At 62.7% G+C, this 115,343-nt stretch carries 77 protein-coding genes (2 of these 77 cut by a window edge); 24 read left to right on the top strand and 53 right to left on the bottom strand.

Features of this window, described 5'->3' with window-relative positions:
- Nucleotides 1–4,286, bottom strand: partial view of an AAA domain-containing protein gene (locus EKO19_RS28375; RefSeq protein ID WP_129780754.1) — the 5' portion only. It extends 307 nt beyond the left edge of the window; 4,286 of the gene's 4,593 nt are visible here — the first part of the coding sequence; it begins with the start codon at nt 4,284–4,286; its stop codon lies off the left edge, out of view.
- A 121-nt stretch (nt 4,287–4,407) separates the two neighbouring features.
- Between EKO19_RS28375 and EKO19_RS40025 the strand changes: the two genes are divergently transcribed.
- Nucleotides 4,408–4,737, top strand: coding sequence for a UrcA family protein (locus EKO19_RS40025; protein ID WP_129780753.1), 330 nt, complete (start codon nt 4,408–4,410; stop codon nt 4,735–4,737).
- On the opposite strand, the gene EKO19_RS28365 is transcribed toward EKO19_RS40025, so the two are convergent.
- From EKO19_RS28365 to EKO19_RS28355, 3 genes are read right to left on the bottom strand one after another with little or no spacing between them, the layout of a single operon-like run.
- The gene (locus tag EKO19_RS28365) at nt 4,623–7,763 is read right to left on the bottom strand and encodes an efflux RND transporter permease subunit (protein ID WP_129780752.1); all 3,141 of its coding nucleotides are present in this window, start codon (nt 7,761–7,763) and stop codon (nt 4,623–4,625) included. The genes EKO19_RS40025 and EKO19_RS28365 overlap by 115 nt on opposite strands.
- A gap of 13 nt (nt 7,764–7,776) precedes the next feature.
- Nucleotides 7,777–8,889 carry an efflux RND transporter periplasmic adaptor subunit gene (locus EKO19_RS28360; protein WP_129780751.1) on the bottom strand — a complete coding sequence of 371 codons (1,113 nt, stop codon included), beginning with the start codon at nt 8,887–8,889 and terminating at the stop codon, nt 7,777–7,779.
- The gene (locus EKO19_RS28355; RefSeq protein WP_217705667.1) at nt 8,886–10,379 is read right to left on the bottom strand and encodes an efflux transporter outer membrane subunit; all 1,494 of its coding nucleotides are present in this window, start codon (nt 10,377–10,379) and stop codon (nt 8,886–8,888) included. The genes EKO19_RS28360 and EKO19_RS28355 overlap by 4 nt, the downstream gene beginning before the upstream one ends.
- 55 nt (nt 10,380–10,434) lie before the next feature.
- Between EKO19_RS28355 and EKO19_RS28350 the strand changes: the two genes are divergently transcribed.
- From EKO19_RS28350 to EKO19_RS28310, 9 genes are all read left to right on the top strand, one after another.
- Complete coding sequence (locus EKO19_RS28350) at nt 10,435–11,139, top strand: response regulator transcription factor (RefSeq protein ID WP_407676668.1); 705 nt, start codon at nt 10,435–10,437, stop codon at nt 11,137–11,139.
- Complete coding sequence (locus EKO19_RS28345) at nt 11,139–12,455, top strand: sensor histidine kinase (protein WP_217705666.1); 1,317 nt, start codon at nt 11,139–11,141, stop codon at nt 12,453–12,455. Before EKO19_RS28350 ends, EKO19_RS28345 begins: the two co-directional genes overlap by 1 nt.
- Nucleotides 12,456–12,523: 68 nt before the next feature.
- The gene (locus tag EKO19_RS28340; RefSeq protein WP_129780748.1) at nt 12,524–13,309 is read left to right on the top strand and encodes a MipA/OmpV family protein; all 786 of its coding nucleotides are present in this window, start codon (nt 12,524–12,526) and stop codon (nt 13,307–13,309) included.
- Between the two features lie 90 nt (nt 13,310–13,399).
- Entirely contained in the window at nt 13,400–14,422 is a 1,023-nt protein-coding gene (locus tag EKO19_RS28335) for an AAA family ATPase (protein WP_129780747.1), read from the top strand.
- A gap of 2 nt (nt 14,423–14,424) precedes the next feature.
- Complete coding sequence (locus EKO19_RS28330) at nt 14,425–15,279, top strand: DUF58 domain-containing protein (RefSeq protein WP_129780746.1); 855 nt, start codon at nt 14,425–14,427, stop codon at nt 15,277–15,279.
- Nucleotides 15,276–16,124, top strand: coding sequence for a hypothetical protein (locus EKO19_RS28325; protein ID WP_129780745.1), 849 nt, complete (start codon nt 15,276–15,278; stop codon nt 16,122–16,124). Before EKO19_RS28330 ends, EKO19_RS28325 begins: the two co-directional genes overlap by 4 nt.
- The gene (locus EKO19_RS28320; RefSeq protein WP_129780744.1) at nt 16,121–17,134 is read left to right on the top strand and encodes a vWA domain-containing protein; all 1,014 of its coding nucleotides are present in this window, start codon (nt 16,121–16,123) and stop codon (nt 17,132–17,134) included. The genes EKO19_RS28325 and EKO19_RS28320 overlap by 4 nt, the downstream gene beginning before the upstream one ends.
- Nucleotides 17,131–17,667, top strand: a complete 537-nt coding sequence (locus EKO19_RS28315) for a tetratricopeptide repeat protein (RefSeq protein ID WP_129780743.1) — start codon at nt 17,131–17,133, stop codon at nt 17,665–17,667. Before EKO19_RS28320 ends, EKO19_RS28315 begins: the two co-directional genes overlap by 4 nt.
- Nucleotides 17,664–18,578 carry a vWA domain-containing protein gene (locus tag EKO19_RS28310; protein ID WP_129780742.1) on the top strand — a complete coding sequence of 305 codons (915 nt, stop codon included), beginning with the start codon at nt 17,664–17,666 and terminating at the stop codon, nt 18,576–18,578. The genes EKO19_RS28315 and EKO19_RS28310 overlap by 4 nt, the downstream gene beginning before the upstream one ends.
- Here the strand turns inward: EKO19_RS28310 and EKO19_RS28305 are convergent.
- From EKO19_RS28305 to EKO19_RS28270, 8 genes are all read right to left on the bottom strand, one after another.
- Nucleotides 18,575–21,811, bottom strand: a complete 3,237-nt coding sequence (locus EKO19_RS28305; protein ID WP_129780741.1) for an amidohydrolase family protein — start codon at nt 21,809–21,811, stop codon at nt 18,575–18,577. The two genes, EKO19_RS28310 and EKO19_RS28305, sit on opposite strands and share 4 nt — an antisense overlap.
- Before the next feature lie 8 nt (nt 21,812–21,819).
- Nucleotides 21,820–24,474 carry a TonB-dependent receptor gene (locus EKO19_RS28300; RefSeq protein WP_129780740.1) on the bottom strand — a complete coding sequence of 885 codons (2,655 nt, stop codon included), beginning with the start codon at nt 24,472–24,474 and terminating at the stop codon, nt 21,820–21,822.
- A 94-nt stretch (nt 24,475–24,568) separates the two neighbouring features.
- Complete coding sequence (locus tag EKO19_RS28295; protein WP_129780739.1) at nt 24,569–25,564, bottom strand: FecR family protein; 996 nt, start codon at nt 25,562–25,564, stop codon at nt 24,569–24,571.
- The gene (locus tag EKO19_RS28290; protein ID WP_129780738.1) at nt 25,561–26,154 is read right to left on the bottom strand and encodes an RNA polymerase sigma factor; all 594 of its coding nucleotides are present in this window, start codon (nt 26,152–26,154) and stop codon (nt 25,561–25,563) included. Before EKO19_RS28290 ends, EKO19_RS28295 begins: the two co-directional genes overlap by 4 nt.
- A 66-nt stretch (nt 26,155–26,220) precedes the next feature.
- Entirely contained in the window at nt 26,221–28,494 is a 2,274-nt protein-coding gene (locus EKO19_RS28285; RefSeq protein WP_129780737.1) for a S9 family peptidase, read from the bottom strand.
- A gap of 9 nt (nt 28,495–28,503) precedes the next feature.
- Nucleotides 28,504–31,323, bottom strand: a complete 2,820-nt coding sequence (locus EKO19_RS28280; protein ID WP_129780736.1) for a TonB-dependent receptor plug domain-containing protein — start codon at nt 31,321–31,323, stop codon at nt 28,504–28,506.
- A 72-nt stretch (nt 31,324–31,395) separates the two neighbouring features.
- Entirely contained in the window at nt 31,396–32,433 is a 1,038-nt protein-coding gene (locus EKO19_RS28275; protein ID WP_129780735.1) for a FecR family protein, read from the bottom strand.
- Complete coding sequence (locus EKO19_RS28270) at nt 32,426–32,992, bottom strand: RNA polymerase sigma factor (RefSeq protein WP_129780734.1); 567 nt, start codon at nt 32,990–32,992, stop codon at nt 32,426–32,428. The genes EKO19_RS28275 and EKO19_RS28270 overlap by 8 nt, the downstream gene beginning before the upstream one ends.
- Nucleotides 32,993–33,110: 118 nt before the next feature.
- On the opposite strand from EKO19_RS28270, the gene EKO19_RS28265 reads away from it, so the two are divergent.
- A complete protein-coding gene (locus EKO19_RS28265) occupies nt 33,111–35,213 on the top strand; it encodes an Atxe2 family lasso peptide isopeptidase (RefSeq protein ID WP_129780733.1) in 2,103 nt (700 codons plus the stop codon).
- A gap of 109 nt (nt 35,214–35,322) precedes the next feature.
- Here EKO19_RS28265 and EKO19_RS28260 read toward each other — a convergent pair whose 3' ends face one another.
- Entirely contained in the window at nt 35,323–37,236 is a 1,914-nt protein-coding gene (locus EKO19_RS28260; protein ID WP_175597224.1) for a CocE/NonD family hydrolase, read from the bottom strand.
- 325 nt (nt 37,237–37,561) lie between these two features.
- Here EKO19_RS28260 and EKO19_RS38740 point away from each other — a divergent pair, with 325 nt between their 5' ends.
- From EKO19_RS38740 to EKO19_RS28225, 7 genes are all read left to right on the top strand, one after another.
- Complete coding sequence (locus EKO19_RS38740) at nt 37,562–38,236, top strand: c-type cytochrome (protein WP_246038989.1); 675 nt, start codon at nt 37,562–37,564, stop codon at nt 38,234–38,236.
- A complete protein-coding gene (locus EKO19_RS28250) occupies nt 38,233–39,390 on the top strand; it encodes a cytochrome-c peroxidase (protein WP_129780730.1) in 1,158 nt (385 codons plus the stop codon). The genes EKO19_RS38740 and EKO19_RS28250 overlap by 4 nt, the downstream gene beginning before the upstream one ends.
- Nucleotides 39,391–39,393: 3 nt before the next feature.
- On the top strand, nt 39,394–40,917 hold the full coding sequence (locus EKO19_RS28245; protein ID WP_129780729.1) for a parallel beta-helix domain-containing protein: 1,524 nt from the start codon (nt 39,394–39,396) through the stop codon (nt 40,915–40,917).
- 61 nt (nt 40,918–40,978) lie between these two features.
- Nucleotides 40,979–43,405: a TonB-dependent receptor gene (locus tag EKO19_RS28240; protein WP_217705665.1), complete on the top strand. Its 2,427-nt coding sequence runs from the start codon at nt 40,979–40,981 to the stop codon at nt 43,403–43,405.
- A gap of 71 nt (nt 43,406–43,476) precedes the next feature.
- Complete coding sequence (locus tag EKO19_RS28235) at nt 43,477–44,904, top strand: aldehyde dehydrogenase family protein (RefSeq protein WP_407676670.1); 1,428 nt, start codon at nt 43,477–43,479, stop codon at nt 44,902–44,904.
- A gap of 173 nt (nt 44,905–45,077) precedes the next feature.
- A complete protein-coding gene (locus tag EKO19_RS28230) occupies nt 45,078–45,983 on the top strand; it encodes a glycine zipper 2TM domain-containing protein (protein ID WP_129780726.1) in 906 nt (301 codons plus the stop codon).
- 82 nt (nt 45,984–46,065) lie between these two features.
- Complete coding sequence (locus tag EKO19_RS28225) at nt 46,066–47,454, top strand: M23 family metallopeptidase (RefSeq protein ID WP_129780725.1); 1,389 nt, start codon at nt 46,066–46,068, stop codon at nt 47,452–47,454.
- Between the two features lie 101 nt (nt 47,455–47,555).
- Here EKO19_RS28225 and EKO19_RS28220 read toward each other — a convergent pair whose 3' ends face one another.
- From EKO19_RS28220 to EKO19_RS38430, 7 genes are all read right to left on the bottom strand, one after another.
- Nucleotides 47,556–47,816: a hypothetical protein gene (locus EKO19_RS28220; RefSeq protein ID WP_129780724.1), complete on the bottom strand. Its 261-nt coding sequence runs from the start codon at nt 47,814–47,816 to the stop codon at nt 47,556–47,558.
- 345 nt (nt 47,817–48,161) lie between these two features.
- On the bottom strand, nt 48,162–48,380 hold the full coding sequence (locus EKO19_RS28215; RefSeq protein ID WP_129780723.1) for a hypothetical protein: 219 nt from the start codon (nt 48,378–48,380) through the stop codon (nt 48,162–48,164).
- Nucleotides 48,380–52,480, bottom strand: coding sequence for an RHS repeat domain-containing protein (locus EKO19_RS28210; protein WP_175597222.1), 4,101 nt, complete (start codon nt 52,478–52,480; stop codon nt 48,380–48,382). The genes EKO19_RS28215 and EKO19_RS28210 overlap by 1 nt, the downstream gene beginning before the upstream one ends.
- A gap of 61 nt (nt 52,481–52,541) precedes the next feature.
- A complete protein-coding gene (locus EKO19_RS28205) occupies nt 52,542–54,293 on the bottom strand; it encodes a hypothetical protein (RefSeq protein WP_129780721.1) in 1,752 nt (583 codons plus the stop codon).
- 397 nt (nt 54,294–54,690) lie between these two features.
- A complete protein-coding gene (locus tag EKO19_RS28200; RefSeq protein ID WP_129780720.1) occupies nt 54,691–56,136 on the bottom strand; it encodes a serine hydrolase in 1,446 nt (481 codons plus the stop codon).
- A gap of 99 nt (nt 56,137–56,235) precedes the next feature.
- Nucleotides 56,236–57,141, bottom strand: coding sequence for a FecR family protein (locus tag EKO19_RS38435; protein ID WP_157995475.1), 906 nt, complete (start codon nt 57,139–57,141; stop codon nt 56,236–56,238).
- Nucleotides 57,138–57,419 (bottom strand): hypothetical protein, encoded by a 282-nt coding sequence (locus EKO19_RS38430; RefSeq protein WP_157995474.1) that lies wholly within the window; start codon nt 57,417–57,419, stop codon nt 57,138–57,140. Before EKO19_RS38430 ends, EKO19_RS38435 begins: the two co-directional genes overlap by 4 nt.
- 202 nt (nt 57,420–57,621) lie before the next feature.
- On the opposite strand from EKO19_RS38430, the gene EKO19_RS28190 reads away from it, so the two are divergent.
- Nucleotides 57,622–60,525 (top strand): TonB-dependent receptor domain-containing protein, encoded by a 2,904-nt coding sequence (locus EKO19_RS28190; protein ID WP_129780718.1) that lies wholly within the window; start codon nt 57,622–57,624, stop codon nt 60,523–60,525.
- A 3-nt stretch (nt 60,526–60,528) separates the two neighbouring features.
- On the opposite strand, the gene EKO19_RS28185 is transcribed toward EKO19_RS28190, so the two are convergent.
- The 7 genes from EKO19_RS28185 to EKO19_RS28155 form a co-directional block, all read right to left on the bottom strand.
- Complete coding sequence (locus tag EKO19_RS28185; protein ID WP_129780717.1) at nt 60,529–61,611, bottom strand: hypothetical protein; 1,083 nt, start codon at nt 61,609–61,611, stop codon at nt 60,529–60,531.
- Between the two features lie 81 nt (nt 61,612–61,692).
- Nucleotides 61,693–63,228, bottom strand: a complete 1,536-nt coding sequence (locus EKO19_RS28180; protein ID WP_217705664.1) for a TolB family protein — start codon at nt 63,226–63,228, stop codon at nt 61,693–61,695.
- Nucleotides 63,229–63,378: 150 nt separating this feature from the next.
- Nucleotides 63,379–64,986 carry an AMP-binding protein gene (locus tag EKO19_RS28175; RefSeq protein WP_217705663.1) on the bottom strand — a complete coding sequence of 536 codons (1,608 nt, stop codon included), beginning with the start codon at nt 64,984–64,986 and terminating at the stop codon, nt 63,379–63,381.
- A gap of 2 nt (nt 64,987–64,988) precedes the next feature.
- A complete protein-coding gene (locus tag EKO19_RS28170) occupies nt 64,989–66,266 on the bottom strand; it encodes a spinster family MFS transporter (RefSeq protein WP_129780716.1) in 1,278 nt (425 codons plus the stop codon).
- 6 nt (nt 66,267–66,272) lie between these two features.
- Nucleotides 66,273–67,007: a TetR/AcrR family transcriptional regulator gene (locus tag EKO19_RS28165; protein WP_129780715.1), complete on the bottom strand. Its 735-nt coding sequence runs from the start codon at nt 67,005–67,007 to the stop codon at nt 66,273–66,275.
- On the bottom strand, nt 67,004–68,707 hold the full coding sequence (locus EKO19_RS28160) for a carboxylesterase/lipase family protein (protein ID WP_217705662.1): 1,704 nt from the start codon (nt 68,705–68,707) through the stop codon (nt 67,004–67,006). The genes EKO19_RS28165 and EKO19_RS28160 overlap by 4 nt, the downstream gene beginning before the upstream one ends.
- Nucleotides 68,708–68,732: 25 nt before the next feature.
- On the bottom strand, nt 68,733–70,997 hold the full coding sequence (locus tag EKO19_RS28155; RefSeq protein ID WP_129780713.1) for a TonB-dependent receptor: 2,265 nt from the start codon (nt 70,995–70,997) through the stop codon (nt 68,733–68,735).
- 129 nt (nt 70,998–71,126) lie between these two features.
- Here EKO19_RS28155 and EKO19_RS28150 point away from each other — a divergent pair, with 129 nt between their 5' ends.
- Nucleotides 71,127–72,944, top strand: a complete 1,818-nt coding sequence (locus tag EKO19_RS28150) for an acyl-CoA dehydrogenase (protein ID WP_129780712.1) — start codon at nt 71,127–71,129, stop codon at nt 72,942–72,944.
- On the opposite strand, the gene EKO19_RS28145 is transcribed toward EKO19_RS28150, so the two are convergent.
- Both EKO19_RS28145 and EKO19_RS38425 read right to left on the bottom strand, forming a co-directional pair.
- Nucleotides 72,888–74,135 carry a glycosyltransferase family 4 protein gene (locus EKO19_RS28145; RefSeq protein WP_129780711.1) on the bottom strand — a complete coding sequence of 416 codons (1,248 nt, stop codon included), beginning with the start codon at nt 74,133–74,135 and terminating at the stop codon, nt 72,888–72,890. The genes EKO19_RS28150 and EKO19_RS28145 overlap by 57 nt on opposite strands.
- Before the next feature lie 158 nt (nt 74,136–74,293).
- Nucleotides 74,294–74,434, bottom strand: coding sequence for a hypothetical protein (locus EKO19_RS38425; protein ID WP_157995473.1), 141 nt, complete (start codon nt 74,432–74,434; stop codon nt 74,294–74,296).
- Between the two features lie 136 nt (nt 74,435–74,570).
- Here EKO19_RS38425 and EKO19_RS28140 point away from each other — a divergent pair, with 136 nt between their 5' ends.
- Nucleotides 74,571–74,963: a glycoside hydrolase family 88 protein gene (locus EKO19_RS28140; protein ID WP_281281129.1), complete on the top strand. Its 393-nt coding sequence runs from the start codon at nt 74,571–74,573 to the stop codon at nt 74,961–74,963.
- On the opposite strand, the gene mltB is transcribed toward EKO19_RS28140, so the two are convergent.
- A complete protein-coding gene (gene mltB / locus EKO19_RS28135; protein WP_129780709.1) occupies nt 74,960–75,976 on the bottom strand; it encodes a lytic murein transglycosylase B in 1,017 nt (338 codons plus the stop codon). The two genes, EKO19_RS28140 and mltB, sit on opposite strands and share 4 nt — an antisense overlap.
- Before the next feature lie 258 nt (nt 75,977–76,234).
- On the opposite strand from mltB, the gene EKO19_RS28130 reads away from it, so the two are divergent.
- Nucleotides 76,235–76,927 (top strand): DUF2238 domain-containing protein, encoded by a 693-nt coding sequence (locus EKO19_RS28130; RefSeq protein ID WP_246038982.1) that lies wholly within the window; start codon nt 76,235–76,237, stop codon nt 76,925–76,927.
- On the opposite strand, the gene EKO19_RS28125 is transcribed toward EKO19_RS28130, so the two are convergent.
- The 4 genes from EKO19_RS28125 to EKO19_RS28110 form a co-directional block, all read right to left on the bottom strand.
- Entirely contained in the window at nt 76,917–77,777 is an 861-nt protein-coding gene (locus EKO19_RS28125) for an aldo/keto reductase (RefSeq protein ID WP_129780707.1), read from the bottom strand. The genes EKO19_RS28130 and EKO19_RS28125 overlap by 11 nt on opposite strands.
- Before the next feature lie 80 nt (nt 77,778–77,857).
- A complete protein-coding gene (locus EKO19_RS28120) occupies nt 77,858–78,664 on the bottom strand; it encodes a ParA family protein (RefSeq protein WP_129780706.1) in 807 nt (268 codons plus the stop codon).
- Between the two features lie 38 nt (nt 78,665–78,702).
- Nucleotides 78,703–80,478, bottom strand: coding sequence for a CocE/NonD family hydrolase (locus EKO19_RS28115; protein WP_129780705.1), 1,776 nt, complete (start codon nt 80,476–80,478; stop codon nt 78,703–78,705).
- A 60-nt stretch (nt 80,479–80,538) separates the two neighbouring features.
- Entirely contained in the window at nt 80,539–81,804 is a 1,266-nt protein-coding gene (locus tag EKO19_RS28110) for a metal-dependent hydrolase family protein (protein ID WP_129780704.1), read from the bottom strand.
- Between the two features lie 259 nt (nt 81,805–82,063).
- On the opposite strand from EKO19_RS28110, the gene EKO19_RS28105 reads away from it, so the two are divergent.
- Nucleotides 82,064–84,502, top strand: a complete 2,439-nt coding sequence (locus EKO19_RS28105) for an immune inhibitor A domain-containing protein (protein ID WP_129780703.1) — start codon at nt 82,064–82,066, stop codon at nt 84,500–84,502.
- A gap of 89 nt (nt 84,503–84,591) precedes the next feature.
- Here EKO19_RS28105 and EKO19_RS28100 read toward each other — a convergent pair whose 3' ends face one another.
- From EKO19_RS28100 to EKO19_RS28020, 17 genes are all read right to left on the bottom strand, one after another.
- Nucleotides 84,592–85,482: an SDR family NAD(P)-dependent oxidoreductase gene (locus EKO19_RS28100; RefSeq protein WP_129780702.1), complete on the bottom strand. Its 891-nt coding sequence runs from the start codon at nt 85,480–85,482 to the stop codon at nt 84,592–84,594.
- Nucleotides 85,483–85,499: 17 nt separating this feature from the next.
- Nucleotides 85,500–86,114, bottom strand: coding sequence for a TetR/AcrR family transcriptional regulator (locus tag EKO19_RS28095; protein ID WP_129780975.1), 615 nt, complete (start codon nt 86,112–86,114; stop codon nt 85,500–85,502).
- Nucleotides 86,115–86,293: 179 nt separating this feature from the next.
- On the bottom strand, nt 86,294–87,937 hold the full coding sequence (locus EKO19_RS28090; RefSeq protein WP_129780701.1) for an AMP-binding protein: 1,644 nt from the start codon (nt 87,935–87,937) through the stop codon (nt 86,294–86,296).
- Nucleotides 87,934–89,571 (bottom strand): carboxylesterase/lipase family protein, encoded by a 1,638-nt coding sequence (locus tag EKO19_RS28085; RefSeq protein ID WP_129780974.1) that lies wholly within the window; start codon nt 89,569–89,571, stop codon nt 87,934–87,936. The genes EKO19_RS28090 and EKO19_RS28085 overlap by 4 nt, the downstream gene beginning before the upstream one ends.
- Complete coding sequence (locus EKO19_RS28080) at nt 89,571–90,854, bottom strand: spinster family MFS transporter (protein WP_129780973.1); 1,284 nt, start codon at nt 90,852–90,854, stop codon at nt 89,571–89,573. Before EKO19_RS28080 ends, EKO19_RS28085 begins: the two co-directional genes overlap by 1 nt.
- A 64-nt stretch (nt 90,855–90,918) precedes the next feature.
- Nucleotides 90,919–93,162, bottom strand: a complete 2,244-nt coding sequence (locus EKO19_RS28075) for a TonB-dependent receptor (protein ID WP_129780700.1) — start codon at nt 93,160–93,162, stop codon at nt 90,919–90,921.
- A 153-nt stretch (nt 93,163–93,315) separates the two neighbouring features.
- On the bottom strand, nt 93,316–94,830 hold the full coding sequence (locus EKO19_RS28070; RefSeq protein ID WP_129780699.1) for an amidohydrolase family protein: 1,515 nt from the start codon (nt 94,828–94,830) through the stop codon (nt 93,316–93,318).
- 84 nt (nt 94,831–94,914) lie between these two features.
- Nucleotides 94,915–96,216, bottom strand: coding sequence for a threonine synthase (gene thrC / locus EKO19_RS28065; protein WP_129780972.1), 1,302 nt, complete (start codon nt 96,214–96,216; stop codon nt 94,915–94,917).
- A gap of 84 nt (nt 96,217–96,300) precedes the next feature.
- Nucleotides 96,301–98,466: a penicillin acylase family protein gene (locus EKO19_RS28060; protein ID WP_129780698.1), complete on the bottom strand. Its 2,166-nt coding sequence runs from the start codon at nt 98,464–98,466 to the stop codon at nt 96,301–96,303.
- Nucleotides 98,463–100,148: a CocE/NonD family hydrolase gene (locus EKO19_RS28055; RefSeq protein ID WP_157995472.1), complete on the bottom strand. Its 1,686-nt coding sequence runs from the start codon at nt 100,146–100,148 to the stop codon at nt 98,463–98,465. The genes EKO19_RS28060 and EKO19_RS28055 overlap by 4 nt, the downstream gene beginning before the upstream one ends.
- 148 nt (nt 100,149–100,296) lie before the next feature.
- Nucleotides 100,297–101,535, bottom strand: coding sequence for an amidohydrolase family protein (locus EKO19_RS28050; RefSeq protein WP_129780696.1), 1,239 nt, complete (start codon nt 101,533–101,535; stop codon nt 100,297–100,299).
- On the bottom strand, nt 101,532–104,183 hold the full coding sequence (locus EKO19_RS28045) for an amidohydrolase family protein (RefSeq protein ID WP_129780695.1): 2,652 nt from the start codon (nt 104,181–104,183) through the stop codon (nt 101,532–101,534). The genes EKO19_RS28050 and EKO19_RS28045 overlap by 4 nt, the downstream gene beginning before the upstream one ends.
- Before the next feature lie 85 nt (nt 104,184–104,268).
- On the bottom strand, nt 104,269–106,860 hold the full coding sequence (locus EKO19_RS28040) for a TonB-dependent siderophore receptor (protein WP_129780694.1): 2,592 nt from the start codon (nt 106,858–106,860) through the stop codon (nt 104,269–104,271).
- Between the two features lie 116 nt (nt 106,861–106,976).
- Nucleotides 106,977–107,990, bottom strand: a complete 1,014-nt coding sequence (locus tag EKO19_RS28035; RefSeq protein WP_157995471.1) for a FecR family protein — start codon at nt 107,988–107,990, stop codon at nt 106,977–106,979.
- Nucleotides 107,977–108,504 carry an RNA polymerase sigma factor gene (locus EKO19_RS28030; RefSeq protein ID WP_157995470.1) on the bottom strand — a complete coding sequence of 176 codons (528 nt, stop codon included), beginning with the start codon at nt 108,502–108,504 and terminating at the stop codon, nt 107,977–107,979. Before EKO19_RS28030 ends, EKO19_RS28035 begins: the two co-directional genes overlap by 14 nt.
- Before the next feature lie 145 nt (nt 108,505–108,649).
- Nucleotides 108,650–109,822, bottom strand: coding sequence for an alpha/beta hydrolase family protein (locus tag EKO19_RS28025; protein ID WP_157995469.1), 1,173 nt, complete (start codon nt 109,820–109,822; stop codon nt 108,650–108,652).
- A gap of 144 nt (nt 109,823–109,966) precedes the next feature.
- Nucleotides 109,967–113,560: a tetratricopeptide repeat protein gene (locus EKO19_RS28020; protein ID WP_175597221.1), complete on the bottom strand. Its 3,594-nt coding sequence runs from the start codon at nt 113,558–113,560 to the stop codon at nt 109,967–109,969.
- Between the two features lie 135 nt (nt 113,561–113,695).
- Here EKO19_RS28020 and EKO19_RS28015 point away from each other — a divergent pair, with 135 nt between their 5' ends.
- Nucleotides 113,696–114,484, top strand: coding sequence for a phytanoyl-CoA dioxygenase family protein (locus EKO19_RS28015; protein ID WP_129780689.1), 789 nt, complete (start codon nt 113,696–113,698; stop codon nt 114,482–114,484).
- Here the strand turns inward: EKO19_RS28015 and EKO19_RS28010 are convergent.
- Both EKO19_RS28010 and EKO19_RS28005 read right to left on the bottom strand, forming a co-directional pair.
- Nucleotides 114,442–114,978, bottom strand: a complete 537-nt coding sequence (locus EKO19_RS28010) for an OsmC family protein (protein ID WP_129780688.1) — start codon at nt 114,976–114,978, stop codon at nt 114,442–114,444. The two genes, EKO19_RS28015 and EKO19_RS28010, sit on opposite strands and share 43 nt — an antisense overlap.
- Nucleotides 114,979–114,989: 11 nt before the next feature.
- A protein-coding gene (locus tag EKO19_RS28005) for a Gfo/Idh/MocA family protein (RefSeq protein WP_175597220.1) crosses the window boundary here: on the bottom strand, nt 114,990–115,343 show its 3' end. It continues 741 nt past the right edge of the window; only the last 354 of its 1,095 coding nucleotides appear in the window; its start codon lies off the right edge, out of view; it ends in the stop codon at nt 114,990–114,992.

Raw genomic sequence — 115,343 nt, 5'->3', positions numbered from 1 at the left:
GCCTGACGCGCAACGTCCTCGCCGAGGCTCTCGGGCGTGCGATAACGATCGCCATCGCATTCCACCGCCAGGCGTTTGCCGTCGTTCTCGATCACCATGTCGATACGGAAGTGACCGATGCTCATCTGCTGCTTCACTCGAAAGCCCGCGACGGTCAGACGCTTCGCCACTTCGCGCTCGAGCGGCGACTCCGGTTCCAGGCGGTCGCGTTCGGCGCCGGGCGGAGCCAGGTTCGGCTGTTGGGCATGCTGAAGCAGCTGGAAACGCAAATCGTCGGTCTTCAAATCATGATCCGCATCGAACGAGTACACGACCCACAGCTGATCGCGCGCGCGGCTCGCGGCGACGTTGTAACGTTTCTTGACCAGCTCGTATGCACCCTCGCGCACCGTGCGCAGGGTCGCGTCCTCGGGCGCGCTGTCCACGAGCGACAACAGGATGATGTCGCGTTCGTCGCCCTGGAACTCCGCCGATATGCCGGCGAGGATGCGACGCTTCTCCAGCTCCACGCTGTCGATCCGTTTGTGAAGCAGCGACTGGATCAGTAACGCCTGCTCCTCCTTCACCATCGAGATCACGCCAATGGTCTTGCCTTCGTAGGCGGGATGCCGCGTCATCGCCTTGATCAGCGACACGATCGCCTCGGCTTCTCGCGCATTCACATCGCCCTGGCGCACACCTTCCACCGGATACGGCACGCACGCCGGCTTGATATGCGTCGAGTTCGCCGCGCGCAGCGGCAGGATCTTGCCGTCGTAGGACAACCGGTTGCTGAAGGCGATGATCTCCGGCACCGAGCGGAAATGCTCGATCAGGCGCACCGCATCTCCAAACGCCTGCCGGCCGATGTCATAGATGGAAGACATGGCGTCGAACAGATGCGCGTTCGGGAAGTCGTGCAGCATCGACTTGCGCAGATTCTCCAGCGCCGTCTGTTCCTTGCCGACACCCAGCGGCGTCACCTGCTCATGGTCGCCAACGATCACCACCTGTCGCGCCATATACAAAGGGATGAGCGCATTGAGGTCCGCCTGGCTGGCCTCGTCGACGATGACCAGATCGAAGCGCGTCGCCCGCGGATCGAAGGTCTCGGCCACCATGGAGATCGGCATGATCCACACCGGCACCGCTTCGACCGAATGTTTCATGAGCTTGCGGGCTTCGGTGAGCAGCGTTTGCCGGCGTTCGGGATGACGCGTCGACATCAGACGCTTCGCCGTATCCAGCCAGCCGACCAGCGCCTGTCGGATCGCATTGTTTCCTTGCAGGCGCGCCAGTTGTTGGCCCCACGCGGTGGCATCGATCAGCTCTTGCGTCACGGGCCGCAAGCGATCACGAGTGCGGTCCGCTTCGTACTGCAACGTCTGCGCGTCCAGCCGGTCCAACTGCACCAACGCGTCATGCAGCTGACGATAGATCCACGCCAGCTCCAGATCGCCCGGTGGATGGCCCTTGTCGTGCGGGGCCTTCCGATCCTGCAATCGATCCGCCCAACGAGGTGCAACCTCGCGCAGCCGTGTCAGCAACTCATCGCGTTCCGCCGTCAGCGGCTTCACCGTCAGCAAGCGCTGCGCATACTCTCGTGCCGCTCTATATGCATTCGCATCGCGAGCTTCGACCGCTGCGATCAGTCGGGCAATGCAACTCGCACCGACGGACTTCGGGTCGATGTCACCGACACGCACGGCGAGCCGATCGAACCACTCATCGATCTCACGCTGCTTGCGTCGATCCGCTTCGATGGCTAGCAAAGGCGGCAGCAGGTCGGCGGACAGGCGCTCGACCGTCTGATACTCCGCCAACGGACTCGGCTCGCGCGGAATCTGCGCCACCAGTTCGTCCAGTCGCAACCCCTCGCCACGCAAGTGCTCGGCCAGCGAGCCCCACGTGTGCTCGTGCCAGTCGAGACAATGACGAATCTCGTCCGTGAGCGCACGGCAGGCCAGCTCCGGCTCCGGTCCCATGGAGCGGAACAGCGAATTGATGTGTCCGCCGATGAGTGCGTTCCAGGAGTCTTCGATTTCCAGCCGTCGCACTTCCAGATCGGCCACCATCTCCAGCACATGGAAATGATCGATCCGCGACGGCTCGCCCGCCGCGACTGCCGCCGATTTCACAAACTGTCGCCATTCCGAGCGGGTTGCCATCGTCACGAAGCCCAAGCCTCGCCCGGCTTCCAGGTGTTGCACGATTTCCTGAGCGATGCGTCGCTGGGTCTCCGCCGACATCGATTTGGACAACTGCGGCCGATGGTGTCGCAGCAGCGCGCACTGAGCGTTCGCTTCCGCCGCCTCTTCGATACCATGAATCAGTTGTTCCCAGACTTCACGCTGCGTGCCACCGTTGATGCCGGCAACGATGGCGTACGGTCGCCATGCCTGCCGACGTCGCAGCTCCGAGAACTCTTCCGCTAACGTAGCGGCCAGCGCTTGGATCGCAGCGCTGCTGCCGGATTTCGTCCATCGATGCGTGCCCGCGGACAAGTCTGCCGCCGCGAGCCGCTGATGTTCCGATGCAAGCGACTCGAACTCACGCTCGGCAGGCAGCTCGTCGAGATTCGGCAGCGGACGACGCGCATCCTGCTCTTCATCCGCCGTGAACGAGGCGCCCAGCGCATACAGGCGCCCCAACTCATTCGAATTGAGCGGCAACGACACCGCCAGCTTCACCGGCCCCGGAATCCACGCGTGCTGCGTGCCGTTTGCTTTCACGTACTTCGCCGCGTCCGACGGCGAGAAGCGCCGTTCGTCGACCGTGATCTCGCGATACTCATTTTCGAGCGCCTCGCGCAGATCACGTTGCAGGACCTTCAACTCGGTAAGCAGCTCTTTGCGTCGCTGTCCGAGCCGGGTCGCGCGCGACACCAGCGACGCGCTGGTCTCGGTCGTCAGTCGTTCGGTGATGGAGCCGATGGAGGTTTCCAATTGCCGGCGCGCATCCTGATCGCTGCCAAGTACGGCGACGCAAAGTGGACGCAGCACCTCGGGCACCTTGTCACGTAGCACGCGCAGCGCCTTCGCTGTTTGCGCCGTGACCAGGATCGACTTGCCCTGCGCGAGCTGATGGCCGATCAGGTTCGCGATCGTATGCGTCTTGCCGGTGCCGGGCGGACCTTGCACCAGCACCGAGCCGCTGTGACTCAGGCGCTTGATGATCTGGATCTGCTCCTGATTCGCTTCCTTACCGAGCAGCACGTCATCGTCGTCGATGGGCGCGGCGGGCTGATCTGGCGAGGTCTTCGGCGCCGGCGTCGCTTCGACCGACGTGCCCGAAATCTGCACCATCGCCGGCGCGAACGTTTTGCGCTGATCGATATCGTCGATGATGGCATCGACGGCATTCGCGATGCCACCGACCCGCTTGCGCAGAATCAACATCGGATCGCGCCACATGCGCGGCGCGTCGGAAGGTTCGTCGGCGATGCGCTCCTTGATCAGACGGCCGCTGGTGGGCGACAAGGTCTGCACCAGCGTCTTCAGATAAGTCTCGGTGTCGTCGGCACCCCACGGATGCAGCCCCGCATTTTCCAGCTCCGCCGTCCGATTGCGGAGTGACGCCGCCGCCGTATTCTGCAAATCCACGAACAGCGCGCTGTACAACTCGGTCGGACGGTCCGTCTCGTGAATGCTGAATTCCGCGGCGCTGGCATCGAAGCGCAGTTCGACGCGCTTGAGCATCACCGGATGATCGATGGGAACGCTGCCTTCGATCGACGAGACCGCACGCCAGTTGAGCCGGCCATCGGCGGCCACCAGTTCGAGCAATTCGCCGTCGCGCTCGATGGCCGAATGAATCTCATAGAACAACTCGAAGAAACCCAGCGCCTTGCGCGCGGCGAGTTCGGCGACCACCCACTCTTCGCGCTGAGCGACCCAAGCTTCGAAATCGGCCAGACGCTGCTGGTCATCGTCGAAACGAATATTGAGCGGCGCGCTGTCCGCGGCGGCGACATTGCGAGTCGCGGAGAAATACGCCGTCTTGGTGGGATCATCCCAATCCGGCAGTAACCAATTCGTCACGTTGAATGGCGGTGTGGGACACGGCGTGGACAGCGGGCGCGCGATGCGCAGCAGACAGTCGTCGTCGACCTGCGTGCCATTGCCGGCGCCGGGGCGATTGATTTGCACGCACGGGTGATCTGGCGCATCGGCCAACCGAATCGCCCGCGGATGCTGGCTCACATGCCGTACTGGAGGAAACCGCAGCTGGTTGGCTTCCTTCAGAAACAGATAGAGCTGCCGGAGTTTGTGCCGAATGTGCTCGATCATCTGGACAGTATTCGACACCGAACCTGAACCGGATTCGAACCATTCTCACGCTTCTTTCACGCCGGGGCTCACTCTTTTCTAACGAGGGTTGCCGACACTGGGACCGTACCGACCCCCCCAGCCCTCAGGAGCCCCGATCATGAAATGCGCTTTCGCAGGACTTGCACTCGCTTGCCTCGCTTTCCAGGCCGCACAGGCCGCGCCGCGGCCGGGAACGACCCGACAGCTGTTGAGCGAGAACGTGAATTACGCGGACCTCGATCTCACTCGCGAGCAGGATGCCCAGGTCCTGATGGTTCGAATCAAGGACGCGGCCTACCGTGTCTGTGGCGGCGATCCGCGACGCCACGTGGCTTACGACTTGATGCCGGCTCGCGTCGAGTTCGCGTTCAAGGAATGTCGTGAAGGTGCGGTCGCACGTGCGGTCGCGACGATCGACATGCCCCAGGTGACCGCGTCGTCCAGATAGCTGTAAACCACCGGGATCACCAGCAGGCTCAGGCACGTCGACGTGATCAGTCCGCCGATCACGACGACGGCCATGGGCGAGCGGAAGCTTGGGTCGGCGCCCAGCCCGAACGCGATGGGCAACATGCCCGCGCCCATCGCGATCGTGGTCATGACGATCGGGCGCGCCCGCTTGCGGCAGGCATCGACGATGGCCTCCCAGCGATCCAGCTGGTGATCCCGGCGCGCAATCACGATGTAGTCGAGCAACAGAATGGAGTTCTTGGTGACGATGCCCATCAGCATGAGCAACCCGATCATCGCCGGCATCGACAGCCCCGATCCCGTCAGGAACAGCGCGAGGAAGGCCCCGGGAATGGACAACACCAGCGCAGCCAACACGGTAACCGGTTGCGCGAAGTCCTTGAGCAGCAGGACCAGCACCATGTAGATGCACAGAACTCCCGTCAGCATGGCCAATGCGAAGCCGGCCGCCAGCTCACCCATCGCCTCCGCATCTCCCGCGGATGTGAGGACGATTCCTCGTGGCGGACGCTTCAGGCTGGGCAGCGCGAGCGCAGCTTCCTCGATGTCACCCAACGCACGGTCATTGAGCTCGACTTCGAAAGTAACGTTGCGCATGCGGTCATAGCGAGTGATCTGCGACGGCCCGCTTGCCATCTGCAGCGAGGCAACGCTTTCCAGCGGCACTGGACCGCGCGCGCCCGGCACGGGCAGGCGACGCAATGTTTCCAAGTCGTCGCGTGCAGCGTCCGTGAGCCTCACGACTACTGGCACCTGTCGCTCACTGAGATTGAGTTTCGCGAGATCCTGGTCATAGTCCCCCAACGTCGCGACTCGCAACGTCTCGGCGATTGCCGCTGACGTCACTCCAAGATCGGCAGCGCGAGCGAAATCGGGACGGATCACCAGCTCCGGACGAACCAGGCTCGAGGATGACGTCACCGCGCCAATCCCAGGAATCGTTCGCAGCTCACGCTCGACCTGGGCCGCGTGCTGTGCCAGGCGCTGGCTGTCCTCCGCGGCCATGACCAACATGAAGTTCTCACCGGAACCGCCCATTCCCACCTTGATACGCACACCAGGCAGTGCCGCGAGCGCCTGGCGAAGCTCGGACTCGATCGCTTGCCTTTGCAGACCGGGACGATCACTGCGATGAGTGAGATTGATCGTCAGCACCGCCGTTGTGACATTGGCGGCCGGCGCAGTTTCCGCGTCGCTTGGATCGGTGCCTGCGCTGCCGCCGCCAATGGCCGTGTACACCATCTTCACGTGTTCGTTCCGCTGCAGGATGGCTCGCGCCCGCTCGGCCATCGCCGTCGTGTCCGCGAGCTTGCTACCCGGCGGCAGCGACAGCGTGACCTGCGTCTGCGAACCATCGTCCGGCGGAATGAACTCACCGGGCAGCAGCATCGCCAGTCCCAAGCCGCCGCCGAGGAATATGCAGACAGCCAGTATCGTAACGAAGCGATGTCGCAGACAGAGTTTCGCCAGGGACAGATACTGGGTGATCCATCGCGGCTCTGCGTGTTCGTTTGCAGGAGATGTCGGCGCCTTGAGCAGATACGCCGCCATCATGGGCGTCAGCATGCGAGCGACCACGAGCGAGAAGAACACGGCAATGGCCGCGGTCCAGCCGAACTGGACGAAGTACTTGCCGACGATGCCACCCATGAGCGAAGTGGGCAGGAACACGGCGATCAACGTGAACGTCGTCGCGATGACCGCCAGGCCGATCTCATCCGCCGCTTCCATGGCCGCCCGATACGGAGACTTGCCCATCAACAGATGCCGCTCGATGTTCTCGATTTCAACGATGGCATCGTCGACCAGCACACCGATCACCAACGACAGCGCCAGCAGCGATACGGTGTTGGCCGTGAAGCCCATCAGATGCATGACGGCGAAGGTCGGGATGGCCGAGAGCGGCAAAGCGACCGCCGCGATGAGCGTGGCACGCCAGTCCCGCAGGAACAGGAATACCACGACGATCGCCAACGCCGCGCCTTCGTAGAGCAACATCATCGAACCGTCGTAGTTCTCCACGACGGGATCGACGAAGTTGAAGCTTTCGGTAATCGTCACCTCGGCATTGCTCTGCTTTATTTCATCGAGCGCCGCGCGCACGCCGTCAGCGACTTCGATCTCACCGGCGCCTCTTGCCCGCGTGATCTCGAATCCGACGACCGGTTCGCCATTCAACAGCGCGCGCGACCTGGGCTCGGCAATCGTGTCGGCAATGGTTGCCACCTGGTCCAATCGCAGACGGCGGCCGTCGCTCAGCGAAATCTCCAGCTGCGCGATCTCTTGCGCCGTGGCCACCGTTGCAATCGCCCGCACCGATTGCTCGACACCACCGAAGTCGACTCGGCCACCTGACGCCTCTTGCTGCGACTCTCGCAGCTGCCGTGAAATGTCGGCCGCCGTCGCGTTGAGCGCCAGCAATCGCACCGGATCCAGATCGACGCGCACCTCCCGCGTCACACCGCCCACCCGTGACACCGCCCCCACGCCCGGCACGGCCAACAGACGCTTATTGATCTGATTGTCGACAAACCAGGACAGCGCTTCATCATCCATTCGCGATGAGGCGAGCGTGTAGGTCAGGATCGGCGCGCCGGCCAGCTCCACTTTCTTGATGACGGGATCGCGCAGCGCGGCTGGAAGATCGGCGCGAATGCGTGACACGGCATCGCGTACATCGTCCAGCGCCTCTTGCAGCGGCTTCTCGATACGGAAGTCGACCGTGATGCTGGCGGAGCCGTCGGTGAGTGAGCTCTCGATGTGCTTGATGCCCTGGGTAGTGGCCAGGGCATTCTCGATCTTGCGCACGACGTCGTTCTCGAGCTGCGAAGGCGATGCCCCCGGCAACTCCGCCGTCACCGTGACCCGAGGCAGCTCGATGTCGGGGAAGTTCTGCACTTTCATGGCCTGAAAGCCCATCAGGCCGACGAAGGTCAGCAGGACGAACAACAGCACGGTGGCGGTCGGATTCCGGATCGCCCACGAAGAAACATTGGTGCTCATGCGTTGATCCCGCTCAGATCGCGACGCCGGGCCGCGGTTCTTCACGGACCCGATCGCCGTCGCTCAGAAAGCTGCCGCCGGATTCGACGACCCGCTCGGCGGGATCGAGCCCACCGATGATTTCGACACGATCGCCCGCCCTGCGGCCCACGGACACCTTGGTCTGGATGACCCTGGAGTCCCGGCCGATCCGCAGCACATAGCTGAAGCCATCACGCAGCAGCACGGCACTCTGCGGCAACGTCAACGCCGCGTCGATGCCCGTTTCAAAGTAGCCGCGAACATACATGCCTGCGCGCACCTGCCCGCCATCGGTCACGGGCAGATCGACGTAGACCAGGCCGTTGCGTGTCTGCGTGTCGATGGCTGGCGCGACGACTCTGAGCTGGCCCTCGATCACTCGATCGCCGACGAGGGTGATGTGCACTTTCTGCCCCGGCGACAGCTTCGCCAGATCGCCCGTCGCGACTTCGGCGCGCCACTCCAATCGTCCTTTGCGGATCAGGCGAAACAACTCCTGTCCCGCGGGCAGAACGGCGCCCACTGTGGCAGTTCGTGACGACACGAGGCCATCGTCCGGCGCCAGCACCTGAGTTTGCGCCAACCTCAGCCGATGTCGTTGTTCGATGGCCTTCGCCGCTTCCCATCTCGCGCGTGCCGCGCGTTCGGCAGTGACATATTGATTGATCTGTTGCACCGACATTGCGCCGGTCGCATCCAACACGCGAGCGCGCTGAGCATTTGCCTCCGCCTCGGTGAGTGTCGCCGCCGCCTCCTCCGCTACGGCTCGAGCCTCCGCGAGTTCGGCAGTCACGGTCTCGGCGGCGAACATCGCCAGCACCTGGCCGCGCTTCACCTGATCGCCCACGTTCACCCTCACTTCGATCAGCCGCAGGCCTTCCGCCTCGGTGCCGATGCTGGCCTCCTCCCAGGCGGCAATGTTTCCTGTGGCCGAGATGCGAATGGGCAGCGATGACTGCTGAGGGCTGATCGCCGTCACCGTGAGCGCTGGATTGGTCACCTCTTCCTGCTCTACTCCATCGCCGCTCGCACGTGCCAGCAAGATGCTCACGGCCATCGCGGCAACGACGCTGCCGACGAGCACGGGCTTGGACAATGGTTTCATGGTCGATCAACCTTTGCAGACGCTTGCATCGAATCCGGTGACCAATCGCCGCCGACCGCGAGGTACAAATCGATCCAGGCAACGATGCGATCTCGATGGAGTGAAACAACCGCGCGCTCCGCGGCGATCATGTTGCGACGAGCTTCTTCCAGCTCGAAGAGACTGGCGCCGCCGTTCTTGTATCTTTCGTCGACGGCGGCGTATGAGCTTGCAAACCCTTTCGCAGCGATAGCCACGTTGCTGTCACGGTTCGCCGTGCTCTCCAGCAACACGAGCGCGCTCTCAACCTCGCGTATCGCTTCACGCAACCTGGCCGAATAGATGACAGTGCTGGCCTCGTAACGTGTGTGAGCAGCGCTGGCATTCGCTTTGCGCGCTCCACCATCGAACAGTGGCATCGTCACTGCAACCGGGCCGACGCTCCAAACACGGCCATCTGTCGTGACACCACCGCTCTGCATTCGTAAGTTGCCGATGCTTCCCGCCAAAGTGATTCGTGGCCAGCGCTGCGCCTCGGCTCGACTCGCCTCGGCGCTGGCCATCTCAACATCGCGTGCCGCCGCGAAGACATCTGGACGCTGCGCGAGGGCATCTGCTGGAACCGCGACCACCGTGAGTTCGACTGGCACCGGCAATGTCGCCTCGTTGGCGCGAAGATCCCGACGTAGCAGCGTCTCGTCTTCGCTCGTCAGCGAGACCAATGACTTGACCAGCAGATCGCAACCGGCTCGTTGCTCAATCAGTGCGGATCGACTTTGGGCCGCACCGGCTCCAGCCTGGTCCGCGGCGGCGTTCGTCTCGAAGCCGGCTCTCGCCAGCAGATTCACGACGTGCGCGGTTTGCTCATACGACTCGACCTCACGCTCGGCTTGATCGATGAGGACTTCGCACAGGCGCAGCTCGGTGTACGTCCTCGCAATCTCCGCCGCGACCAGAATCCTCGCCTCATGCCAACGGGCTCGACTGGACTCCAGGTTCGCTTGCGCGGCGCTTGCGCCCGCGCGATTCGCACCGAACAGATCGATCTCCCAACTCACATTCACACTGGCCGACGAGGTCGTGGCCAGCGGCTGAGCCAAGTCGGATCGTCCCCTGCTGCCGCTACTGCCAGCGTCCAGCAGAGGCAGAAGCTGAGCACGCTGCGCGGTTCGGTTTGCCCTCGCGTCGCCGACACGAGCCGTGGCTTCCGCGAGCGTAGGGCTGACGCGTTGTCCGGCCTCGATCAGCCGCGACAACAATGGATCGTTGAACTGCGACCACCAAAGACTCAGGTCGGAGAGTTGCCCGTGATGAGGCAGCTGCGCGTGCCACTCATCCGGCACGTCATGACTCGGATCGCGTGCAGGCACCCGCGACGCGCAGCCGGCGAGCAGCAGCAGGCTCGCCAGCCCGGCCAGGGATTTTTGCTTGGAAGCGCTGCCATTCATGGCGGAGATGCTGGCGAGCCCGTGTCGTGAAAATGTCGCCGGCGCGCCGCCCCTTGCCGACATTTGCACGACATCGCATGCTGATCCTATCGGCCGTGCCGTTTGCCCGGAAAGCAGCGTGAACCAGACCTCCTTGTCCCTCCTGATCATCGAAGACAACGCGCAGCTGGCCGCCAACATCTACGACTATCTCGAAGCCTGCGGCCACTCGCTGGACGCCGCGCCCGACGGCGTATCCGGGCTGAACCTGGCCGCGACCCGGGATTACGACGCCATCGTGCTCGACTGGAACCTGCCGCGCATGGACGGCCTGACGGTCCTGCGCCGCTTGCGGATCGATGAAAAGAAAAAGGTGCCGGTCATCATGTTGACCGCGCGCGACCAACTGGCGGACAAGCTGGATGGCTTCGAATCGGGCGTGGACGACTATCTGGTCAAGCCGGTGGCCTTGCCGGAACTGGAGATCCGGCTGCGCTCGCTCGTGACCCGGCTTCGACACGCCGGCGCGCCGGAGCACGCCCTCACCGTTGCCGACCTGTCGTTCGACCTCAGGACGCTGGAGGTCACTCGCGGCAGTCGCAAGGCGCAGTTGGCGCGAACCAGTCGCGCGCTGCTGGAACTGCTGATGCGGGAGAGCCCTAAGGTCGTCACCCGCGAACGCCTGCAACAAGTGGCCTGGGGCGATGAGACTCCGGAAATCGACCTGTTACGCTCGCACATGTATGTACTGCGTCGTGCGATCGATCAAGGCTCGGAGCGCAAGCTGTTACACACCGTCTCCGGCGTCGGCTATCGGCTGTGCGCCCTGAACGACGAGCCATGATGAACACCAACAGCCGCAGCCTGCACTGGTGGATCAGCCTCGGCTTGATCGCCTTTGGCTTGTTGGCCGCCGCCGCGCTGGCCCTGCAAACCTATCGTAGCCAGGCACTCATCGAGCACCGCATCTGGCGCAACATCCTCGAGTCGGTGACCCAGACTTATGCCGAGCAGCGCGCCTCGAACCCAGCAGCGCCACTTCCCAATGCCGGCATTCTGCACACTTGGTTGATTCACGGCGATGCGCCCACGCCGGGCATGCCGCAGTTCCTTCAACCGCTGCCTCTGGGCTACCACTCCTCGGAGGGCTGGACGGATCTGGACGAGTTCGATGAAACATTCCACGCGCTGATCACACCGCTGGACGGAGGCAGGCTCGTTACGTATCTCGATATCGACGAGCTGGAAACGCAGCAGAATCGGGACGCCATGATGACCGCGCTGTGGGGCATCGTTTTCATTGCAATGATCGCGGCGCTGATCGGCTGGCTGCATGCCAACCTGGTGCGGCCGGTCCGCGATCTGGCGTTCCGGATGCAGGCCATCGACCCGGCGATCAAAGGTCAGCGCCTGCCGACCGGTTATCGTCAGGAAGAAATCCAGATCATCGCGCGCGCCAGCAACGCGCACCTGGAGCGCGTGGAGAAGTTCATCGAGCGTGAGCGCAGCCTGCTGGATCAGGCCAGTCACGAGTTCAGAACACCGATCGCGGTGATCGCCGGCGCGGTCGATATATTACGAATGCAGGGGCTGCCGACCACCGCGCGGCCGGCGCTGGAGCGCATCCGAACGACCGTCGAGGCGCTGTCCGAGATCATGGTCGCGCTGTTATATCTGGCACGGGAGACCTCGCCTTCGGCCGGCCCGCAGGAAATAACCGCAGTGCACGCACTGTTGCCGAGACTGGTCGCGGATCATGAATATCTGCTGGCCGACAAGGCCGTGCGTTTCAAAGTCACCGACCTCGAACCGACCGTCATCGAGGCCCCCGAAGTCATGGTTCGAATTGCGGTGGGCAATCTGTTGCGTAACGCCGTCGAGAACACGACCGAGGGTTGTATCGAGGTCTCGATCAGCAACGGCATCGTCTGTATCTCCGACTCCGGCACGGGGTTCGATCCAGTGGAAGCCGCGCGGCGCTATCGAGACAGTCTGCGCGCGGCCATGCCCATCCCGGGACAAGGGCTCGGAATGTTCTTGATCAGCCGGATCTGCGATCGATTCGGCTGGCAGCTCTCGATTGAAACCCCTGCGTCGAGTGGCACGCGCGCCCGGCTGAACGTGAGCGCGAGTTTGTTGAACGATACCGACGCGCCCTGACGCCCGACATTTCCGCGACATCGGCTCTTCATTCTGTGGCTTCCCCACTGAATGAGGATCGCGTCGTCATGAAGAAACTCCTGTTGCTCGCCTTGCTGGCGCAAACAGCCGCCGCGGAGGAAGCTCCGCCCGACGGTCCGCCAGGTCCGCCATCGCGTTGGGGATTGGGCGTGGGTGCCGTTGCATCGGACAGCCCTTATGCCGGCGAAGGCACGCGGGTCATGCCCGTGCCGCTCATCAGCTACCAGGGCGAGAAATTCTTTTTCCAAGGCATCCGGGCCGGCTGGCAGTTCATCCGCAACGATGCGTTCGAACTGGCCGCCATCGCGCAGTTCAAGTTCGATGGCTTCGACATCGACGATCTCGGCCGGCAACAGCTGGCCGCGAATGGCCTCGACTATCGTCTGCTGGAAGATCGCGATGACAGCCTGGATGCGGGGGTCACCGCCAAATGGAGCGGCATGGCCGGCGAGATCGAGCTGGAGCTGCTGACGGACGTCACCGACCGCAGCGGCGGACAGCAATTCTCGCTGCAATATGGCTACCCGCTGCATTGGGGCCAGACGATGGTAACGCCCAATGTCGGCGTGACCTGGCTGTCGGACGACACGGCCAACTACTACTACGGCACGCTGGACAAAGAGGTCGCGCGTGGCGTGATGGACTACAAGCCCGACGCCGCGGCCATTCCTCACGTCGGCATCAACGTGATGCGCTTCTTCGGCAGGAACTGGTCGGCGTTCGCCTTTCTCAAATACAGCGTCCTGCCCGACGAGATCAAGGACAGCCCGTTGCTGGAGCCGGACAGCGACGGCAGCGCCTCCATCCTCATCGGTCTGTCGCGAAACTTCTAACAAGATTCCCCGGGCACGCCGCTCATGAAGCGGCGTGCTACGATCCGGCACAGTGTCGCAGGTCGGTAGAGTCTCCTCAGCGAGGGTCCGATGGCTTCCGACGTACAGCTGCAGGATTGGCGGGATCGGGCGTTACGGGTCGAGGAGGAAGTCGGCAAGGCCATCGTCGGCCAGCGCGACACCATCCGGCTGATCAACGTGGCGCTGTTCGCTCGCGGGCACGTCCTGCTCGAAGGCGATGTCGGCGTCGGCAAGACCACCATTCTGCGCGCGTTCTCTCGCGCCATCGGCGGCGACTTCGAACGCGTCGAGGGCACCGTCGATCTGATGCCCGGCGACCTCATCTATCACACCTACGTCGACGCCGAGGGCAAACCCCGAATCGAAGCCGGCCCGTTGCTCCGGCACGGCGAGCGGCTGGCGACGTTCTTCTTCAACGAGATCAACCGCGCGCGCCCGCAGGTGCAATCGCTGCTGCTGCGGGCAATGGCCGAGCGCACCGTGTCGGCCTTCAATCGCGAATATCGATTCCCTCACATGATCGTGTTCGCCGACCGCAACCGGGTCGAGAAAGAGGAAACCTTCGAGCTGGCGTCCGCGGCTCGCGATCGTTTCATGTTCGAGCTGCGCATGCCGACGCCTGTCGAGCCGGAAATCCGCCGCGCCCTGGTGTTCGATCCCGAATTTCACGATGTCGATCGACTGATCGAACGCGTGGCGCCGGCCATTCTGCCGTGGCAGGAATTGAATGAGATCGGTGCGGGCATCCAGCGCAGCATCCATGCGAGCGAGGTGCTGGAGCGTTACGTTTTGGATCTTTGGGATGCGAGCCAGAACCCGGAGCGCTTCGGCGTGCGCCTCGACGGCGTCGATATGTCGAAACTGATTCTCGCCGGCGTGAGCCCGCGGGGCATGATGTCTCTGACGCGCGCCGCTCGTGTCGTCGCGTGGCTCGCCGGCCGAACTCACATCACGCCCGCCGACATCCACGCCGTGGCCCCATGGACGCTCGGCCATCGAGTGTTCTTTACGCCGGTCTACGAGTTGCGTCGTACCCTGCTCGCGCCGGCGCTCATCGAACAAATCCTGGAACACGTCCCGACACCGCGCTGACGATGAGCACCTCACGCGAGTTTCACTACAGATTGCCGCGCCGATCCGGTGGCTGGCGACCTGGCTCGCATCCCGGCTCGAGCCTCGGTGCCGGCCAGGAATTCGTCTCGCACGTGAGCCTTTACGACCGGCCGGATCCACGCCGTCTGGATCTTCGCGCCAGCTTGCGCGAAGTTCGCGGCGACTGGCTGGTTCGAGTCAATCGCCAGCGGGTCAGCGTGCCGGTGCATCTCATCGCCGATGTGTCGAGCTCGATGAGCTTCGGCGCTCCCCAATCGAAGCTGCAAGTCGTGGCCGATTTCGTCACAGCACTGGGACACAGCACCTTCCGGGTCGGCGATGCGCTCGGGATGCTCGCGTTCGATGCTCAGGAACGGCGCGACCTGTTCGTGCCGGCGCTGTTGAGCCGAGGCGTCGGCGAAGTGATGGCTTCGATGCTGACCGGTTGCAAAGGGACGGCGGGAAGCAGCGACGGACTGGAAGAAGCCGCGTTGCATCTGGCCGGACGCCACGGCTTGATCTTTCTCGCTTCCGATTTCCACTGGCCGCTCGATCGACTGGATGTCGTGCTCGATCTGCTCGCGCACTCCTACATCGTGCCACTCGTCATCTGGGATCCAGCCGAGATCCAGCCGCCGAAACGCGACGGGCTGATACCGCTGCGAGATGTGGAGAGCGGTCGCCGCAGCACCCTATGGCTTCGACCAAGCGTGCGCACGCGCTGGCACGAAGCGATAGAACGACGCCGCGCTGAGTTGAATGCGCTATTCAGTGCCCACGGCATTCGTCCCTTCTATGTCAGCGGCGAATTCGACAACGAAGCGCTGTCCCAGTATTTCTTCGAGGCCACGGCATGACCTGCCGTACCGAGATATTTCGGGCCGCGCTGCTGATGGCATGCACAGCCATCGCCACCGATGCCGTCGCCGCTCAGCAGCCATCGCCGGCGGTCGTCGAGCAGCCGCGACCGTTCGGATATGTCGTTGGCGACCTCGTGACTCAGCGAGTGCTGTTGAACTTCGAACCCGCCGCGCTCCCGCCGGCGCAGCGAGTGAGCATCTGGTTCGAACGCCGTCCGCCAAGAATTGAAAAGGCTGCTGACGGACGGCGTTGGCTGGTCGTCGACTATCAGCTGATCAACGCGCCGCCGGCGCTGGCGACGGTTCAATTGCCAGCTTGGGAGATCAAAGCCCGGGGCACGCAGTTGAAGGTTCCAGCCGCGCCGATCAGCATCGCTCCACTGATTTCGAATGCCTCCGGCGCCGACCTCCGACCGGATCGCGAAGTATCCCTCATCGACACTGCGCCCTCGCGTACGAGTGTCGTTCTCTGGTCGATCGCGTTGGGTGTCACCTTGGCCGCATGGCTCGCCTGGGTGCAATGGCGAAATTGGCGGGACAGTCACAATCGACCCTTCGCTCGCGCTCTGTACCAACTGCGCCGTCTCGACGAGAGTGCCCCTGAAGCATGGCAAGCCGTTCATCGCGCCTTCGACCGGACCGCGGGTCGCGTGCTGCAAATAGAGACATTGCCCGCTTTGTTTGAACGCGCCCCGCATCTACAACCGCAGCGCGCGGAGATCGAACGTTTTTTCGCCCAATCCAACGAGCGATTCTTCGGCGCCGGGTCGCCGGGCAATCTCGTGTCCGTGCGTGCGCTCTGTCGTGAGCTGCGCCGAATCGAACGGCAGCACGCGCCATGAGCGGCTCACTCGCCTTCGAGCACCCGTGGCTGCTGATGCTCCTACCGCTCGCGCTGCTGCCCTTGTTACGCAGGCGTCGTGACACGCTCGCATTTCCTTCCACCGCCTGGCTGCCGTCGGATCGCATCGGTCGCATCATCGGCTGGCTCTGGCCGCTGTTCGCCGTCCTCGCTCTGGCGAGCAGCATCTTCGCGCTGGCGCAGCCGGGGCGCCCGCAAACCCAGGTGCATCGGACCGGCAAAGGGGCCGAGATCCTGGTGCTACTGGATCGGAGTCGCAGCATGGACGATCGGATGCTGCCGGCGAACTGGCGGGAAATCGATCCGAGCCTGCTGCTGTATCACCTCGGCCGCGGTCAGCAAAAAGCCAAGGTGGCGCGCGAGCTGTTGTCACAGTTCGTCGCCCGGCGCCCCGACGATCGCTTCTCGCTGCTGTATTTCAGCAATCGACCGTTGACCGTCGTGCCGTTCACTCAGCACGATCCGGTCATGCAAGCCGGCATCGCGGCAGGTGCCATCGGTCGTGGGCTCGCCGATACCGATGTCGGTCGCGCGCTCATCGCGGGAATCGCGCAGTTCGATCAGCGCGCGTATTCGGGCAGTCGAATCATGCTGCTGGTCTCGGACGGCGGCGCCAACATGGACGACGAGATGATGAAACGCATCCGCATCGGCCTGGCGCGCAATCGAATCGCGCTCTACTGGATCTATCTGCGCTCCTATAACAGCGCCATGCTCGACACCACCGATCCACGATGGGAGAACGCGCCCGAGATGGCGCTGCATCGTTTCTTCCAGACGTTGAAGACGCCGTATCGGGTGTATCAAGCAGAGGATCCCGAGAGCCTGTCCCGAGCGGTCGCCGACGTCGAGCGACAGCAGAATCTGCCACTCGACTTCATGGAGCAGATTCCACGTCAGGATTACAGTCGCGTGTTCGTCGCCATCGCTGCATTCTCCTGCGCGATGCTGCTGGCCTATCGGTCCATGCTGTTGCGGAGCTTGCCGTGAAACGATCCTTCGTTCATCGCACGTTCGCTCTGGCCGCGCTCGTGTGTGGGAGCCTCGTCGTCCATCACGCCCTGCGCCTCGATCAGATCAAACGCACCAACGCGGCGATAACGAGCGCACGAGTATCGGATTTCAACGCGGCCGTGCCGGAAGCCCGCTTTGCACGGGCGATGGCGCTGGCCCGCGCCGGTGAGTCGGAAGTGGCAGTGAAGGAATACAAGGGATTGATCGAAAGCGACCGCCAGGATCTGAGCCAGGCCGCCCGCTACAACCTCGGCAACTTGTATATGCACGACGCGCTCGAGAACGGCGCGAGCGAGGCCTTCAGATCATTGCCGCTCGTCGAGCTGGCGAAACAGCAGTATCGGGACGTACTACGCAACGAGCCGGCGAACTGGGACGCCCGCTACAATCTTTCCCGTGCGTTGTTGCTCGCACCGGAATTCGAGCCGGAGATCGAAGAGAAGGAGGAGCCGCCGAAGAAAGAGCAAAGCACCAGCACCCTGCAAGGCGTGAGGATCGATCTGCCATGAGATCCTTGCGCCTGGCGATGGACAAGGACTCGCGCGCCATCGCGCTCGCGCTGGCACTGCTGATGATTGCGCTCGTCATGCCTCGCATCGAACTGCCACGCGACACTTACGATTACCTGCTCGTGTTCGATATCAGTCAGAGCATGAATGTCGAGGATTACCGGCTCGACGGCTCGCCCGTCAGCCGCCTCGCGTTCGCGCATGAAGCCGCTCGTCGTCTGTTGCGCGATCTGCCCTGCGGCTCGCGCGTCGGCTGGGCAGCCTTCACCGGCTATCGGACGATACCGTTACTCGCGCCGGTCGAAGTCTGCGCGTACTACAACGACTTGATCGCCTCGCTCGACCAGATCGATGGCCGCATGCGCTGGTCCAATGCGAGCGAAATCACCAAGGGCGTGTATTGGTCGGTGCTGACGGCCCAGGAAACCAATCCCCGCGCCGACGTCGTTTTCATCACCGACGGCCAGGAAGCACCGCCGCTCGATCTCAAGTATCCGCCAACGCTCCTCGACGACCTGCCGAAACAAACCATCCACGGCTGGCTCATCGGTGCCGGCGCTTACACACCCAGCCCGATTCCGAGAATCGACGAGGAAGGACATCGCCAGGGTTACTGGCGCGCCGACGAGGTCCTCCAGCCGAGCGCGCTGGGCGACACCACCTCACCTCCCATCGAACACCTGTCCGCAGTACGCGAGCCGCATCTGCAAAAGCTCGCCCAACAGCTCGGTTTCAACTACGCGCACCTGACCGGGCCCGCGTCGCTGAGCGAAGCGATACGCGATCGACGCTATGCACGGCGCCAGCCGACCCCGACGGATCTCTACTGGCTACCGGCGTCGATCGCAGTATTGTTGCTCGCAATTCGCTTTCGGCCGGACTGGCGACGCCGCGAACCGGACGCCGTCTAATGCAGCCGCTTCAAGGTCGTGCTGTCGAACACGGCGCCGTCGACCACCGTCCACTTCAACCGGAAACTGTTGAGCACATCCTCCAGCGGATTCGCCTTCATGACCAATAGATCGGCGATCATCCCCGGTGCCAGCGAACCGATGTCGTTCTGATAGCCGAGCTGTTCCGCGCCACCGCGAGTGGCGGCACGCAGGATGTATTCGCGCGGGATACCGCCGTCCTGCCAGACCAACATTTCACTGCGCAGTGGCGCCCCGAACGCGTCGTGACCGGAAAGAGTCATGTGCATGCCCCCCTCCAGCAGCGTCTTGGCGACCGCGGTCAACGCCGGCCGACGCGAGCGTTGAAACGTGTCGGTCGGCTGCTTGCGGGCGGCTTCGATCCGGGATGCGAACTTGCCATGCAGATAGAACCGATCGAAGCGCGCGCGATCGTCGGCATCCATGATCTGCTCCAACTTGCTCACCACTTCCGGCAAGGTATCGCGAGGCTGGCTCTCCTGCGGGAAGTCGATATGCCATTGCAGTTCCATGTGAGGCGTCCAGCTCACATCGGACTTCAGCAGGAACTGCTGAACATCCCGATACATCGGCACCGGCAGCGTATTGTGATGAAGCGGGATGCCTTCCGCCATGCGCGCCAGGGAATGCATCAAATGGTCCTCAACGTGCGCAATGACACATCCGCCTTCTGCGCCGGCGGCCTGCGCACGCCAACGAGCCTGGATGAAATCGCGGTCGCCGATTTCCTTCAGGCACGGCCCTTCGCCCAGATCCTGCTTGCGGCGGATCTGCGCACGCTGTTCTTCAATCGTCATCCGATCCGGCGACGGCCGGAGGTAGTGCGTGTCGATCACGCTGTCGAACCGCCAACGGGGCCCGAGCACGCGACCGCTCTCCATCAACACGCGCCAGTCGTCGGATGCCTCGTCAACCGAACCCCCGCCAGCCTCGAACGGCGTGGTGATACCGAAGGCCAGCGCCTTGGCACCGCCGGAGATCGAGCTTCCCGGCGTGTAGAAAGTCAGCGTCTCGGGATTGAGGGCGTGATAGTGCGTGTCGACCAGGCCGGGCATGATGGTCAGGCCGGTCGCGTCGATCACGCGCGCCCCTGCCGGAATCTGCACATCGCCGGTGGCGCCGATTGCAACGATGCGCCGATCCTTGATCACGATCGTGCCCTGCTCGATCACAGGTCCAACCCCGCGCTCGCCCGCCATCGTGATGAGACGCGCGTTACGGAAAGCAACCAGACCGTCGCCCTGACGACGCGGCAACGTCAGCTCGGTATGAGACTTTCGCACGGGCGCCGCCGAGCCGAGTCGATACTCGAACAGCTGATCGGTCCAACCATAGGTGAAGCGCTCGTTGTTCATCCACCGCGGATACAACGCCCCGATCTCGCTCACGCGCTTCATGCCCGGCATGCCGAGTGAGATCTGCAGCGGCTCATCGCTCGTCAAAGACAATGCAACCACGTACGCATTCTGATCCCAGCCGACGACGATGGCCTGCTTCAGGTCCGGCGAGGGAATGATGGAATAAACATCGTTGCCAGCTCGCGCGACAGTGCGCGGCGCGGAACCGAGACGAGCCTCCATCACATCCACCGACGCACGGAAGTTCTGTTGCCACTCCTGGAAGTTTTGAAAGAACAGCCGCTTGCCGTCCGCGGACCAGGCGAGCCAGCGAGGCGCGCCGCCACGGAAATCCTCGGATACATAGTGAGGCGCGTCGACCAGCGGCTGGAACGTCTTCTTTGCGACATCGATCCAGCCGATCTGCGCCGTGCCTTCACCCGAAGACTTACGTATCACGGCGAGCTTGCTCCGATCCGGCGACCACGTCGGCCAGTAGTAGCTTGCGTCGTCGTCGATCGCCGGAACCGCCTGTGTCGCATCCAGGTTCTGAATCAGCAATCGACCCCGTGAAGCAATCGCCTCCTCCGAGTATTCGAAAGAAACATAAGCGACGCGTCTGCCATCCTGAGACAGCGCCGGCATCGTATTCAACGCCGTGCTCGCGCCGAGCTGCCTCGGCTTGCCGTCCGGCAACTGCCGCACCCAAACCGCGCCCGCCGCCGAGAATGCAAGCACACGCCCGTCATTCGAAATCGACGGCCAGCGCTGCGATTTCACGGGCACCGGGCCATCCACGAGACGCTGCGTGGCCCGCACGCGGTCCGCGACGCTGCGAACCACGGTCGCCTGGAACGGAATCACCTGATCCTTGCCGCTCTTTACCTCGATCTTATGCAGCTTGCCGCCGTAGGCGATGACGATGAATGCATCGTCAGGCGTGAAGGCGTATCCCGGCAGCTCCTGCTCCTGAACGAACTCATCGATGTCACTGAGTGCCGCGAGTTTTCGATCGCTGCCGTCAGTCAAGTCGCGCACGTGTAGCGCGCTGTCTCCCTTGTTCTCACGCTGAATGTATGCAAGCAACCGCCCGCTTCGTGACAGCTCGGGATTGAACGCATAGCCGCGCGCCATCTGATCGCGCAACGGATTGATCTTGCCGTCGTCGAGATTCAGCCAGAACAGATCCCGTCGCGAACCCGTCGCGGAATGCAGCGTCATCGCGGCGGCGGCCCGATCCTTTTCATGCAAGGGAACGATGGCCGTCGCCACCGGATAGCGAACGCCCTCCACCGGCGCCATCTCCAATAACTTGTGCGCACCGTCGCTCTCCGCCAGGAAGAAACCGACGAAGCGGCCGGAGCGCGTCGACGGAATCGCGGCCAGCGCGCTGCCGTCCGACAACCAGCGCGGCGAGCATGCGAAGCCATAGCGGCTCACGCCGTACTTCTCGTGATCCTTGGCGGACCACATTTCTTTCTGAGTGAGCCGGCGCGACTGCTTCGATGCCCAATCCATGATCCACAGATCGGTAAAGCCGTCGCGATTACTGAGAAACGCCACACGGGAACCATCAGCAGAGAAGCGTGGACACAAGTCCCACCCTTGATCCTGCGGCCCCACCGGCTGCGCCTGGCCACCGCCCATCGGCACGCTGTATAGCCTGCCGAGCAAGTCGAAGATGACAGTTTTGCCGTCCGCGGACACATCGACGGACATCCACGATCCCTCGTCGGTTGTGACTTCGACGGTGCGCCTGCCTGGCGCCGAGGCATCCGGGGTACTCGCCGCCGCGCTGAGCACGGTGGCAAAGCACAGAGACACGACGACGCCGAGCGAGCGGCGCGAGGCCGCTCTCATTTGAGTCTGTTTCATTGGGATTCCTACCAGCGGGCGACGAGTTGAGCGCCGACGAAGCGTCCGAGGGGATTGGCGTTCACGCCGTCGTAATTGATTCCCAGCGGGCTGCTGATGAACGGCGGATCGCGATCCAACACGTTGATGGCATTGAGGCTCAGCGCCAGCTCCGGCATGGCCTCGCTGGCGATGAGGCGACCCACGTCATACTGCAAGCTCACGTCGAACGTGAGCCAGGAGCCGACCTCGGCGCGCTGCCCCGCGCCCGCCAGCCGGGCACTGCGGCCATCGCGATAGCTGTCGGTGTAATTGGCGAAGGCGGAAACGCTGAACGAGCGCAGCGCGTAAGAAACATTGCCGCGCAAGCGCAGATCGACCGGGCTCCACGCCTTGTTCATCTGTGTCGTGTACTCCGCACCCGCCACCAGTTGCTCGCGACTCTCGAGCAGCTTCTGACCCGCGAGCTCGAAGCCCCAGTCGCCCGTCTGAGTGCTGACGCGATAGCCCAGCGAGAAATCCAATCCCTCCATCTGCACGCTCGCGAGATTGCGCCAGCGCTCATCGACGATGGCGGTCACATCGCCCACCGGCGGGTTGGCGCAGGGGCTGAAGAACGCGCCGTTCGCCATGAAACACATGGACCGCGGCAGCTGCGCCCGATACGCGTTGATTTCTTCCAGGCTCGGATTGCGGGTAACGATGGCGGCGTACGTCGGATCCACCAGCACGCCGAACAGGTTGTAGCCCGAAGGAAAGGGCGTGCGGATGCGGTCGTCGTAGTCGACGTTGAAATAGGTGACGGCCAGTTTCAAGCCCGGCACCGCGGACGGCGTCAGGTCGAAGCCGGCGGTCCAGCTGCGCGATTCCTCGGGACCCAGATTCTCGCCGCTGCCCGACAACATCAGCGCAGTCGTATTGCCGCCGTAGTCGATGAACGATCCTTGATACCAGACGGCGGTACGATCCGCAGGATTGATGCGACTGAGCACCGGCGCGCGAAACGAGGTGCCCCAACTGCCTCGCACATTGACGCCATCGACCGGTGCCCACGCCAGCCCCACCTTCGGGTTGAAGGTGTTGCCGAAGTCGCTGTAATCCTCGTAGCGGCCGGCAAGCGTCAACTCCAGACGCTCGATACCACCGCGACGATTGCTCACGCCGACCAAGGGAACATTGAGCTCGGCATAAGCCGCAACCACATCGCGCGCCAGCTTGCTCGCAATCGACCGGCGACCTTCCTCGAACTCTTCATCGCGAAACTGCGTGCCGACCGCCAGCCGGATCGCGCCGCCCGGAATGTTGACGATGGTGCCGTCGGCGGCGAGCTCGGTCGACCAGGTCTGGGATTGATTCGCCGAAAAAATACTGCTCTGTTCCTGCGCGTCGGTCAGATCGAGCTGCCCCGACAGCCGCGCCTGCCAGTCGCCGGCCAGGTCGGCACTCAGCTGCAACGCTCCGCCGTATTGCTCGACCTTGCTTTCCGTGTAGTACAGCGCACCGATGTCGTAGTAGTACGAGCTATCGCGCTGGCTATAGCGCACGTCCGCCGTCACATCGAAGCGATCGGAGAGTTTCTGACTGATCGTACCCAGCACGCTGTGACGATCCTGACCTTGAATCGGCTCAAACCGGCGCAGCAACGCATTGGGCCGGACGAAATCCCGGTCGAAGCCGTCGAGCGGCGTGCGATGCAGATATTCATAAGCGAGCATCGCGTGCCCCGAGTTCCAGGACTGCCCGAGCACCTGCGCCAGCTGGGTTTCGTTGTGATCGCCTGCGGTGACGGTGCCGTAACGCAAGCGGGTTTCCGCGCCCGAGAAATCCTGGCGCAGTACGAAGTTGACGACGCCGGCCACCGCATCCGAGCCGTAGATCGCCGATGCGCCATCGGTGAGGATCTCGACGCGTTCCACGGCGCTCAACGGAATCATCGTCACGTCGACATAGGAACCCACGCCGCTGGGTGCGAGACGACGACCGTTCATGAGCACCAGCGTGGACTCGGCGCCCAGCCCGCGCAGGTTGATGCCTGAACCGCCGTAAGTCGTTTCGTTGACGCCGCCGTTGATGGCGCCGAACGTCGTTTCGGACACATTGCTGAAATTCTGCGGCAGACTCTGGATCAGCTGCTGCGTGCTGGCGTACCCGGTACGTTCGATATCCTGACGCTCGACCCGGATCACCGGCGCCGCATGATTCTCGGCGCCACGAATGTTACTTCCGGTGACGACGATCTCTTCCACGCCGTCCTGCTTTCGGGACGGCATTCCCGAAGCGCTTTGCGATGCGCCCGAGACGTCGATGTCGCTGGTCATCGCGATCCGATCGAGCTTGTAGCCCGAGACCGGCAGCAGAGATTTCTTGTCGGAGCGGCCGAGCACGGCAACCGTCGACTCGCCGACCACCTGGAAATGCAGCTCGGTGCCCGTGAGCAGCAACTGCAGCGCCTGCGCAATCGACAGCTTGCCGGAGACGCCGGCGGTCGACAGGCGGGAGACATCTTCACCGGCCGTCACCACCTGCACGCCGGTCTGTTGCGAGAATTCGATGATGGCCGCCGACAATTGATTCGGCAGGATCTTGAACTCGACGATGCGCGACAGATCCTGCGCCTGAGCAGTGCCGGCGAGCAGTGCCAACGCGCTGGCCAGCAGCGCTCCTCTACCCTTGGTGATCGACATTCAACCTCCCCGTCATAATTGTTTGTTTGTGAGCAATCGCGTCGCTCACATCCATTCACTACGACGGGCAAAGACAAACCGGAAATCGCTCGACTCAATCGCCTGCTGTCGCCCCTCTCGGCCGCAGCTCGATCGACGCGCCGTTGTCGACCACGGTCAGCGGGAAGACCGCCTCGAGCGCGCGCAACCAATCGTCGATCCGATCCTGATACACCGTACCGGTGAAGGTGCGATCCCCCAGCGCCGCATCGTCGAGAACGATGCGGCGTGCGGCGTACCGATTGACATCGGCGATCACGGAGCGCAGCGGCTCCGATTCGAAACTGAGCGCGCCATCGAGCCGGCTCTCCGTCACTTTCGGATCGATACGAACGATGTTGAGCTTGTTGCTCGCGGCGGAGAACGACACCTGTTCGCCGGCGACGAGTTGCACCTGATGACCGACAGCCGCGGAGCTGGGCGCCACGCGCACTACACCCTCGCTGACCGCGACGACAGTGCGATCCATCGTGCGCCTCACACTGAATGCCGTTCCCACGGCCGTGACCTGCACGCCGCCTGCCTGCACCACAAACGGACGTTGCGGATCCTTGGTGACGGCGAAAAACGCTTCGCCGGATTCGACGACCACCGAGCGTTCGTGATCTGAATAGCGGGTGACGATGCGCGTCTTGCCGCCCAGCTCGACTCGGGAACCGTCGGCGAGCAGCTGATTGCCGTGCTCGGCGACCTCCGTGGTCAGCACTTCGCGCGCCGGATCGATCCACCCCATCAACGTGTCCCGGCCCACGACGGACACGCAGAGCCCGAGCGCGGCGACTGACGCGGCGAGCGCCGTCATCGGACGCCGCCAAAAACCACGTTTCGGGGTTCTCGCCCGCTCGGCCGCCGAGCGCACTTCGGGCTCATCGAACGCGGACCACACCGACTGCAGACTCTCGAACGCCTCCAGGTTGCGCACGTCCGCCTGGCACCACTCCAGCCAGCGCGACAGCAGCCCTTCGTCACGCGGAGCGGCCTCGAGCTGCTGCAGCCATTCGGCGGCCTGGGTCAGCCGCAATTCGTTCACGGTACTCGCGGCGGAGCTCATCGCTTCAATCCCTCCCTGGCTTGCCGCTCAGTTGCACCATCGGCGCGCATCCGGCAATAAATCAATGCCTGGTTGATGTAATTGCGCACCATTCGTTCGGTGACGCCGAGCCTTTCGGCAATTTGTTGCTGACTCAACCCGTCGAGCCGGAACAGCAGAAACGCCTCGCGGCACTTTTGCGGCAGCTCCTGCAAGCCGGCGACCAGCGCCTGCAGTTGTTCGCGAGCCAGCGCGCCCCGCTCGGGCTCATCCAGCTCGACTTCGTGCTCGATCTCGCCCGGATCCTGCTCCATGACCGGCATGCGCCGCCGGCGCTGACGCAGCCGGTCCACCGCCAGATTGGTCGCCACCTTGAACAGATAGGCCTTGAGAAAGCTTTCCGCGCCGGGTTGATCCAGCTGCAACACCCGGACGTAGGCCTCCTGCGCCACTTCCTTCGCCTCCTGCACCGAGCGCAGGCGCATGGCCAGATAGCTCACCAGCGAGCGGTTATGTTCACGAAACAACCGGCCCACCGAGTCGGCGCGATCCGCCGCGACGGGCGGTTCGCCGTCGGGCTCGTCGGTGGTCATGGGCGTCAGTGGCGGCATCCGGACTCGTCGGGCGGAACGTACCTATGAGTTATACGTTCCGGCGCGACGAACCGGAAATGCGATCTACTGCAAAACCGACTTCAGGAAATCCCCGATCCGGCGCAGCAGGTCGGCGCGGTGGCTCTCGGTCCAACGATCGATCACGTGGCCCTCGCCCGGGTAGCGGGCGAATTCGACTTGCTTGCCCACCTGAGTCAACGCGTCGGCCATCAGCGCCGAGGCCGCGATGGGATAGGCATCGGCCTCGCCATGCGCCAGAAACACCGGCACATCGATCTTGCGGGCCCGCAGGTACGGCGAGTTGTCGAAGACCTCGGCCAGATCGCTGGTGAAGCCGATGCTGTTCAACAGCTGATCCTTGTCGAACCGCCAGCCGAAACTGTTCGAGTTCGGCGCGAAGCGCACCCCACTCAAGCCGATGGCGCCCCGAAACAATGCAGTCGAGGAGACCACCTGGAGCGCGGCGAAGCTGCCCTGCGAGGTACCCATGACGACGAGCTTCTCGATATCGATATAGCCCAACTGCTCGGCTCGATACACCTGCGGCAGCAGATTGTCGGTGATCGTTCGGGCGCGAACGTACTCGCCGCTCAACACCCCGGCGGTCGGTTGATCCAGAATGTCGACCAGCACGAGCGCAATTCCCTGCGCGAGCAGCGTGCGGGTCGGCACCGTACAGGAATCCGCGAAGGCATAGCGTCGGATCGACGCGGACTTCGACGCACCCGGGTAGATGCACACCACCGCCGGCGCGCGCGAGTTCCGCAACGACGCGGGCCGAACCACCGTCGTGCCGACCACTCTGAATTTTCCCTCCGCATCCGCGACGCGCATGGAAAAGTGGTCGACCTGCACCTGCTCGATGACAGGGTCTTTGCGCGCGCCGCTCAGCAATGGTTCACCGACCTCGAGCGTGCGTGACATTCGACGGAAGTTGCGAGGCGCGGCGGCACTTTCATGCAATACGATGGCGTCGGTGCGATCGCCTGGGGCTCCCAGCAGAATCTGGCTGGTCAGGCGCCGCTGCACTTCTTTGTGTTCGCCGGTGTCGCGATCGACCGCGACCACGACCACCTCCTGGCGCGAATGGTCTGGATACTGGAGCAACACTTGATCCGATCGAGGCTGCCACAAGCGATTGGACGAGGAACGAAGCATGTCGATACCGAACGTGGCGCCGATCGCTTCGCCTGGAAAGATGTTGCGCGCCTGCAGTCCCGACAACACAGTCACGAGCTTGCCGTCACCGCCGTCCACCGGCAGGAACACCGCTTGCAACTCATCGTTCTGCAGAAGTGGCCCGGCGAGCCAGCGGCCATCGCGTGAGAATGCCAGCGGCGTGTTGCGATCCCATTTGAGAGCGCGCAGATTCCTGCCCAACGCACGCGGCTCAGCGTTCTTGCCAGAGGTGAAGTCGAGGACATAGGGACGATCGTTCACGATGAACGCGAGTCGATCGGCATCGGGCGCCCAATACGGGCTGGTGAACAGATCGCTGCCCGTGAACGTCGAGTCGACGATCACCGGCTGGATCGGTCCGATGTCACGCACGCTGCGATCGACGAGCGAGATCACACTCAACCGCGCATCCGGCGTGAGCACGGCCAACCGCTCGCCCGAGGGTGAAAGCGACTCCCGACGCAAAAAGCTCACGGGTGCGGTCACGGGAAGTCGTGTCACCGCACCGCTGTCCAATGCGACCTCGGCAATCGCGGTGGTGGCCACGGTGTAGTCGCTATCCCCGAATGAGTACACCAGCACGGGGCGGTCCCACCCGTAAGGATTCGGTCGGAACGTCGTGTCGCCAGTGGTCGAGGTCACAATCGGAACGTAGAGCTTGCGGCCGTCACGGCTCCACACCGCACCTTCACGATTGCCCGAGCGCACATAGATGCGCGCATCGCTCACCCGACGATGCGCCTTTGTCCCGACGTTATAAACCCACAACTGAACCGCGCCGCCTTCATTCGAGTAGTACGCCACCGTGCGCTGGTCGGGCGACCAGGACGGTGACCAGGCGAACGCCGTACCGATTCGCATCGGCTGGGCATCGCGGCGACCCAATTCGCCCACGAACAATCCCGCATGTCTGAATCTCGCGGGCGTGCCATCCGCGGCGTTCTGATGATCCAGCTGGCCCTCGGCGAGCGTGTCATCCGCCGCTGTCGGCAGCGTTGCGCCGTACGCGACCCATCGACCGTCGCCGCTGATCGCCGGAGCGCTGGCAGAGCCCACGCTCTGCCAGTGTTGTAACGATGTTGTGTCGACAGACGCTGTCTCTTTCGCCAGCGCCGGGCATGCCATGCATACCGCAAGCACGAAACCGATGATCTTCATCGTGCGCCCTCAGAACCGGCTGCCGATGCTGATCGAGGTGAATCGACCGCGAATGTCGTACTGCGAGGGGTCGTAGCCGATGCCGCCGAACAGAAACGTCGAGTAGTCCGGCTCCTTGTCGAGCACGTTCACGATCGACACTTGCACGAACGCGTCACGCACATAGCGGTTGCCGGCCGCGAACAGCTTGCCGAACTCGAAACGACCCGACACGTCCAGCAGCCAGAAATCGCCGAGCTGTCGCGTCGTCGGCCCCAGATCCTGGTAGTCGGTGTAGCCGCTCACGTAGCGCCCCACGGCGCTGGCCGAAAGCTCGTGCAACTGCCACCCCAGGCCCGCCACGATTTTTCTCCGGGGAGACCAGCCGTCATAGTTCGACGCGCGGCCGAGCCGATCGATCGCCGGTGAACCTGGCACGAGCGCGGTTTCGTAGCTCAGCGTCTGCGTCATCGAGACCCTGGGCGTGAGCACGCCGACGCCGGTCGGAATCCGGTAACTCAAGCTGGCATCGATGCCCTCGACGTCGATGTTGCCGAAGTTCATATAGCTGACATCGACCGACTGAATCACGTTGGTGACCGGATCGCGCACCACCAGCCCGGGGAACAATGCTTCATTGTCGACGACGGTTTGCGAGTTGGGCGAACTCACGCGGTCCGCCAGATGCACGCGCCACCAAGACGCGCTCGCCTCCAGACCGGCCAGCGACTGCGGCGACCACACGAATCCCAACGATCTGGAATCGCCGGTCTCGGGATTGAGATTGCGATTGCCCCCTTGATACATCGTGTAGACCGTCTCCGCCCCGCCACGCTGTGGATCGTAGATGCAGCACAGGCCCGGCGCGGTACCACGCTCGTAGTAAACGAAATTCAGTCCGGGTGCCTTGAAGGATTCCGCATACGAAGCGCGAATCAGCAGCGAGCTCCACGGCCGCCATTCGAGCGCGCCTTGCGGAACAGTCTCGTTGCCAAAGTCACTGTAGTCCTCGTAACGGACCGCGCCCGTGAATGCCAGCGTGTCGCCCGCGCCGACCTTGCCGCTACCGATCAGAGGCACGCGCACTTCCGAATAGGCCGAAGTCGCGCGCCGACGATAGTCGAAGTTGTACATTGGCAGCGTCGGATAGTTCATTTGCAACCGGTTGCGCACGTACTCGCCACCGATCACGACTTGCAGCGGCCCGGCCGGCAGTTGCAGGACCGGTCCGCTCACGAAGCCATTGACGACCTGCGCGGAACCCTTCGGTCGATAGAGAAAATCCGGATAGACGGATCGCAACAGCTCATCCGAACCCTCGGCACCGTTCGAGAAAACATTGATAGCGGTGGCGGGGTCGGATGAAGCGAGCGCGCTCGTGTAGTACGTGGAGTTCAAATCATACGCACCGTCACGCGAGGCGACCTTGTCACGCGCATCCCAAGCGGCCAGTTCCCAGCGCCAATCGCCGCCGAACGTGCCCTTCGCACCGATCAATGAACGCGTGAACTCGACCTCGTTGAAAAAACCCAGCTCGGTCGCGGGCGAGGAGAATCGGTAATCGACACGCACGTCGACGCCGAACGGGTTGTAGGCGTTCGAGGCTGGCACGAGCACGCTGCGCAGTTTGCGGCGCCCACTGGAGAACTGCTCGTCCTGCCGGGTGTGCATCAACTCCGCGAACAACTCCACGCTGTCGCTCGGCCGATAGGTCGCATAACCGAGCACGGTCGTCCGCTCACTTCCTGGAATCAGATCGACGATCTGCTGGCTTCGGCAACGATTCAGCTGGCCGGCATTGAAATCCGCGAGCGACGGCATAGCGTGCGCTCCGGGCCGCACGCCGGCCGAGGGCGCATCGAGACCCGGCAGATTGCCACCACCGACCGCATACACATTGCCGGGATTGCAATGAGTCACCAACGTGCCATACGCATTGCTCGAAGTGATCTCACGTTCCATGGCGTTGAGGCTGCTGCGATCGAAGTAGGAGCCCATGAGCGAGACCGAACCGCGCTCCCACGTACGCCCCATGCCGACGTCGAACGAGCGCTCGGCGGTACCGTCGGCGCCGCCATATCGAACATTCGCTTCGACCCCGTCGAACTCGTTGCGCAAAATAATATTGACCACACCGCCGAGCGCATCGCTGCCATACACGGCCGATGAGCCTTGCGACACGATCTCGATGCGCTCGACCAAACTCGAGGGAATGTTGTTCAGGTCGAAGTAGCTGCCTTGAATGTAAGTGAACGAGCCGCCCTGCAACCGGCGGCCGTTGAGCAGCACGAGCGTGGTGCCGACGGGCAGGCCACGCAGCGTCACGGTGGTCTGGCCCACCTGATTGGCGCCCTTCTCCGGATTGCCCACCGACACTTCGGTGAGCGTGTTCAGGAAATCGACGACGGTCGATTGACCGCTGCGCTCGATCTCCTTGCGCGAATACACATTCACCGGCACCGGTCCCTCGACGGCGGTGCGTGCCAGCCGCGAGCCGGTCACGATCACGTCGGCGACCCCGTCCGCGTCGTTCGATGTACGCTCGGGCTGCGGCGTCGAAATCATCAGCACGCCGCTGGGGTCGATGCGCAGGATCAGCGAGGTTCCTTCGATGAGCTTCCTGGCGGCCTCCTCGGAGGACAGCGCACCCTTCACGCCCTTGGTGTGCAGTCCCTTGAGCTGTTCGGGGCGATACACCAGCTCCGCACCGGACTGCGCGGCGAGCGCTTCCAGCGCGGCGGTGAGATCGCCGGCCGGCACATCGATGGGCTTGGTATCGGCAACGGCAACTTGAATCGTAAGCAATGTAGCGGCGACGATGGACGTGCGACGCGAGTATCTTCTTGTCATGACAGCTCCCTGGTGCAGCCTCTGATCGGGCTGTGCATACCGGGACGCCGGTGTCACAAAAATCCCCCCGCGCTATCTCGCATACAGAACGATTCGATCGTTCTCGCGCACGGCGCGAATGGGATAGCTCTGCTCGAGCACACGCACGAACGCATCGACATTGTTGAGTCGCAAGTTGCCGCCAATACGAAATTCACCGACGCTGCGATCGGCAATGACCAGCGGCCGCTCGTTATAACGATTGAAGTCGGCCACGGCATCGGCCAGCAACGCGTCCTTCAGGACGATATAGCCTCCGCGCCAGCTCAATGCCTGCTCGGCCTCCGGCAGCGAAGTCGCCGTGATGAGCACGCCGGCATCGCCTGCTTGCGCGATGTTGCCGGCCGACAGTAGCACGCGAGGCGCGCTTGCCACTGCCGGCGCATCGAATTGCTTCTTCTCGGTCACGGCGACGCGACCTTCGGTCACCACTACGCGAACGTCGTCCTTCACGCGCCGAACAGAAAAACGCGTACCGACTGCAACCACGTTGCGCGCACCGGCGTAAACAACGAACGGTCGCGAGGCATCCCTGGCCACCTCGAAATAAGCCTCGCCGCGTTCCAGATCGATGCGCCTCTCGCCATCGGTCAGACGTACTCTGATGCGAGAGTCTGTGTTCAAAGTCACTTGCGAGCCGTCCGCAAGGTGCACGGCCTGCTGTACGCCGACGCCGGTATCGTAGGCGCGCGGCGATCTCATGAGCAGGTAACCACCGAATCCCAACGTCACCGCGAGAAGCACTCCCGCGACTCGTCGCACCTGCTGATGACGATTCAACCGGCGAGCGACCGGTGACGCGGCAGCGGTTTTTGGCTTGGCTGTAACGACGCGCCACTGACCCGGAGGTGGAACAGCGCCTGCCGGCACCCCTGCGCCCAACGCCTGCAAGCGATCGGCATGCTGCCAGATCGCTTTGAGCCGGATCACGGCGACCCGATGCAACAGCGACTCCGCCTGCCACGCGTCGAACGCAGCCGCATCCTCCGCCGTCCACGTTTCCCCATCGAGCCGCGCCAGCCAATCGGCCGCGACTGCATCGATCACCGCGCTGTCCGCCAACTCATCCATGCCCGGCTCCTTCTTCGGCGATGGCTTCGCCGCGCTTCGCACCGTCCATAGGCTCCTCCAGCAATGCCCTGGCCAACAAACGCATCCCTCGTGACACCTGCTTTTCCACTGCCTTCTCTTGAATACCGAGCCGCGCCGCTACCGCTTTCTGTGGCAATTGCTCGACTTTGCGCAGCCAGGTCACTTCGCGGCACTTCGGCGGCAGGCCATCGAAGGCTTGCGCGAGTCGCCCGAGCTCCTGATGAGCCGTCAACCGCGACTCCGGCGACACCTCATCCACCAGTGCATTCAAGGCGTCCAGGTCGCCCCACGCACCGATGAAGGTGATGCGGTTACGGCGCAGGCGATCGATCATCAGATTGCGCGCGGCCGTGAACAGAAACGACTTGGGCGAGGACGGCCGGGCCTGCAGCGCCGACGCCAGCACCCGGGCGTAGATCTCCTGACGCAGATCGGCGATCTCGTCGCGGTTCGGCCAGACGCGCGCCAGATAGCGCATGAGCGAACGCTCATGCGCCAGGATCTCCCGCACGAACCACTGGTCGATCTGATCGTCCATCGACCACACCATACCGCCGGGCACGGCCGATCTCACCAGAAATAAATTTTCCGGACCACGGGGGGATTTGGCGGCCGACGCCGTCCCGGTCGCCATTGCGGGTCTGAAGGAATCATCGATGAATGCTATTGGGCTTCGGGTGTGCGCGATCATCCTCATCGGCTCGACTCTCGGCACCTCGGCCGCGAGTGAGCGTAGCGCCCACATCACGGCCGAGGACCTGCTCTCGCTGCGCTCCATCGGCGGCACGGCCGGTACGTTGAGCATCGCACCGGATGGCGCGTCGATGGCGCTGCAAGTCCAGACGCCGGACATCGCGGCCCGGACCTATCGATCCGAGTGGTATGTGTTGTCTCTTTCGGGTGGCGCACCAGTGCCGGTGGGCGACGGCGGCGAACCGATGCTGAGCCAGACCGACGACGGCATGGTGATGGGCAGCCGCGTCGATCTCACTGCGCAGTGGTCGCCCGATGGGAAGTGGATCGCTTACTTGCGCAAGGATGCAGACGAGGTACAGCTGTGGCGGAGTCGTGCGGACGGCTCGGCGCAGGAACAGCTGACCCGCAGCGCTGCGGAGGTCATGGACTTCGCGTGGTCCGCCGATGGTCGGTCGTTGTACTTCGAGATCGGCCGGGCGCGAAATGCCATGGTCGCGGCGGAACAGCAGGAAGGCGATCGCGGCTTTCTGATCGACGATCGGTTCATGCCAGATGCGAGCCGTAAACCGTTGTGGCCTCGATGCCAGCGCACGCTGGCCTCCACGGACGCGCCCCGCGCCTGCGTGACCTCGCTTCGTACGGTGGATCTCGATCGTGTCGAGCGTGCGGCCACGGCGGAAGAGCAGCAGCGCTACGCGGCGATCAAAGCGCCCTCGAATGGAGCGGATGCCTCGCGACGAATTGTGAGCTACGCGATCCAACCGACCCAATCGCGATCGGCATGGCTGGAAAACGAGAAACCAACAGAGTTTCCCGGCCACGCAGCCCCCGTCACTCTCTACGCGGATCAGAAGCGATGCGACGCCGACGTGTGCCACGGGCAACTGCGGCGTCTGTGGTGGCGTGACGACGAGCTCGTCTTCCTGCGCCGTGAGGGACACGCGTTCATCCAGAGCGCGCTGTACGCCTGGTCGCCGAACAAACATCGTCCGCCGCGGCTGATCTATCGCACCGACGACAAGATCGACGCCTGCGAAATCGCGAGAGGCCAATTGGTATGTTTATCCGAAGCACCCACACTGCCCCAACGCGTCGTTGCCATCGATTTGAAGAGCGGCGCCCGGCGCGTGTTGTTCGACCCCAATCCCGACTTCGCACGCTTCGATCTCGGTCGTATCGAGCGCCTGGAATGGCATGACGCCTTCGGCAATCCCACGTTGGGTCATCTGGTGCTGCCGCCCGGCCCGCCGCCTCGCAAGCCTCTGCCGTTGATCATCGTTCAATATCGTTCGCGCGGATTTCTGAGTGGCGGCACGGGCAACGAGTATCCGATCTATCCGCTGGCCGCCGCGGGCTTCGCGGTATTGAGCTTCGATTGCCCCATCGATTGGGACCAGGATGCGCGGCTGGACTATCGCAACCAGCTGGGAGCCTCAGCCGCCATCTCACTGAAGGATTCGTACGAACGCCGCATGGACCTGACCGCGCTCGACATCGTCATCGACAAGCTCGACCAGCGAGGCGTCATCGATCCGAAACGGGTGGGCATCACCGGGCTCAGTCATGGCGCCGACAATATCGACTACATGCTGTTCAACTCGACGCGCTTCGCGGCCGCCGCGGTCAGCGGCGCGTGGTCACGGCCGCACTACTTCTATCTCAATCCCAACAACAATTACCGCACTGAAATGATCAAGGGCGCCTTGAGCGCGCGGACCGCGGCTGAAGTCCTCGAACATGGCCGCAAGGAATCCGTCGTCTTCAACGTCGACAAGGTGACGGCGCCCCTGTTGATACAAACCTCCGCCAGCGAGCTGTTGGCATCTCTGCCGTTGCACGTCGCCTTGCTGGACGCTGGCAAAGCCGTGGAGTCCTACGTCTTCCCCGACGAATATCACATCAAATGGCAGCCACAGCACAAGCTGGCGGTGGCCGAGCGCAGCATCGACTGGTTCAGCTTCTGGCTGATGGGTCGCGAAGACTCGGCGGCCTCCAAGGCGCAGCAGTATCAACGCTGGCGCAAGCTGCGGCTCAATACTGGCCGCTCAGGCTCGCAAAGTTGAACACGACCGGCCGACGCTCATTCGTTCTCGCTCCCCGGGGCACGACCACGATAAAGAAGGCTGCTATCGGTGGAAGTACCCCGAGCCGGACCAATCCTCCAGTCGGTCGTTACGGAAGTTTGCCGGGACGCTCCAGCCCCACCGAAATGGCCGAGGGGTACTTGCCCGCCTGGAACACCTTGTGGGTCTGAGCCACATAATCCTGCGGCCTGGCCTCGAAGATGTTGGCAACGAACTGCTGCGGATTGCGATCGATCAGCGGGAACCAGGTGCTCTGCACCTGCACGGCGATCCGGTGCCCTTTCTTGAATACATGCGACGCGGAGTGCAGGTCGATCTCGTAGCCAACCACCTGATTGGCCGGTACCGCCTGGGGCTTGTCGTAGCTGGAACGGAAGCGCGCCCGGTAGACGTCGTTGGCGATCATGAGCTGGCGACCGCGCATCGCCGGCGGCAGCGCCTCATCGGCGGGATAGACATCGATCAGCTTCACGACCCAATCCGCGTCGCTGCCGGTAGTGCTCGCAAAAAGCTTCGCGGCCACGTCACCGACAATGGTCACATCTTCGGTGAGCGGCTCGGTGCTCCACGACAGCACATCCGCACGGCGCGAAAACGGCGCCTGATCGTCGGCCAGCCATTCCGGCCAGGTCGACTCCTTCGTGTACAACGGAGCGATCGGCCGCTCCCGATAAGGAACGGGCGAGGCAGGATCCGAAACGAAGCTCGCCGGCTCGCCGCTCTTCGCCGGCGTGAACGACAGCTTGCCGCCCTCGCGAAGATACAAATTGCGACGGCTCACGCCCTCGCGCGGCGGCCACGCCTTATAACGCTGCCATTGATTCCTGCCGGTCTGGAACACCAGCGCTTCCGCCTGGTCCAGCGTGCCTTCGTTCTTCAGCCAATGACGGAACCAGCGCGTCTCGACTTCGCTCCGGAAAAACTCCGAGGTGGCACTGCCGAGCTCGATGGGCCCATAAGTCTTGCCGTCGCCGCGCGCCCAGCCGCCATGATTCCAGGGGCCGATCACGATGAAGTTGCGACCTCGAGCGTCGCCCTTCTCCTGATGCTCATAGATCTTCAACGGCCCATAGAAATCCTCTTGATCCCACCAGCCCGCCACGATGAGATTGGGCACGGTGACCTTGGCGGACAGGCGCGTCGTCGTGACTTGCTCTTTCCAGAAACCGTCGTAGTTCGGATGCGTGGCGAAATTCTGCCAGGTCGGCAGCGCGCGCTTCAGATAGTGCCGATCCTGCTTCGCCAGCTCGACCGGCTGCTGCAAGTACCAGTCATAGACATCCTTGCCGCCGAAGTCGAAGGGATTCAGCGTGCGGCCATCCGTTTCCAGCGCGGCGCTGTACTCCCAGCCATATTGCAAACGGAATGCACCGTTGTGGTGGAAGTCATCGCCGAGAAACATGTCTTCCGGCGACGCTTGCACGGAAACCGCTTTGAGCGCGGGATGCGGATCGATGGTCGCCATCGCGGCGGTCCAGCCGCCGTAGGAAATGCCGAACACGCCGACATTGCCGTTGTTATCCGGCAGCGATTTGGTCAGCCACTCGATGCTGTCGTAAGTGTCGGTCGACTCGTCGATCTGCTGCGCCGAGGTCGCCTTCGGACGCAACATCACGAACTCGCCTTCGGAACCAAAGCGGCCGCGAATGTCCTGAAGCACGAAGATGAAGCCCTCCGCCGCCAGCTCCTTGTATTCGTTCTCGAACGAATTCTGCAGCCGCTCGAGCTTGAAGCCATAGGGCGAGCGTTGCATCAGCATCGGGAGCTTTTTGTTGGCGCCGGCCGTGGCGGGCCGCCAGATCTGTGCATGCAGGCGAACGCCATCGCGCATCGGAATCATCACGTCGCGCCCGATGTAGTCGCCGATTCGCGCATCGGCCGGCAGGACCATCGCGCTGTTGCCTTCGGCGCCGCTGACCAGCGGCACGGTGGCAAAGAAAGCTGCAAACGCCAGCACCCAAAGGCGGGCCAGGCGGCCTCGTGTTCTCGTTACTGAAAGCACCGATATCCCCCGTCAGCCGGAACGGCGGGACATATTAGGTCGATTTGTCCTGAATAGACAATATTTCTACGATAGGGATGTTTTCTCCATCCCGCCTTCGGGCCAGCACTGGACCGACGCGGCGGCTGAAAATGGCGCCGAGACGCCACGGCCGGACTGTCGGACAGTTCCACTCTGCGCACTTCGTCTCCTCATCTGTACCCCGATTGCATTCCTTTGCGCGGTCGGGTATCAACACCACGCAATAGCAATACAAAGCATCTTTCTCTCGATGCTCAGAAGCCAAGCACGATCGGCAGCTGTCGTTTCCGGGGAGGCGACGGTGATGCGGTCATCGAACAAGCGAGTGGCAGCGCCACGCCCTCGCGCGCGAGGAATCGCGTTCACGTCATGGATCGGCACGTTGCTGCTGATGTATGGCGTTGGTTGTTTTGCGGCTGAGGGCGACAAACTGTTTGCGCCGTGCGTGGCCTGTCATGGCAACAAGGGCGAAGGCAACGCGACTCTCAACGCGCCCGCCATTGCCGGCCAGGATGCGGCGTATGTTGAGCGACAGTTGCGCAACTTCCGGAATCGCCGACGTGGCATCGACAAGTCCGATACGTTCGGCGCACAGATGCAGGCTTCGGCGACGGCGATGATTGCCGACGACGCGGCGGTGACCAAGATCGCGAGTTACGTCGCGAGCCTTCCGAAAACTATCAACGCCTCGCCCGCCTCCGGCGACTTACGTAACGGCAACAATCAATATCAAGGCAAGTGCGGTGCCTGCCATGGCGTCACGGCCGAAGGCAATCCGACGCTGAAGGCGCCGCGGCTCACCGGTCTTGACACTTCTTATATGAAGCGGCAGTTCGCGCACTTCCGCGATGGGGTGCGGGGCACGGATCCGCAGGACATGCCCGGGCGGCAGATGGCCATGATGGCCAAGACGCTGCCGAATGAACGGGATCTCGACGACATCATCGCGTTCATTCATCGGCAGGGCCGCCCGAAATGATTCGTGCGCTCGTGTTGCTCATCGCGGCCATGGGGACCGCTGGCGCAACCGGGCCGGCACCGACCGATTTCACGCTCAAGACCACTTGTCCGCCCGGCTTCGAGAAGACCGCGGCCGGCGTGTGCGAGCTGCGCACTCTCTATCAGTTCTACGACTCGCTGGAAAATCGCGGCCTCGGCGGCACGCGCACCTCCCTGCCGCCTCACCGGGACGGCTTCACGCCGTATCAGATCGACCTCGGCCGTTATCTCTTTTTCGATCCGGTGCTGTCGGGCGATGGCACACTGTCCTGCGCGAGCTGCCACGATCCCGCACGAGGCCTGTCCGATGGACGCCCCAGATCCATCGGCATCCATGGCGAGGACGCAGGCCGCGCGGCGCCGACACTCTGGAACGTTGCATTCCTGAAACGTTTCTTCTGGGATGCCCGCGCCGACTCCTTGGAAGCGCAGGCCACCGGCCCGCTCTACTCGCCGCATGAGATGGGTAATACGCCGGCACAACTGCTCGAGAGCTTGAACGGCAACGCGACCTATCGTCGCCTGTTCCAGCAAGCCTTCCCGAACCAGCGCGGCCCGATCACCGACCAGCAAATATTCACAGCGCTGGCCGCTTTCGAGACTTCGCTGGTGTCGCTCAACAGTCGCTACGATCGCTATGTTCACGGCTACGACGCCGCGCTCTCCGAGCGTGAGATCGAGGGCTTGAACGTGTTCCGCTCGTTCGTCGCGCGCTGTTCCGAGTGCCACACGCCGCCGCTGTTCACGAACGAGCAGATCGCAGTCATCGGCATGCCCGAGCCCGCCGGCCGACCGTTCGATGTGGGCGCGGAAGCCATCCTGCATGCCCCGAAGTTGAAGGGCGGCTTCAAGGTACCCACGCTTCGTAACATTGCGCGCACCGCGCCCTACTCACATTCCGGCGCCTTCGCCGATCTGCGCGGCGTCGTGGAGTTCTATAACAAGGGACGAGGCAATGCGGTGCCCAAGGACATGCACCTTTATCTGCACTGGCATATCTCGGATCCAAAGCTCACGGACCTCGAAGTCGATCGGATCGTGGATTTTCTGGGCGCCCTGACGGATGAGACCTTCCTGCCGCAACCGCCGGCACGAGTCCCTTCCGGCTTGCCGCCCACCAAGCAAGGGGAATAAAAGATGAAGAAAGGGCTCGTCGTAGGAGTGCTGGTGGCTGCACTGGCATTCGGCGCCGGCATGTTGTTCGGCCGCAGCGGCAAACAGGACCTGAAGATCAGTTCGTCCACGCAAGGCGCCAGCTACAGCGGTGGCTTCAAGGCCGAGGGCGAAGGCGCCGCGCCCCCGGGCGCAGCGATCCGATCGGTCGCGGGTCCGGCGCCGACCAATGTCGTGGTCGTCAAGGACGGCGAGTCGATCCAGGCCGCGGTCAAGGCGGCGCCGAAAGGCACCATCATTCGTGTGATGCCGGGCACGTACCACGAAACGGTGTACATCGACAAAGACGACATCCGCATTATCGGCGTGATCGAGGCCGGCCGCCGCGCCGTGCTCGACGGCGAGAAGAAGCTCAACGACGCCATCCTCTACTCGGGCAACAACTTCGTCGCCGAGAACCTCGAGATCCGCAACTACAAGGGCAACGGCATCATGGGCCAGGCCGGCAACAACTTCGAGATCCGTAACAACGTGATCGCGGAGTCCGGCGTCTACGGCATCTTCCCGCAGCTCGGCAAGAACGGCATCGTCGAGCACAACGTCGTTTCCGGCATCGCCGACGCGGCGATCTACATCGGCATGAGCGACAACATCCTGGTCGCCAACAACGACGTGTTCGACAGCGTCGCCGGCATCGAGATCGAGAACAGCCGCCATGCCATCGTCGAGCACAACTACGTGCACAACAACTCCGGCGGCCTGCTCGCGTTCGTCACGCCGGGCCTGCCGATCAAGGACACGGTCGACGTGATCTTCCGTAACAACTTCGTCGTCGGCAACAATCACCCGAACTTCGGTGCGCCCGGCTCCACCGTGTCCGGCATTCCGGCCGGCACCGGCATCCTGATCATGGCGGCCGACGATGTGGTCATCGAGGGCAACGTCATCTCCGACAACAAGGTGTCGGGCATCATCATCACGGATCACGCGCACGCTCAGAACATCACCACCGATCCCGAGTCGGATCCGAACTCGGATCGCGTCAAGATCCTGGACAACGTGATGCTCAGGAACGGCTACGACACGATCACTGAAGCGAAAGCCCTGCTGCTCGCCGATGGCAAAGTGGGCGCGAAGAACCTGGACATCGTGCGCGTCGGCCCCAGCCCCGGCAGCTGCATCATCAACCGCCATCAATATGTGACGGCGGGCGTGGGCGACTTCGCCGAATGCGACTTCACCAACACCGCGAACACAGTCAACTATCTGCTGCCGCCCGTGCCGCCGCGCGAGATCAAACCGGGCGAACGCGGCAAGGTGGTGTACCTCGGCATCTGCACCGGCTGCCACACCTACAACGGCCGCATGATCGGCCCACCCGTGCAAGTGATCCAGGCGCTGTACATGGAGAACCCGCAGGGCCTCGCCGACTTCATCGCCAAGCCCACCAAGAAACGTGACGACTATCCTGAAATGCCGCCGCAGGACTATCTCGATCCCGAGACCCGCCTGGCGGTGGCGAAGTACATGCTGCAAGTGACGAATTAAGAATGAAGTGACTAATGACTAGTGACTGATGACTGGCCAGAGGAACGGGAGAACAGGGCTCATGAGCAATAGCAAGAAAAGACTCGCGTATGCAGTAGCCACGGTGCTGACGGGAACGGGGTTCGCGTTCGCGACGCCTGGAGTTGCACTGGCACAGGACGCCGCGGACAGCGGCATCGAGGAAATTCTGGTGACGGCGCAACGACGCACGCAGTCGCTGCAGGACGTCCCCATCGCCTTGCAGGTCGTGGACAGCAAATTGATCGATGACGTCGCCGCGGAAAACCTGGGCGATCTGAATGGCTTCGTGCCGGGCCTGGTGGTTTCCGACGGCAGTCCGACCCAGCCGCGCTATCAGATTCGCGGCATTCAGACCGGCGACTTCGGCATCGGTACCGAACCGGCAGTGGGTGTGTATGTCGACGGCATCTATTCGGCGCGCTCCGGCGCATCGCTGCTCGCGTTCAACGACATCGATCACATCGAAGTGCTGAAGGGACCGCAAGGCACTCTGTTCGGACGGAACAGCGCCGCCGGCGCGATCTCCATCGTCACCACCCAGCCTCAAGACGAATTCCACTCGCGGCTGCGCGTGCGCGTCGGCGAGAACGGCAAGCAGTACTACGAAGGCATGTTGAACACGCCGATCGGCGACAGCCTCGCGCTGCGCATGAATGGCGTCTACAACAAGAGCGATGGCTGGCTGAAGGACTCCGCCACCGGCCAGGATCTGATGCCCGAGGAGAACTGGGCCGGCCGAGTGGCGCTGCGTTGGAAGATTTCGGAGGCGACCAGCGCGACCCTCTCCTGGGACCACGACGACCTGGATCAACTGGCGCGGCCCGCCATCGGTCTCATCGCCGTGCAGGCCGGCCAGACCGGCGTCCCCTACCCGGCCAACCCCGCGACTTATCTCGACCCTCGCAAGGCACCGATCTACAACGACGTGGTCGGCAATGAAGAATCGCGTCAGCTCGATCAGGTGAATCTGTTCATCGATCACTCGTTCGGCGCTACCGACTTCCGCTCCAGCACGTCATGGCGCCAGTTCGACACCGTCAATCGCGAGGACGAAGACGGCACCAACCTGATCGCGACCTACTTCGACACGGCCAACATCGAAGACAACGAAAGTTTCTATCAGGAGTTCAAGTTCTCCGGCAAAACCTCGGCCATCGACTGGGTCGGCGGCGTGAGCTACTACAAGGAGAAAGCCAAACAGACCAGCGACACGCACACTTACACCGACGGCATCGACACGCTGGGTGTGAACCTCGGCATCTACGATGAGCTGGGCCTGCCATTCCCACTGTACGCCGGCACGAGCAGCGTGCTCGAGCAGTTCGGCATCCCCGCCACCCTGCTAGGCATGCCGTGGCGAGAAGCGATGTACAACCGTGGCGACTTCGAAGCGTACGCCGCGTTCGGCGACGTGATCTGGCACATGAACGACAAGACCAATCTGACGTTCGGTCTGCGTTACACCCACGACAAAAAGAAGTTCACCTGGATCAACGGCGCGCATGAAACGCCCGAGCTCGACCAGGTGATCGCGGGACTTCAAGAGGCGGGCTTCTTCGATGTGTTCCCGATTCCGGCCGAGGCCTATCGTTTCTCGGACATCGTCTTCGCGGTGGACACACCGCCCGGCGGCCTGACCAAGAAAGATTCCTGGGATGACGTGAGCCCGCGCCTGGTGCTCGACTACAAGATCGTGCCGAACGTAATGGTGTTCGGCTCGCTCGCCAAGGGCTACAAGGCCGGCGGCTACAACAGCACCGAAGTCGGCTCCGAGTTCGAGAACGAGGACGTGTGGAACTTCGAGACCGGCGTCAAGAGCGTGTTCCCGGAGGTGGGCGTGACCTTGAATGCGTCGGCGTTCTACTACGTCTACAACAACAAACAGGCGATCGCGCTGGCCACCGACGTTGTCGGTTCCGACATCCCGCAATATGTGATCGATACCAGCGACGAAAAAGCCTGGGGTATCGACGTTGACGCGCAATGGCGGCCGGTCGATCAGTTCCGGCTCTTCGCCAACCTTGCCTTCATCGATGCAACGTACAAGGACAAGACGACGCGAGGCGAGGATCCGCTCGATCTCTCCGGCGAACCCACCGGTGAGCCGTACCTCAGCGCCGCGCTCGGTGCGAGCTACGGTTGGGCGCTCGGCGCCTCGGGCGAAGTGGAGCTGTCCGGCCGATATGCGTATCGCGGCAAGTCACGTTGCAACCAGGATTCCGAACGACAGGGCAACTGCGCGCTGCAGTCGGTCTTCAAGGTCAACGAGGCCACCAATCGCGTCGACTTGCGACTCGCCTGGACCAGCGCGAGCGACACGTTCGGCCTCGCGGCATTCGTGACGAATGTGCTGGACGAGCAGTACGTGACAGGCATCAACAACCTCACGAGAGATACATTCGGCACGCCGTTCGCGTCGATCTCCGAGCCGCGCCAGTGGGGCGTGGAAGCGACTGTTTCGTTCTAACGTCCCGATCGAGCGCGCTCCCGTGCGGGCGCGCTCCGCCTGAGCTGAATCTGGAGTCGCCGATGAATGCCATGACCGAGCGCGACGGTGCCAACGCGTCCGTCGCCAGGCTGTTCGAATCTCACGCGGCCACGGCATTGCGACTGAGACAGTCAACCGCCGCCGAGCGGCGCCTCAAACTCACCAAGCTGCTCAATGCGATTCTGGAGCGCAAGGATGCGCTGCTGGACGCGGCTCAACGCGACTTGAGCAAACACCCGACGGAGACGAACCTCACCGAGGTCCTGCCGCTGGTCGGTGAGCTGAAGCATACGATTGCGAAATTGCAGCGCTGGATGAAGCCTCATCGGGTCGGCCCGACCCTGGCGACGCTCGGCACGAAATCGCGGGTGATGTATCAGCCGAAGGGTCGATGCCTGCTCATCAGTCCCTGGAACTATCCATTGAGCCTGGCCCTCGGGCCGCTGGTGTCCGCCGTCGCCGCCGGCAATACGGCGATCCTCAAGCCCTCGGAGTTCACGCCTCACACCAATCGCGTCGTCAAAGAGATCGTCAACGCCGTGTTTGCATCCGACGAGGTCGCGGTCGTGGAAGGCGCGGCAGAAACTGCCACCGCCCTGCTCGCCCTGCCCTTCGATCACATCTTTTTCACGGGCTCACCCGCGGTCGGCAAGATCGTCATGGCCGCGGCGGCTCGCAATCTCACCTCGGTGACGCTGGAACTTGGCGGCAAATCGCCGGTCATCGTCGATGCGAGCGCCGATCTGCGCGGCGCGGCGGAACACATCATCTGGGGAAAGATGGTAAACGCCGGCCAGACCTGCATCGCCCCCGACTACGTGTACGTGCATCGTGACGTCGCCGACCGCTTCGTCGACCTCTGTCGCAGCACCATCGCCCAACGCTATGGCGACAGCGACGCTGCCATCAAGAGCAGCCCCGATTTTCCCCGCATGATTCACCGTCGACATGCGGAGCGCGTCGCTCAACTCATGGATGAAGCGGTACAGGCCGGCGGAAAAGTCGCGTGCGGCGGCATCTCCGACGCCGAGTCGCGCTACGTCGCACCGACCTTGCTGCGCGACGTTCCTCCCGCCGCACGGATTCGCAGCGAAGAAATCTTCGGCCCGGTGCTGCCCATCCTGACCTTCGATGCTCTCGACACCGTCATCGCGGAGATCAATGCGGCGCCGAAGCCGTTGGCGCTCTATGTGTGGAGCAAGAGCGAGCGCACCGTTCGAGCGCTCGAAACCAACACGAGCTCCGGCAGCCTGTGCGTGAATTTGTGCCTGCAGCAGTTCGCCCAACACAACCTGCCGTTCGGCGGCGTCAACACCTCCGGCATCGGCAACGCCCACGGCTTCTTCGGCTTCAAAGCGTTCTCGCATGAACGCGCTGTAATGTCCGCCGGCCCACTCTCAGCACTCGAACTGCTATTTCCTCCCTACAATGAGCGTAAGCGTCGGCTGAGCGAGCTGCTGATCAAGTATGTGACCTGACGCCGTCGGCCCGCGGCGACATCGTCATCCGCCTGAGACGATTTCGAGACGCCGGCGGGTACCGGCGCGGCGCCGGAATTTGTGAAATGCGTGCCGGGACGCACCGTCTCGATGGCGTAGTTTGTGCGCCTCCACGTCATGAGGCGGCTGATTGCCGCTGAAGGGTTTTTACGATGAAATCTCAGCGCTTGGGTGTGGTTCTGGCCAGTTGCGTGATCGCCGTGGCCCTGACGGGTTGCGGTCGCGAGGACGCGGGTCGTTCAGCTCCGAGCGCGGCCGATCAGTCTGCCGCAGCGAAGGCAGCTGAGCTCGAAGCACGCGAGCAGCAGCTCGCCGAGCGAGAGGCCGAGGTCAAGGCCAAGGAAGCCGAGCAGGAAGCGCTGCGTAAAGCGGAAGCTGAAGCGGCTGAGCGAGAAGCAGCGAAAGTCGCGGCTGCCAAGCAGGCTGCCGACGAAGCCGCCGCCAGGCGCGCGGCCGCCAAGAAGACTCCCGCGAAGGTGCCGGCTGCAGCTTCGGTTGCTCACAGCACGACTCCGCCGCCGGTTCCCGTGCAAACACCTGTGGAGGTACGCGCAGGTACGCAACTCGTCGTGGCGCTCGCGTCCGACGTTTCCACCAAGACCGCCAAAGTCGGCGACCGATTCGAAGCCCGCCTCGCGACCGCCTTACGCAGCGACGATCGCCTGGTCGCGCCCGAAGGCGCGCGCATCACGGGAACGATCACCGAAGTCGTTTCGGGCAGCAGCCAGATTGGTGCCGTGCCCGCGCTCGGCCTGCGCTTCGATCAGCTCGAACTGGCCGATGGCCGGCAGGTCGCCATTCGCGGCGAGCTGCAGCAGCTGGGCGAAAGCGAGAAAGGCACTGACGCCGCCAAGATCATCGGTGGCGCCGCGGCCGGCGCGGTGATCGGCCACCAGATCAAGCACGGCACCAAAGGCAAAGTGATCGGCGGCATCCTCGGCGGCGCGGCCGGCGCCCTCGTGGCAAAGAACACTGGCGCGGAGCTGCAACTCCAGGCAGGCTCGCAACTTACGATCGTGCTCGAACAGGGATTCGTCGTCACCCAGACGGCCACCTGAGCCCCGGGCGGATCCGCTGAATCGGGCTCGTGCGCCACCGCGCACGGGCCCGTCAACATTTCAACCGAATTGGGATTGATCGATGCGAACGTTTCTTGCCGTGCTCGTCCTGCTCGTGGCTGGTGCCGGAGCTGCCTGGTATTACGCGGGCACCCAGCCCGGTCCGAAGATCGAAATCCTCGAACCCACCAAAGGCGTCGGACAAAGCGGCCAGCTGGCGGTCGAAGTCGCCGTGCCTCGCGAGCGCTTACAGCAGCTGGATATCTGGCTCGAGCAGAACGGCGAACGCAAAGCGACCCTGTTCAGCCTGAGCGACGGCACTCAGGCCTCGATGCTGACCCCGACCGCGGATAAGGTCCGCGTCACCCGGACGCTGGGCAAGCAAGATCTACCCGATCTGCAGGCGGGCCAGGCGCGCATCGTCGTTGCCGCCGTCAGCCCGGTGCTGTTCGGATTGCGCGCCGTCTCGGCCTCGGCGGACCACGAGTTCGAGGTCCACCTGACACCGCCGCCGGTCTCCGTGCAGTCGATCCATCACTTCATCAACCAGGGTGGCTCCGAAGTGGTCGTGTATCGGACCGCGGCCGGCGCGAAGTCCGGCGTGCGCGTCGGGGACAAGGAGTATCCAGGGTTCCCGGCCTCCGGCGCCGGCATCGCCGGTGCCAGCCCCGAGCTGCACGTCGCGTTCTTCGCGCTGCTGTGGAATCAGGATCCGTCGACACAGATCAGCCTGTTCGCGCGCGACGACTATGGCAACGAGAGCCGCGCCACCTTCGACTACAAGGTGATCCCGAAGAAGTTTCGCCAGAGCCGCATCCCGCTCGATGACCGCTTCCTCGGCAAGGTCGTGCCCGCGATCCTCGCGAGCACCCCCGACTTCAAGGTGCAGGATCCCGCCGATCTGGTCGCCTCGTTCCTGGCGATCAACCGCGACCTGCGCCAGCAGAACAACGCGACCATCACCGAGCTCGCCAAGCACTCCTCGCCGCGCATTCTCTGGCAGGACACGTTCAAGCAGCTCGCCAACACGGCGGTCGAGGCGGGCTTCGCCGATCAGCGCAGCTACATCTATCGCGACCAGTCGATCGATCAGCAAACCCATCTCGGCTTCGACCTCGCGTCGACCACCAACGCGCCGGTGCATGCGTCGAACAGCGGCACCGTGGTTCTCGCGGGCTGGCTGGGTATCTACGGCAACTGCGTGATCATCGATCACGGCATGGGCTTGCAGTCGCTGTACGGACACCTGTCCTCGATCGCCGTGAAGGTCGGCGATCAAGTCGCGAGCAACCAGGAACTGGGCCGCACCGGCGCCACCGGCATGGCCGGCGGCGATCACCTGCACTTCACCATGCTGCTCAATGGCAATGCGGTCACGCCGGTGGACTGGTGGAGCAAGCAATGGATCCAGGACCGGATCATTCGCAAGTTCCGCGAAGCCGACGTCGGCGCGCCGGTCGGCACGAACTGACTTGGATCAGCGATGAGCTCGTGGCGCAGGTCCGGAAGGCCTGCGCCATTGGCGCACTGTCAATGCACAGAGCAGTAAAAAAACTGCCCACCAGAAAGGTCTCATTCTTCGTTCACAGCCACATCACGCAGCGCTGTGTCCAGCCACTTGGACAGTCCAAGCATTTCCGCTCGCTTTTTCAGGTCCTCCAACACAACGCTGTCACACGCCCTGTCATCCCCGCACTTCAGCATGGCCAACGGGAGCGTATGAAGCAGATTGGACAACGCCTCTCCGACCTGCACGTTCCCTGCCCTCGCCGCCAACCGGATGTCCAGGAAGGCGCGATAGAGAAGTCTTAAGAGGATATCTCGGTCTTGCATGGGATCGTCTCAGAACAAGCCAGGGAACATCGAATTGTCAGGTGCGCGGCGCGCATTAGTGACAGATTGAAGCAGCTTTGCAGGCATCGACAACGCCCTGAACGCCGCGCGACGACCGGATTGCTGGCGGTGGATGGAGGGATGCGGCTGCAGAGTTACACCCGCTCAAAGTCGGCGAATGGAATTTCAGCTTCTTATCAACGTCCACGTCGATGTCGTCGGCGGCATAACTCTCGACCGGCGCACGAGTCCTGATTCGACGTACTGGCCCGCGACGACGCTGAATCCGATCGCGAGCAAACAGAACAATCTATCGAACGGTGCCAATCGCATGGCCAGCAAGGGTCACGCGTCCCCGGCTGGTTCCAAGTCATTTTCGTGAACATCAAGTGCAGTACCGTCCTCGAATTCAATCGAGTACACAATACCAGTTGGAAACTGGTTGAGCGGAAAACGCCGCCTGTCCTCCATAATCCCAACAACCCAGGCTCTATCATGACGCTTGGTTGCTGTTTTCGCGTCGACTTTGATCTTCACGATATCGTCGTAGCTGAATCTGGCCATCAGCAACCTCCAGCTGGTTTCGAACATTTGATCGGCAGATGTGGGTTGCCGTTAGGTTGAGTCACTCCGGGCACGTGACCATGGGGCCCTTTCGCAGACGGATCGGCATGCGTTCTGTGACCGCCACGATCGAGACGAACTCCCGTCGGGTTGCCTGCCTTGTCGCGCACTTGCTGATAGTCGCCATTTGGGGAAGCCGCAATCTCCTCGCCTGCCGACACAGGTATGGCGTTTCCGTGGCTATCAATAACCGTAACGGGCGCATCCACGGGACCACTATAGGGATTTGTATTGCCGGGTGCAGCGGGACTTGGTGCCGCAGGTTGCTCTGCTGCACTCGGGCCATTCGAACTCGAATCAGCGGGCTTTGCATCCGGAGAGGCTGGCGCACTTTCCTTGTTGCTCATGATGTAATCCGTAGCAACGTAGGCTGTGATAGCAACCGCTGCCACGATGGCGACGTCGATCACCGCACCGATAGCCGCGCCTGGAGCACATCCTACCGCCGCAGTCAGCGCGCAGCCCACCGCAGTTGCCTCACCAATTGCTCCCGTCGGATCGATTGCATTCAGCGGATCATTGCCAACATACGCATACAGATTGAAACCATCATCCACCGGATCCGTCGACAAGAACCGCCCCACCTGCGCGTCATAGAACCGCGCCTGCATGTACGTATAACCGGTCTCCCAATCGTGCGCATGTCCGGTATACCCCACCTTATCCGGCACGCCGTTCAGCTTCACGCCATACGGATCGTAAGTCTCTCGCCACAGTACGTTCTTTGCTGAGGTCGTTGCGGCCCGAGGAGAGCCGAGTGCATCGGGATGCAGATAGGTGGGCGTGCTCACGGCGCCGACTTTCTTCAGCTCCACGATAATTTGACCGCCGAGCGCCAGCTGGTCGGTCATCTGCGTGCCCTTCTCGACGAACATCATGCCGCCGGCATGCGAGTACATCGTGTATTCGCTTGCGCCACCCTGGACGGTTTTGATGCGCTTGGCGTTGCCGTCATAGGCGTAAGTGGCAACACCGGTGATGCCGCCGATCTGGCCTTTCGAGTTGAGTGTGAAGGCGTTCGCACCGTCACCCGTGACGTCGCCACGAGCGTTGTAGCTGTAACTGCGGGTCTGGCCACCTGACACGCCGCTCAGTTGGTTGCTGCCGTTATAGCTATAGGACAGCGCACTCGGCCCCGAGCGCGCGCGAAGGTTGTTCAGCGTGTCGTAGGTATAGCCGTAGGTTCCCCACAGGCCCGTGGCGGTGGCGAGCCGGTGCAGACCGTCGTAGGTCGCAGTCAGGTCGTCTGTGTTGTTGACCTGATCGTCGATGGTTTGCAGTTGCCCGCTCGGGAAGTAGCCATACACGAACCTCTGGATGGCTGTTCCGCCATCGAGCGTGGCTTGCACATAGGGGCGCTGCCGGCTATCCAGCGACTGACTGTACGTGAGCCCGTTGCCGTAGATGAAGCTGCTGGGCAAACCGTTCGGGTGATAGTCGATGCTGGTGATATACGAACCGAGCTGGGTCGGGCGTCCCCAAGCATCGGGCGCATAGCTGATGGCATGCGCCGGGGTCGTCATACTGTTGAGCTGCCCCAGCGCGTTGTAGGCAGGATCGAAGAGGCGCGTCAGGCCGTCGATCGCGACTTGTTCGCTCTCGAGCAGGCCGCGCTTGTTATAGCCGTACGTCCAGACCGCGGCGGCATTGCTCACGCTGGTGAGATTGCCCGCGACGTCATAGCCGAGGACCACATCCTCACCGGTGCCTGAATAGTCATCGAGCGTCTTGCGATCTCTCGAGTCGTAAACGAATTGGGTTGCCCCCGAAGGCGCGGAGCTCAGGCAGCCCGTGCCGCTCTGCCCTTTCGCTTCCCATGACGTCCGGCCAGCCGCGTCGTATCCCCACACCGTCGCACCTCGTTCCGGATCGATCCGGCGACAGGGGCGCTGATGAACGTCGTACTCGAAGCGGCGGCTGAGTGTGGAATAACCGCCGCTCCAATTGCCCGACTGGGTCACTGCGAGCGGTTTGCCGAAGACATCGCGGGCAACGACTTTGGTCAGATTCTCAGGTGCACTGACACGAACGTCGTTGCGATAAACAGGTTCGTCGAACGCCTGATAGGTCGTGGTGGTCGTGCGATTGTCGGCATCGGTGAGCTGGACACGATTGTCCGATAGATACACCGCGGTCTCGAGCGTGACACCGTCCGTCGTGGAGCGGGTTCGAACGCGGCCAATCGCGTCGTACTCCGTATTGATGCCGGCAGTCGCGGCCGAGGTCGCACTCGGATACGACTCGAACGTGACCCGGCCGGCGTCGTCGTAAGCGGTTCGACGATAAACCACCTTGGCGGTGGTCGTGTCCTTCTCCTCGACCAGCACGACCCGCAGCAAGCCATCGTAGTAGCGCGTGCTCTGAATGCGCCCCTGCGTCTCGCGCTGCCGCCACGTCCCCGCAGGCATGCCCAACTCCGCTGCGGTGAGCTGTATGTAAGCGACCGACGGCGCTGTCCACGTCGATGCATCACACACATTATTCTGGCTTTCGGAAGGATAGGTCGTGGCGCTCAGCCTCTCCATCACGTCATAGTCGTAACAAGTCTTGGCGCTGCGTTCGTTGGTGATGCTCCGGACCCAGCCATTGTCGTCGACGCCCACCGACTGCGTGGTGTTGTCGGCGAAGCGGATGAGTGTGGGAATGCCGCGTGAATAGGTTTCCGCAGTAGTGACGTGATTGTTGGCGTCAGTCACCGTGTTCAGCAGACCATAGGACCAGTAGGTGTAGCTGCCACGGAGCGCTCCGAACTCATATCTGTTCAAGGGCAGCGCGTTGGCATTGAAATCGACGTGCAGCGATTCCGTGCCATTCGTCGTGCTGCTCGCAACCAGGCCGAGCACCCAGCTGCCAAGGTTGTCGTGATAGGTTCTGGTCTCCAGCTTGCTGGAGTAGCTGAACCCGCCGCTGACGGTGGGCGGACTCTGGCCGCCAACGGCACTCACAGTCGCGCCGCTCGTGAACGACACGATGCTGTTCGCACCGTTGGTCGCAACCGCCTGACGATAGAGTTCCGTACGACCGTCGCCGTTGAAGTCGCCGGCCGTGAATCGATAGTCGGCCGCCGACCAGTTCGTCCCGGAGACGCCCGGAGTCAACGTTTGCGACGGCCCGGATGAGAACTGCCCGTTGCCGTCGGCAACCATGATGTGACTCGCCTGCCCGCCGGCACGCGCCACCAGCATCACATCGTCGCGACCGTCGCCGTTGAAATCGCCAATGACCAGATCGGCGCTGTTGGGCGCCCAGTCGACCGAGAAATCCCGGCGACTCCAGAGTTGATGAAGCGAGGTGAATTGCCCCGTCGCACTCGACAACGCCAGTGCGAATGACTGAGGCGAGAACACTGGGATGGGAATCGGTACGTCGAAGTCGATCAGCGCGATGGTGGGGCGAGCCTGAAGCAGCAGGTCGTCCCGACCGTCACCGTTGAAATCGCCCACATGCACAATCGCGTCCCGCGTCGACCAGCGCATGCCGAGGTGCGCATTGCTCCAGCTGTGAGCAGTCACGGTGAGACGCCCCGTGGCGTCGGCAAGCATCACATAGTTGGTACCCGATGGCAGGCGAGCCTGCAGGAAAACATCCTTGCGGCCATCCCCATTGAAGTCACCCGCGACCATGCGATAGGCATCCGTGCCCCAGCCGGTCATCGTCTGCTGAATGCCGTACAGAGTGCCATTGGCATCGCTCAGCAACAGATGACTCGGTGCAGCGCCGATCCCTTGCAGCAACACATCGTCGCCGTTCAAACCATCGAAGTTGCCGACCACCACCGCGTAGTTGCCGGCGCTCCAGTCGATGCCAAGGAACGTCGAGTTCCAGCTCTGCAACTGCACGGATGGCGTACCGGAACCATCACTGACGAAAATGCCACTGAACCCGGCGGGATCCCTGGCGATCACCAGCAAATCGGTGCGGGCGTCGTTGTTGAAGCGCCCGGAGTAAACATCGTGCGTCTGGGCGTTCCAATTGCCCGCGAAACTGGCCGAAGCCACGAGGCAAGCCAGCAACGGCAGCGCAAGCCTCAGCACATTCATCGACATGCTCCTGTCCCTCGCTTCTTCTCGTCCGTGACGCCGTTCGCTCTGTCGCTGCGATCTAAGGTGTCGGCGCGCTCGACTTGATCATCTGAGTCACCCGACCGAACCCATCGAAACAATAGGCGTAACCGCCGCAGCCCGGCGCCACGCGCCAGGTGAAGGCCGTGCCGTCCTGAGTCGTGATGTTCGATCTCAAGGGTGCGATCGATTGCTCGAGGAGATAGTTGGAGTTGCCATCGAGCAGCGTGGTACCGATCGACACCGGATACGGACCCGCGGTCGGCGAGGCGTAGGCTTTCGCGGTGGTCTGAATCGGTGTGCTCGAGCCAGCGGGATAAACCGCCGTGGACAGTTCTTTACCCTCGAGCTCCGTATAACGATTGCTGAACGTGTATCGGGTTCGCACGCCGTCGGGCGCCACGACGTCGACCCATTTCGTATCTGGACAAGTATTGCTCGCGGCACACGAGTCATACGATGCACTCGCCTGCACGGGCGCGTAGGTGTAGGTCCACGTGCGTGCGGCCAGCCCTGGCCCCGACAGTTGTTTCGAAGTCAGCGAAAAAGTACTGAACACCGGATGATTCGCTTCGTGCGCCGACGGGTAGGTGTCGCATGCGCCTGGCACATAGCTTTTCCCATGGTAGGTATTGCTGAGCGTGAACGCGCCGACCAGGCCACTGGGATGCGTCAACGTTGCCGTCGTTGGCGGCGTCGAGGCGGGGGTCGCAGGATTGAAGGCGCGCTGGCCACAACCAATCGGCGAGAACAGACCGATGCGTGTGACCAGGTTACTGAAAGTCCACCGCGACGAATCGGGCAAGACCACGCCGGTCAGGACGGGCAGCGAGTTGATCGTCGTGTATTCATATGTGGTGGTGCGAGGCCGACTGCCCGCCGGCTGAACCGTGATGGATGCAACCAGGTCCGCGGTTTCGGGGCGCCAGGCGATCGATACGACTCGCCCATCGCTGGCCGCGATCTGTGTCAGGCGGGAACCGGAATACGAGAACGTCAGATAATTGCCAAACCGGTCTTCGATACGGCTCACCATCATCGAGGCGACCATGATCGGGTGGCGGATCGTGGTGCCACCGTCGAATTCGAGCACCTGGCCGGCATCCTTACCGATCAGATAATCGAGATAATATTTCGTGCCCTCGGGATCCACCGCCAAGAACCCCTCGCCCGACTGGCCGTTGCTGGTGGTCGCCAGACAGCCGATTCGCCAATTGTCGGCCGTCGTTCCCTTGAAGGTCACGGCGGTACCGCCGATCGAGATCGAAGGCATCTGCAATCCGGCAGCCGCCCGCAGCAGCGTCTTCCTCGCTCCCGGCACGATCAGATCGTAGCCGTGCCACCAGAGATACTGCGATTGATCCAGTTCGTAGGGTTGATCCAGCTGCGAGCATCGCGCGCTGCTCCCCGAGGGAGACACAGTCCAGTTTCCGCCAGGCGTGCCGAGTCCGCCGATCGGCCGGCGCACGATGGTTTCTATTCTCGGAATGTCGAAGGTCCAGTCGCCGAAGAACTTGTAGCTCTGCACGAACCGGGTCTGAGTATCGAACGATCGGGTGAGCTGAATGGCCGGGCCCGTGCCGGGATAGTCGACATCCAGGTGGGTGAACGACAGAGAGCCGGTATATAGATTGATGGACTCGCCGAACGGTGCCGGGCCCAGCGGCTGAACCGTGGAACGGACCCTGACCCGCTCGAGCGCGGCGGCGCCAAGTTCCTGTGCCAGCGCAGGTCCGCCGAGCATCGCGGTGACGGCCAGCGCAAGTCTCATCCCGTGGCGAAATCCGGACATGGCATCACTCCCTTGAATGCAAACATACGGCACGCGACCGCGCGCCGCTTGCGTCAAATCAAATCGAGGACGGGAGACGCCAGAACATTCGCAAAGAATCCTGACGATTCATTTCTTATGATCTTCCCTGGTAGCGTTGTTCAACCCGACCGAGGTTGCAGCCAGCGTTGTAACATGTCAACGGTGCCGCCCGCGCTCGACGGGGAATTCAGGGAATGGATGAATACAGGCCCGGGGCAGACGCTGCGCCCGCCCCGTTTGTGACATCGCCTGTCTGGTTCCGTCAGCTCGCCGACGGAATGAAGCTTTTAATCTGCTTCACGGCGTAGTCCACCTTGAGATCGAAGGCGCGCTTGCCGAGCCTGGCGTCAGGCGGAGATTGTGCGCTCTGCTCACGTCAGCGCTTGACGAAAACCAGATCGGCAGCGGCTGGCTCGAGCGGTAACAACATCTCGGCCGGCTTGCCCGCGGCGTCGAGGCGGAACTTCACCAATGCGTCGAGCCGAGCCGCTTTGAATGTATCGTAGTTGAAGTGCTCCAACGGCACCGTCATCGCATCGAACTTCAACGCCAGCCGGTCGTCGGCGAGAGCCACCTTCACCGTGCCGAAAGCGGGATGAAACCAGTTGCCGGCGTAAGCCGCCAGCTCCAAAGTCGGCCGCGTTCCCGCCACCGGCTGCAGCGCTGACCGCTGCGATGGGGCTCGGGGCTCGGTCAACGAAGCAATGAATTTCCTGTCCGGCTGACCGAGCAGGCGATCGACGATTTGCCAACCGAGCTTGTCCGGCAGCGGGCTGCCGTTGAGATTGTTCAACACCACGATGCCGGTCTTCGACTCCGGCAGCAGGATGACTTGGGCGGTGAAGCCGGTGATGGAACCGCCGTGAGAGACCGTTCTCTCTCCATGCCGCTGCTCGATGCTCCAGGCCAGCGCATACATCGAGTCGGGCCCGGACACGACGACTGGCTTGAACAGTTCCTTGACCTGCCGCGCCGAGATCAACTGACGGTCGCTGGCACGCCCCTCTTCCAGATACACCTGGAGATACTTCAGCATGTCGTTGACCGTCGAGTTCACCGCGCCGTTCGGGCCGACGCCGAAACGCTGATAATCATAGAAGTCCGTGGTCACGAGCTTGCCCTCGGCAAGCTGATGAGGCAGCGCATGGTTGGTCTGCTTGATCGAGTCACGCACCGACGTGTTCGAACGGCTCATGCCGAGCGGAGCGAAGATGCGCTGCTGGACCAAGGACTCCCAGGTCGAACCGGTGAGCTCGCCGGACAGATAGCCCGCCGTCACGAACATCAGATTGTTGTACTGGTAGACGTCGCGGAAGGTCTTGTTCGGCGGCAAATAGCGCAGCCGCCGAACCAGCTCGCCACGCTCCAGATAGGTGCTCATCCTGATGAAGTCGTAGCGAGGCAGCCCGGACCGATGCGACACCATGTCACGCGGCGTCAGCAGCTCGCTGGCCACCGGGTCGTACATCCGGAACCACGGCAGATACTCGCGCACCGGCCGATCCCACTCGAGCTTGCCTTCATCGACGAGCGTCGCCATCACCGCGGTGGTGAACGACTTGCTCACCGAACCGACCGCGAACAAGGTATCCGCATCGACGGCCTGCGTACCCTTCACGTCGAGTACGCCATAACCTTTGGCGAGAATCACCCGTCCGTCCTGCACGACGCCGACCGCGACCCCCGGCACGTTCAGCGCCTTCATCGCCGCCCGCACTTCGCCATCCATGCCCTGCAGCGCCCGGCTCGCATCCGCCGCCTGCACCTGCAAACCGATCAGCAACAGATACGCGGCGACAAACCAGGTTGGTTTGATCTTCATCGAACGGTCTCCCCAGGAAACGACCCCTCAGTATCTTTGACGTCGTGGGGTGATGCCTAGGGAATTTATTGGGGAGAGGTATAACCGGCAGGCCTGCCGTCAGCGGGAGCCGCCACATCGCAACCAGTTCGCACACTCGCGCTGGCGAGACCTGAGATGGATTACGCCGTCGCGCTCTTCGACGACGATATTCGAGCTTGCTGCCAGCTTGGCCGCGAATCGACGTGGGTTATAGCCATCGAGCACCTGGCTGGGGATGACGATCGCGGCGACTTGCGGATCGTCGACGACGATCTTCGGCTGCCCGCGAACGCTCAGCCGAGCGGCGGCCTCTCCGATCGTCGCGCCATTGATGGTCAACGTGCCTTTGTCGAGAATCAAGCGACGCGGATCGACGGCGGCAACAACCCTTATCTGGCCGCCCGCCAGCAACGCCGCTTTACCGGCGTGCACCGGCAGCTGGCGATCCGTCTCCTCGACCCTCCCCCGGCGCGGCGTCGCTATCACGGTGCCCTCGGTCACCACGATTCTTGCATCGTCGGGAGTCGAATGGACCATGCCGAACTGTGTTCCAACCGCGCGTGCCTTGCCCACCGCGGTAATGATTTCGAAGGGACGAGTCGGCTCGGACGCGACTTCAGCAAACACCTCGCCATGCTCCAAAAAAAGGCGCCGGGACTCCGCATCGTAGCGCACACTCATCTCGGTATCGGGCTGCACGTGCAAGACACTGCCGTCGTCGAGAATCAGCGAGCGCCACTCAGCTGTACCCGTGGCTATGCGTTCACCGTAGGGCGGCGGGAGAAGGAATTGCGCGCCCCCCAGCACACCGCCCACGCTTGCCACGACCAGCAAGCCAACCCGGAAGAAACGATGATTCGAGCGCCGTGCCGCGCCTTCGTAGGGAGGATTGGCTCGCAACGGCTCGAGATACAGCTGGCACGCATGCAGGACCACGCCCCACACCCATATCGCGCGCTCCTTCAATAGGAGGGCGAGCCTCATGAATCTCTCTTCGCGTGCACGACGGATCGATAGAGGAACAGCAGAAACAGGTAACCGTCGGCGCACAACAGTGCGCCCTTGACCACGTACAGACAAAGCCTCATGTACCCGGTGCCCGGCACGCCATACAGCCATTCCAGGATCAGCTCGGTGAGTCGAGTCACGAGCAGGAACGACGACAGGAGCATCGCCCCGGACAGACAATGAATCGTAAACACGAGCACTACATACTGCGTGTGTCGTAACAATTTTTTGAGTCTTTCTGCGGTGACGTCCATACATTCTCATCACGGCGGCTGCTGGCCGGCACTGCCGTGTGATGCGCTGCTTTATTACCCGTACCAATGACCGGTGCAGCAAAACCCGCCGCCCCCAAAAACTCCACGGAATGTGGAACGTTTTGTCACCATGGATCGTGATTGTTAATTGCGCTCCGGGACACGGAGGCTGAATGCTGCGGAGGCGCGGTCCCTCAATGTCATGATCGACCGCGATCTCGCCAGCGTCCTCTCTCCACACACGTGGCTCTGCCTGTATCTCTTGGGTTCGTGGACCTGTGCGACCGCCAGCGAATGGAATATCGAGACAGCAGTCCACGAGCTGCACATTCCCCGCCAGTCCCGCATCAAGACCCTGAACGAACTCAAGCAGCTTCACAAGTTGCAGCTGGATTATCGAAGCGGCCATGCCGAGGAACGCGAAGCCGAGGTTGGCCCCATCGACGGCGAGCTCATGTATGGGGACGCTTTGGAACGGGTGCTGCGAAACTCGACGCTCAGCTACCGCATTGAATCCAACGAACTCATCATCGAAACCCGCTCCTCTACGATAACCACGGAGAAATCCATCACGCAATCGAGCGCGCCGTCCACCAAGGCCGCTCCGCCCGTCGTGCCCCCTCCGACCGGGGCCCCCGAGGAAATGGTGGTTTTGTCGAACCCGCTGCCTATCCAGCCCATCACCGTGCTGGAACGTCGGGACCTCACCGCCCTCGGCGTGTCCTCAGTCTCCGAGGCACTTCGATATATTTCTCAGAGCACTTTCGCACGCCCCGAAGGCTACCAAGTCAGCGGTGCCCAGTACGCGGATCTGCGCGGGCTCGGCTCCAACAACACGCTGGTTCTGATCAATGGCCGTCGCGCGATGCCGAGTGCGGCGAGCTTGACCGCCAACGCGTTCGATCTGAACACCATTCCGATCACCGCCGTTGAGCGCGTCGAGCTCATAGTGGACTCGACCGCGGTTGCCTATGGCACCGACGCCGCGGGCGGCATCATCAACGTCCTGCTGCGCCGGGAGGTGACCGATCCGACCGTCGAAATCCAATATGGCGGCGCCGCCGGCGGCGCCGAGCAACGACGCGGAACATTACACCTCGGCACCGAAAGCGAACGGTTCAGTGGCGCGGTGACAGTGGACTATTTCGATGGCGGCGGCTTGCTCGGCGCCGAACGCGATCTGTGGCGCAACCAACGATTTCTCGGCGAGCAGAATCTGCGCGCGCTGCTCAGCGCGGCCGGCAATATCACCTCGACAGACGGTCGCAACCTCCCCGGGCTCAGCTCGCCGGTCGCGGCCGTGCCGATCGTCGACACCACGCCCGGTATCACTCTGGATGATTTCGTGGCGACCGCCGGCACGCCCAATCAGGACAACCTGCTCAGATTCTATTCGATCGTTCCGGAGTCGAAGCGCAAGAGCGTGCTGGCCAATGGCACGTACAACATCAGCGAGTCGCTGCGGCTGTCGACCGAGCTGCTCTATGCCGGCCACAGTTCCCGATTCTTTCTCTGCCCGCCGGCGCTGCTCGGGCTACCCGTGCCCACGAGCAATCCGTTCTCGCCGTTCGACGCGACAGTTCGATCGTTTCGATTGATGCCCGAGCTAGGCTCGCAATCCCAATCTGTGGACGCGGAGCTGATTCGCGCCGTCGCCGCTCTGCAAGGTCATTGGGGAGAGTGGGAGTGGAACATTTCCGCTCTCTACTCACGCGAGACAGCCATCACGTGGATGGATCGCACCCTGGACTTGAGCCCCGATGGCCCGGTCGTGCAGGCGCTGGCGACTGACAATCCAGAGCGGGCTCTCAATCCATTTCAGGCCGGGGCCATCGGCAAGGCGCAGCTGCTGAGTGAATTGATCGTCCCTCGCCAGATCGACCGTTTCATCTCCGGCGCCCTGCAAGCGATATCTCATGCCGAAGGTCCGCTGGCTCGTACCGCCGCCGGCCCCATCGCTTTGATGCTCGGCGCGGAGTGGCGGCAGGAATCCGGGGTCTTCGATAGCAAGCCCCTGGGGTGGTTCGACCGCGATCGCGACATCATCTCGCTCTACCTCCAGTTGCAGGTGCCGATCGTCGGCAAGGACACCGCGCGACCCGGACTTCATCAACTCTATCTCGCCACGGGAAGTCGCCTGGATCACTACGACGGCATGAGTAACGTGATCCGGCCTCAGTACGGAGTGGTGTGGTATCCGTGGCCGGCGCTGAAGATGCGAGTATTCCGAGGTTACAGTTTTAAACCTCCTTCGTTCTATGAGTTGTACCGACCGAAAACCACGACGCTCGGCACGGTACCCGATCCGGCGCATGACAATGAGCTCAAGACCATCACGACGCTGGTCGGCGGCAATGACACACTGGAAGCGCAGACGTCGGAAACATTGACCGCGGGTGTGACCTTCTCGCCCGAGTTCTTCGCGGGCGCTTTCATCTCCATCGACTACTGGCGCGTCGGCCTGGACGGTCGCGTCTCCACTTTGTCGCCAACCGTGCTGGTCGAAAATGAATCCTTGTTCCGGGAGCGCATCACGCGCAGTTACGATGGAGGCGAGTTGCTATCAGTGGACGCCTCGCGCATCAATGCAGGTCGACTGGAGGCCAGCGGCATCGATCTCACGCTGCACGCCGAGCTGCCCACGGACAGTGGACACCTCACCCCCGAGTTGCGCACCACCTGGTTCGCATCCTATCGCGACAACGACGTGCCCGGCCGGCCGGCGGTGGAGCGGGTCAATCTGGCCAGCGAGTCCGGATCCATTCTGAAATGGCGGGCGATTGCGTCGCTCAAGTGGGCGCGCGGGCCGTACGGCATTGCCGCCGCGGCTCGTTACACACCTCCTTATGATGACGCCGTGGCCGGAGTGCGAACCGGAAAAAGGCTCGCATCGCGAACCTTGTTCGATCTGCAGGGCTCGATCGATCTAGGCGCGCGGTTTGGCGAAGACTCCGCATGGAATCGGGTCAGCCTGGTCGCGGGCGTGTTCAACATCTTCAACAGTCAGCCCAATGTCGCCGAAGTCGGCGGCGCCGCGGCCTTCGACTCGTCGCAAGGCGATCTGAAAAACCGATCGTTTCAGATTCGCGTACTGAAACGACTCTGACATTCAACGATTCTGCAGCGCCTGATACGCACTGATCGACGACAGCACCGGCCACGCATCCAGGCTCGATGGATCGGAAACGATCGCCCAGCCAGTGCCCGCGCGCTGCAACGGCAGCAAGTGCACCGCGCGATCGTGTTCCGACTTCAGCAGCGCCACGCAAACATCCGGACCGAGCGAGTACACGCTGCCGACAGTCCAAGGGGCGTGATTCGCGAACCAGATGAGATAAGCGCTGTAGTTGTAAGCAGGCACTTCGCTGCCGCGCTGGAACACGGCGACGCTCTTCGGCGTGCCGGCGGAGTACAACATCGAGAGCTTTTCAAAGGTTGGCTGCTTCGATCGGGTGACTCGCAGATTCTCGGTCAGGGTCGAGACCAGCTTGCGCGCGCTCGCGGTCGTCTGGTCGGAGGCGCGATCAAGATGCAGAACGATGGGGTCGGTCGAGACAACCTTGCGGGCCGCATCGACGACGGCCGGCAGCATCGGCAACGGCGTGTCACTTTGTGCCGGCGCGTCGACTTGTACAGCACCTTTGTCAGCAAACGCCGCGGACACGCTGCGACCAAGCAGGCTGTTCGTAAAATGATCGCCGATCTGGCAGGTGTCGCCGAAGCAGCGGGCGGCGTGTGACCATGAGGAGTCGCGACTACCGCCCTCACCGACATCACTCACATGCTTGACGACGCCAAACTGGTACTCGCCCCAATGCAGTACCGCCACCAGGCGCACAGTGCGCAAATCCGCGAACTGTTCGCTCAGCGACTTCGCCGTGGGGTAGTAATCATTGACGCCGGCTTGCAGATGCGGCTCGAACAGTGATGCCACCTTCTTGATGTCACCCGCTCTGCCGATCTCGTAGTACGCCTTCAGAAACCGGATCATCTGCGAGTCGCCCGTCGCGACCGGCGTCAGCAGATCGAGCGGCGCCGCACGATAATCTTCGACCCGGACTGTTGCCATCAACGGTGCAGTGTTGGAACCCAGGTTGATGTGCACTTCCTTGGGTACCGCCGCCCGGGCCGCGGAACATACAGCCAGCGCCGCGATCATCGCCAATCCCACTCGCCCGATCTTCGTTCGCATCCCGCTCACGCCCGTGTCGCCTTCGGAGGCTGATCTCCGGGATCTTCGCTCGCGACGGGCTCTTGGTTTCGAGGTCTCGGGTCAGCGACCGGGCGCCAGCTCATCCGTATTGCTGACGAATGCCAGCATCTTGCCATCCGGCGACCAGGACGGCACATTGATCGTGCCCTGCCCGCCATACACATATGCGATGACTTTCGGAGCGCCGCCCGTCACCGGCATGACTCGCAGATAGACGCGCTTGTAGTAAGGATGCTCGGACGGCTTGATCTCGTCGACGTAGCTGATCATCGCAATCCATTTTCCGTCCGGTGATATATGCGGAAACCAGTTGTTGTGCTGGTCGTCCGTCACCTGCTGCTGGTCCGAGCCGTCCGCGCGCATGCGCCAGATCTGCATGCGACCGCTGCGCTCCGAGTTGAAATAGATCGTGGCACCGTCCGGGGTGTACTCCGGGCCATCGTCCACACCGGGCGCGCTCGTCAGCCGCTGTTCGCTACCGCTGCCGTCGGCGGCGGCTCTATAGATGTCGAACTCACCGTTGCGGCCACCGGTGTAGAGCAGATATTTTTTGTCGGGCGACCAGCTGTGCAAATAACTCGGCGTGAGCGGCGTGACTCGCTTCGGAGTGCCACCGACCGCGGGCAGCGTGAATATCGTGGATTGATTCTGGTCGGTGCTCTGATCCGAGATTCCCAGCATCGTGCCGTCGAACGACAGCACGTGGTCGTTGTTGTTACGAATCGCGAAACCGGTATCGATGAGCGTCGCCTGACGGGTGGCGAGATCGAAGCGATAGAGGCGCCCTCGGCCTTCGCCGCGCCCGCTGGTGTTGTAGATCAGGGCCGTTCCGTCAGGGGTCCAGTTCGGCGCTTCGAACGGCTCATTGGAATGTCGGATGACCTGGCGCACGCCCGTGTTCACATCGAGGAGCTCCAGCACGCTGCCGATATAGTCGCGGTACGGGACGAAGTCGGGCCTGGCCGGGCGGATCACTCGAACGTTGCGAAATACGGCAGTCTCGGTGACGTCGCCGTTGTGCGAGCATATGAACAGCCCCGCATAAACGCTGTCGCCCAACGCGAGGTCCGAGATCTCGCGGGTGACGAACGGTTCGCCGAAACGTGCGGCGGAAAAGATGTATGTATTGCCGCGCCGTTCGAGCTGAACGACATCCGCGCTCTTGACCGCAGCTTCGAGCTGTTCGGTGATCGCGCCTCGACTGCGACGAAACTGCAGCGACGTGAGGCCGTCTCCAGCATGCAAAGCCCCGTCGACATACGGTGAGTCGTCATCGAGGCTGCTGCGAACGATCAGCCCGGCCTTGCGATGCGGGTCCACGCCCTTGCCCAGGAACTCGACGCGGGCCTGCAGAATGAAATCGCCCTGAAGCTTGCGCCAGGCCAGGTGGAATTCATCCCGCTTGTCCCACATGTTGACGCCGCCCGACGTCAACTCATATTCCTGCGAGGCTGCATTCCAGGTCGCGTGACCGGCCAACTTGGGGTTGCCGATGTCGGCGTGATCCTCGAATACGCCCAGCGGTGCGGCCAGGGCCGCTGCCGGAAGTAACAGCGCGAGCATCCAGCCAAGAAATGCGAGTGAGCGATCATCCATGGGCACTCCCTTCAGTCGAGTCCGTCGCAATCCACGTCAGATGATAGTCGCACCACCGTCGATCACAAGCACCAGGTGTGATATGCCCATCAGCTGCGGATGCAAGCATGATCGCCACTCGCCCAGTGAGGTCGAACGACGGGGCGGGAGTCAGCCGTGCTCAGCCCGCAAACGTTTCTTATCGATCTTACCGGTGGTCGCCAGCGGCATGGCGGCGACCCGCACGATGGCGTCGGGAAGCCACCAGCTGGCGACGCGCGACCGGAGGGCATCGAGCAGCGCTTCATCGGCAATGTTCGCGCCCTTGCGCGGCTCGACGACCAGGATGGGACGTTCACCCCACTTGGGATGCGCGCGGCCGACGACCGCGACCAGCGCCACTTCCGGCAACGCGCCGATGATGGCTTCGATTTCACCAGGATTGATCCACTCGCCGCCCGATTTGATCAGATCCTTGGCGCGGCCCGTGATGCTGACATTGCCGTCGTCGTCGATGACCGCGAGATCGCCGGTGTCGAACCAGCCGGCCGCGTCGACCGCCGGTTCGGATTCACCGAAGTAGCGTTCGATGACGCTGGCACCGCGCACCCGCAATCGCCCTTCGGATCCGCGCTGTTCCGTCAGTGCCAGCCCATCGGCATCGGTGAGCAACAAATCTACGCCGAGCGGCGGCCGTCCCGATCGACTGGCTTTTCTCGCGGGCGACGTCGCAGGCGTGACCGTGCCTAGCGGCGACAACTCGGTCATTCCCCAACTGGTCTGAACGGTCACGCCGAGACGCTGCTCGAGACGGTCCATCAAAGCCTGCGGCACCGACGCCCCGCCGAGCATGATCCGTTGCAACGACGGCACGTCCTCTCCCGTCTTGTCGAGATAGTCGGCGAGACCGAGCCACACCGTGGCCACACCCGCCGCAACGGTGACCCCCTCGGAATTGATCAAGCTCGCGAGACTGGCGCCATCCTGATGCCGGCCGGGCAATACCAGCTTTGCGCCCGCCGCCGGGCCGGAGAACGGAAAGCCCCAGCCGTTGGCATGAAACATCGGCACGGCAACCAGCACCGCATCGCGCGAGGTCAGGCCGCTCGCATCGGCTTGCAGCTGATGGATCGTATGCAGATAGTTCGAGCGGTGAGTGTAACTGACCCCCTTCGGCTTGCCCGTGGTGCCCGAGGTGAAACACAGACCGGCTGGTGTGTTCTCATCGAACCCACCCCAGGCAACGGTCCGCCCTCGCTCTTCCAATAACTCTTCGTATCGCCACGCGCGAACATGACCGCAATTCGGCAAAGACCCGGGCGCACCAGGTTCATCGAGTACCACGACGTGCTCGATGGTCGGGCACAGCGCGATCAGTTGCTCCGCCAGCGCGATCAGATCGGGACTCACCGCGAGCACACGATTGGCCGCCTGATGAACCATTGCCGCCAGATGCGCAGCTGACATTCGCGGGTTGAGCGTGTGGCAGACGATCCCAATCCCCATGGCGCCATACCAGCACTCCATGTGCGCCTGACTGTTCCAAGCCAGCAAACCGAGATGCTCTCCCTGCACGAGGCCGAGCGACCGCAGCGCGCCCGACAGGCGATTGCTTCGCTCCCGCATGGATGCATATCCGATGCGAGCACTCGCCCCGCCACTGCCGCCGGTGACTACTGCAACGTTCCCATGCCACTTCGCCGCGTGATCGATGAAGCGGTCCAGCGTCAGTGCATAGGGCTGCATCGCGCCGGCCAGCAAAGCGGAGGGTGTCGGCATGGCTAACGGGAAATCACTTCGCGCTCGCGTCCGAGCCGGCGCGCCAGCACCAGGTGCAGGACGATCGCGATCAAATAGAAGGGAACCAGGCTGTAGAACGCAAGTTGCAGCGAGTTCGTTGGATGCGTCGGACGCAGCCAGTCGCTCACGGCCCCGACCCAGGTCGGCCCGAGACCCAGCCCGATCAGATTCATGATCAGCAACAACACCGCGCCGGCCAGTGTTCGCTGCCGCGCGGACACCGCGTTCTGCACCAACGTCACCGCGGGCGTGAGATAGAAATAATTCAGAAACGTCGGCACCGCGAGGAATGCGAGCGCGACCGGCCAGGCCGGCGTGTGCACGAAGCCGATAAAAAACGGCACGGCGATCGCAAGCGCAGTTCCAGGCAGCAAGCCATACACCTGGGGCGAGCGCTTCGCGAACCGATCGATCAAGCGCCCCGACAAAAAGATGCCGGCGCTGACACAAACGCCGAGCATGAGCGCATACCACAGCGCGATCTCATCCAGCGTCATCGCCTTTTCGCGCATCAGAAACAGCGTGGTGAAGCCCATCGTCGCGTATGTCACAAACTGAGTGGCACCCGCCGCGAGCGACACGAGGGTGAGCGTCGGGCGCGTCGCGAACATGCGCATCGTGGCCCAAAAACTCACGGTCTCTGTGCTCGCCGTTACCTGCACATCGGTCGCGCCGCGCTTCGGCTCTCGGATCACGCCCCACACTGCCGCTGCAGCCACGATTCCCGTGGCCCCGATCACGATGAATGCCAGCCGCCAGTCGTATAACGCGGCGATCTTCGCTCCAAAGGCCACGCCCAGTGCCTGACCAATGGGAGGTCCGAGATTGAACAGACCCAGCGCCGTCCCGCGACGCTCCGCCGGAAAGTAGTCGGAAATGATCGAATAGGACGGCGGCACGCCACCCGCCTCACCGACGCCGACGCTCATCCGGGCGATGACGAGCTGTGAATAGTTCTGCGCCATCCCGCAGGCGACAGTCGCCGCACTCCAGAGGGTGCAGGCGAATGTCAGCACGCGCACCCGATTGCCACGATCGGCCAGCCACGCGATCGGAATGCCGAGAATGCAATAGAACATCGCGAAATAGAGCCCGCTGATGCGTCCGAGCTGACCGTCGCTGATGCCCATGTCATCCTGGATGGGCTTGGCCAGGATCGACAGCAGCTGCCGGTCCAGGAAGTTCAGGACATAGACGAAGCACAACAGCGCCAGCACGCCCCAGGCATAGCGCGATTCGGGCGAGCGGGATGTTTCCATTGCCTCCTACTTCTTTTTCCTGGTGGGCTTCGAGGCCTGGCAGATGGCGTGAAAGCCGGCGGCCATGAATTTCGCCATGTGCTTTCGGATCGATTCGAAATCCGAGGACGAGCACAGCCCGTGCGACAGCTCATCCAAGCGGCCGGTACGTGCCATGTTGTGAGTCATGGCGCCGGACACGAAGTGATAGCCCCAGAAGATGGTCTCTTCGTCGCACTCCGGCATCGCCTTCTTCAACAGATCGATCAGTGCCAGCACCACCGGGTTGAAGTACTTGGTCATCTTCTCGGCGCCCCACCCGGCGGCGCTGTTGGCTTGCGCGGCGATTTTGCCGAACGCGGCCCACTGTTCCGGGTCTTCCAATTGCACGTTCAGATCGGTGTCGATCCAGGCGTGCAGCGCACCCTCGACCGTAACTTTATCGCCCGCCTCTTCGGCGTAACGTCGCATCGCTTCGAGACGATTGCGCGCGGAGACCGGTGCCCGCCGCGCCCAGACCGCTTCGAAAATGCTTTCCTTGCCTTTGAAGTGGTAGTGAATCAACGTCGAGCTGATGCCCACACGGGCCGCCACATCCTTCAACGTGACACCGTGATAGCCGAACTCGGAAAACAACTGCTCGGCGGCGTCGAGAATGCGCGCGATGGACGCTTCCTTGACGCGTGCCTTGTGATTTGGAACACGGGTACGGCGCACCGGCGCGGCTGCGCCTTGCGGTTTGGCTTTGGTGAGGGTGCTCATGGGGTAGCAGGCTGCCGGCCCGCAGCGTGATCGTCAACGCTGAAGGCCGAGAAACCGATATCGAGCCGCCAGCCGCGACCCTGTTGGCGCCGCGTCGAGATCAACTTGTCGGCGAAGGCAAAAGCGCCGGGATGCAGATCGCGCCCGGCAGTGGGCCGTTCATCGATATCGAGATAGCCGCGACCGTCGGCTGTATAACGTGGCCAAGCCGGCATGTTCGCCGCCTGCGGAACCCCATTCCGAACGAACGAAGCCCAATAGCTGAGCATGGCATCCGAGAGTTGAGACTCCGCGCTCGTGAGTGGCGGCCGCGGCCAGTTCGGTCCAAGCGCAGCCTTTTCTCCGACCTGGCCGAAGATATAGGGCAGCTCGCTGGCATGAAACGCTGCCAGGTCCCGCTCCCGCTGCGCGGGCGTGCTGTGCCGGAAATAATAGAGATAGGACGGTTGCCCTGCCTCCGCCTGCAGGCGCACTAGCGATTGAGCGGTCCAATCACACGCGCCGTCGCGAATCGACGCCATCACGTCTTCTCGCGGATTCGCTCCCGGATACACAGCTAGAAAGGCTGCTGCCTCCGCACCGAAACGACGACGGACATCCGCTTCATACGCTGCCTGGTTGGCCGGAATGTCGCCGGGCATGAAGTAGAGCAGCGATCGGATCTCCCCCTCGTTGAAGCCGGCGATGACCGGCACCTTCGCCTGCTCGCCGTGAGCAAATGTCTCGAACAGCTGCCGCTTCAACACCACGCCATCGATCACCGGCTCGGGTCCCCACTTGCTGGCGAGGCCCGCCATGAACAATTTCACGGGATCGGCGGCACGAAGCTCGGCCGCAGTCGATACGCCGGCCGCCTTGGCCAACGCCGCGCCCTCGGCCTCGGCGGAACGCAGACCCAGCGCGTCATCGCGAAGCGCGCGATTGGTTTGCATGTACGCGCTCTGCACGATGGCTTTCGAGAACAGATCACGCGCGAGCGGACTGGCGAGCAGCGCGATCACGCTGAGCCCGCCGGCCGATTCGCCCGCAATCGTGACCTGCGCGGGATCGCCGCCGAACTCGGCGATGTTGTCACGAACCCAGCGCAGCGCTTCGATCTGATCGAGCAGGCCGTAATTACCAGAGATGTGCTGCTCCGATTCGGCACTCAGTGCAGGATGCGCGAAAAATCCCAGCAGGCCGAGCCGATAGTTGATCGAAACCACGACGATTCCCTGCTGGGCCAACTTGACGCCGTCGTACAAAGGCTCGGAGCCCCCTCCCCTCAACAACGCGCCGCCGTGAATCCACACCATGACCGGGAGGCCGCGCGCTCCTGCAAGCGCGGCCGAGGATATCCCGCGGGAGACCGGTAGCTTTCGTGCACCGCTCGGCGCCCAAACGTTCAGCGTCAAACAATCTTCGCTGGGCGAGGCAATGTCACCAAAGTAGACGCTGTTCGGCGGATACGGCGGCTGCAGGCAGGAGTGTCCGAATTTCCGCGTCTCTCGCACACCTTGCCACGCGGCTGCCGGCACTGGCGGTCGCCAGCGCAGATCGCCGACCGGCGGCTTGGCGTATGGAATGCCTTTGTAAGCGTCGACCTTGGCAGCTGCATCGGTCGCTCCTTGCACGACGCCCGTGCGAGTCTGGACCTGCGGTAGCGCCTCACTCGCGACGGAGGCCGCCGCGAGTGCCAGACACGTGACCCCAACAAACATTGGCAGTGACATCCGCATGGCCGGCTCAGAACTGATAGCCGAAACGCACACCATACGTTCTCGGCCGCAGAATCGTGTAGCGGCTGTCGACGAACGCCTCCGGATGGATGTACACGACGCCGTCGTTGTTACCCAGATTCTCCACGTACAAGGTCGCGGTCATCTTGTCGATGCCGAGGCCGGTCTGCAGATTGATGTAGGTGTAATCGTCCGTCATGCCATACAACGGATTGCGTACACCCGCCCTGCCCGGCGTGTTGGGAAAGCCGTTGGGGAACGAGTCGACGTGCGCGATCTGGAAGCTGGTGAAGCCCGTGAGCGTATCGCCCAGCTTGTAGTTGTACGCGCCGAAGAACGAGCCCTGCACTTTCGGCGACGCCAGCCGCGAGCCCTTCTCGGCTCCGGAAATCACAGCTTCCTGAGCGGTGAGCTCCTTCACCTCGGCTTCGTTGAACGATGCATTCAAGCCAAACATCAGTCCGCGCACCGGCGTGAGGGTGATCTCAGCTTCCAGGCCCTGGCTGGCGGCGCGGCCGACGTTGGTCGCGAACTGGATCGAATCCGAAGAGCGGTTGGCCTGAACCTGGATGTTCTCCCAATCGATGTAGTACGCGGCCAGGTTGGTCGTCAGCTTGCCGTCGAGCCAGCGCGCCTTCATGCCGATCTCATAGTTGGTGAGATCGTCCGAGCTCGCGCCGGCGGGAATGATCAGATCGCTCGGATTGACCACGCTGACGCTGCCCGCCCGGGCGTTGTAGACCGGCGTCCGATAACCCGTGGACACGGTGATGTAGGTCATCAAGTCGCGCGAGGGCTCATACGCCAGGCTCGCTTTCCACGACGTTCGTTCGGCTGATTTCAAGTCCGTCGAGGTTGCCGCCACCGGGATGAGAGGAAGCGGCGCGCGGATGCCCGCGAGCGCGTAAGTGAAGTACGCGGAGTTGAAGCCTGCGTCGGTGTCCAGCGTTCCGCCATATTTTCCATAGCGCAGACCACCGGTGAGCGAGAGCGTGTCGGTCAGGTGATAGGAAAGCTCACCGAAACCCGCCAGCTCATAGGTGCGCGTGTCGCTGCCGAAACTGTTGAACGTGGCGTCGGCCGGCAAGCCGGTGATGCCGCGCGCGGCCAGGAATTCCGGGCTCGACTGCTGCTTGCCCACCAGATCCAGATCGCGGTCGAGATAGAAGCCGCCCACGACCCACTCGAAGCGCCCTTGCTGATCGGAGACCAGTCGGGCCTCCTGCACGAACGTCGTCGTCTTGGCCTTGTCGTCCAGATAGAACGGAATGGCACGGGCGAACGTCCCCGCCAGATCGACCACAAACAGGCCGTCCGCAATGGAATAAGTCGACGAGCTGGTCAGATCCGCGCCGTCGAATCGATAGTTCAACGTCGCGTTATAGATCTGGGTCTTGGTGGTGTAGTAGTCGGGTCGCGTGGAATAACGCTTGCGCTCGCCCAACGTCGGGTTGGTCAGCGACGCGTCTTCGGGATGGCTGTCCTCGTAGGAGCCGAGCAGCTTGACGCTCAACCGGTCGGTGGGCTCCCACAGCAGGATCGCGCGGCCGCCCGAATCTTTGAGCGAATTGGCATTCTTGACGCCGGTACCGACGTTGTCGATGTAGCCGTCTTCGTCACGATGAAAGCCGACCACGCGCAACGCGAGCTTGTCGTTGACCAGAGGAATATTGACCATGGCGTTGTAACGCTGACGCGTGCCGCCACCGTCGGGTGTATGGCCGATATCGACCAGCGCCGAGGCATCGTAAGTCGTGAGATCCGGACTCTTGGTCAGGATGCGCAGCGCGCCGGACAGCGACCCCGAGCCGAACAGCGTGCCCTGCGGACCGCGCAGGAATTCGACCCGTTCGACGTCGTAAAGATTCGGATTGAGCGTCACCGTGTTGCCGATGGTGCTCAGGGGTAGATCGTCGAGATAAATGGTGGTCGTGGTCTGCAGCCCCGCGCCCCAACCGTTGGTTGAAATGCCGCGGGCAGTGAGACGCACATTGTTGTCGCTCGCGACATTCAGCACGGCGCCGGGGGCTTCGCGGGCAATGCCCTCGAAACCGACGATACCTTTCTGCGTCAGCTCGGCTTGTGACAACACCGAGATGCTGAGCGGCACATCCTGCAGCCGCTCGCTCCGGCGAGTGGCACTGACGATGATTTCTTCGAGAGCGATCGACTGGCCTTGCGTATTCGTCGGGCCTGATGAGTTCTGCGCGCCGGCGGGAGCCGCCGCGACCACCAGCGCAATCAGCGCCATTCGGTAATCCAAACCGTTCATGTCATCCCCCTGTTGGCTTTGTGCCGCGTTCTTTCACGCCGCGGTGGCCGCGGTCAGGCGAGGTGTTCGCTCGCCATATCTTAGAATTAACATTGACTGACTCGACAGTCAATATTAAGGTTTCAGCTCATGAACTCCCTGCTCCTGTCCCGTCGCGACCTGGACTTCCTGTTGTTCGAATGGCTCGACGTGACGAGCCTGACGGCGCGGCCGGCATTCGCCGAACACTCGAGGCAAACATTCGACGCGGCGCTCGATACTTATTCCGAGATCGCTCACGCCGAGTTCGCACCTCACAACAAGAAAGTGGATCGGGAGCCACCGCGCCTGGTCGGCGAAAATGTTGTATCGGCCCCCGAGCAACGCTCGGCATTGCAAGCATTCGCCGGGGCAGGACTGCTCGCCGCCTGTCAGGAAGAAACATTGGGCGGGATGCGCCTGCCGTATGTCGTGGAACGCGCCGGCCTCGCGTTCGTCCTCGCTGCCTGCCCCACCACCGCGGCGTATGCGTTTCTCACGATCGCCAACGCCAATCTGCTGCTGACACATGGCACGCCGTCGCAGATCTGGCGTTTCGTCCGTCCGATGCTCGACGGAAGATGGACTGGCACCATGTGCTTGTCGGAGCCGCATGCCGGCTCATCGCTCGCCGACATCACGACGCGCGCGGAACGTCAGCCGGATGGCAGCTATCGACTCACAGGAAACAAGATGTGGATCTCCGGAGGCGATCACGACCTCGCGGACAACATCGTTCATCTGGTGCTCGCCAAGGTGCCCGACGACCGGGGCATGCTCCGCCCCGGGGTCGCCGGAATCTCGCTATTTGCAGTCCCAAAGCACTTGCCGGCGTCGGACCACAAGCTCGGCGAGCGCAACGACGTCGTGGTCGCGGGCTTGAATCACAAGATGGGCTATCGCGGCACCTCGAACTGTTTGTTGAACTTTGGCGAAGGCCGGCATCGGCCCGGCGGTCGGGCGGGAGCCGTCGGCGAGCTCATCGGCGAGGAAGGCCGCGGGCTGGCCTACATGTTCCATATGATGAATGAAGCCCGCATCACCGTAGGCCTTGGGGCGGCGGCAATCGGTTACACCGGCTATCTGCATTCGGTCGATTACGCTCGCAGTCGACATCAAGGCCGCCTGCCAACGCAGCGCAATCCGGAATCGGCACCGGTGCGCCTCATCGATCATGCCGACGTGCGCAGAATGCTGCTCGCGCAGAAGGCATTCGTCGAAGGCTCGCTCGCGCTCGTGTTGTTCTCGGCATGTCTCGTTGACGAGACGAATACCGCGCCTGCCGACGAAGCTCAGCGCGCCCGACAGCTACTCGACCTGCTCACGCCGGTGTCCAAGAGCTGGCCGTCCAAATGGGGCGTAGTGGCGAACGATCTCGCGATCCAGATTCACGGCGGGTATGGCTACACGCAGGACTTCAATGTCGAACAGTTCTATCGCGACAATCGCCTGAACCCGATTCATGAGGGAACGTTCGGCATTCAGGCCATCGACCTGCTCGGCCGCAAGGTCGGCAGCGCCGATGGTCTGGCCCTGGCCGATCTCAGCAAGCGCATCGAGCGCTCGGCGGAACGCGCCGCTGCTATTCCAGAACTCACGGCAGAAGCCGCCGCACTACGCGCGGCCTGGTCGCGCGTGCTCGAGACCACGATGAGCCTTCGATCCATTCCCGATGCCACACTTCGGCTCGCGAATGCCTCTTGCTACCTCGATGCCTTCGGGCATGTCGTCGTCGCGTGGCTCTGGCTCGATCAGGCTGTGACTGCGGCACGCGGGATCGATGGACCGGACGCTGCGTTCTATCGGGGCAAGTTGACCGCGTGCCGGTACTTCTACAGATGGGAGCTGCCGCGCATCGACCGATGGCTGGGCTTACTCGACCCCGTCGACCGCACAGTCCTCGATGTCAGCGACGATTGCTTTGCGTGACGCCAGCGCGGTATCGAGCAGTTCGCGATTGAGCCTGCGAATGTCATAGCGGGCTGCGACGAACGCACGACCCTGTGCTCCCAACGATTGCAGCTGATCCTCGGGCGTTCTCGACAACGTGCGTAGACTCGCGACGATGCCGTCCACGCTGCCGGGATCGAAGCTGTAGGGCCGCATGATCGGTGCCGTCGACTCGCAAACGCCGCCGGTGCGACTCACCGCCGCAATGGCTCGCATGAACAACGCCTCCTGCACGACGCACGCCTGGTTCTCCTCCCAGGTATTACGCGGGACGCTCGGCAACAGGAACACATCCGCCTCGCTATAAAGCCGCTTCAGCTGATGCTGATCGGCTCGCCCAAGCATCTCGACGTGACGCTCCAGGCCATGTTGAGCGATGAAGTTCGTGAGCCGCTCGCGTTCGGGACCATCACCGGCAACGCGCATCACGATGTTCTGCCCTTCCGCGACCAGCGCCTGCAATGCCTGCAGCCCGAACAGAAACCCTTTTTCCTCACTCAACCGGCCGACCATGAGCACATTGAGCTTTCCCTCGCGCCGATAGACGCGAGGCTGCGGATCGGGAAACGTCTCGATGTCGAATCCCACCTGTGAAATCACGACCCGCTCCGGCGACTGCCCACGACTGATCGCATGCTGAAGCGAGCTCTGGGTATTCGTGAACACGACGTCGAAGCTGTTGAATGCACTTCGCACCAGCACCGCCGGCGGCACCGGCACGCCGGGCAGCTCACCGCCGTGGTAGTGCATCGTGATCGCGGCCTCCGGATAGATGCTCTTCAGGAACTGAACGTTGATGGCGGCGCGCAAGTTGTGAACGATACAAACATCCGGCGCCTGCGCCGGGAGCAGCACGGCGCGAATCAGATTGAGCCACCGATGTTTGAACGGCGCCGGATGAGCAAAGCCGCGCACCGCCTGAAATGGATGCCGGCACATGCCACCCAGAAATTTCCCCAGGAACTTCGGCGCATCGCGCAGCGTGGCCGGCAGATAACGCGTCTTGCTCACAAAGGCAGGCTCTTCCCCGCCGGTACCGACGCCGCCTGCATGCTGGCCAAAGGCGTAGAGCTCCAGCTCGTGACCGTCCCTCAGGAAACGCTCGAATTGGACATAGTGATAAGCCTTGTAGGGGCTCGGAAAATGCTCGGCAATGGCCAGAACTTTCAAGTCGGTCTCCCTGGCGTGTCGGCCCGCTGTGCCGCCGCTGTTTGAGACCGAGAGTAAGGTGAGAATTACCAACGTCGCGCGCGACGGAGGTATTAGGTGTCCGGAATCCGCAACTTTTTCGCTGGATTGTGGCGGATTTTGGAAACGTCAGTGCTTCGCTATTTTACCGAATCCGTAGCCTGCACCAGCCGCACCGGCTGCACTTCGAAACCACCGAAGCCACCGGCTTTCATCGCGGCAATTTCACGATCCAGCTCCACGGGCGTGACCGCCGGCCCGAACCACCACCAACGCATCATCGGGCATCGCCGGCCGGCTGTTGAAATCGTCGCCGGAGCGAAGCGGAATCGGCGCCGTCCTGCGCGCAGCAAACATTGCAGAACAGCCCGACGAACAGGATTGTTATACGCTTCACGCGTCCTCCCCTGAACAGCCCTGAGATTATCGACGCGCGCGACACCTCTATCGAGCGCATGCCGCGAGTCGTATGAAGAGACCTCGGCGAGCGCGATGTTCGTCTTCGCCTTGGTTCGCGGAATCAATCGGGGTTGGCTCGATCCGCGCGCTTTCGGGCCGGCCGTGTCACTCGGTTGGAATGCCGTCACGACCCGAGTGAACCAGAAAGGTCAGGTGGAAGGCACCTGCGTGGGCACGGGCATGGGCTGGGACCCGATGTTTTATATGTATCGCCCGGTGCACGTACCGGCCGCGCACGGTTATGGGCCAGTATTCCTGGCTGGCGCCGAGATGATCGCCCTGCTTCGTTCGCAACCGGACATCGCCTTTCACGACGGCGGCGTGCAGTTCGGCAAGGCGCCATCTCACTAGCGGCTCGCGGTCACCTGATTGCGAGCCTCGCGGATCGCACTGGCGAGATCGAGAACCGCCGTGGCGTAGAACGTCGAACGGTTGTAACGGGTGACGGCTTCGAAATTGCCGAAGCCCGCCATGTATCGCGACGGCTTGCCCGGCGTGGGCAGCTCGACCACCGAGCACATGCCCTCAGGCAGACGCTTGACCGAGAATCTGACGCCCATCTCCCTCAACGCCGCAACCTCGTGCGTGCGTTCGAGGCCGGTCACCAGATCGGCGGCGCTGTGCGGCGGCAAATGCACCGGCACCAACGCCGGCTCGCCATCCGCCCAACCAAACGATTTGAGATAGGCGGCGATGCTGCCGATCGCGTCGGACGTGCTGCCGGAGAGGTCGATGACACCGTCGCCATCGAAGTCCACCGCGTACTTGCGGATGCTCGACGGCATGAACTGCGGCAGCCCCATGGCGCCGGCGTACGAACCCTTGATGGTCAGTGGATCGATGTTCAGGTCGCGGGCCATGAGCAGCAGTTCCTTCAGCTCATCGCGGAAATACTCCTGACGGCGCGGCCCGTCGAACGCGATGGTCGTCAGCGAATCGACGACCCGGAACGAACCGGTGTTCTGTCCGAACGCGGTCTCGACGCCGAGAATGCCCAGAATCACTTCCGGAGGAACGCCGTACTCGGCCTGCGCACGACGCAGGTCCGCTTCATGAATGTCCCAGAACCGGGCGCCCGCCGCGATTCGCGACCTGGTCAGAAACTTGGCCCGATACTTCGGATAGGAACGCACCGGCGGCGTGGCGCTGGCCGGCCGCTCCGGACCGATCAGACGCGACACGACCGGCTGATACTGAGCAGCGCCAATCACGCGCTCGAGCTCGGCGGCTTCCAGGCCATGCTCGGCCTCCATGGCCTCGATGAACTGGCGCACTTCCGGACGGGCCAGATAGCCCGTGCTGGCATTCGCCGACTGAGCACACACGAGAGCCAACAGAACCGCACCGGCGCAACGCAATCTCATCGCTCTGTCCCGAAAAAAAGTGATCCAGGTCTCAGCCCGACCGCCCAGGGGCCCGGGGTTACCCCCGTTGTTTGTTCATCGGCCGGATGACCCAGAACATAATGTCGCCGCACCCATTATTGAAGTGATGGTGCTCACAATCTGCGCCCCGCTACGGGGATGCCGAGTGCGCGCTGGCTGTGCGGCATTCGCCGGGGTACATTCGCGCGCATCTGGAATTGGAGACTCCGAGTGACGCGTCGAGCTTATCTGCTGACTTTGGTCGCGGCCTTCGCCGCGCTGTGGGTCGCGCTCGCCATCGCTCCCCTGTACCGGTCGGACTGGCTGCTCGAAAACGTGCTGTTACTGTTGGGCGCCGCGGGCATCTTGGCAACGTCGCGCGTCTTCCCGCTATCCAGCGTCTCGTACACGGCCCTGTTCGTGTTCCTCTGCCTGCATACGATCGGCGCGCACTACACCTACGCCGAAGTCCCCTACGATCAGGCGGCCCGGCACTGGTTCGGGTTCTCGATCAATGAGCTGTTCGGCTGGGAACGCAACAACTTCGACCGGGTCGTTCACTTCAGTTACGGATTGCTGCTCGCCTACCCCATCCGCGAGGTGTTCCTCCGCGTGGTCGCGGTGCGCGGCTTCTGGGGTTACTTCCTGCCGCTCGACCTGACGATGTCGACGTCCATGCTCTATGAGCTGATCGAATGGGGCGCGGCCGCCTTCTTCGGCGGCGATCTCGGCATGGCCTACCTCGGCACGCAAGGCGATGTCTGGGACGCGCACAAGGACATGGCGCTCGCATCGCTCGGCGCGCTGATCACCATGATCGTGACCGCCTGCATCAACATCGTCTACCAACGCGACTTCGCCCGCGAGTGGGCCGACAGCTTCCGTATTCGAAGCAACGAGCCCCTCGGCGAAGTCGCGATTGCGCGGATGCGCAAAGAAGCTACGCCCTGAGTTTGTTCAGCGTCGCGAACTCGCTGTCCGACAGCTCGATCTGGACCGCCGCGACGTTCTCTTCGAGGTGCTTCACCTTCGAGGTGCCCGGGATCGGCAACATCACCGGGCTGCGTTTGAGAATCCACGCGAGCGCGATCTGGCTCGGCGCGACCTTGTGCTCCTTGGCGATCTTGTCGAGCACGGAACCGGGCCGTGCAAGCTCACCCGCGGCGAGCGGATACCAGGGAATGAAGCCGATGCCCTGCTGCTCGCAGTAGTTCAGAACCTCTTCGGCGCCACGATTCGCCAGGTTGTACATGTTCTGCACCGTCGCGACCGGGAACACCTTGGACGCCGCTTTGACGTCATCGACGCTGACCTCGCTCAAGCCGGCGAACCGGATCACGCCTTCGTCGAGCAACTGTTTGACCGCTCCGAACTGATCGGCCCGCGGCACGTTCGGGTCGATACGATGGAGCTGCCACAGATCGATGCGCTCCACGCCGAGCTTCTTCAGGCTGGCATGCGCCTGCTTGATCAGATACTCCGGCCGGCCATTCGGCACCCATTCATCCGGTCCGGGGCGCGTCAGGCCGCCTTTGGTCGCGACGACCAATCCCTTGTAGGGATGCAATGCCTCGCGCAATAGCTGTTCGGACACATCGGGGCCGTATGAATCCGCTGTGTCGATGAAATTCACGCCCAGCTCGGGTAAGCGCTTCAACACGCGCAGCGATTCGGCCTTGTCCGCCGGCGGGCCCCAGATGCCCTGGCCAGTGATGCGCATCGCGCCGAAGCCCAGGCGATGAACTTCGAGCTCGCCGCCGATTCGAAAAGTGCCCGAGCGGGCCGCAGTCAAGGTAGCCATGGTCGCCTCCAGATAACGAGGGTGGCAGCTTCGGCCAAATGCGCGGGACGATAAAGTCCGCGCCGGTCATGAGTGCCGCGCTAGGAAATCATGAATGGCGCCACGGAATCGTCAACCCCGACGGGCTCATCCGACCGCACTCTCATTCCAATCCGGGCGACGATTTCGTCCCACAGCGCCGAGTACGCCTGACCCTCGGCGCTTTTTGGTGCATAGGCTGGCAGCGGCGCCCGACGCAATGTCATGCGTTCGATCTCACTGGCGTATTTGATTTCGGAACCGAGGATCGAGGGGTACTGTTCGCGCGTGCTTGCGATCACGGTCTGATGCAGCCCCTTGCGCCGATCCACCATCGAGAAGAACGGCAGGACGGCAATGTCGGTCCAGCCCTGGTCGCCGATGAACTCATTGAGCTGCGACAGCATGCGCACCGACAGCGGCGTCGGCAGCATCGGCACCACCACCGCATCCGCGGCCCGGAGCACGTTCTCGGACAGCAACGAAATGCCGGGCGGGCAATCCAGAAACAACGCGTCGTACTTCTCGCTCAGCGGACCGCTCATACGCAGCAGCCGTTCCGTCGGCCGCTTCCGGGTGCTGAGGTGAACATCGAAATTACGATAGGAGAAATGAGCGGGAATGACGTCGAGCCGCTCATAGGATGACGGCACCAGCAGCTCGGGCAGCTCACGCTTGCCCGCCACCAGTTTCTTCGCCGTCGCGCCCTCGCCGGCCTCAGCCCGGAGGATGTATGTGGCCGCCCCCTGCGGATCGAGATCCCACAGCACCGTGGCAAAGCCGGCCGCCGCGCTCAGGAACGCCAGATTGACGGCCGTGGTGGTCTTGCCCACGCCGCCCTTGATGTTGGTGACCGCGATGATTTTCATCCCGGGCGGAATGATGCGCCATCGCGGTCACCGGGTCATCAGCGCTGGCCAATCGGCACGAACAGTGTGCTCGGGCGCGATTTGTCGTGATACAGCTTCACGGTGACGGGGCGAGCGTCTTGCAGCGTCTCGGAGGAAACATCGCCGCCGCTGTTGTAATTCTTCTGGCTGTACGTCGAGTTGGCCGGGCCGATGACCAGACGCAGCCGGCTGCCCTTGCGGACCATGCGCGAGGTGAACATGAAGCTGTCGAACTCATATTTGAGCGGCTCGCGAGTCGTGACCAGCCTGGCTTGGCGCTCGCTCTGCCGATAGCGGGCGCGCTGCTGATCGTTGGTCAGCAGGACAGAGGTCGCGTCCGGGCGGATCTCGTAGACGGAGACCACGAAATCGGTGTCGGGCTGATCGATGGCCAGCCAGGCCGACAGCTTGAAGAAGCCGCTGAGCTCCGTATCACGTTCGAATGGCGCCGTGTGATACACGAGCACCTTGCCTTGCTGGGCGTAGATCGGACGCTGATCGGTGAGCGAGGAAGGATCCAGGCCGCGCTCGACCTCGGCGATGCTCAAATCCCGTGGATCGTAGACATATTGATCGGGCTTGCCCTTGCCCGGCGAGGTGCCGAGCGAGCCGGACGCCAGCACGTCGGCGGCACCGCCGTTCGAGTCCAGGAAGTAAGAGCGCGATTCCGAGGTGACGGCCTCGAGCGTATCGGCGTAACGCCACTGGTCCGCGTCCATCACGTAGTAGGCCACGCGTTTCTGCAGAAATTCCGGCTTCTTGCCACCCTGCATGGTCCAGCCATACCAATCCAGATGCAGCTTCGGCAGATCGACCAGGCTCGCCGGTCCGAACTTCATGCCGCCGAACTCCGCCTGCGGCGTGCGAGTACCGGCGTGATCCCAGGGACCGATCACCAGATAGTGCTGCGCCTTCGCCTCAGCGCTGCCGTGCTTCATATGCTGACGGTAGTGCTCGATCGCACCGGGTTGATCGCCGTCGTAGCTGCCCGTGATGGTCAGGATCGGCAGCGACAGCTTCGAGTACTGCTCGGCCGTCGGGTTGTATGAATCCCAGTAGCCGTCGATCTGCGGATGCGCGACCCATTCCTGGAACGTCTTGGAAGGATTGCCGAGCATCGTATCCAGATTCTTGAACGGCGTGCCCGACTCGTACCACTGACGGTTCACCGTGCCCCAGAACTCCGCGTCCCCGAAGATGTTGGCCTGCGATGCCTTGCCGCTGGTGAAGGTCAGCCATTGCATCAGATAAGGAGCGGCGATGTTGCCGCGCATGGGGAAGTCAGTGCCGACATGCGGCGAAGCCACCGGCACGATGGTCGCCAGGTGCGGCGGAAATTCCTTGGCCGTCACCCACTGGTCGTAACCCGCATACGAGCCGCCCCACATCGTGACCTTGCCGTTGCAATAGGGCTGTTGCGCGAGCCATTCGACGACGTCGTGGCCGTCGTGCGCTTCCTGGATCAGCGGCCGGAATTCGCCTTCTGAATTGCCTCGACCGCGAACGTCGACAGTCAGGAACGGGTAACCGTGAGCGGCGAAATACACGCCGCGATCGTGATAGCTCTGCGCGATGTACGGCGTCAGCGTGAACACGCAGGGAGCGGGTTCTTTCTGATCCTTGGGCGTGTAGACCGTGGCGTTCAACTTCACGCCGTCGCGCAGGGGGATCTTCACGCCCCACTGAAATTTGACCTTCTCGGAGTCGGACTGCGCCGGCTGATCGGCTCGCACACCCGCCGTGGCGAACGCGCTCAGCATGAGCGAAAACACGAGCGTCGACTTCAAATTCACGTCTTTATCTCCGAACCGTAGGCGGCGGCCAGTCTAGCCATTCCGCCGAGGGCCACCGGCTCAATTAGCAACGATTGCACCACCCTTCATGACCCACCGAACCTGCCGGAGCACACGGACGTCCTCGTTCGGGTTGCCCTCGACAGCCACCAGATCGGCGAGCAGCCCGGGACGGACCGAACCGACTTTGCTGTCGATCCGGAAAATCTTCGCGTTCCCCGAGGTCACCGCGATCAAGACGTCGCGGGCGGGCATGCCGGCGGCTTGCATCAGCTCCAGCTCGCGAACATTGTCGCCATGAGCGAAGACGCCAACGTCGCCGCCAGCACAAATGCTGACCTGCGCGGCCCGGGCTGCCTTGAAACTCGAGCGCGCGGCCTCGACCGCTTTCGGCGCCGGCTCGCGCCCATCCCACCCTTGATAGCGAGCGACCGCGTCCGAAGCGGCCAGCGTGGGACACAAGGCGACGCCGCGCTCCTTCATCAAGGCGAACACTTCCTTGGTTCCGCCGTAGCCATGCTCGATCGTTTCGACACCGGCGGCAATTGCCCGCCGCATGCCTTCAGCGGTACTCGCATGAATCGCCACGGTGCGGCCGGCATCGTGAGCCGCTTCGGTTGCCGCACGCAGCTCGGCGGCTGACAAAGTGGGACGACCCTCTTCCCCCGGGCGCCAGCGATAGTCGGCATAGAGCTTGACCACATCCGCACCGGCCGCGATCTGCCGACGTACCGCGAGCACGACGCCCTCGCCGCTCGCCTCCTCAGCGCCTTGCGGCACCTCGACACCGGGCTCGAAACCTTTCGGCCCATAAGCGCCGGTCGCCACGATCGCACGCGTCGCCACCAGCATGCGCGGACCGGCAACGATTCCTTCATCGATGGCCTGCTTCAAACCGATGTCTGCGAAGCCCGCGCCTTCAGTGCCAAGGTCGCGCGCAGTAGTAAATCCTGCCAGCAGCGTGGCTCGCGCGAATGTCACAGCGCGAGCCGTTCGTAGCGCAATTGATTCATGCAGAACCTGATCGTCCCAACTGCGTTCGTTGTATGGATGCAGGAACAGATGACTGTGGCCTTCAATCAAACCCGGCAGCAACGTCTGGTTCGCGAGCTCCACCTCACGCGCGCCCGCCGGCGCGGTCACATCAGCTCCGGCAGCGACGATGCGATCGCCTTTGACGAGCACGCGCCACCCTTCGTGCATCGTGGTCCCATCGAACACCCTCGCGGGGCGAAGCAGGAGGGTGGTGTCGTTCGATTCGGCAGCGGTCGCAGCGACGCAAAAGAACGCGGCGATCAGAGCAAGAGAAGTGGCGAGCTTTTTCATAGCGGCGCATCGTGCCGCATGCATTCAGGGAAATACAGACTGCAGGTTCGACAATATTCGTGCCGCCGCCACCAAACACATCGCGCACCAAAAGAAATAAAACATAGGGAACCTCCGCAATGTTTCGGTGCGTCTCGTTGTATACAGACGCGTCCGAATAAATGTTTATTTCTGTCGTTGACTTCCAAATGCCCGGCGGATCACAGTTGGGCCACAGCACGGGCCCACGAGCCCAACAACAAGAGAGGCAGGGAAACGTATGTGTGAACCGTCGCGCCAGCCGCGTCGCTGGCTGATTCCTTTCTTTTCACTTTGCATCGGCTTGACCACCACGGCGGCACTGGCGCAGGAACGCGTCCTGAGCGCGCCAGGCGATAAGCCACCGCCGGGCTTTGCAATCAAAGGGCGCGCCAGTGCCGACGACGTGCCGCATCCGGCCGGTGAACGGCGCCGGGAAATGCGCAAGCAAGGCCTGGAAGAAAAAGTGCGGGCCGAAGCCACCGGCCAGGTGTCGAACCAACTGACAGGACAAAGCTTCGGTCAGGGCGGCCGCAAGGTGCACCGGATCGGGCGCGGCAAGTACCAGGGAAAATATATTGAATTGGAACGCGAGAGCGAGGACCTGATCTTCACCGTGCTGGGTGAATTCGGCACCCAGATTCATCCCGCGCTCGGCGGTCTGCCCGGACCGTTGCACAACCAGATTCCTGAACCGGACCGCACCGTGGACAACAGCACCATCTGGGCGCCGGATTTCTCGCGCACCTATTTCGAACAATTGTTGTTCTCGGAAAAGCCCGGCGCGATCTCGATGCGTAATTTTTATATCGAGCTTTCCTCGAACCGTTACACGGTCGACGGCGCGGTCACCGATTGGGTGCAAGTGCCTTATAACGCCAACCGTTACGACGACGACGTAACTTACAACTGCACCTTCCCCGGCCTGCCCGGCGCCTATCCGTGCGCCGGCGTCTGGTTGTTTCTGCGCGACGCGTTGAATGGTTGGTACAACGCACAGATCGCAGCGGGCAAGACCCAGGCGCAGATCAATGCGGAGCTGGCGAAGTTCGATGTGTGGGATCGAAACGACTATGACGGCGACGGCAACTTCGACGAGCCGGATGGTTACATCGATCATTTCCAGGCGGTGCATGCCGGCATGGGCGAGGAAGTCGGCGGCGGCGCCCAGGGCGGCGCGGCGATCTGGAGTCATCGCTGGTTCGCGTACTACAACATGGCTGGCCTGGTCGGCCCGACCAACAACCGGCAGGGCGGCGTACGCATCGGCGAGAGCAACTACTGGGTCGGCGATTACACGGTCGAGCCGGAGAACGGCGGCGTCGGCGTGTTCTCGCACGAGTTCGGTCACGACCTCGACCTGCCCGACCTGTACGACACCAACGGCGGCGACAATTCGACCGGCTTCTGGACCCTGATGTCCTCAGGGTCCTACGGCAACGACGGCAAGACCGATATCGGCAGCAAACCAGTGCACATGGGCGCGTGGGAAAAACTGCAGCTCGGCTGGCTGAAATATGAAGTGGCGCACGCGGGCAAGAAGTCGGAGCACAAGCTCGGGCCGGCAACTTACAACACCCGACAGGCGCAGGCGCTGGTTACGGTACTGCCCGACAACGTTCTGGGCGCATATGCCGGCAACGCCTTCTATTACAGCGGCAGCGGCGCATTACTCGACACCACGATGTTACGAACGGTGACCTTGCCGGCCGGCACGGCCTCGTTCAGCGCGCAGGTTCAGTTCGATATCGAACAGGATTGGGACTATGCCTATCTGGTGGTCGTCGCCGGCGGCACCACTCATCTGGTACCGACCAGCCTGTCCACCACCACCGATCCGAACGAACAGAACTTCGGCAACGGCATCACCGGCAGCACCGCGTTCGAGTGGGTGCCGATCACCGCCAACCTGTCCGAGTTCGCGGGCCAGACGGTGCAGATCGGCTTCCGTTACTGGACCGACGGTTTCACCAACGGCCTGGGCCTGATGGTCGATGACATTCAGATCACCGGCCAGCAAACGGACGGCGCCGAAGTGACCGTGCCTTGGGTGTACAGCCCGCCCAGCGGCGGCTTCCGCGCCGTGCAGGGTGACCTGGGCAGCTTCTTCAACGCCTACGTCGCCGAGTTCCGGCAATACAAAGGCTACGACAAGAGCCTGCGCACCGGCCCGTATGTGTTCGGCGATCTCAACTCGCCCGCCTTGCAGGACTGGGTGACTCACTTCCCGTATCAGGAAGGCTTGCTCATTTCCTATTGGGACACGCGCCTCGGCGACAACAACACCAGCGCCCATCCCGGCCTGGGATTGATCCTGCCCATCGACGCGCATCCCACGCCGCTGACCCGCGAAGGCGGCGTGGCCTGGAGCTCGCGCTATCAAAGCTTCGACTCGCCGTTCGGTCTGGAGCGGACCGACCGGCTGAAGCTGCGCCGTCTGGGCGTGGATTATGAGTATGCGTCACAGAAAGGCGCCCCGGTGTTCGACGATCGGGTGCAGTACTGGCGCGCGGAAACCCCGGCTGCCGGCGTGAAGAACCCCAACACCGAAACCCTGATCGAGGTGAAATCGATCAGCCGTGACGGCTCCATCATGGAAGTCGAAGTCAAACCGGCACGCCGCGGTCACCGTCCCAAGGAATGGTTCTGGGATCGCAAGCGCTGGAACTGGTGGGACTGAAGTAACAAAGACAAGTGTGATGTGAAACCCCGCACGAGCCGTTGGCCGTGCGGGGTTTTCTTTTTTTTTGTCGATCACGCGTGCAGAAACTATTTCTCCGCAATCGCTCCGGCAGCGTAGCCCGCAGCCGCCAGTTCGCGTTCCGCCTGCTTGAAACCATACGTCGGGACCAGCTCGTTGGCGCGGTCGCCAACCTGTTCCCACTGCGCGATCACGCGCTCGCCAGCGTTCGCATCACTGCCCACCTGAACACCCTGTGTAAGGGTGATATGCGCCTGTGCGAAATGACCAGCACCGGCACACAGGATCGCGCGATTCGGTGCCTGCTCTCCCACCAACGCGAGCAACCCAGGGCTCACCAGCTTGGGTTCGAGCCGCTGCAGAGCTTCTTCCGCGAGCACACCATGAGTCATCTGCGTGGCAGCCGTGGGCGCCAGGCAGTTCACGCGGATGTTATGTTTCTCGCCTTCCAGACCCAACGTCTGCATCAGGCCAACCAGCGCCATTTTCGCCGCACCATAGTTGGACTGGCCGAAATTTCCATAGAGCCCGGAGGAAGACGTGGTCATCACCACGCGGCCGTACTGTTGCTGGCGCATGATGTCCCACACCGCCTTGGTGCAAATCACCGAGCCCATCAAATGCACGTCGATCACCAGGCGGAAGTCCGCGAGGCTCATCTTGGTGAAGGTCTTGTCACGCAGGATGCCGGCGTTGTTGATCAGAATATCGACGCGCCCCCAGTTCGACATGACCCCGCCGATCATGGTCGCGACCGCCGCCTCATCGGTCACCGACGCGGCTACCGGAATCGCCTCGCCGCCGGCTGCAACGATTTCATCGGCGACGCGCGCAGCAGCCGCCTGGTCCATGTCGTTCACGACGACTTTGGCACCGTACCGGGCCAGCAACAGCGCATGCGCGCGACCCAGTCCACCGCCCGCTCCAGTAACGATCGCGACGCGCGATTCCAATCTCATCTCAGCTCCCCTTCACTTCACTTGCCACACACGGCCAGGAAACCGCCGGCCATGAACCTGGCCATGCGTTTCTTCACGGCCTCGAAATCTTCCGACTGACACAGGCCGCCGGACAGCTTGTCGATACGCCCGGTGCGCGCCAGCGTCAGCAACAACGCGCCAGTCACGAAGTGGTATCCCCAAAAGATGTCTTCGTCGTGACAATGGGGCAGCGCCCGCTTCAGCAGCCCGATCAGCTTCAGCACCACCGGGTCGAAATGCTTGTCCATCAACTCGGCGCCCCACTCCGGGGTATTCGCGACCTGCGCGCCGAGCCGGCCGTAGTTCTTCCAGCGCTTGCCACCCTGGATATAAAGATCCAGGTCGGTGTCCAGGAACGCATGCAGCGCCCCTTCCACCGTCGGCTTGCCCTTGGTTTCCGCCTCGTACCGGTCCAGGGCATCCATTCGTCGCGTGCTCGTGACCACGGCGCGGCGTCCGAATACTGCATCGAACAGCTTCTTCTTGTCGCGGAAGTAATAATTCATGAGCGTGTGATGCACACCGATCTGTTTGGCCACGTCCTTCAACGTGACCCCGTACAGGCCGTGTCTGGAGAACAGGTCCTCCGACACGTCCAGGATCTGTTCCATCATCTCGGCGCGCTGTTCCGCCTTGGTCGGGCGCTTGCCGCGAGCCTTGGCGGTCTTAGCGCCGGACGGCTTCGGCGTGCTGGCCTGCTTGCGCGCGACCTTCGCTTTTTTCACGGGCACATTTACGGACACTTCAGTCGGCCTCCATCGTCTACGGCACGGCCGGGACGCGCCGCGCCTCAGCCACCGCCGTATTCTAATCTGAGGCGCATCTTGTCGATCTTCCCAGTCGACGCAAGCGGCATGCGAGACAGGCGGAGCACGGCGTCGGGAATCCACCACGGCGCCACCTGGCCACGCAGTGCCGCGAGCAGAGCCTCATCGGTAATTGCCCGATGGTCACGCAGCTCCACCAGCAGCACCGGGCGCTCGCCCCATTTCGGATCAGTGCGACCGATCACGGCGGCCAGCGCGACTTCGGGCAGGCGGCCGATGATGGCCTCGATCTCTGCAGGATTGATCCACTCGCCGCCCGACTTGATCAGATCCTTGGCGCGGCCGGTGATGATCAGCTGTCCGTCCCCGTCGATACGCGCCAGGTCGCCCGTGTTGAACCAGCCATCGGCATCGGTCGCGGGCCGTTCATCTCCGAAATAACGGTCGATCACGCTCGCGCCGCGCACACGCAAATGTCCTTCGATGCCGCGTTGATCCGGGAGCGGTCGGCCATCGGCATCGGTCAGCAGCAGATCCACGCCAATCGCGGGGCGGCCGGAAACAGCGGCCGAGCGCTTGGGATCGTTCGGCGCCGACATCGTGCCGGATGGCGACAGCTCGGTCATGCCCCAGCTGGTCTGCAAAGAAACACCGAGGCGCCGCTCGATCCGTTCCATCAACGCGGGCGGCAACGGAGCGCCACCGACCAGGATACGTTGCAGCGTCGGCAGCTCGCCGCCCGTCGCTTCGAGATGCTCCACCAGCCCCAGCCAGACCGTCGGCACCCCCACCGCAATCGTCACACCTTCCGTTGCAATCAAACGCGCCAGACTCGCGCCGTCGGCATGACGGCCCGGTAAAACCAGCTTCGCGCCAGCCGCCGGCACTGCGAACGGCAAGCCCCAAGCGCCGGCATGAAACATCGGCACGACGGTGAGTACGTTGTCGGCAGCGGTAACTCCCAACACGTCCGCCTGAAGCAGACGCAATGTATGAAGGAAGCTGGAGCGGTGCGTGTAGGTAACTCCTTTGGGAGCGCCTGTGGTTCCGGAGGTGAAACACAATCCCGAGGCGGATCGCTCATCAAAATTGCCCCACTCCACCGGAAGACTGCGCGAGCCATCGAGCGTGGCTCCGGAAGTTCCGCGGGAGACCGGCTCGCGATAGGCGCTAGTGGCCTCTTCCAGCGACATCACCGCCGGCCCATAGCGCTCTCCACGCCACGCGGACACCGGCCCGTCGATGATGACGACGTTTGCAACCGTCGACGTACGTTCAATGATCTGCTGTGCAAGCGGCGCCAGATCCGCGCTCACGATCATCACTCGACACGCCGACTGCGCGAGCATCGTCGCCAGTTGAGCCGCTGTCAGCCGGGGATTGAGCGTGTGGCAGACCGCGCCCATGCCCATGGTCCCGTACCAGCTCTCGACGTGCGCCTGCGTATTCCACGCCAGCGTCGCCACGCGATCGCCAAAACCGATGCCGAAATCTCTGAGCATCGCCGAGACGCGCTGGCTTCGCGCTCGCAACTCCGCGTAGCTCGCGCGATCGGTGTGGCCATCATCGCGGCCCGTAACCACTTGCGCTCGCGGGTGCCACTTGGCGGCGTGATCGAGAAACTTGTCCAGAGTCAGCGGAAACTCTTGCATGGACCCTTCGATCATCGACACTGCTCCACGGGCGGCGGCAGTTGCGGCGACAGGATCCCGACATTCCAATTCCACGACTGCGCGCCGCTGGCTCGACGCCGGCACACGACCGCCTCGTTCAATTCATACATTCCCGGCATGAGATGCGTCGCCGCTTTGGGTTCGCCGGCAAAAGTCAGATAGGCGCGAGTTGAACCGTAAGCCGGCCAGCCCGGCTGTCCGGCCGCGCCCGGCTCGGTGGAGCGAATGAAGCTGGACCAGTAGTCGAGCATCGCGTCGGACAACTTCGTCTCTTCCGGCGTCTCCGGCACCTTCGGCCACAGTGGCGGCGTTCGGGCCGCCGTGCCGAACACATACGGCAACTCGGACGCATGAAATGCATGCAGGCCCGCTTTTTCCGCCGCCGGGTAGCCGTGATCGAACAGATACAGAAAGCCCGACTGACCCAACTCGGTTTGCTTTCTCACCAGCCGCTCGGCGGTCCAGCCATACAAAGCATCGCGAGTCGTCGCGAGCAACGTCTCCTCGAGCTTGGTGCTCGGATATAGGCGCAGGAATTCATCGGCCAGATCGGCATAGCGATCGCGGATCGTGAGTTGGTAAGCCTTGCCATTCTTCGGCACCGGCGGAGCAAGGAACCGCAGCGAGCGGATCTCACCGCTGTTGAAGCCCGCGAGGATGGGGACCGGCGCCTGTTCACCACGATCGAACACATCGACCAGCTGGCGTGGCAGGACGTGACCGTCAACCGTGCCGAGCGGGAAGTAACCCATCCGCGCAGCAACCTCCATCAACTTCTCCGGCTCGATGGCGCGCAAGGCCGCCATATCTTTCGCGCCAGTTCCCTCCACGATCCGGGCGCCGATCGCCTCGGCTGGAAACTCACCGAAGCGCGCCTGCTTCAACTCCGGCGTCGAGATCATGTACGCGCTTTGCGCGATGGCTTTGTGAAACAACCCGCGCGCCGGCGGCGATGTCATCAAGTACATCACGCTGAGCCCGCCGGCGGACTCGCCTGCAATAGTCACATTCGACGGATCACCGCCGAACGCAGCGATGTTCTTCTTCACCCAGCGCAGCGCCTCGATCTGGTCGAGCAGGCCGTAATTTCCAGACAGGTTCGCGCTCGACTCGGCGCTCAATTGCGGATGCGCGAGATAGCCGAACACGCCCAGGCGATAGTTGATCGACACGACCACCACGCCACGCTCCGCAAGCTTCTTGCCGTCGTATAGCGGCTCGCTGCCGGAACCGGTCGTCAGCGCGCCGCCATGAATCCACACCATCACCGGTGCTTTGCTGGCGCCCCGCTTCGCCCAGACGTTGAGGAACAGGCAGTCTTCGCTGATCGCGCCAAGGTCCCAGGCATAGATGCTGCCGTTTCGGGCCTTGGGCTGCATGCACGCCGGCCCAAACTTCGTGGCATCTCGCACGCCACTCCATGCCGGCATCTCGACAGGCGGTTTCCAGCGCGCTTCGCCGACAGGGGGCAGTGCATACGGCAGCCCCTTGAACACGTTTACCGAGCCGTCGGCGCTACCTCGCGCTGTTCCGGCGGGCGTACGAACGACGGGATCTTGATCGGCCGCCGCGGGCAGAGCAAACAAGGTCGCAACACTCCACGCCAGGACACGCAACCGAAATGACATCACGATAGTTCTCCAATCTGCCGCGACACTCCCTCGAGCGCGCTCGTTCCGGTCAAGGCCGATTCGCGCTTCAACTTCCTGGCCAGGCAGAGAAACATGACCACGGCCAGCGCATAGAACGGCACGAGGGTGTAGAACGCAATCTGCAATGAGTTGTTCGGATGACTCTCGCGCAACAGGTCGCTGACCGCGCCCAGATACGTCGGGCCCAGACCCAACCCGATGAGATTCATGACCAGCAACAGCAACGCGCCGGCCAGCACGCGCTCCTGAGGCCGCACTTCCTCTTGCACGAGCGCGACGGCCGGCGACAGATAGAAGTAATTGAAAAAGGTCGGCCCGACCAGAAACAGCAACGCCAGCGGCCAGCTCGGCGCCCACACGAAGCCGATGAAAAATGGAATCGCCAGCGCCAGCCCGACCGCCGGCACCATCGCATAAGCCTGCTTGCCCCGTGGCGCGAACTTGTCGATGAGGCGACCGGATGCATACATGCCGGCACTGATGCCGATACCGATGAGCAACGCGTAATAGACCGCGACTTCATTCAGCGTCATGCCCTTCTCTCGCATCAGAAACAGCGTCGTGAAGTTCAGCGAGGCATAAGTGACGAACTGCGTGGCGCCGCTGGCCAGCGCCACGGTCACCAGCACCGGCCGCGAGAAGAACATCGCGATGGTTTCTCGAAAGCCTGCTTTTTCAGTGTCAGCCGTCGCGGGCACGGCGGTCGGTTTGACATCGAGCCGTCCGCGCGCCGGCTCTCGAACGAACGAGTAAACGGCCAACGCAGTAACGATACCCACCGCTCCAAGTACCACGAACGCACTTCGCCAACTGTAGGCCGCTGCGATCGACGCGCCGAATGCCACCCCCAACGCCTGTCCCAACGGCGGCCCGAGATTGAACAGACCGAACGCGGTGCCCCGCGTGCCCGGACCGAAGTAATCGGAAATGATTGCGTACGACGGCGGCACCCCGCCGGCCTCGCCCACCCCGACCGCCATGCGAGCGGCGACGAGTTGCGGATAGGTCGAGGAAAATCCGCAAGCCACTGTCGCCGCACTCCACAGCGCGCATGCGAGTGACAGCACGCGCACACGATTGGTCCGGTCGGCCAGCCAGCCGACCGGAATCGAGATCAGGCAATAGAACAGCGCGAAATACAGACCGCTGATGCGCCCGAGCTGGCCGTCGGTGACGCCCAGGTCATCCTGGATGGGCTTGGCCAGGATCGACAACAACTGCCGATCCAGGAAGTTCAGCACATAGACGAAGCACAGCATGCCGAGCACGAACCAGGCTCGTGCGTCGGGCCGCGCCGCAGCGGCGGTCGACAACGCGTATCTCCTAGAGGTCGTAATTGATACGCAGCCCCACCGTGCGCGGTCGCATGGTGCCGAAGCGGTTCGCGAGGAACGCTTCGGGATGGATGTAGGTGACGGAGTCGTCGTTCAACAGATTCTCGACGTACGTCGTCACGGTCAGCCCGCCCATGATCGCACCCAACGTGAGATTCACGTTGTTGTAGCTATCGGTGTAACCATAAGTGGCCAGCATTCGATTCGGCTGTCCAGGCACGCGCGGGAACGAACTTGGGAACGAGTCGACGTGCTGGAAAGCCGCCGAGAAAAAGCCGCGCGCTCCGGTGGTGACATCGAAGCCGTAGTTCACATACGCGCCACCCTGGAACTTCGGTGCCGCCAGTCTTGCATCGGGCACCGCGCCCGAGATCGCCGCCTCTTGCGCCGTCAGCTTCGTCACGTGCGCCTGGTTGAACGAACCGTTCAACCCGACCTGCAAATCCCGAATCGGCAGCGCCGTGATCTCGAACTCAAAGCCTTTGCTGCGCGCTTCGCCGATGTTGGTGGCGAACTGCACCGAGTCCGACACCCGGTTGGCCTGCACTTGAATGTCGCTCCAATCGATCACGTACGCGGCGAGATTGGTGGTGAGCCGGCCATCGAGCCAGCTGCTCTTGGCACCGATCTCGTAGTTCTGAATCTTGTCGGTGTCGGCGCCGTTGGGAATGACCAGGTCGGTGGGATCGACCAGGCTCGGCCGGCCCGCGAACCCATTGACCACCGGCGAACGGAAACCGGTCGAAACGGTGGCGTACGTCGTCAGCGAAGGCACCGGCTGGAACGAAGCACTCACTTTATAGGACGGGCGCCGCCCTTCGGCCTTCACCCCCTCGACCGGTGCGATCGGCACCATCGGCAGCTGCCCCGAAAGCCCGAGCAACGCCCAGGTGAGATAGGCGCTGTTATATCCGCCCTCGACATACGAGCGCGCGTCCACGCCGCCGTAACGCATACCATACGTCAGCCAGACCTTGTCGTTGATGTGATAGGTCAGCTCGCCGAAGCCGGCGATCTCGTGAGAGATCGTATGGTTGTACTGCCGCTGGTAATACTCATCCGGCAGCCCGGTGATGCCACGCGCCGCCAGGAACTCGGGCGTCGAGCGATAGAAATAATCGACGTCGTGGCGACGGTCGAGGAAGAAGCCGCCGATCACCCAGTCGAACTTGCCGCCCGGATCGGAAGCGACGCGCAACTCCTCGACGAACGTGTCCTGATAGCCGTAGGCGTCCAGACCGAACGCAATCGCGCCATTGAACGTGCCCGCCAGATCGACGAAGAACTTCTGATCGAACGTCGAATAGGTGGATGAGCTGGTCAGCAGCGCACCGTCGAACTGATATTCGACGGTGGCATTGAACGTGGTGAGCTCGCCGACGAACAGGTCCGGCCGATCCGAGTTGCGCTTGCGCTTGCCCAGCGTCGGATCGATGAGCGCCGAGTCCTTCGGATTGCTGTCTTCGTACGAGGCGAGCAAACGCACCGACAATGCATCGGTGGGCTTCCACAACAGAATGGCGCGACCGCCCCAGTCGACCAGCGTGTTCGAGTCCTTCACGCCGGTGCCGATGTTGTCGACGTAGCCCTCTTCGTCCCGATAGAAACCGACGACACGCAAGCCAAGCTGGTCGTCGACCAAGGGCACGTTGAGCATCGCGTTATAACGTTGCCGCAGCGAGCCGCCATCGGTCACGCCGGTATCGACCATGCCCGCGGCGTCGAACGCATTCAAATCCGGGCTCTTGGTCAGAATACGCAACGCGCCCGACAACGAACCCGAACCAAACAGCGTGCCCTGCGGGCCGCGCAGGAATTCGATGCGCTCGACGTCGAACAGATTGGGATCCAACACGGTGGTGTTGCCGATCGTCGAGATCGGCAGCTCGTCGATATAGATGGCCACCGTGTTCTGCAAGTTGGCGCCGTAGCCGTTGGTGGCGATACCGCGCGCGGTGAAATTGTTGAAGTTGGCGGTCGGCTTGTTGAGCACGACACCCGGCGTCTCGCGGGCCAGCCCTTCATAACCGACGATGCCCTTGCTGGTCAGATCTTCCTGCGAAAACGCGGTGATGCTCAGAGGCACGTCCTGTAATCGTTCGCTGCGGCGGGTGGCCGTGACGATGATCTCCTCGAGTTGATTGGCTCCCTCTGGCGAAGCCTGCGCCGCAGTCAGAGTCGGCAACCCCAATAACGCGACCGCCGAGGCGGACGCCAGCAGACCAGACGTCATAGATCCCCCCTGCAAATGGACGCCGGTCTTGGTGCCAGCGCGTGGCGGGGATCATGCGCCCGGGTCCGGGCTGCCGTCAATACTCACTCACTCGCGTGTGAGTATCTTGATAAACACCGGCGGCCGGCCTCGGCCGGCGATGCAACCTGGGGGTTACTCGCCTTTGCGCAGGCTGCGCGCCTTCGCGGCAACGTCGGTGAGGATGCGATCCAGCGCGGCGCGGTCGAACAAACGTCCGTTGAACACGACCATGCGAGTGGCCTGCACGTTGCGAATGTCGCTGAGCGGATCGCCATCGAGCACCAGCAGATCGGCGACGCGACCGGCCGCCACGGCGCCGAAGTCATTCGAGCGATTTGCGTAGCGGGCGGGTGTGATGGTCGCGGCACGCAGCACTTCCGCGGGCGAGAGCCCCGAGCTCGCCATCAACTCCAACTCTTCCAACAGCGCCGAACCGGGAAAACAGAAGCTGTCGCCGGTATCGGTGCCGGCCATGACATTCACGCCGGCTCGGTACGCGAGTCGAGTGACCTCCAGGCCTTTGTCGAAGAACGCTTTATATGCTGCCGCATCCTCCGGGCCAGAAGCACGGGCGCGTGTTTGTTCCACATCCTTCATTGCCCGAGTCACGGCAGTAGGATGAATGAGCTGGAGACGCGGGTCGTTCAGCATTCGCCGATCGTCGGCGACCGCGAGCCAATCGAAACGTCGAGTGAGATGGGTCGGCACGTAGTACGCGTCGTGCTCCTTCAGCGCCGCGAAGATGGCTTGCAACATCTTCGGGTCGTGCTCGCGGACTATTTTTTTCAGCATGGCCGGCGGCTGGTCGCGCTCGCCCGCAGGCGCTTGCCGGGCTTCGAAGTCGCGTTGCAATTCCGCGGCTCCCGGAAAGCTGTCCAACAGAATCTCGCGAGCATGCTCGATGCTTCTCTGGCCGGCGTTGACAGCCTCGATGAAATCGACTGCCAGCGGCTTGTGCCCCACCACCGTGATGCCACGCAGGCGCGCTTCGTCCATCAGCGCAAAGAATGAAGCACGCGGAATGCCGCTATAGACCTTGATGGTATCGACCGCTGTTTGATCGACGATATAGCGCACCAGTTCGCGCGCTTCTTCGGGAGTGCCAGCCCCCAGAAACGCCGGTAACTGCGGGCGGCGGCGAATCAGCCCCGGCCCGTCCACTACCAGGCTGGCGGTACTGACCACGCGCGGCCCCACGCGAAGCCCCGCACGAGCCTCGGCATCCCAGCGCTTGGTCGTCATCGCTCCGCTGTAGCGATAGTCCGGACCGGCGATGTAATCGGACATGTCGCGCACCGCCGTTACGCCATGCGCGATAAACATCGGCAACGTCAATTCATCCGCGGCGGCTTCCGGTGTGCCGACATGAACATGCATGTCCCACAGCCCCGGCATCACGAAACGGCCCTTGCCATCGACCCGCTGCGCCCCGGGGGGAACGGCCACTCCCTTGCTCGGCCCGGCGGCCATGATACGGCTTCGTTGCCAGACCACGGTCTGATCGGGCAACAACCGGCCGGCCTGCACGTCGACGACAGTGACGTGTTCGAGAGCGAGGATGCTCGAGTCGTCGGCTCGAACCGCCGGCGCGCATGCCAGGAAGCTGACCAGCGTCAGCCAGAAAATCGGGGTCGATCGTCGTGCCATCGGTTCAACGCCTCTGCAGGTACCTCTCGATCTTTAAAGAGGCCAGCAGAGACGAATTCATAGATTGTCCGGCACAACCCAGCGTTAGCGCTGTTGCAGGTAGCTCCGTAACGCACTCAGCGTCGGCTCGATGTCGGTCTCCACCCGCGGCAGTGCCAGCAATTCAGAGAGACTCGGAGGTACGGGAACCGGCTGGCCGATGATGGGCTCGACGATGTCATTGAACTTCGCGGGATGCGCTGTGGAGACGATGATCCACGGTTTGGTCGAGCCTGCCGACACCAGGTGCCGATGCACTTCCGCCGCCGTTGCGGAGTGAGGACACCACACGTAGCCGAGCTCCAGGAAATCACGGCGTACCGTCGCTCGAATCGCGAGATCGCTGACGCTGTATGCCGTGATGTTCGATCTGAGATTGGCAATATCCGGGTACAGCGCACGCAAACGTTCCATATTGCTCGGATTGCCCACGTCCATCGCCGACGCCAGCGTGCTCTTGCTCGGCTGCGGTTGCCACGCCCCCGTCGCTAGAAAATCCGGGATGGTGCGATTCTCATTGGTCACCAGCACGATCTCGCCGATGGGCAACCCCATCTGCCGGGCCCACACGCAGGCCATCGCGTTGCCCAGGTTGCCGGTCGGGATGATGAAGTTGGCGGGCGCCTTCGTGGCACGCCAATGCTCGAGCGATGACTTCGCGTAGTAGACCATCTGCGGCAACAGCCGACCGACGTTGATGCTATTCGCCGACGACAGCTCGTGCGACTCACGCAGCGAGGCGTCGAGGAACGCCTCCTTCACCATGCGCTGGCAGTCATCGAACATCCCGTGCACGGCGAACGTTCTCACGTTGCCGCCCCAGCACGACAACTGCTGCGCCTGCCGTTCGGACACGCGGCCTTTCGGATAGAGCACGACCACGTCGACCCAAGGCCGGTTGTGAAATGCCGCCGCGACCGCGCCGCCAGTATCGCCCGACGTCGCCACCAGAATCGTCAGCTTTCGGGAAGCCTTCCGTCGAATACGCGCCATGCAGGCGGCGAGGAATCGCGCGCCGAAATCCTTGAAGGCGCAGGTCGGACCATGAAACAACTCCAGCACCTGCGTACCGGGAGCGGCCTTCGGCAAGGACACCAGCGGCGCCGGAAACGTGAACGCCTCGCGGCAGATCGCGTCGAGCTCTTCGCCCAGAACATCACCCGCCGCAAACGGCGCAATCAGCCGCGCGCCGATCTGCGGCAACTCCGTCAGACCCTCGAAGGATTCCGGCGTGAAGCTGGGCAACGACTCCGGCACGAACAAGCCGCCGTCGGGCGAGATCCCCTGAGCAATCGCCTGACTGAGAGAGACATGACGCGACGGATCGCGAGTGCTGAGGTAACGCATGGGATGCCTGAAACGTTTAATCGACGATCCGAGCGCCGGCGGCGTCGAGTGCGCCGTCGCAGAGAGTCTGTTCAAGGAGTGTGTCTACTTGCCGGGATGGTAGGTGCGCTTGATATGCGGCTGGAGGTCCGACGGATAGAAATAAACGTCGCGCAGATCGCCGCGGCTGTAGCGATCCACCTGATCGTAGAAATGCGGAGATTTGGGATCGCCGCTCTCTCCGCCCGCGGAGATGGCACGCGCACGCACTTTGTCGCCGAATTCGACCACGGCGACAAAGCTGTTGCCGCTGGTGCCGTAATAGCGCTTGGTGCCGGGATACGGTTTTGCGCCAAATGAAGCGAGCGAGCCCCACTGCGCCGAAGTGAAGGGAACGGCAACGCTCGGCGCTGCATCGTTGAAGGGCTGCACGATATCGCCCGTGAGGCGCTGAAAACGATTGATCTGACCCCACGGCGTACGCCAGTTGCCAAAGTCGCCGGCAAGGCGCTTGGAGGCGCTCAGCAATGCCTGCAATTTCTGTTCGGAGCTCGCGCGTTCGGCCATGTAGTCGTAAATGGAAATGCCCGCATCCTGCGCTTTATCCGCAACTTCTTTCCACAGCGTTTCGCCCCAGAACACGGCCAGCGAGGTCGCGCTGGAATCCACCGACCAGAGATAGTCCCACTGACGCAGCAGATCGATCTGTTCTTTCAGCTCAGAGCGCAGAGGCTGATCGGCTGGCAAACCATCGTAGGCCCGCACCAACGTCGGGATCAACCGTGAAAACGCGGTAAGGTAAGGATCGTAAGCCGCCGACAGCAGCGACGAGAGAGTGAAGTCTTTCTTGTTCTCCAACACCCGGATCGCGTGCAGGCCGCGCGGATTCTCGCCGACGCTGTCCATGTAGCGGGCAAACTTCTCGCGCTTGGGGCTGTACTCCGCCGCCGCCGAATACGGCCAGTTGTTGGTATTCATGATCCAGCCGTTGCCCGGATTGAACACGGACGGCAGGTCATCGAGCTTGTGCAGCCCCTGCCAATCGGTGGCTGGATCGCTGCCATCGACCGGTTTGGTGTAATCGAAACGATCGTCGCGCTTCGGCACGAACTGCGGATGCAGATACGCGATGTTGCCGTCGACATCGGCGTAAATGGTGTTGTTCGACGAGTTGGCCTGCAGTTCCGTGACCTTCAGATACGACTTGTAATCGCGCGCCTTGGTGCGCAGAAACGATTGCTGGAGCGCTTCGGACGGCCGATGCATCAGCGCGATGCTTACCCACTTGCCGTCGACCTCGCGCACGATCGGTCCGCGATGAGTCTTGTAGACCGTGAACGATCGGGTCGCGAGCTTGCCGTCGCTGGTCCGATACGGCACCTCGATCTTCACGGCTTGCAGCGGACGCCACTCGTTGCCGTACTTGTAGCGCTTCGAATCGTCGACGGTCTCGAGGAACTCATCGACCACATCCACGCCACTCGACGTGTGCATCCAGCCCAGGCGATCGTTGAATCCCTGATAGATGAAGAACTGCCCCCAGGTCGCCGCACCGTAGGCGTTCAGCCCCTCGTCGCTGGTCATCTGCAGCTCGGAGCGGAAAAAGAACGAGGTGTGCGGATTGATCAACAGCATCGCGTGCCGATCGGCGGTGATTGCCGGCGCGATGGCAAAGCCATTCGAACCCCTCGGCTCGCGGAACACTCTCGGGTCTTCATCAGCAAGCATCGCGACCCGACGCTTGCCATAGAACGCCTCCAGCTGGCTCAACGACACGCGCTCGATATCGCCACCGATGCTGCCTTCACTGAACGTGAGCGCCATCCACGGCTCGAAATGGCCGATGACCCGCGGCTTCACGTCTTTGTGAGTGTGCAGGTAGTAGTTCAGACCATCGGCCCAGGCCGTCATCAACACCTGCAGCCACTTCGGGCTGGCGGCGTAGCGAGCCTGCATATCGGCCGGGTCGATGAACAGCTTCATGCGCAAATCCTTGTAGATCGCGCTCTCGCCCTCGGCCTCGGCCAGCCGCCCCATCGAGTTCAGATAGTTGGTCTCGACCCGATTGAAGTCGTCCTCGGCCTGGGCGTAGATCATGCCGAACACGGCGTCCGCGTCCGTCTTGCCGCGCACGTGAGCGATGCCCCAATTGTCGCGAACGATGCTGGTTCGCTTGGCATGCGCTTCCCAGCGGGCGCTATCGGCCGGCGCCGAGGCGGCACTGGTCTGGGCAGCAAGGGACACCATCAACAGGCAAAGGGCTGTCTTCATGGGATCAGTGGCAATGTGATGTGCGAGGGGTACTGCTCCGAATGGTGAATGGTTTGGGTGGCTTTGCGCAATTCCGCGTCTTCGCCGAAGGCGTGGCCGGTGTTGGGATTGCGGTCGAAACGCGGGAAATTGCTGCTGGAGAGGTCCAGCCGGATCCGGTGCCCCTTCTTGAACACATTGCTGGTGGCCCACAGGTCGATGGTGTACTCGATCACCTTGCCCGGCTCGATCAGGGTCGGGTTCTCGAAGGACTGGCGATAGCGGGCGCGGATGATGCCGTCCACCAGGTTGTACGCCTTGCCGTCGGCGTGCACGTCGATCAGTTTCGCGGTGAAATCGGTGTCCGGAGCCGATGAAGCGGCGTACAGCGTCACGGTAATGGGACCGGTCACTTCCGTGTCCTTGGTGAGTTTCGGCGTGGTGAACACCAGAACGTCCGCCCGCTTTCCCAAGTCGCCCTGCTCCAGCGGCCCAGCGGTCAAACCGCGCGCCATCAGGCTGCCACCGCGCGTCGGGACCGGATTTTCGGGGTCGTAAATATAGGTGTCGGGCTTGCTCGATGCCGCGGGTTTGCGGGGGCTCAGCTGCCCGGCGCTTCCCAGGTAGTATTTCGTAGCTTGCGCGCGAGCGAGCGGCCACTCCTGCTCATCGCGCCAGCGATTCTCGCCCATCACGAAGATGCGGACCGGCGCTTCCTGCATGAAGCCATTGTCCTCGCCCTTGAGCCAGTGATCGAACCAGCGGCGATGCAAAGCTTCGAAATCGATGCGGGCCTGCGCACCGAAGTCGAGCTCGCCAATGACGCTGCGGCGGAAATGCTCCCAGGGACCGATGACCAATTTCTGGCCCCGACGTGACTGTTCGCTGTATGCACGGTCGCGCATGCCGGTGTAGCTCGTCAGCGTGCCGTGCAGAAACGTGTCGTACCAGCCGCCGATGTTGAGTGACGGAACATCGATCTGCGAGATGCGCGATTCGACATCGAACATCTTCCAGTAAGCGTCGTAGTTCGGATGCGCCAGCCAGTCGCGCCAGTGCGGCACGTTGAAGCCGAAGGTTTTGTCCATGGTCTTCAGTGGCAAGTGCCGGAGCATCTTCTCCCAGGTTGCATCGTCGGGATTCGCGCCGCCCATCGAGAAACCCCATGCCATGCGCGATGCGAACGACAATGCGCCGCCCGTGTACATCACATCCTGGTGATAGTTGAACGGCGTGACGGTCGGCGCGATCGCCACCAGCGCCGGTGCGCGCAGATGGGCCGACAGCCACTGCGCCGAGGCGAGATATGAACCGCCCTTCATGCCCACCTTGCCGCTGGACCAAGGTTGAGCGCCGAGCCATTGCTGGGTATCGAAGCCGTCGTTGATCTCGTTGATGTAGGGGTAGAACGCGCCTTCGGAATTGCCCCGGCCGCGCACCTGCTGGTGCACGAAAACATAGCCGTGCTCAACCCATTGCTTCGCCTCGGCCGGCCCGGCCGGGCCGCTGCCGTACGGATCGCGCATCAGAATGACTGGATACTGGCCCGGTTGCGCCGGGCGATAGATATCGGTCGATAAGCGAATGCCGTCGCGCATCGGCACCATCACCTGGCGCTCGACCTTGATGGTTTCCTGTCCCCAGGCGGACGTGATCGCCAGGCACGCGACCAGACTCAAGACCCACTTGCTTGTATTCGACATCGAATCCCCTGCCAAGGACGTACGGCTGGTCCAAGCCAGCGCGTGCTGAATCATTGCTACGGCTGAAGGCGCCGCAAACTCTCGCGATACCGGGCCGAGTCGTCGCCACGGCGCAGAGCCATGCAGTGACGAGCAGACACCGCATGGTTCAATTGCCTGCCGCGATCTCTTGATACTTGCGCTGATACTTCTGGTACAGGCGCTCGTGATGATTGTCCTTCAGATCGACGCTCTTACCCTCGATCCACGCCAGCTCGACGCGGTTCTCCGGCATCAGCACATCGCCGTTGGCGACGAACAAGGTCGCAGCCTTGCCGACATCCAACGAGCCGAGCTTCTCGCCAAAGCCCAAAATCTCCGCCGGCGTCAGCGTGATCGCACGCAAGGCCGCTGCATCGCCGAGTCCGTAGGCTGAGTAAGTGGCTGCCACGGTCGGCAATCGCAGGGCCGACTTCGCATTGCCACCCGGATTGGCAATGGCAAACTTCACACCCGCGGCCGCGAGAATGCCGGCGGCGGCATAAACATCGCCGTAGCCGTCACCCCGTGTTTTCGGAGCACCGGCGGTAAGGATCAAGGGCACATTGCGCGAGGCAATTTCCTTGGCCACCGACTGCGCTTCCCAATCGCTGACCAGAATGATGCGCAGCTGCTCTTGCCGGGCGAACGACAGCGCATCGCGAATCTGCGAAGCGCCGCTGGCATGAATCGCCAACGCCATCTTGCCTTCGAGCACCGGCGTCAAAGCCTGCAATCTCAAATCCGGAGTAACGACCTCGCCAGCGCGCTTCGCAGACGCATAGACACGCGCCTGCTCCACGATCTGATCGAGCCTCTGACGCATCGCCGGCTTCCCTGGCCAATACAAATGCATGGCCACGCCGCTCGCAATCGTCATCTGCCGACCGGTCCAACCCTGCGGTTTCATCAAGGCCGACTGACCGCCGAACAAGCCGTCATCGCGCACCTGAGGAACGATGAGCGCCGTCAACACGCCGGCCGCTCTCGCCACCGGCCACTGTGCCGTGTCGGGATTCACTGCGACGTCGCTGTGCAGATTGGCGTTGTTCTCGCCGGTCTCGGCGAAATCCTGCGAGGCCGGGATCAGCGAGTACTCGACCAGGCCCAGGGCACTCACGGAGTGAATCAGTCCAGGATACACACGCTTACCGGCGACATCGATGCGCTCGGCGTCGGCCGGCGCATCCACCTTCGCACCGATAGCGGCGATCTTGCCATCGCGAATCAGCAGCTCGCCACGTTGAATGACGCCGTGACTGACCGTGTACAAATCCGCCCCGGTCAAGAGCACCGACGACGGCGCGGCGTCCACGGAGGCGGTCTGCACGAGCGCCAGCAAACACATCCACAGCTTTGAGCGGCTCATCGTGCACCCCCAGTCTGAGACACGACCGCACTCGGCGCGCGACCGCCTTGTCGGATGCGTGCAATCAATCGTTCACGCTCGCTGGCAATGCGCGCGTGCTCCTGCTTGTCATTGTCGCGATCGAAATAACGACGCCCGTCGATCCACGTTTGAAGTGCGATGGCGCGCGGTGACAACGGATTGTCGCTCCACACGACGAAGTCGGCGTCCTTGCCCGGCTCGAGCGAACCGATCGTGTTGCCCACGCCCATCTGCTTCGCCGGATTCAGCGTCACCAGCCCCAACGCTTCGGTCTCGGTCAGTCCGCCATAGCCGACGGTGTAAGCCGCATCCAGATTCAAGCGCGGCACGCTGTTGGCGGTGCTGTCCGAGCTCAACGACACGAGTACGCCCTGCTTCACCATCATCGCCGGGTTGTAGATGGTGAATTCATCCGCTTCCAGCTTTGTGCCCCAGTAGTCGACGAAAGCGGACGCGCCAGCGCCGGCAGCCGCCATCTCGTCGGCGACTTTGTATCCTTCGGCGATGTGATGGAACACGGGCTTGACCTTGAATTCCCGCGACAACCGAATGAACGCGGACACTTCGCTCTGACGATAGCTATGCACGTGCATCGTGCTCTTGCCCGTCAGAATCTCCGCGGTCGCCTCGAGGCGCAGGTCGCGACGCACCGGCGGACCGTTCTTATCGGCCAGTCGCGTCATATAGGCACGGGCGTCTTCGAATGCTTCCCGCACGCTTTCCTGCACGCCCATGCGCGTCAGCGGATAGCGCTTGCCCATGCCCCAAGCGGCCTGCTTGGAGTTCTCTCCCAGCGCCAGCTTCATCGAGGGCGGCGCGCCCGCGATCTTCAAGCCTTCGGCATCGCTGCCCCAGCGCAGCTTGATCGCCTGCGACTGACCGTTGATGGGATTGGCCGAGCCTTGCAACAACAGCACCGAGGTGACGCCGTCGGTCAGCTGACGATAGATGGTGATGTCGCCGGGCTTCAGGATGTCGGAGTTGGCGACTTCACTGGTCACATGGTCCGAACCTTCACCAAACAGATTGCCGCGATTCAGTGCGATGTGTGAGTGCGAGTCCACCAGACCGGGCGTGACGTGCAACCCGCGACCGTCGATCTGCGCCGCCGACGACGGTGCCTGCAAATTCTTGCCAACGGCTTTGACACGGCCACGTTCCACCAGCACATCGGCATCCGTCAGGCGACCCTGCGGCCCTTGTGTCCAAACCGTCGCGCCTTTGATCAGCACCGACTGCGGCTGCTCGGGCAACGACACGCGACCGTACTCGCCCGCCGGATAACGCAGCACGCCGGGCAGCGGTGGTTTCGTGACAGCAGCGCTGAGTTTTCGTGCAGACGTGGAATCGCTCAGCACCTGACGCCGACCATCGACCCACACTTCGTAAATCTTCGCGTCCCGAGCACGAAACAAATCGGCATCGGCAACGACCAGCTGCGCACGATAACCCGCCTTCAGCGCGCCGATACGATCATCGAGCCCCAGTATCTGCGCGGGCGTCGTCGTCAATGCGGCCAGCGCGGCTTGCTCATCCAGGCCGTGCGCCACCGCATCTGCGACCTGCGGCCAGAATTCGCGCGAGGGATTCTTCAGGCCGGTGGCGGTCAACGCGAATGGCACCCCCGTGTCAGCCAACACTCGCGCATTGAACGGCGCCCATTCCCAATGTTCCAGCTCCGCCAGCGGCACCTTCCGCGCCTCGTCGTCGTTGCCAACCGCAGGCGACGCAGGAGCATTCAACGGCACGATGACGCGAGTGCCCAGGCGCTTGAGCTGCTGAGCGTAGCGGTACTCGTAGCCGGTGCCATTCACGACCCAGTTCAACTTGAACTCGTTCGCGATGCGCCAGGCGCGCTCCAGATCGAGCTCGTCGCCCGAATCGAACATCACCAACTGGCGGCCCGCGAGCGCCGGCTGCAACGCCGACAGCTCGGGCTGCACTTCCAGCGGCCTGGCATTCTTATGTTTGGATTGCCACGCCAGATAGTCGCTCTGCCAATGCGCATCCATGAAGGTCTGGCGGAGCAGCGCCGTCGCGCCACCCGCGAACACGGGATACTGCTCGGTCGCTTTGACATTCGTTTCAAAGGCGACGCTCTGAGCCACTGCCGGCGCGACGATCGCCTCACGCAAGCGCTCGGTCGTCGCCGTCGTCAGCGCAGCCGCTTGGCCACGAAACACACCGTAGCGGGGTTGAGACACGACGCTGGTGAAACCCAACTGGCGAAACGATTCGGCCGCGGCGGCATCGGGTTTGAGTTGCCGAAGCACGGTGTCTTCGGAACGGACTTTGGAGAATTCGTCCCTGGGTGCGACGATGCCCTTCTGACCGTAGTCGGTGCGGGCATCGATGAAGCCTGCGAACACGGTGCGACCTTGCAGGTCGAGCACGCGCGCGTCGCTGGGAATCCTGGTCTTCGCGCCCACCGACACGATGACACCGTCGCGAATCAATAGCACGCTGTCTTCGAGTACCTCGCCCGGTCTCACCACCAGACGCGCGTGAGTGAGTGCATACACGGTGGCTACGCGAGGCACCGGATCCACGGTCATTATCTGGTCGGCCGCAGCCCCCCACGAGGCCGACAGCACCGTTGCTGCCAGCACGGCTCTCATCGATGTCATCGTTGTGGATTCCACGAATGAAGGGATTGGAAACGATGCGTCGGAGGGTAGCCGTCCGACACACCGCGACTCGAACTGCAGCGAATCAGAACTTCGCGCGGGCGCCGAAGAGGAAGCTGCGAGGCTCGCCGTACCAGTTCTGCGTGACCAGGCCGCTGCTCAAGCCCTTGTAGTAGGTCTTGTCGAGCAGGTTGTTGCCGTTCAGCGAGAGCGACCACGTCGGCGACAGCTGATATTGCAACATCGCGTTCACCAGCGCGTATCCGCCCTGCTTGAACTCGTAGGCGGAGGCCGCGCCGTTGTACAGACCGCTCACCGGGTTGTAGGCGAACACGGTGCCGCTGTTGAACTGCTCGGTCTGTACCGTCACACCGCCGCCTACCGTCAGCTTGCTCTCCAGCATCGGCAGACGATACGTGCTCCACAGCTTGAACAGATGTTTCGGCGCGATGCTCCGGAACAAGGCGCCGGTGCGCTTGTTCTCGTTGTCGTTGTAGGTGTAGCCCGAGAACACCGACCAGTCCGGCAACACTTCGCCCGACAGCTCCAGGTCGATACCCTGGCTCAGAATCTCGCCCTTCTCGAGATAACAGCAGTTGCCGGTGTAGGCGCCGCCGAGGACCTGCGGATAGCGGGTGTCGAGCTCCGCTTCGCCGATGCGCTCCGTACGATACAAAGCGAACGACGCATTCAAGCGTCCACCTCGCAGCGAGGCCTTGGTGCCGATCTCATAATTGCGGCCGGTCATCGGATCGAGCGGCGTGCCGGGCGACGGTCCCGCCAGATTCTGCGCTTGCGAGCGATAGATCTCGGTGTAGCTGGCGTACGCCGTCCAGTTGTGATTGATGGTATAGAGCAGGCCGCCGTACGGAGTGAATACCCCTGTGTCATCGTAGCCGATGCCACCTGTACTGGTCACCGCGCCGGACGCGTTGTAGTTATGCGACGGGCGCCGGAACTTGTAGTCGAAGTAGCGGCCGCCGAGGATGACTTGCAACGGCTCGAAGATCTGCAATTGCAGCTTGCCGTAGATGCCTTGCTGGCGCGTCTGGTTGTTGCCGGACGCCGAGGTGTACACCAGGTTGGGATACGGAATCTGCGAGCCGTCGAAGTCCGAGAAATCGATGGCCGGTCCCCAGATCGACGTGGTGCCGTTGACCGTGAACTGCACGCTCATCGGCGAGGAGACATTGTCGCTGCTCATCTTGTCGTAGCCGAGCAGCACGACGTGTTGCTTGCCGAACAGATCGAACTTGCCCTGCAAACTCACGTCGTAAATCGTTCGCTGCGAGTCGTAGTCATAGCCGTTGCCCAGCGCCAGGCCCGTGGTGGTACCCGGCAGGATGCCGTTGTTACGAGTGGTATCGTAGCCGTAGACGGCGCCGTACAACGTCTGAATGATCGAGTGGCCCTGCGTACCGCTGCCGGCGAGCGTCCAGCGATCGCCGAACTTCTGCTCGAAGCGCACGAATCCTTCCTTGGCATGCGAGCGCCAGTAGCTCCAGTCGGCCGCCAGCGATTGCTCGCGCGGCAGGTTCAGCGAGGCCCCCGTCTTGTAACGTCCCAGACCGACCTGCCACGGATGCTGGTCGGTATCCTCGTAGCTGCCGCCGACCATGAGCATGGTCGAATCGGTCACGTCGCCTTCGACGGTACCGTAGAAATACGTGCCTTTGTCGTCCGCGCCGTCGTAGAAGAATTCGCGATCGTGATAGTTGGCTACCACGCGACCGCGCAAGCGACCGTCGAATGCCAGCGGACCGGTGGCATCGACCTGCGCGCTGTAGTTGTTCCAGCGACCGGCGGTGACATCCATCGTCATGCCCGGTATGGACTTGGCGCGCTTGCGAGCCAGGTTCACCGTGCCGCCCGGATCGCCGCTGCCGGCAAACAAACCGTCCGCGCCGCGCAGCACTTCGACCTGTTCATAGCCGGCGAGATTCGGATTGAAGTAATAGCTGCGACCCACTTCGACCGACGCGCCGTCGATCTGAATATTGGTGATCTCGAAACCGCGCGCGTAATAAGTGTTGGGACGGCCGAACGAATCCGGCGTCACCGTCAGGCCCGGTGTCTGATCCAGCACGGCACTCACCGACATCAGCTTCTGCTCGTCGATGCGCGCCGCGCTGATGATCGTAACGGCTTGTGGCGTGTCCAGCAGCGTCTCGCCACGCTTCATCATGGTGGTGGTGTCGATGCGGCGGCCGTTGACGACGATTTCCGTCAGGTCCTCCGGCAAGGTGGTTTGTTTTCTTTCCGAGGACTCGTTCGACTCGGCGCCCGCGTCGCTGCTGGCGATTCGAATCCACGAGGCACTACCGCCCTGTGCGCTGCCAACGGCGTCGTTGCGAGGACGGATCAGCACCACCGACTCCGGCGTGATCTCATACTCGAGATCCGTGCCGGAAAGCATTTGCCGAAGCGCCTGCTCGGCGGTGTAGTTGCCGCTCAGCGCCGGGCTGGTCTTGCCGGCGACGAACGCGGACTTATAAAACAATCGATAGTGCGAGGCCAATGCCAGCTGCTGTAGAGCGGCGTGCAAGTCCTGCGATGGAATCTCCAGCTCGAAGCTGGCGACGGTGCGCTCGCCTTCGGTGGCGGCGAAGCTGGGCGTGACTGCGATCGTGCAAGCGCTGACCAGTGCAACTTGCAGCGCGCGGCGCAAAGTATTCATCTGAAATCGGCTCCCCGTATAGTTGTTGTGAAGGGAGCCCGGAAATCACTCCCTCCACTCATTAACTACGAGCGTGGGGACGTTTACCTCAGTGGCAGCTGCAAACAATTTGTAACCTACCTCGGACGCAGCTGGATGACGTTTGGATCGGAGTAGTCGGCGGTCACCGCCCAGTACGCTTGCATCGCTTGCGCGAACGCGCGCGTATCGCCGATCTCGAACACGCCGCTCACGCTGACCTGTTCGAGCTGTGCATCTTCGATGACCAGCTGCACCTTCGAATAACGATTGATCCGGCGGATCGCCGAGCTCAACGGTTCATCGTGAAAAATCACCTTGCCCTGTCGCCACGCCGTGGCGGCGGCCAGATCCGCTTTGGGAATGACTGTAACGGCGCCCGCGCCGGAGACCTGTAGCGCTTCACCTGCACCGATCTCCAGCGCCTTGGGTGCGGACATGCTGATCGTGTCCGGACCGATGCCCGTGATGGCGACACGCCCTTCCAGCATGGCCACGCTGAACTGGTTATCCAGATATTCGACGGTGAACACGGTGCCCAGCGCGACGACGGCGTGATCGCCCGCGATGACTTTGAACGGACGCGCGGCGTCCTTGGCAACCGAGAACTGCGCCTGACCTTCCGCCAACTCGATGACACGGGCATCGCGCGAGAACTTCACGCGCAATCTGGTCTTCGCATCCAGCGTGACTTTGGAATGATCGTCGAGCTCGATGACCTTCTGCTCGCCGATGCCGGTGCGATAGCCGCCGTAAAACGGCCCGGAGTCCGAGAACGACCAGACGCCGCCCGCGACCACCAAAGCCGCCGCCACCGAGGCCGCGATCGAGGTCGATCGTGAGAACGCGGATGGCACGAACCAGCGCCGTGCCCGTGCGCGACGCGCTCGAGCCATCGCCTGTTCACGCAAGCTCATCAGCTCGGGCGAGCTCGCATGTTCGCCCACCGCGCGCCAGGCGCGGTCGACACGATCGCGAGCGGCGCGAACGACGGGATCGTCCGTGGCTTCGGGCTCGACCGAACCCGCGCGCGAGCGCAGGAACTCCTGAGCAGCGCGTTCGTCCGCGTCCACCCCCACTTCGGGCAAGGTCGCCGGCTCAGATGAACTCATGGTCATCGATCCGGCGGGCAAGGTGCGCGAGAGCCTTGCTCATGTGTTTTTCCACTGCGCTCACAGACACCCCTAGCATCCCGGCAATCTCGGTGTATTTCAGATGTTCCAATCGATGCAGCACGAACACGTCCCGGGTGCGCTCCCCCAGTTCCAGGAGCGCGGCATGCACTCGATACAACTCTTCCTCGCTGACCAGCACCCGGTCGAGCGTCGTCCCCTCGCTCACTTCGAGCGTGGATTCATCGTCCCAATCGACTTCGGCCCCGCCACGAACGGCGTTGCGCCTGATACGGTCCCGCCACAGATTGATCGCAGCCCGGAAGATGTAGTTCTTGGCCTGTTCGTCCGAAGTCCACTGCGCGTGCTGAAGGGCGCGCACGATGACTTCATGCGCCAGATCCTCCGCCTCCGCCAGCGTCGGACAGCGGCGCCGAAAGAAACGCACCAGGGCCGGACGCAGCTGCGTCACGGTCGCGGCGGAATTCAGCTCGGTCACTGCGTTGGAGCTCATGCACCCGTCGAGTTGGTCGCCAATCCGGGGCGCATAAAATAGGTCCGGGGGTAGAGTGCCTGCGTCCGTTGACCAGTTCAACCTCATGACCTGGCTCGGAAAAATATTTCGGCTCGGGGGTGGGGTAATCCCTAAGTGCTGCGTATTAGGAGCTGCCCCTAGCGGGCTGCTGCAGGATCTGGACTTGCGACCAGGTCCGGATGCCGGACAGAAACGGCGTCTCGGTGCTGCCCTTCAGATACTTATCGAAGAACTCCAGCGTCAGCTGATTGGTGATCTGATGGGCCAGCCGCGGATGCATGTACTGCTCCTCCCAAGGCGCCAGCAGGATGCGATCCGAAAAGTGCCCGTGATGGGCTCTCTGTAACGTCACGTCGAACCAATCGGCGTCGGTCTTCGAGAAGAACTGCCACAGCAGACTGTTGGCGAACGACATGGTCTGCCGCTTCGCCGCGCTCTGCTTGGGCTTTAGAAACATCACGTCCTCGGACTGATGGATCTGCATGACCGGGCGATGCGTGCCGGTCTGGTAGACGTCGGTGTAGAGCCAGCCATCGAGATTGATGGCTGCCTTGATCCGAGGCTCATCGCGACTCGCCTGCAGCGACAGCGCCCCGCCCAACGACCAGCCCATCGAACCGATGTGCTCCAGATCGAGCCGACCTCGGAAGCGATCGCCCGCCTTCGCATTCATGGTCTGCAGACGATCGAGCACGAAGCTGATGTCCTGCACGTGCAGCGGCATCATGGTCTTGGCAGTTCGCTCGACTTCCAACCGAAACGCATCGGCATCCGACATCGTCTGCCGTTCCGCCGCCGTCGGCTCCGGATCGCCGCTGTCGAGCTGGTAGTCGTAACCATCCGGGAATCTCTCGATCCCATTCAAGCCGGTGTGTCCGATGGCAACGACCACATAGCCCTGACTGGCGAGATATTCCGTCTGCGAGGTGCCGGTGAAGTGCGGATTGCCGCCACCCGGGTTGTAGATCACTACGGGAAACGGCTTGTCGCTGGCGAGCAGCGGCGCATGCAACACGGAGTTGGTCCGCACGGTCTTCGCAAACGGGAACCACTTGCCCAGCTTGTCCGAATAGAGCTCGGGATGCAGTACATACGGCGCCCGCGCGGCATTCGGCTTGATCGTGGCGGGATACCAGAACTGAATCATGAGATGCCGCTTGTCGCCCGGATCGTTCGTCGTCGGCTCCCCACTCTGCTCGTCGATCCACATCTGCTCGAACGTGCCCGTGTCGTACGGGCCTCGCGGATCGCTGGCGAAAAGGTCGACGCTCGGCTTGTCGGCGCTATGCGCGAGCATTGCTGGCTGCAGGCAGAGCCCAGCGAATGCGGCCCATAGCGCGCGGCGGAATGTAATCATCGGCAATCGGCTCCCCCTGACTCTCTTCTTATTAGTACGAGCCAGAGGGCGTTTGCCTCAACGCACGGGAATCAATCTCCGACGTCATCGTCCGGCTCTTTCAGCGCTGACGCGTATGTGGAATTCACGCGCCTTCTCCAGAAGATCGGGCGGTACGTCCGGCAAGGCGATGACGGCCGAATAATCCGCCAGCGCCAGTTCGAGATCACCCTGCCTGGCGAGCTTGATCCCACGTAGCAACAGCGCCAGTGCAACTGTATGGACCAGAGCTCCCTGAAGATTGATGACAGTCGTATAGTCCTCCAGAGCTCCCTCCTCATCTCCCCGCAGACCGCGAGCGATCCGACGTTGCAGCATCGCTTGCGCCACGAATGCAGGGGGCGCGCCTGGCAGATCGATCAAGGCGGTGTAGTCAGCGAATGAACCTTCAACGTCATCATGCTGTCCACGTGTCATGCCACGGGCAAAGAGCGCTTGCGCGACCTGCTCGGGCAGCGCATTCGGCGTTTCGACCGCACGGGTGTAATCAGCCATGGCGGCTTCGATATCTCCTCGACTGTCGCTGACCAGGCCGCGATGGAGGAATGCTTTGGCGAGCTGAGCACCTGGCACGCCACTCAGGCCGATGACTGCATCGAAATCCGCCATGGCCGCGGCCTCGTCACCGCCCGCTTCGATGGCAATTCCGCGCTTCAGCAACGCTTCCGCCAGCGTGCTCGCGGGCGCGGCGGGCAAACGGATGATGACGCCATAGTCGGCGATCGCCCCAGCGCTGTCGCCCAACGCCTCGCGTCTGGAGCCACGATTGAGCAGCGACAGTGTCACCAGATCGACTGGCGCACCTGTCAGCTCGATCAGTGCGGTGTAATTCCTCAACTCCCCTTCGAGGTCGTGTTCGTCGAAACACGCCATGGCAAGCGCATAGTGCGCACGAGCCACGCTTTCCGGTGGCGCTTCTTGCAAATTGATCACCCCCGCGCAGTCCTGCTTAGCTTCGGTAATGGCACCTCGCTTGGCACGATCGGCCGCTCGACTGACGAGCAGCCTGGCGACCAGCGCGACCGGCGCGCCGGGCAACGCGATCGAGACATTCTCGTCCGCCGACGCCCCCGTTTCGTCATCGCACAGGCGCCTCCGACGCGCTCGCTCGGCGAGCGCCACTGCCACTGTGGATGCCGGAGCACCGGACAACTCGATCAAAGCGGTGAGGTCCTGCATCGTGCGCTGTTCGGGAGCGGCGATGTCGACCAGCGCACGCTCCAGTAGCGCCTCCGCTCTCCGCTCCACGGGCGCGCCCGATAACTCGATGACAGTGGTGTAATCCGCAATCTGCGCCTCGATATCGTTCATTTTATTGTGCAGGCGAGCGCGATAGACCAGTGCCTGCGCGAGGACCTCGACCGGCGCATTGGGCAATCCGATCAATCGGTTGAAGTCATCGAGCGCCGCATCGGTCTCGCCCCGTTCCTTTTGGCTCCACCCTCTTTGCAACAGAGCGGCCGCGACGGTGTCTACATCCGCCTCCGGCATGGCAATCGCCAAACTCAAGTCCGCCAATGCGTCATCAACATCGCCCTGCTGCGCACGCCGCGTCCCACGCAGCATGAGCGCAGCGGTCACCAGCTTTCCTGGAGCTTCCGCCAGGTCGATGATGGCAGTGTAATCAGCCAAGGCGCCGCAGTAGTCCTCCTCGCCGGCACGGGCAAGTGCACGACTCAACAATGCCCTCCCGATGTGTTCGATCGGAGCGCCCGGAAGTTCGATGACCGAGGTGTAGTCGGCTTTTTCTCCGTCGGCGTCCCCCAAATCGCCCCTCGACATGCCACGACGCAAATAGGCTTCGGCAACGGTTTCCACTGGCGCCTCGGCCAGCGTGATCAGAACAGTGTGATCCGCAATTCCCAGAGCCAGGTCTCCCTGCCTCACGTACGCCAACCCTCGATTCCAAAGAGCCTGCGCCAGAAGTCGCGCCGGAGCGCCAGGCAACTCGATCAACGCGGTGAGATCTGCCATCGCTGCCCGCGAGTCGCCACGTTCGATATATTCCATGCCGCGACCGAGGAGAGCCTGCGACACCGCGTCCGCTGGAACACCGGGAAATGTCAACACTGCGGCGTAGTCCGCCATGACATCTTCACCGCGCGACCCGCGCTTACTCAGCTTGACGACCAACGCCCAAGCCAGCAACGCCGGACAGGCGCGGCGCAGGGTCTCATTTAGAAAGATGTCATCGCGAATCGCATCGATGGTGTCGTCGCACAGATAATTGGCGAGCTCAATCAGGTCGACGTGATTGGCCCCGACGGCCACCGACATTGCCGTTTCAGCGCACTTTCCCAGCACGAACACGGCGTGGACACTCTTGAGATCCGCGCCGACGAAGCGACCGGCCAGATCGAAAATCACGCGTTCGGACTCACGACGCATCACATCCCGTGCGGCGGTCACGAACCAGCGCCGTGCCACCGTGTGGCGCGTATCGTGTCCGTACGATGCGAATCTGATTTCCGAGTTCGGATCGACAAAGACCGCGGCATCGATCAATTCGTCGACGAGGTCCTGAAGTTGCCGCGGTGAATCTGCCGGTAACAGAATCTCTCGCAACATATCCCAAGAACTGGCATCGAGTGCTGGCAGCAGCGCCAACGCAGCTGCCAACGAACGAGCCGGCGAACGTAACGTTCCCAGCGCATGTTCGAGATCCGGATACCGATTGGCTTGCGCATGCCCCGCCACCCTTTCCAAATCAGCCTCCGAATGCATCTCGGTGCTGTTGGCCCGGTGACACCAGTGATCGACCACGCCCGGATAGCCATCGATCAACTGCAGCAGCCGCTCGTCCGTCACGAGCCCGGCGGCACGAACCCGATCCCGCACGAATGCGAGCAACCGTTGGTTCTCAGCCGGATCCGAGCGATCCAGCGCTGCCAGCTCATGGACATTGCCGGAAGGAAACATCCGGCACAGGCGGACCATCCGGCGATAGTCGCTCATCCCGGTGTCATCCTGATCGGGATGCCGGATCGCGGCGAAGACGTGGACTCCTTCCCAGTCCGTGTCGTTACGACAGAACGCTTCTATCGTGTCGAAGTCCGAACGTCGCCCGGCCAGTGACTTTTCGAATGCATCCAGGATCAATACGACACGCCTGTCTCGACCGCCCAGATCGGCGATCAAACGCACGAGCTGCCGCGCTTCATCGTAGGCGAGCGCGGGTGTACTCAAACCGCCGCCAGCGCGTTGCGCCTCGGAAAGCTTGCTGAATGCACCTTTGATCAACGGCGCCATCGCCCCCGGCAGTAAACCGGTCCCGAGCAACTCGGTCAGTTCACCCACGACCTGGCCGACGCGTGGGAGAAGCGTCGGCTTCAACAGACGCCAACTGGCAACGGCCTGCTTCCTCAGGGCCTCGTTCGCAAGCCAGCGGCTGTATAGATCTTCGACGGCGTACAGCAGATGAGCGCTTTCATCCCCTTTGAAGTCGTGATAACCGACGACGTACCGGCCGTCCTCGAGCAACTGCCGCGCCGTCTCTTGCAAAGCCCACGTCTTGCCCATGCGAGGGCGGCCAACGACCAGGGTCAGCCCCGGTCGAGCGGCGGCATCGAGCAGTTTGCGAATATCCGCCGCCCTGCCAAACAGCGAGTCGCGCCGATCTATGAATATTGGTTCCGTCACTTTGTAACCGCCTCGCCTTCTGGCGCCCTGTTCCTTCGCGGCCGGCACTGGTCCATGAGTGTAATGATCCCCCGACGAGCCGGCACGTACCCGCCAAGTTTGCTGCTGCGAGGCAAATCGCGTATGTAAGGAGCGATGGATCGAGCCCCTGAGCCGGCGCTGAGTGCCGAGGACATCGCCGCCTTCATTCGCGACGGCTTCATTCGCCTGGACAACGTCTTCTCCAGGCAAACCGCCGAGGAGGCCCGGGCCATTCTGTGGCGGGCGACCGGATGCGACCCACAGGATCCCTCGACATGGACCCGGCCAGTCATCCGCCTCGATCAATTCGGCCAGGCGCCGTTCCGCGAGGCTGCGAACGCCCCGGTCTTGCATCAGGCGTTCGATCAACTCGTCGGCAAAGGGCGCTGGCTTCCGCGTGACACGCTGGGAACATTCCCAATCCGCTTTCCCTCGGCCATTGCGCCTGGCGACGACGGCTGGCACATCGACGTGAGCTTCGGTTACGAGGCGCCTGACTTCATGGAATGGCGCGCGAATGTAAGCAGCCGCGGGCGGGCGCTGCTGATGTTGTTTCTGTTTTCGGATGTGGAGCAGGACGACGCACCGACCCGCATCCGCGCCGGATCTCACATCGACATAGCGAAACAACTCGCGCCGGCAGGAGAAGCCGGGCTCACGCTGCGGGAGCTCGCGGCAGATGGCTTCGCTCGATCGTCACAACGACCGGAAGTGCTGGCCGTGGGCGAAGCCGGCACGGTTTATCTCTGTCATCCCTTTCTCGTGCATGCGGCTCAACCGCATCGTGGCAAGAACCCGCGGTTCATGGCGCAACCACCACTGCTCCCGCGCGAGCCCATCTGCCTGCACCGCTCGGACGATCAGTACTCGCCCGTCGAGCTAGCGATCCGTTCGGCGACGTGATCCAGCTTCACATTGACCGTCTGCGGGCTGCGGAACACATCCAGCACCGGGCAACACTGATTCACCTGTTTGATCAACTCCGCCACTTGCTCCGGCGGCGCGGATGACTCGACAGTCACGGTCGCTGAGATGGGACCGAAGCCAGGGCGAATCGAAGGATCGGTCCCGAAGAAGCCTCGGGCATCGAGCGCGCCACTCAACGCAACGGAGATGGACTTCACCGGCACACCTTGTGCCTCGGCATAGCAACGCAATGTCACTTCCATGCTCGCGCCCAGCGCAGCCAGCGCCACTTCGGCAGGATTCGGCGCCGAGCCGGTGCCGCCAAAGACGACGGGTTCGTCGATGACGATCTTCAACCCACCGAAGGTGCCTTCCGATTTCAGTCCTTGAACCTGACGCGTCACGCCGCTCATGGGCTCGGCGCACTCCGACGCATTGCCGCGCAGAGCAACCTGCCGGAACTGACGCATCAACTCACCCAGATTCACCATACATGCCCGCCCTATCGCTCAACCGCTTCCCAGCGCCGGGACTCGGCGCTGCGATAAATCGCCAATAATGTCTGCAATGCCTGAATGCCGGTCGCCGGCCCGACCGGAGCATCGTTCGAATGCCTGAGAGCCTCGACGAACGTCTGCAACTGTCGGCCGAAATGCGTCGGCGCTGCCGCGGCCGGCACGATGATCTCCCGCGTGCTGGACGGCAGACAAAGGAACATTCGATTGGCGTAGTAGTAGATGCGCAACGCGCCTTTGGTGCCGTGGACGCGAATCGACGCCGCCTCCCGCAACCACTGACCTGGATCTCCGCCGAAGCCGAGCCCGTGCTGCCACGTGATTCCGCTGGCAAACAACCC

This window comes from Peristeroidobacter soli, assembly GCF_004138485.1.
In the GTDB taxonomy this organism is placed as follows: domain Bacteria; phylum Pseudomonadota; class Gammaproteobacteria; order Steroidobacterales; family Steroidobacteraceae; genus Steroidobacter; species Steroidobacter soli.
This window is presented reverse-complemented; position numbering and strand designations above follow the sequence as displayed.

Bases quoted from the DNA above. Each gene is read 5' to 3' on its own strand.
- EKO19_RS28060 (WP_129780698.1), bottom strand. From the start codon at position 98,466: ATGAAGACAGCCCTTTGCCTGTTGATGGTGTCCCTTGCTGCCCAGACC.
- EKO19_RS28345 (WP_217705666.1), top strand. From the start codon at position 11,139: ATGAACACCAACAGCCGCAGCCTGCACTGGTGGATCAGCCTCGGCTTG.
- EKO19_RS28300 (WP_129780740.1), bottom strand. From the start codon at position 24,474: ATGTCGATCACCAAGGGTAGAGGAGCGCTGCTGGCCAGCGCGTTGGCA.
- mltB (WP_129780709.1), bottom strand. From the start codon at position 75,976: ATGAGATTGCGTTGCGCCGGTGCGGTTCTGTTGGCTCTCGTGTGTGCT.
- EKO19_RS28160 (WP_217705662.1), bottom strand. From the start codon at position 68,707: ATGTTTGTTGGGGTCACGTGTCTGGCACTCGCGGCGGCCTCCGTCGCG.
- EKO19_RS28165 (WP_129780715.1), bottom strand. From the start codon at position 67,007: ATGAGCACCCTCACCAAAGCCAAACCGCAAGGCGCAGCCGCGCCGGTG.
- EKO19_RS28200 (WP_129780720.1), bottom strand. From the start codon at position 56,136: ATGAAGATCAAACCAACCTGGTTTGTCGCCGCGTATCTGTTGCTGATC.
- EKO19_RS28295 (WP_129780739.1), bottom strand. From the start codon at position 25,564: ATGAGCTCCGCCGCGAGTACCGTGAACGAATTGCGGCTGACCCAGGCC.
- EKO19_RS28150 (WP_129780712.1), top strand. From the start codon at position 71,127: ATGAACTCCCTGCTCCTGTCCCGTCGCGACCTGGACTTCCTGTTGTTC.
- EKO19_RS28230 (WP_129780726.1), top strand. From the start codon at position 45,078: ATGAAATCTCAGCGCTTGGGTGTGGTTCTGGCCAGTTGCGTGATCGCC.
- EKO19_RS28205 (WP_129780721.1), bottom strand. From the start codon at position 54,293: ATGTCCGGATTTCGCCACGGGATGAGACTTGCGCTGGCCGTCACCGCG.
- EKO19_RS28090 (WP_129780701.1), bottom strand. From the start codon at position 87,937: ATGATCGAAGGGTCCATGCAAGAGTTTCCGCTGACTCTGGACAAGTTT.
- EKO19_RS28310 (WP_129780742.1), top strand. From the start codon at position 17,664: ATGAGATCCTTGCGCCTGGCGATGGACAAGGACTCGCGCGCCATCGCG.
- EKO19_RS28355 (WP_217705667.1), bottom strand. From the start codon at position 10,379: ATGTCGGCAAGGGGCGGCGCGCCGGCGACATTTTCACGACACGGGCTC.
- EKO19_RS28170 (WP_129780716.1), bottom strand. From the start codon at position 66,266: ATGGAAACATCCCGCTCGCCCGAATCGCGCTATGCCTGGGGCGTGCTG.
- EKO19_RS38740 (WP_246038989.1), top strand. From the start codon at position 37,562: ATGCGGTCATCGAACAAGCGAGTGGCAGCGCCACGCCCTCGCGCGCGA.
- EKO19_RS28035 (WP_157995471.1), bottom strand. From the start codon at position 107,990: ATGAGTTCATCTGAGCCGGCGACCTTGCCCGAAGTGGGGGTGGACGCG.
- EKO19_RS28240 (WP_217705665.1), top strand. From the start codon at position 40,979: ATGAGCAATAGCAAGAAAAGACTCGCGTATGCAGTAGCCACGGTGCTG.
- EKO19_RS28235 (WP_407676670.1), top strand. From the start codon at position 43,477: ATGACCGAGCGCGACGGTGCCAACGCGTCCGTCGCCAGGCTGTTCGAA.
- EKO19_RS28335 (WP_129780747.1), top strand. From the start codon at position 13,400: ATGGCTTCCGACGTACAGCTGCAGGATTGGCGGGATCGGGCGTTACGG.
- EKO19_RS28180 (WP_217705664.1), bottom strand. From the start codon at position 63,228: ATGGATGATCGCTCACTCGCATTTCTTGGCTGGATGCTCGCGCTGTTA.
- EKO19_RS28365 (WP_129780752.1), bottom strand. From the start codon at position 7,763: ATGAGCACCAATGTTTCTTCGTGGGCGATCCGGAATCCGACCGCCACC.
- EKO19_RS28075 (WP_129780700.1), bottom strand. From the start codon at position 93,162: ATGACGTCTGGTCTGCTGGCGTCCGCCTCGGCGGTCGCGTTATTGGGG.
- EKO19_RS28100 (WP_129780702.1), bottom strand. From the start codon at position 85,482: ATGAGATTGGAATCGCGCGTCGCGATCGTTACTGGAGCGGGCGGTGGA.
- EKO19_RS28110 (WP_129780704.1), bottom strand. From the start codon at position 81,804: ATGAAAAAGCTCGCCACTTCTCTTGCTCTGATCGCCGCGTTCTTTTGC.
- EKO19_RS28010 (WP_129780688.1), bottom strand. From the start codon at position 114,978: ATGGTGAATCTGGGTGAGTTGATGCGTCAGTTCCGGCAGGTTGCTCTG.
- EKO19_RS28280 (WP_129780736.1), bottom strand. From the start codon at position 31,323: ATGACAAGAAGATACTCGCGTCGCACGTCCATCGTCGCCGCTACATTG.
- EKO19_RS28050 (WP_129780696.1), bottom strand. From the start codon at position 101,535: ATGAGCCGCTCAAAGCTGTGGATGTGTTTGCTGGCGCTCGTGCAGACC.
- EKO19_RS38430 (WP_157995474.1), bottom strand. From the start codon at position 57,419: ATGGACGTCACCGCAGAAAGACTCAAAAAATTGTTACGACACACGCAG.
- EKO19_RS28360 (WP_129780751.1), bottom strand. From the start codon at position 8,889: ATGAAACCATTGTCCAAGCCCGTGCTCGTCGGCAGCGTCGTTGCCGCG.
- EKO19_RS28275 (WP_129780735.1), bottom strand. From the start codon at position 32,433: ATGGATGAGTTGGCGGACAGCGCGGTGATCGATGCAGTCGCGGCCGAT.
- EKO19_RS28085 (WP_129780974.1), bottom strand. From the start codon at position 89,571: ATGTCATTTCGGTTGCGTGTCCTGGCGTGGAGTGTTGCGACCTTGTTT.
- EKO19_RS28215 (WP_129780723.1), bottom strand. From the start codon at position 48,380: ATGGCCAGATTCAGCTACGACGATATCGTGAAGATCAAAGTCGACGCG.
- EKO19_RS28320 (WP_129780744.1), top strand. From the start codon at position 16,121: ATGAGCGGCTCACTCGCCTTCGAGCACCCGTGGCTGCTGATGCTCCTA.
- EKO19_RS28270 (WP_129780734.1), bottom strand. From the start codon at position 32,992: ATGGACGATCAGATCGACCAGTGGTTCGTGCGGGAGATCCTGGCGCAT.
- EKO19_RS38435 (WP_157995475.1), bottom strand. From the start codon at position 57,141: ATGAGGCTCGCCCTCCTATTGAAGGAGCGCGCGATATGGGTGTGGGGC.
- EKO19_RS28030 (WP_157995470.1), bottom strand. From the start codon at position 108,504: ATGAGCTCCAACGCAGTGACCGAGCTGAATTCCGCCGCGACCGTGACG.
- EKO19_RS28055 (WP_157995472.1), bottom strand. From the start codon at position 100,148: ATGTCGAATACAAGCAAGTGGGTCTTGAGTCTGGTCGCGTGCCTGGCG.
- EKO19_RS28045 (WP_129780695.1), bottom strand. From the start codon at position 104,183: ATGACATCGATGAGAGCCGTGCTGGCAGCAACGGTGCTGTCGGCCTCG.
- EKO19_RS28095 (WP_129780975.1), bottom strand. From the start codon at position 86,114: ATGGAACAGATCCTGGACGTGTCGGAGGACCTGTTCTCCAGACACGGC.
- EKO19_RS28210 (WP_175597222.1), bottom strand. From the start codon at position 52,480: ATGAATGTGCTGAGGCTTGCGCTGCCGTTGCTGGCTTGCCTCGTGGCT.
- EKO19_RS28190 (WP_129780718.1), top strand. From the start codon at position 57,622: ATGATCGACCGCGATCTCGCCAGCGTCCTCTCTCCACACACGTGGCTC.
- EKO19_RS28305 (WP_129780741.1), bottom strand. From the start codon at position 21,811: ATGAAACAGACTCAAATGAGAGCGGCCTCGCGCCGCTCGCTCGGCGTC.
- EKO19_RS28025 (WP_157995469.1), bottom strand. From the start codon at position 109,822: ATGCTCGCGCATAGCGCCGACAAGCCGAGCGTCGACCTTTTCGCCAGC.
- EKO19_RS28220 (WP_129780724.1), bottom strand. From the start codon at position 47,816: ATGCAAGACCGAGATATCCTCTTAAGACTTCTCTATCGCGCCTTCCTG.
- EKO19_RS38425 (WP_157995473.1), bottom strand. From the start codon at position 74,434: ATGATGCGTTGGTGGTGGTTCGGGCCGGCGGTCACGCCCGTGGAGCTG.
- EKO19_RS28070 (WP_129780699.1), bottom strand. From the start codon at position 94,830: ATGGCACGACGATCGACCCCGATTTTCTGGCTGACGCTGGTCAGCTTC.
- EKO19_RS28155 (WP_129780713.1), bottom strand. From the start codon at position 70,997: ATGAACGGTTTGGATTACCGAATGGCGCTGATTGCGCTGGTGGTCGCG.
- EKO19_RS28185 (WP_129780717.1), bottom strand. From the start codon at position 61,611: ATGCGAACGAAGATCGGGCGAGTGGGATTGGCGATGATCGCGGCGCTG.
- EKO19_RS28290 (WP_129780738.1), bottom strand. From the start codon at position 26,154: ATGCCGCCACTGACGCCCATGACCACCGACGAGCCCGACGGCGAACCG.
- EKO19_RS28285 (WP_129780737.1), bottom strand. From the start codon at position 28,494: ATGAAGATCATCGGTTTCGTGCTTGCGGTATGCATGGCATGCCCGGCG.
- EKO19_RS28040 (WP_129780694.1), bottom strand. From the start codon at position 106,860: ATGAATACTTTGCGCCGCGCGCTGCAAGTTGCACTGGTCAGCGCTTGC.
- thrC (WP_129780972.1), bottom strand. From the start codon at position 96,216: ATGCGTTACCTCAGCACTCGCGATCCGTCGCGTCATGTCTCTCTCAGT.
- EKO19_RS28125 (WP_129780707.1), bottom strand. From the start codon at position 77,777: ATGGCTACCTTGACTGCGGCCCGCTCGGGCACTTTTCGAATCGGCGGC.
- EKO19_RS28105 (WP_129780703.1), top strand. From the start codon at position 82,064: ATGTGTGAACCGTCGCGCCAGCCGCGTCGCTGGCTGATTCCTTTCTTT.
- EKO19_RS28175 (WP_217705663.1), bottom strand. From the start codon at position 64,986: ATGCCGACACCCTCCGCTTTGCTGGCCGGCGCGATGCAGCCCTATGCA.
- EKO19_RS28265 (WP_129780733.1), top strand. From the start codon at position 33,111: ATGAATGCTATTGGGCTTCGGGTGTGCGCGATCATCCTCATCGGCTCG.
- EKO19_RS28015 (WP_129780689.1), top strand. From the start codon at position 113,696: ATGGATCGAGCCCCTGAGCCGGCGCTGAGTGCCGAGGACATCGCCGCC.
- EKO19_RS28330 (WP_129780746.1), top strand. From the start codon at position 14,425: ATGAGCACCTCACGCGAGTTTCACTACAGATTGCCGCGCCGATCCGGT.
- EKO19_RS28325 (WP_129780745.1), top strand. From the start codon at position 15,276: ATGACCTGCCGTACCGAGATATTTCGGGCCGCGCTGCTGATGGCATGC.
- EKO19_RS28245 (WP_129780729.1), top strand. From the start codon at position 39,394: ATGAAGAAAGGGCTCGTCGTAGGAGTGCTGGTGGCTGCACTGGCATTC.
- EKO19_RS28250 (WP_129780730.1), top strand. From the start codon at position 38,233: ATGATTCGTGCGCTCGTGTTGCTCATCGCGGCCATGGGGACCGCTGGC.
- EKO19_RS28225 (WP_129780725.1), top strand. From the start codon at position 46,066: ATGCGAACGTTTCTTGCCGTGCTCGTCCTGCTCGTGGCTGGTGCCGGA.
- EKO19_RS28120 (WP_129780706.1), bottom strand. From the start codon at position 78,664: ATGAAAATCATCGCGGTCACCAACATCAAGGGCGGCGTGGGCAAGACC.
- EKO19_RS40025 (WP_129780753.1), top strand. From the start codon at position 4,408: ATGAAATGCGCTTTCGCAGGACTTGCACTCGCTTGCCTCGCTTTCCAG.
- EKO19_RS28080 (WP_129780973.1), bottom strand. From the start codon at position 90,854: ATGCTGTGCTTCGTCTATGTGCTGAACTTCCTGGATCGGCAGTTGTTG.
- EKO19_RS28340 (WP_129780748.1), top strand. From the start codon at position 12,524: ATGAAGAAACTCCTGTTGCTCGCCTTGCTGGCGCAAACAGCCGCCGCG.